This window comes from Mesorhizobium sp. KR2-14, from assembly GCF_040049255.1.
Classification (GTDB): Bacteria; Pseudomonadota; Alphaproteobacteria; order Rhizobiales; family Rhizobiaceae; genus Pseudaminobacter.
In genome coordinates this window covers 845,457-954,617 of sequence record NZ_JBDZDR010000001.1, presented here as the reverse complement: position 1 = coordinate 954,617, position 109,161 = coordinate 845,457, and the positions used below count along the sequence as shown (strand labels likewise).

117 protein-coding genes (1 of these 117 cut by a window edge) are annotated in these 109,161 nt (G+C 64.3%); 41 read left to right on the top strand and 76 right to left on the bottom strand.

Annotated features, from left to right (window positions below):
• Together ABLE86_RS04520 and ABLE86_RS04515 are read right to left on the bottom strand one after the other, a co-directional pair.
• A partial coding sequence (locus ABLE86_RS04520; protein ID WP_348777699.1) for a formate--tetrahydrofolate ligase occupies positions 1–269 on the bottom strand: 269 nt, incomplete at its 3' end.
• 185 nt (positions 270–454) lie between these two features.
• A complete protein-coding gene (locus ABLE86_RS04515; protein WP_348777698.1) occupies positions 455–1,555 on the bottom strand; it encodes a DUF2333 family protein in 1,101 nt (366 codons plus the stop codon).
• Positions 1,556–1,876: 321 nt separating this feature from the next.
• On the opposite strand from ABLE86_RS04515, the gene ABLE86_RS04510 reads away from it, so the two are divergent.
• The 4 genes from ABLE86_RS04510 (at position 1,877) to ABLE86_RS04495 (ending at position 7,442) form a co-directional block, all read left to right on the top strand.
• The gene (locus ABLE86_RS04510) at positions 1,877–2,824 is read left to right on the top strand and encodes a choline ABC transporter substrate-binding protein (protein WP_348777697.1); all 948 of its coding nucleotides are present in this window, start codon (positions 1,877–1,879) and stop codon (positions 2,822–2,824) included.
• Positions 2,825–2,939: 115 nt separating this feature from the next.
• Complete coding sequence (choW, locus tag ABLE86_RS04505) at positions 2,940–3,794, top strand: choline ABC transporter permease subunit (protein ID WP_348777696.1); 855 nt, start codon at positions 2,940–2,942, stop codon at positions 3,792–3,794.
• The gene (gene choV / locus ABLE86_RS04500; protein ID WP_348777695.1) at positions 3,791–4,975 is read left to right on the top strand and encodes a choline ABC transporter ATP-binding protein; all 1,185 of its coding nucleotides are present in this window, start codon (positions 3,791–3,793) and stop codon (positions 4,973–4,975) included. Before choW ends, choV begins: the two co-directional genes overlap by 4 nt.
• A 178-nt stretch (positions 4,976–5,153) precedes the next feature.
• Positions 5,154–7,442, top strand: coding sequence for an autotransporter domain-containing protein (locus tag ABLE86_RS04495; RefSeq protein ID WP_348777694.1), 2,289 nt, complete (start codon positions 5,154–5,156; stop codon positions 7,440–7,442).
• Positions 7,443–7,527: 85 nt separating this feature from the next.
• On the opposite strand, the gene ABLE86_RS04490 is transcribed toward ABLE86_RS04495, so the two are convergent.
• Genes ABLE86_RS04490 through ABLE86_RS04475 form a run of 4 tightly spaced genes read right to left on the bottom strand, consistent with a single transcriptional unit; the run spans position 7,528 to position 14,345 of the window.
• Entirely contained in the window at positions 7,528–9,597 is a 2,070-nt protein-coding gene (locus tag ABLE86_RS04490; RefSeq protein WP_348777693.1) for a hypothetical protein, read from the bottom strand.
• A gap of 1 nt (position 9,598) precedes the next feature.
• Positions 9,599–12,427 (bottom strand): DUF4159 domain-containing protein, encoded by a 2,829-nt coding sequence (locus ABLE86_RS04485; protein ID WP_348777692.1) that lies wholly within the window; start codon positions 12,425–12,427, stop codon positions 9,599–9,601.
• A complete protein-coding gene (locus ABLE86_RS04480) occupies positions 12,424–13,341 on the bottom strand; it encodes a DUF58 domain-containing protein (RefSeq protein WP_348777691.1) in 918 nt (305 codons plus the stop codon). The genes ABLE86_RS04485 and ABLE86_RS04480 overlap by 4 nt, the downstream gene beginning before the upstream one ends.
• Positions 13,341–14,345 (bottom strand): MoxR family ATPase, encoded by a 1,005-nt coding sequence (locus ABLE86_RS04475; protein WP_348777690.1) that lies wholly within the window; start codon positions 14,343–14,345, stop codon positions 13,341–13,343. The genes ABLE86_RS04480 and ABLE86_RS04475 overlap by 1 nt, the downstream gene beginning before the upstream one ends.
• Before the next feature lie 137 nt (positions 14,346–14,482).
• Between ABLE86_RS04475 and ABLE86_RS04470 the strand changes: the two genes are divergently transcribed.
• Genes ABLE86_RS04470 through ABLE86_RS04460 form a run of 3 tightly spaced genes read left to right on the top strand, consistent with a single transcriptional unit; the run spans position 14,483 to position 17,019 of the window.
• Positions 14,483–15,112, top strand: a complete 630-nt coding sequence (locus ABLE86_RS04470; RefSeq protein ID WP_348777752.1) for a DUF1285 domain-containing protein — start codon at positions 14,483–14,485, stop codon at positions 15,110–15,112.
• 3 nt (positions 15,113–15,115) lie between these two features.
• Positions 15,116–15,748 carry a CoA pyrophosphatase gene (locus tag ABLE86_RS04465; protein ID WP_348777689.1) on the top strand — a complete coding sequence of 211 codons (633 nt, stop codon included), beginning with the start codon at positions 15,116–15,118 and terminating at the stop codon, positions 15,746–15,748.
• Positions 15,745–17,019 (top strand): CCA tRNA nucleotidyltransferase, encoded by a 1,275-nt coding sequence (locus ABLE86_RS04460; RefSeq protein WP_348777688.1) that lies wholly within the window; start codon positions 15,745–15,747, stop codon positions 17,017–17,019. Before ABLE86_RS04465 ends, ABLE86_RS04460 begins: the two co-directional genes overlap by 4 nt.
• Positions 17,020–17,031: 12 nt before the next feature.
• On the opposite strand, the gene ABLE86_RS04455 is transcribed toward ABLE86_RS04460, so the two are convergent.
• From ABLE86_RS04455 to hemF, 5 genes are all read right to left on the bottom strand, one after another.
• Positions 17,032–17,217 carry a DUF1059 domain-containing protein gene (locus tag ABLE86_RS04455; RefSeq protein WP_348777687.1) on the bottom strand — a complete coding sequence of 62 codons (186 nt, stop codon included), beginning with the start codon at positions 17,215–17,217 and terminating at the stop codon, positions 17,032–17,034.
• A 158-nt stretch (positions 17,218–17,375) separates the two neighbouring features.
• Complete coding sequence (locus tag ABLE86_RS04450; protein ID WP_348777686.1) at positions 17,376–18,278, bottom strand: alpha/beta hydrolase; 903 nt, start codon at positions 18,276–18,278, stop codon at positions 17,376–17,378.
• Between the two features lie 69 nt (positions 18,279–18,347).
• Positions 18,348–18,620: a helix-turn-helix domain-containing protein gene (locus ABLE86_RS04445; protein WP_348777685.1), complete on the bottom strand. Its 273-nt coding sequence runs from the start codon at positions 18,618–18,620 to the stop codon at positions 18,348–18,350.
• The gene (locus ABLE86_RS04440) at positions 18,604–18,873 is read right to left on the bottom strand and encodes a BrnT family toxin (RefSeq protein WP_348777684.1); all 270 of its coding nucleotides are present in this window, start codon (positions 18,871–18,873) and stop codon (positions 18,604–18,606) included. Before ABLE86_RS04440 ends, ABLE86_RS04445 begins: the two co-directional genes overlap by 17 nt.
• A gap of 83 nt (positions 18,874–18,956) precedes the next feature.
• Positions 18,957–19,874 carry an oxygen-dependent coproporphyrinogen oxidase gene (gene hemF, locus ABLE86_RS04435; protein WP_348777683.1) on the bottom strand — a complete coding sequence of 306 codons (918 nt, stop codon included), beginning with the start codon at positions 19,872–19,874 and terminating at the stop codon, positions 18,957–18,959.
• A 114-nt stretch (positions 19,875–19,988) separates the two neighbouring features.
• Between hemF and ABLE86_RS04430 the strand changes: the two genes are divergently transcribed.
• The gene (locus tag ABLE86_RS04430; protein WP_348777682.1) at positions 19,989–20,246 is read left to right on the top strand and encodes a hypothetical protein; all 258 of its coding nucleotides are present in this window, start codon (positions 19,989–19,991) and stop codon (positions 20,244–20,246) included.
• On the opposite strand, the gene soxR is transcribed toward ABLE86_RS04430, so the two are convergent.
• Both soxR and ABLE86_RS04420 read right to left on the bottom strand, forming a co-directional pair.
• Positions 20,215–20,697, bottom strand: coding sequence for a redox-sensitive transcriptional activator SoxR (gene soxR, locus ABLE86_RS04425; protein WP_348777681.1), 483 nt, complete (start codon positions 20,695–20,697; stop codon positions 20,215–20,217). The genes ABLE86_RS04430 and soxR overlap by 32 nt on opposite strands.
• A 170-nt stretch (positions 20,698–20,867) precedes the next feature.
• Positions 20,868–21,326: a tRNA (cytidine(34)-2'-O)-methyltransferase gene (locus ABLE86_RS04420; RefSeq protein WP_348777680.1), complete on the bottom strand. Its 459-nt coding sequence runs from the start codon at positions 21,324–21,326 to the stop codon at positions 20,868–20,870.
• 282 nt (positions 21,327–21,608) lie between these two features.
• Here ABLE86_RS04420 and ABLE86_RS04415 point away from each other — a divergent pair, with 282 nt between their 5' ends.
• The 8 genes from ABLE86_RS04415 (at position 21,609) to ABLE86_RS04380 (ending at position 29,983) form a co-directional block, all read left to right on the top strand.
• Positions 21,609–22,061, top strand: a complete 453-nt coding sequence (locus tag ABLE86_RS04415) for a hypothetical protein (RefSeq protein WP_348777679.1) — start codon at positions 21,609–21,611, stop codon at positions 22,059–22,061.
• Between the two features lie 22 nt (positions 22,062–22,083).
• Positions 22,084–23,952: an ABC transporter ATP-binding protein gene (locus ABLE86_RS04410; RefSeq protein WP_348777678.1), complete on the top strand. Its 1,869-nt coding sequence runs from the start codon at positions 22,084–22,086 to the stop codon at positions 23,950–23,952.
• A 136-nt stretch (positions 23,953–24,088) separates the two neighbouring features.
• Entirely contained in the window at positions 24,089–25,957 is a 1,869-nt protein-coding gene (locus tag ABLE86_RS04405; RefSeq protein WP_348777677.1) for an ABC transporter ATP-binding protein, read from the top strand.
• A 10-nt stretch (positions 25,958–25,967) separates the two neighbouring features.
• Positions 25,968–26,276 (top strand): DUF6665 family protein, encoded by a 309-nt coding sequence (locus tag ABLE86_RS04400; protein ID WP_348777676.1) that lies wholly within the window; start codon positions 25,968–25,970, stop codon positions 26,274–26,276.
• Positions 26,277–26,553: 277 nt separating this feature from the next.
• A complete protein-coding gene (petA, locus tag ABLE86_RS04395; protein ID WP_348777675.1) occupies positions 26,554–27,117 on the top strand; it encodes a ubiquinol-cytochrome c reductase iron-sulfur subunit in 564 nt (187 codons plus the stop codon).
• 21 nt (positions 27,118–27,138) lie between these two features.
• Positions 27,139–28,443 carry a cytochrome b N-terminal domain-containing protein gene (locus ABLE86_RS04390; protein WP_348777674.1) on the top strand — a complete coding sequence of 435 codons (1,305 nt, stop codon included), beginning with the start codon at positions 27,139–27,141 and terminating at the stop codon, positions 28,441–28,443.
• A gap of 26 nt (positions 28,444–28,469) precedes the next feature.
• Positions 28,470–29,333 (top strand): cytochrome c1, encoded by an 864-nt coding sequence (locus ABLE86_RS04385; protein ID WP_348777673.1) that lies wholly within the window; start codon positions 28,470–28,472, stop codon positions 29,331–29,333.
• A 104-nt stretch (positions 29,334–29,437) separates the two neighbouring features.
• The gene (locus tag ABLE86_RS04380; RefSeq protein ID WP_348777672.1) at positions 29,438–29,983 is read left to right on the top strand and encodes an adenine phosphoribosyltransferase; all 546 of its coding nucleotides are present in this window, start codon (positions 29,438–29,440) and stop codon (positions 29,981–29,983) included.
• A gap of 216 nt (positions 29,984–30,199) precedes the next feature.
• On the opposite strand, the gene ABLE86_RS04375 is transcribed toward ABLE86_RS04380, so the two are convergent.
• The 17 genes from ABLE86_RS04375 to ABLE86_RS04295 all read right to left on the bottom strand — a co-directional run bounded on the left by ABLE86_RS04375 (position 30,200) and on the right by ABLE86_RS04295 (position 44,053).
• Entirely contained in the window at positions 30,200–30,667 is a 468-nt protein-coding gene (locus tag ABLE86_RS04375; protein ID WP_348777671.1) for a MaoC family dehydratase, read from the bottom strand.
• Positions 30,664–31,125, bottom strand: a complete 462-nt coding sequence (locus ABLE86_RS04370; protein ID WP_348777670.1) for a MaoC family dehydratase — start codon at positions 31,123–31,125, stop codon at positions 30,664–30,666. The genes ABLE86_RS04375 and ABLE86_RS04370 overlap by 4 nt, the downstream gene beginning before the upstream one ends.
• A gap of 93 nt (positions 31,126–31,218) precedes the next feature.
• The gene (corA, locus tag ABLE86_RS04365; protein ID WP_348777669.1) at positions 31,219–32,190 is read right to left on the bottom strand and encodes a magnesium/cobalt transporter CorA; all 972 of its coding nucleotides are present in this window, start codon (positions 32,188–32,190) and stop codon (positions 31,219–31,221) included.
• Positions 32,191–32,313: 123 nt separating this feature from the next.
• On the bottom strand, positions 32,314–33,417 hold the full coding sequence (gene ychF / locus ABLE86_RS04360; RefSeq protein WP_348777668.1) for a redox-regulated ATPase YchF: 1,104 nt from the start codon (positions 33,415–33,417) through the stop codon (positions 32,314–32,316).
• A 12-nt stretch (positions 33,418–33,429) separates the two neighbouring features.
• Entirely contained in the window at positions 33,430–33,879 is a 450-nt protein-coding gene (locus ABLE86_RS04355; protein WP_348777667.1) for a PIN domain-containing protein, read from the bottom strand.
• Positions 33,866–34,117, bottom strand: a complete 252-nt coding sequence (locus tag ABLE86_RS04350; protein ID WP_348777666.1) for a CopG family transcriptional regulator — start codon at positions 34,115–34,117, stop codon at positions 33,866–33,868. The genes ABLE86_RS04355 and ABLE86_RS04350 overlap by 14 nt, the downstream gene beginning before the upstream one ends.
• 101 nt (positions 34,118–34,218) lie before the next feature.
• Complete coding sequence (pth, locus tag ABLE86_RS04345; protein WP_348777665.1) at positions 34,219–34,947, bottom strand: aminoacyl-tRNA hydrolase; 729 nt, start codon at positions 34,945–34,947, stop codon at positions 34,219–34,221.
• A 26-nt stretch (positions 34,948–34,973) separates the two neighbouring features.
• Positions 34,974–35,603, bottom strand: coding sequence for a 50S ribosomal protein L25/general stress protein Ctc (locus tag ABLE86_RS04340; protein ID WP_348777664.1), 630 nt, complete (start codon positions 35,601–35,603; stop codon positions 34,974–34,976).
• A gap of 186 nt (positions 35,604–35,789) precedes the next feature.
• On the bottom strand, positions 35,790–37,574 hold the full coding sequence (locus tag ABLE86_RS04335; protein WP_348777663.1) for a DEAD/DEAH box helicase: 1,785 nt from the start codon (positions 37,572–37,574) through the stop codon (positions 35,790–35,792).
• 216 nt (positions 37,575–37,790) lie between these two features.
• On the bottom strand, positions 37,791–38,726 hold the full coding sequence (locus ABLE86_RS04330) for a ribose-phosphate pyrophosphokinase (RefSeq protein ID WP_348777662.1): 936 nt from the start codon (positions 38,724–38,726) through the stop codon (positions 37,791–37,793).
• Positions 38,727–38,839: 113 nt separating this feature from the next.
• On the bottom strand, positions 38,840–39,346 hold the full coding sequence (locus ABLE86_RS04325) for a hypothetical protein (protein WP_348777661.1): 507 nt from the start codon (positions 39,344–39,346) through the stop codon (positions 38,840–38,842).
• A 46-nt stretch (positions 39,347–39,392) separates the two neighbouring features.
• Positions 39,393–40,544, bottom strand: a complete 1,152-nt coding sequence (locus tag ABLE86_RS04320; RefSeq protein WP_348777660.1) for a Xaa-Pro peptidase family protein — start codon at positions 40,542–40,544, stop codon at positions 39,393–39,395.
• Positions 40,544–41,338, bottom strand: coding sequence for a peptidoglycan editing factor PgeF (gene pgeF, locus ABLE86_RS04315; protein ID WP_348777659.1), 795 nt, complete (start codon positions 41,336–41,338; stop codon positions 40,544–40,546). The genes ABLE86_RS04320 and pgeF overlap by 1 nt, the downstream gene beginning before the upstream one ends.
• A gap of 107 nt (positions 41,339–41,445) precedes the next feature.
• On the bottom strand, positions 41,446–42,534 hold the full coding sequence (locus ABLE86_RS04310) for a class I SAM-dependent methyltransferase (RefSeq protein ID WP_348777658.1): 1,089 nt from the start codon (positions 42,532–42,534) through the stop codon (positions 41,446–41,448).
• Complete coding sequence (gene lgt, locus ABLE86_RS04305) at positions 42,531–43,385, bottom strand: prolipoprotein diacylglyceryl transferase (protein WP_348777657.1); 855 nt, start codon at positions 43,383–43,385, stop codon at positions 42,531–42,533. The genes ABLE86_RS04310 and lgt overlap by 4 nt, the downstream gene beginning before the upstream one ends.
• Positions 43,386–43,496: 111 nt before the next feature.
• Positions 43,497–43,757, bottom strand: coding sequence for a type II toxin-antitoxin system RelE/ParE family toxin (locus ABLE86_RS04300; protein ID WP_348777656.1), 261 nt, complete (start codon positions 43,755–43,757; stop codon positions 43,497–43,499).
• 32 nt (positions 43,758–43,789) lie between these two features.
• On the bottom strand, positions 43,790–44,053 hold the full coding sequence (locus ABLE86_RS04295) for a type II toxin-antitoxin system ParD family antitoxin (protein ID WP_348777655.1): 264 nt from the start codon (positions 44,051–44,053) through the stop codon (positions 43,790–43,792).
• 151 nt (positions 44,054–44,204) lie between these two features.
• Between ABLE86_RS04295 and ABLE86_RS04290 the strand changes: the two genes are divergently transcribed.
• The 4 genes from ABLE86_RS04290 (at position 44,205) to ABLE86_RS04275 (ending at position 47,059) form a co-directional block, all read left to right on the top strand.
• On the top strand, positions 44,205–44,528 hold the full coding sequence (locus tag ABLE86_RS04290) for an accessory factor UbiK family protein (protein ID WP_348777751.1): 324 nt from the start codon (positions 44,205–44,207) through the stop codon (positions 44,526–44,528).
• Between the two features lie 326 nt (positions 44,529–44,854).
• A complete protein-coding gene (locus ABLE86_RS04285; protein WP_348777654.1) occupies positions 44,855–45,355 on the top strand; it encodes a YbjN domain-containing protein in 501 nt (166 codons plus the stop codon).
• Positions 45,356–45,365: 10 nt separating this feature from the next.
• On the top strand, positions 45,366–45,725 hold the full coding sequence (locus tag ABLE86_RS04280; protein ID WP_348777653.1) for a tRNA-binding protein: 360 nt from the start codon (positions 45,366–45,368) through the stop codon (positions 45,723–45,725).
• Between the two features lie 155 nt (positions 45,726–45,880).
• A complete protein-coding gene (locus ABLE86_RS04275; RefSeq protein ID WP_348777652.1) occupies positions 45,881–47,059 on the top strand; it encodes a TMEM43 family protein in 1,179 nt (392 codons plus the stop codon).
• A gap of 30 nt (positions 47,060–47,089) precedes the next feature.
• Here ABLE86_RS04275 and ABLE86_RS04270 read toward each other — a convergent pair whose 3' ends face one another.
• The 3 genes from ABLE86_RS04270 to ABLE86_RS04260 form a co-directional block, all read right to left on the bottom strand.
• Positions 47,090–48,502: an ATP-binding protein gene (locus ABLE86_RS04270; protein ID WP_348777651.1), complete on the bottom strand. Its 1,413-nt coding sequence runs from the start codon at positions 48,500–48,502 to the stop codon at positions 47,090–47,092.
• A 273-nt stretch (positions 48,503–48,775) separates the two neighbouring features.
• Complete coding sequence (locus ABLE86_RS04265; protein WP_348777650.1) at positions 48,776–49,495, bottom strand: response regulator transcription factor; 720 nt, start codon at positions 49,493–49,495, stop codon at positions 48,776–48,778.
• Positions 49,482–50,015, bottom strand: a complete 534-nt coding sequence (locus ABLE86_RS04260) for a MarR family transcriptional regulator (RefSeq protein ID WP_348777649.1) — start codon at positions 50,013–50,015, stop codon at positions 49,482–49,484. The genes ABLE86_RS04265 and ABLE86_RS04260 overlap by 14 nt, the downstream gene beginning before the upstream one ends.
• Before the next feature lie 263 nt (positions 50,016–50,278).
• Between ABLE86_RS04260 and ABLE86_RS04255 the strand changes: the two genes are divergently transcribed.
• The 3 genes from ABLE86_RS04255 (at position 50,279) to ABLE86_RS04245 (ending at position 52,429) form a co-directional block, all read left to right on the top strand.
• Entirely contained in the window at positions 50,279–51,172 is an 894-nt protein-coding gene (locus tag ABLE86_RS04255) for a branched-chain amino acid aminotransferase (RefSeq protein ID WP_348777648.1), read from the top strand.
• A gap of 153 nt (positions 51,173–51,325) precedes the next feature.
• Positions 51,326–51,613: a hypothetical protein gene (locus ABLE86_RS04250; RefSeq protein WP_348777647.1), complete on the top strand. Its 288-nt coding sequence runs from the start codon at positions 51,326–51,328 to the stop codon at positions 51,611–51,613.
• A 174-nt stretch (positions 51,614–51,787) separates the two neighbouring features.
• Positions 51,788–52,429, top strand: a complete 642-nt coding sequence (locus ABLE86_RS04245) for an MBL fold metallo-hydrolase (protein WP_348777646.1) — start codon at positions 51,788–51,790, stop codon at positions 52,427–52,429.
• 24 nt (positions 52,430–52,453) lie between these two features.
• Here ABLE86_RS04245 and pqqE read toward each other — a convergent pair whose 3' ends face one another.
• The 8 genes from pqqE to ABLE86_RS04205 all read right to left on the bottom strand — a co-directional run bounded on the left by pqqE (position 52,454) and on the right by ABLE86_RS04205 (position 59,647).
• Positions 52,454–53,575, bottom strand: coding sequence for a pyrroloquinoline quinone biosynthesis protein PqqE (gene pqqE / locus ABLE86_RS04240; protein WP_348777645.1), 1,122 nt, complete (start codon positions 53,573–53,575; stop codon positions 52,454–52,456).
• A complete protein-coding gene (gene pqqD, locus ABLE86_RS04235) occupies positions 53,572–53,868 on the bottom strand; it encodes a pyrroloquinoline quinone biosynthesis peptide chaperone PqqD (RefSeq protein ID WP_348777644.1) in 297 nt (98 codons plus the stop codon). Before pqqD ends, pqqE begins: the two co-directional genes overlap by 4 nt.
• A complete protein-coding gene (pqqC, locus tag ABLE86_RS04230) occupies positions 53,868–54,623 on the bottom strand; it encodes a pyrroloquinoline-quinone synthase PqqC (RefSeq protein ID WP_348777643.1) in 756 nt (251 codons plus the stop codon). Before pqqC ends, pqqD begins: the two co-directional genes overlap by 1 nt.
• Positions 54,620–55,558 carry a pyrroloquinoline quinone biosynthesis protein PqqB gene (gene pqqB, locus ABLE86_RS04225; protein ID WP_348777642.1) on the bottom strand — a complete coding sequence of 313 codons (939 nt, stop codon included), beginning with the start codon at positions 55,556–55,558 and terminating at the stop codon, positions 54,620–54,622. Before pqqB ends, pqqC begins: the two co-directional genes overlap by 4 nt.
• Before the next feature lie 120 nt (positions 55,559–55,678).
• A complete protein-coding gene (locus ABLE86_RS04220) occupies positions 55,679–55,774 on the bottom strand; it encodes a pyrroloquinoline quinone precursor peptide PqqA (protein WP_348777641.1) in 96 nt (31 codons plus the stop codon).
• A gap of 475 nt (positions 55,775–56,249) precedes the next feature.
• Complete coding sequence (locus ABLE86_RS04215; RefSeq protein WP_348777640.1) at positions 56,250–57,107, bottom strand: substrate-binding domain-containing protein; 858 nt, start codon at positions 57,105–57,107, stop codon at positions 56,250–56,252.
• A gap of 8 nt (positions 57,108–57,115) precedes the next feature.
• Entirely contained in the window at positions 57,116–57,640 is a 525-nt protein-coding gene (locus tag ABLE86_RS04210) for a c-type cytochrome, methanol metabolism-related (RefSeq protein WP_348777639.1), read from the bottom strand.
• A gap of 153 nt (positions 57,641–57,793) precedes the next feature.
• Entirely contained in the window at positions 57,794–59,647 is a 1,854-nt protein-coding gene (locus ABLE86_RS04205; protein ID WP_348777750.1) for a methanol/ethanol family PQQ-dependent dehydrogenase, read from the bottom strand.
• A 779-nt stretch (positions 59,648–60,426) separates the two neighbouring features.
• Here ABLE86_RS04205 and ABLE86_RS04200 point away from each other — a divergent pair.
• Positions 60,427–60,771 carry a hypothetical protein gene (locus ABLE86_RS04200; protein ID WP_348777638.1) on the top strand — a complete coding sequence of 115 codons (345 nt, stop codon included), beginning with the start codon at positions 60,427–60,429 and terminating at the stop codon, positions 60,769–60,771.
• 38 nt (positions 60,772–60,809) lie between these two features.
• Here ABLE86_RS04200 and ABLE86_RS04195 read toward each other — a convergent pair whose 3' ends face one another.
• From ABLE86_RS04195 to ABLE86_RS04180, 4 genes are read right to left on the bottom strand one after another with little or no spacing between them, the layout of a single operon-like run.
• The gene (locus ABLE86_RS04195) at positions 60,810–61,571 is read right to left on the bottom strand and encodes an ATP-binding cassette domain-containing protein (protein WP_348777749.1); all 762 of its coding nucleotides are present in this window, start codon (positions 61,569–61,571) and stop codon (positions 60,810–60,812) included.
• Entirely contained in the window at positions 61,540–62,367 is an 828-nt protein-coding gene (locus ABLE86_RS04190; RefSeq protein ID WP_348777637.1) for an ABC transporter permease, read from the bottom strand. Before ABLE86_RS04190 ends, ABLE86_RS04195 begins: the two co-directional genes overlap by 32 nt.
• On the bottom strand, positions 62,364–63,356 hold the full coding sequence (locus ABLE86_RS04185) for an ABC transporter substrate-binding protein (RefSeq protein WP_348777636.1): 993 nt from the start codon (positions 63,354–63,356) through the stop codon (positions 62,364–62,366). Before ABLE86_RS04185 ends, ABLE86_RS04190 begins: the two co-directional genes overlap by 4 nt.
• 41 nt (positions 63,357–63,397) lie before the next feature.
• On the bottom strand, positions 63,398–63,607 hold the full coding sequence (locus ABLE86_RS04180) for a hypothetical protein (protein ID WP_348777635.1): 210 nt from the start codon (positions 63,605–63,607) through the stop codon (positions 63,398–63,400).
• Positions 63,608–63,958: 351 nt separating this feature from the next.
• Between ABLE86_RS04180 and ABLE86_RS04175 the strand changes: the two genes are divergently transcribed.
• A complete protein-coding gene (locus tag ABLE86_RS04175) occupies positions 63,959–64,342 on the top strand; it encodes a cytochrome c family protein (protein WP_348777634.1) in 384 nt (127 codons plus the stop codon).
• Positions 64,343–64,413: 71 nt separating this feature from the next.
• On the opposite strand, the gene gph is transcribed toward ABLE86_RS04175, so the two are convergent.
• From gph to ABLE86_RS04120, 11 genes are all read right to left on the bottom strand, one after another.
• Positions 64,414–65,112 (bottom strand): phosphoglycolate phosphatase, encoded by a 699-nt coding sequence (gene gph, locus ABLE86_RS04170; protein WP_348777633.1) that lies wholly within the window; start codon positions 65,110–65,112, stop codon positions 64,414–64,416.
• The gene (locus ABLE86_RS04165) at positions 65,109–65,666 is read right to left on the bottom strand and encodes a thioredoxin family protein (RefSeq protein ID WP_348777632.1); all 558 of its coding nucleotides are present in this window, start codon (positions 65,664–65,666) and stop codon (positions 65,109–65,111) included. Before ABLE86_RS04165 ends, gph begins: the two co-directional genes overlap by 4 nt.
• Positions 65,667–65,686: 20 nt before the next feature.
• Positions 65,687–66,373 (bottom strand): ribulose-phosphate 3-epimerase, encoded by a 687-nt coding sequence (gene rpe, locus ABLE86_RS04160; RefSeq protein ID WP_348777631.1) that lies wholly within the window; start codon positions 66,371–66,373, stop codon positions 65,687–65,689.
• Complete coding sequence (gene cbbX, locus ABLE86_RS04155) at positions 66,370–67,311, bottom strand: CbbX protein (RefSeq protein ID WP_348777630.1); 942 nt, start codon at positions 67,309–67,311, stop codon at positions 66,370–66,372. The genes rpe and cbbX overlap by 4 nt, the downstream gene beginning before the upstream one ends.
• Positions 67,312–67,507: 196 nt before the next feature.
• Complete coding sequence (locus tag ABLE86_RS04150) at positions 67,508–67,927, bottom strand: ribulose bisphosphate carboxylase small subunit (protein WP_348777629.1); 420 nt, start codon at positions 67,925–67,927, stop codon at positions 67,508–67,510.
• Positions 67,928–68,032: 105 nt separating this feature from the next.
• The gene (locus tag ABLE86_RS04145) at positions 68,033–69,493 is read right to left on the bottom strand and encodes a form I ribulose bisphosphate carboxylase large subunit (protein ID WP_348777628.1); all 1,461 of its coding nucleotides are present in this window, start codon (positions 69,491–69,493) and stop codon (positions 68,033–68,035) included.
• A gap of 34 nt (positions 69,494–69,527) precedes the next feature.
• The gene (gene fba, locus ABLE86_RS04140) at positions 69,528–70,607 is read right to left on the bottom strand and encodes a class II fructose-bisphosphate aldolase (protein ID WP_348777627.1); all 1,080 of its coding nucleotides are present in this window, start codon (positions 70,605–70,607) and stop codon (positions 69,528–69,530) included.
• Positions 70,608–70,609: 2 nt separating this feature from the next.
• Complete coding sequence (gap, locus tag ABLE86_RS04135; protein WP_348777626.1) at positions 70,610–71,659, bottom strand: type I glyceraldehyde-3-phosphate dehydrogenase; 1,050 nt, start codon at positions 71,657–71,659, stop codon at positions 70,610–70,612.
• 13 nt (positions 71,660–71,672) lie between these two features.
• Entirely contained in the window at positions 71,673–73,685 is a 2,013-nt protein-coding gene (gene tkt / locus ABLE86_RS04130) for a transketolase (protein WP_348777625.1), read from the bottom strand.
• 10 nt (positions 73,686–73,695) lie between these two features.
• Positions 73,696–74,568: a phosphoribulokinase gene (locus ABLE86_RS04125; RefSeq protein ID WP_348777624.1), complete on the bottom strand. Its 873-nt coding sequence runs from the start codon at positions 74,566–74,568 to the stop codon at positions 73,696–73,698.
• A gap of 21 nt (positions 74,569–74,589) precedes the next feature.
• Positions 74,590–75,639 carry a class 1 fructose-bisphosphatase gene (locus ABLE86_RS04120; protein WP_348777623.1) on the bottom strand — a complete coding sequence of 350 codons (1,050 nt, stop codon included), beginning with the start codon at positions 75,637–75,639 and terminating at the stop codon, positions 74,590–74,592.
• Between the two features lie 120 nt (positions 75,640–75,759).
• Here ABLE86_RS04120 and ABLE86_RS04115 point away from each other — a divergent pair, with 120 nt between their 5' ends.
• On the top strand, positions 75,760–76,713 hold the full coding sequence (locus tag ABLE86_RS04115) for a LysR family transcriptional regulator (RefSeq protein ID WP_348777622.1): 954 nt from the start codon (positions 75,760–75,762) through the stop codon (positions 76,711–76,713).
• A gap of 4 nt (positions 76,714–76,717) precedes the next feature.
• On the opposite strand, the gene ABLE86_RS04110 is transcribed toward ABLE86_RS04115, so the two are convergent.
• Genes ABLE86_RS04110 through ABLE86_RS04085 form a run of 6 tightly spaced genes read right to left on the bottom strand, consistent with a single transcriptional unit; the run spans position 76,718 to position 81,805 of the window.
• A complete protein-coding gene (locus ABLE86_RS04110; protein ID WP_348777621.1) occupies positions 76,718–77,350 on the bottom strand; it encodes a hypothetical protein in 633 nt (210 codons plus the stop codon).
• The gene (locus tag ABLE86_RS04105) at positions 77,350–78,180 is read right to left on the bottom strand and encodes an ABC transporter permease (RefSeq protein ID WP_348777748.1); all 831 of its coding nucleotides are present in this window, start codon (positions 78,178–78,180) and stop codon (positions 77,350–77,352) included. Before ABLE86_RS04105 ends, ABLE86_RS04110 begins: the two co-directional genes overlap by 1 nt.
• A gap of 41 nt (positions 78,181–78,221) precedes the next feature.
• Positions 78,222–79,007, bottom strand: coding sequence for an ABC transporter ATP-binding protein (locus ABLE86_RS04100; RefSeq protein WP_348777620.1), 786 nt, complete (start codon positions 79,005–79,007; stop codon positions 78,222–78,224).
• A gap of 58 nt (positions 79,008–79,065) precedes the next feature.
• Entirely contained in the window at positions 79,066–79,527 is a 462-nt protein-coding gene (locus tag ABLE86_RS04095) for a hypothetical protein (RefSeq protein WP_348777619.1), read from the bottom strand.
• 28 nt (positions 79,528–79,555) lie between these two features.
• Positions 79,556–80,530 (bottom strand): YVTN family beta-propeller repeat protein, encoded by a 975-nt coding sequence (locus tag ABLE86_RS04090; protein WP_348777618.1) that lies wholly within the window; start codon positions 80,528–80,530, stop codon positions 79,556–79,558.
• Between the two features lie 36 nt (positions 80,531–80,566).
• Positions 80,567–81,805, bottom strand: coding sequence for an ABC transporter substrate-binding protein (locus ABLE86_RS04085; protein WP_348777617.1), 1,239 nt, complete (start codon positions 81,803–81,805; stop codon positions 80,567–80,569).
• Positions 81,806–81,870: 65 nt separating this feature from the next.
• Between ABLE86_RS04085 and ABLE86_RS04080 the strand changes: the two genes are divergently transcribed.
• The 6 genes from ABLE86_RS04080 to ABLE86_RS04055 all read left to right on the top strand — a co-directional run bounded on the left by ABLE86_RS04080 (position 81,871) and on the right by ABLE86_RS04055 (position 86,612).
• Positions 81,871–82,095, top strand: a complete 225-nt coding sequence (locus tag ABLE86_RS04080) for a hypothetical protein (protein ID WP_348777616.1) — start codon at positions 81,871–81,873, stop codon at positions 82,093–82,095.
• A gap of 127 nt (positions 82,096–82,222) precedes the next feature.
• Positions 82,223–83,416: a (5-formylfuran-3-yl)methyl phosphate synthase gene (locus ABLE86_RS04075; protein WP_348777615.1), complete on the top strand. Its 1,194-nt coding sequence runs from the start codon at positions 82,223–82,225 to the stop codon at positions 83,414–83,416.
• Entirely contained in the window at positions 83,413–84,048 is a 636-nt protein-coding gene (locus tag ABLE86_RS04070) for a dihydroneopterin aldolase (protein WP_348777614.1), read from the top strand. The genes ABLE86_RS04075 and ABLE86_RS04070 overlap by 4 nt, the downstream gene beginning before the upstream one ends.
• A gap of 2 nt (positions 84,049–84,050) precedes the next feature.
• Positions 84,051–84,602, top strand: a complete 552-nt coding sequence (locus tag ABLE86_RS04065) for a flavoprotein (protein ID WP_348777613.1) — start codon at positions 84,051–84,053, stop codon at positions 84,600–84,602.
• A complete protein-coding gene (locus tag ABLE86_RS04060) occupies positions 84,595–85,992 on the top strand; it encodes a DUF6513 domain-containing protein (protein ID WP_348777612.1) in 1,398 nt (465 codons plus the stop codon). Before ABLE86_RS04065 ends, ABLE86_RS04060 begins: the two co-directional genes overlap by 8 nt.
• Positions 85,992–86,612, top strand: a complete 621-nt coding sequence (locus ABLE86_RS04055) for a DUF447 domain-containing protein (RefSeq protein ID WP_348777611.1) — start codon at positions 85,992–85,994, stop codon at positions 86,610–86,612. The genes ABLE86_RS04060 and ABLE86_RS04055 overlap by 1 nt, the downstream gene beginning before the upstream one ends.
• A gap of 71 nt (positions 86,613–86,683) precedes the next feature.
• Here ABLE86_RS04055 and ABLE86_RS04050 read toward each other — a convergent pair whose 3' ends face one another.
• Positions 86,684–87,724, bottom strand: a complete 1,041-nt coding sequence (locus tag ABLE86_RS04050) for a hydantoinase/oxoprolinase family protein (protein ID WP_348777610.1) — start codon at positions 87,722–87,724, stop codon at positions 86,684–86,686.
• A 45-nt stretch (positions 87,725–87,769) separates the two neighbouring features.
• Here ABLE86_RS04050 and ABLE86_RS04045 point away from each other — a divergent pair, with 45 nt between their 5' ends.
• Positions 87,770–88,480 carry a HisA/HisF-related TIM barrel protein gene (locus ABLE86_RS04045; RefSeq protein ID WP_348777609.1) on the top strand — a complete coding sequence of 237 codons (711 nt, stop codon included), beginning with the start codon at positions 87,770–87,772 and terminating at the stop codon, positions 88,478–88,480.
• 214 nt (positions 88,481–88,694) lie between these two features.
• Here the strand turns inward: ABLE86_RS04045 and fae are convergent, their stop codons facing one another.
• The 7 genes from fae to ABLE86_RS04010 form a co-directional block, all read right to left on the bottom strand.
• Positions 88,695–89,204 (bottom strand): formaldehyde-activating enzyme, encoded by a 510-nt coding sequence (fae, locus tag ABLE86_RS04040; protein WP_348777608.1) that lies wholly within the window; start codon positions 89,202–89,204, stop codon positions 88,695–88,697.
• A gap of 186 nt (positions 89,205–89,390) precedes the next feature.
• Positions 89,391–90,236, bottom strand: a complete 846-nt coding sequence (locus tag ABLE86_RS04035) for a triphosphoribosyl-dephospho-CoA synthase (protein ID WP_348777607.1) — start codon at positions 90,234–90,236, stop codon at positions 89,391–89,393.
• Positions 90,233–91,183: a RimK family alpha-L-glutamate ligase gene (locus ABLE86_RS04030; protein WP_348777606.1), complete on the bottom strand. Its 951-nt coding sequence runs from the start codon at positions 91,181–91,183 to the stop codon at positions 90,233–90,235. The genes ABLE86_RS04035 and ABLE86_RS04030 overlap by 4 nt, the downstream gene beginning before the upstream one ends.
• Positions 91,184–91,187: 4 nt before the next feature.
• Positions 91,188–92,144, bottom strand: coding sequence for a methenyltetrahydromethanopterin cyclohydrolase (mch, locus tag ABLE86_RS04025; RefSeq protein ID WP_348777605.1), 957 nt, complete (start codon positions 92,142–92,144; stop codon positions 91,188–91,190).
• The gene (locus ABLE86_RS04020) at positions 92,141–93,169 is read right to left on the bottom strand and encodes an ATP-grasp domain-containing protein (protein WP_348777604.1); all 1,029 of its coding nucleotides are present in this window, start codon (positions 93,167–93,169) and stop codon (positions 92,141–92,143) included. Before ABLE86_RS04020 ends, mch begins: the two co-directional genes overlap by 4 nt.
• Positions 93,170–93,251: 82 nt before the next feature.
• Positions 93,252–94,148: an NAD(P)-dependent methylenetetrahydromethanopterin dehydrogenase gene (locus tag ABLE86_RS04015; RefSeq protein ID WP_348777603.1), complete on the bottom strand. Its 897-nt coding sequence runs from the start codon at positions 94,146–94,148 to the stop codon at positions 93,252–93,254.
• A 55-nt stretch (positions 94,149–94,203) separates the two neighbouring features.
• On the bottom strand, positions 94,204–95,166 hold the full coding sequence (locus tag ABLE86_RS04010; protein ID WP_348777602.1) for a beta-ribofuranosylaminobenzene 5'-phosphate synthase family protein: 963 nt from the start codon (positions 95,164–95,166) through the stop codon (positions 94,204–94,206).
• 143 nt (positions 95,167–95,309) lie between these two features.
• On the opposite strand from ABLE86_RS04010, the gene ABLE86_RS04005 reads away from it, so the two are divergent.
• The 5 genes from ABLE86_RS04005 to ABLE86_RS03985 all read left to right on the top strand — a co-directional run bounded on the left by ABLE86_RS04005 (position 95,310) and on the right by ABLE86_RS03985 (position 100,198).
• Positions 95,310–95,699 carry a 4a-hydroxytetrahydrobiopterin dehydratase gene (locus ABLE86_RS04005; RefSeq protein ID WP_348777601.1) on the top strand — a complete coding sequence of 130 codons (390 nt, stop codon included), beginning with the start codon at positions 95,310–95,312 and terminating at the stop codon, positions 95,697–95,699.
• 95 nt (positions 95,700–95,794) lie between these two features.
• On the top strand, positions 95,795–96,871 hold the full coding sequence (locus ABLE86_RS04000) for a tungsten formylmethanofuran dehydrogenase (protein WP_348777600.1): 1,077 nt from the start codon (positions 95,795–95,797) through the stop codon (positions 96,869–96,871).
• A complete protein-coding gene (locus ABLE86_RS03995; protein WP_348777599.1) occupies positions 96,865–98,496 on the top strand; it encodes a formylmethanofuran dehydrogenase subunit A in 1,632 nt (543 codons plus the stop codon). Before ABLE86_RS04000 ends, ABLE86_RS03995 begins: the two co-directional genes overlap by 7 nt.
• Positions 98,484–99,392: a formylmethanofuran--tetrahydromethanopterin N-formyltransferase gene (gene fhcD, locus ABLE86_RS03990; RefSeq protein ID WP_348777598.1), complete on the top strand. Its 909-nt coding sequence runs from the start codon at positions 98,484–98,486 to the stop codon at positions 99,390–99,392. Before ABLE86_RS03995 ends, fhcD begins: the two co-directional genes overlap by 13 nt.
• Complete coding sequence (locus tag ABLE86_RS03985) at positions 99,389–100,198, top strand: formylmethanofuran dehydrogenase subunit C (protein WP_348777597.1); 810 nt, start codon at positions 99,389–99,391, stop codon at positions 100,196–100,198. The genes fhcD and ABLE86_RS03985 overlap by 4 nt, the downstream gene beginning before the upstream one ends.
• Positions 100,199–100,599: 401 nt before the next feature.
• Here the strand turns inward: ABLE86_RS03985 and ABLE86_RS03980 are convergent, their stop codons facing one another.
• Positions 100,600–101,013 (bottom strand): helix-turn-helix domain-containing protein, encoded by a 414-nt coding sequence (locus ABLE86_RS03980; RefSeq protein ID WP_348777596.1) that lies wholly within the window; start codon positions 101,011–101,013, stop codon positions 100,600–100,602.
• Positions 101,014–101,191: 178 nt separating this feature from the next.
• Here ABLE86_RS03980 and ABLE86_RS03975 point away from each other — a divergent pair, with 178 nt between their 5' ends.
• From ABLE86_RS03975 to ABLE86_RS03965, 3 genes are all read left to right on the top strand, one after another.
• Positions 101,192–103,573: a heavy metal translocating P-type ATPase gene (locus ABLE86_RS03975; protein ID WP_348777595.1), complete on the top strand. Its 2,382-nt coding sequence runs from the start codon at positions 101,192–101,194 to the stop codon at positions 103,571–103,573.
• 148 nt (positions 103,574–103,721) lie between these two features.
• Complete coding sequence (locus ABLE86_RS03970) at positions 103,722–104,729, top strand: murein L,D-transpeptidase family protein (RefSeq protein ID WP_348777747.1); 1,008 nt, start codon at positions 103,722–103,724, stop codon at positions 104,727–104,729.
• Positions 104,730–104,843: 114 nt separating this feature from the next.
• Positions 104,844–105,407, top strand: coding sequence for a L,D-transpeptidase (locus tag ABLE86_RS03965; protein ID WP_348777594.1), 564 nt, complete (start codon positions 104,844–104,846; stop codon positions 105,405–105,407).
• 133 nt (positions 105,408–105,540) lie between these two features.
• Here the strand turns inward: ABLE86_RS03965 and ABLE86_RS03960 are convergent, their stop codons facing one another.
• The 5 genes from ABLE86_RS03960 to ABLE86_RS03940 all read right to left on the bottom strand — a co-directional run.
• Positions 105,541–105,966, bottom strand: a complete 426-nt coding sequence (locus tag ABLE86_RS03960) for a BA14K family protein (RefSeq protein ID WP_348777593.1) — start codon at positions 105,964–105,966, stop codon at positions 105,541–105,543.
• Between the two features lie 892 nt (positions 105,967–106,858).
• Positions 106,859–107,329, bottom strand: coding sequence for a BA14K family protein (locus tag ABLE86_RS03955; protein ID WP_348777592.1), 471 nt, complete (start codon positions 107,327–107,329; stop codon positions 106,859–106,861).
• A gap of 252 nt (positions 107,330–107,581) precedes the next feature.
• A complete protein-coding gene (locus ABLE86_RS03950) occupies positions 107,582–107,794 on the bottom strand; it encodes a cold-shock protein (RefSeq protein ID WP_056105658.1) in 213 nt (70 codons plus the stop codon).
• A gap of 397 nt (positions 107,795–108,191) precedes the next feature.
• On the bottom strand, positions 108,192–108,404 hold the full coding sequence (locus tag ABLE86_RS03945) for a cold-shock protein (RefSeq protein ID WP_348777591.1): 213 nt from the start codon (positions 108,402–108,404) through the stop codon (positions 108,192–108,194).
• Positions 108,405–108,823: 419 nt separating this feature from the next.
• Positions 108,824–109,161: the 3' portion of a glyoxalase/bleomycin resistance/extradiol dioxygenase family protein gene (locus ABLE86_RS03940; RefSeq protein WP_348777590.1), read on the bottom strand. It continues 97 nt past the right edge of the window; 338 of the gene's 435 nt are visible here — the last part of the coding sequence; its start codon lies off the right edge, out of view; its stop codon occupies positions 108,824–108,826.

Genomic DNA, 109,161 nt, shown 5'->3' with positions numbered 1-109,161 from the left:
TTGCCGATGCGGTTGAGGCCGTCGCCGAGCCCCACCGTGGTGGTGGTCTTGCCCTCGCCGGCCGGGGTCGGGTTGATGGCGGTGACCAGGATCAGCTTGCCGTCCTTGTTGCCCTTGACCGACTGGATGAAGTCGGCCGACACCTTGGCCTTGTCGTGGCCGTAGGGCAAAAGGTGCTCCGGCGCGATGCCGATCTTGGCGCCGATCTCCTGGATCGGACGCTTCGTGGCCGCGCGCGCTATTTCGATGTCTGTCTTGAATTCGGACATAGGCAGAAGATCCCTTCCGTTGCATTTCCAGTTTTGGCGACGCGCGATCCGGCGTCTTTCGCCGGGCATAGAATCCCGACGGGGCTCGTTTTCGCCGTCTCAAAACAGCCGTGCAATACGCGGATTGCGACAGACAGGGGAAGCAGTCGCCCCCAAGCGCCCCGATAACGCGGTTTGGCGTCGGGTCAGCGCGACAGGACGTTGCTGATTTCCACCAGGTTGGAGCGCACGCGCAGGATGTAGAAGCCCATCGTGATCAAATGCGACGGCATGATCCAGCCGGCTTCAGCGCCATTGGAGATGATGAAGGGCTGGATGTTGAGCGCCGAGCGCGTCTGTTGCTCCATCGTGTTCCAGAGGCTGTCGAGATTGCGCGTGCGCAGCACGTCCTCGAAGTCGGCATGCGCGGCCTTGAGCAGGCCGTAATAGCCGTAGAGCTGGCCATAGGCGAACCAGAAGCGGTCGTCGGCGCGCGGGTCGAGCCAGCCATTGCTGTGGTTCTCGGCGCGGTCCTTCAGGATGGCCGAGGTGCTGCCGATGTCGTTGGCGATGCGGTCGATGAACTGGATCAGGTTATCGGCGCGCGCGTCGAAGACGGCGCCGCATTTTTCCAGCCGCGTGTTGAAGGCGCGCAGGCTCTTGATGGCCGAGCGGTAATAGCTGGGCGTCGGCGTCTTGGGGCCGAAGGGCCGCAGGCCGAAATACCAGGTGTATTCATCGAACTGCATGTTGCCGCGCGCCGACTGAAGGTCGGTGTCGACCTGGCTGGTTCCGCGAACGCGGCCGAGATTGTCGGCGAGTTCGGTGGTGGTGCGCCGCACCGCCTGATTGATGCCGCGCTGGAACGAGGCCTTGTTGTCGAGGAAGGGGGTGTCGTCCCAGGACAGGCCGAAGAAGCCGAGCTTGTAGAGAAGCATCGACGAGATCCAGGCGTTCTGGTTGACGTTGAAGTCGGTGAGGTCGGCGGTGACGTCGGCTATGGCCGAGCGGGCGCAAGTCTTGGTTGCGCTGCCGTCGATTTCAGCCAGCTGTTCGCCCGCAGTGGTGCTGCGCTTTTCGAACTGGTAGGCGTCTGCGTAGTCGGGATTGAAGTTGGTCCAGGCCTGCGTTTGCCAGATGAAATAGCCATAGAGGCCCGCAACGCCGGCCACGCAGAGCGCGGCCACGGCCTGAAGAATCCAGTTCTGCCGGTAGTACCAGCCCCAAACCCGCCTGAACGGCCAGGCGACAACGCGGCCGATTGATCTGAGCGCCCGGATGAAGATGTTGGAACTGTCGTCAAGCATCTGATTTCCGATGTTCCTCTCGATGGACCGGCGCGAAAACCGCGGCCTATCGGCGCAGCGACCGGCACGATCATATCGCCGTCTTCCAGATATTTTGTTTTGACGCTCATCACAACCTGTAGCGGGCAATATGTGCGGGTGCAGGGGGGACGGCGTGTCGCTTGTGAAGGAAGAATTTGTCGTCTCCAGCAAACTCCGCGCCGCGCCTTGCCCACCCGCGGCGCTTGAAACCATTCAAAAATGATGTTTGGCTAAAACACGAACGGCTTGACGCCGCACACAATTCGCTCCGCCAGCAAATTTTCAATGGGAGACACGCATATGTCGCGTATGAAATCATTCGCCATGTCATTCGGTATGGCGGCGGTTCTTTTTTCGGGCAGCGCGCTCGCAGCCGAATCCGAAAGCTGCAAGAAAGTGCGTTTCTCCGATGTCGGCTGGACCGACATCACCTCCACGACTGCTACCGCGTCGGTGATCCTCGAGGCGCTGGGCTATGCGCCCGACGTGCAGGTGCTGTCGGTGCCGGTGACCTATGCTTCGCTCAAGGCCAAGAACATCGACGTGTTCCTGGGCAACTGGATGCCGACCATGGAAGCCGACATCAAGCCCTATCAGGAAGACAAGTCGGTCGAGACGCTGGTGGTGAACCTGCAGGGCGCGAAGTACACGCTTGCGGTGCCGTCCTACACCTATGAGGCCGGCCTGAAGGACTTCGCCGACATCGCCAAGTTCAAGGACAAGCTGGACAACAAGATCTACGGCATCGAGGCCGGCAACGACGGCAACCGCCTCATCCTGGACATGATCGAAGCCGACACCTTCGGCCTCAAGGGCTTCGAGCTGGTGGAGAGCTCGGAGGCCGGCATGCTCTCGGCGGTGACCAAGGCGGCGGGCGCCAAGAAGGATGTGGTTTTCCTGGGCTGGGAACCGCACCCGATGAACTCCATGGTCGACATGAAGTACCTGACCGGCGGCGATGACGTGTTCGGGCCGGATTTCGGCGGCGCGACGGTCGCCACCAACGTTCGCGCCGGCTATGCCACCGAGTGCCCGAACATCGGCAAGTTCCTGACCAATCTCGTTTTCTCGCTGAAGATGGAAAACGAGATCATGGGCGCGATCCTCAATGACAGCGCCGAGCCGAAGGCAGCCGCGACTGCCTGGCTGAAGGCCAATCCCGAGGCGATGACGCCCTGGCTCGAGGGCGTGACGACCTTCGACGGTGGCGACGCGCCGGCTGCGGTCAAGTCGGCCCTCGGTCTCTGAGCGCCAACGCGGAATCTTGACGGCGGGGCGGCAATGGCTGCCCCGCCGTTTGCTCCATGGGTGGGAGCGGCGCCACCCCCGCAAACGGGGGAGGCAATGAAAGAGAGGAGATAGGGTGGATCCGGTTTCGGCATTTATCTCGGGCGTCAAAGTTCCGATCGGGCGCTGGGGCAAGCAATTCTTTGATTTCCTGACCACGAATTTCGAGTGGTTTTTCAACTCGATCGCTTCCGGTCTTGCGCTTGCGCTGGAAGGGCTGGTCGATGCGCTGCTCTGGCTTCCGCCGATCGCGCTGATCGCGCTGATAGCGCTGATCGCTTGGTATCTGCAGCGCTCCTGGAAGCTGGTGCTGGGCGTCGCCATCGGCCTGCTGTTCATCGTCAACCAAGGGCTGTGGAAGGAAACCATCGAGACGCTGGTTCTGGTGGTGGCCGCCGCAGCAGCCTCCATGGCCATCGGCGTGCCGATCGGCATCTGGGCCGCCCATAGCGAGCGGGGCTACCGCGTGCTGCAGCCGGTGCTCGACCTGATGCAGACCATGCCCACCTTCGTCTATCTCATTCCGGTACTGATCCTTTTCGGCCTTGGCATCGCGCCGGGCCTGATCGTCACCGTCATTTTCGCCGCGCCAGCGCCCATCCGGCTCACCTATCTCGGCATCACTTCGGTTCCGAAGCCCATGATCGAGGCCGGCGAGGCATTCGGCGCCACCAGGCGGCAATTGCTGTGGAAGGTGGAGCTGCCGGCCGCGCTGCCCACGATCATGGCTGGGCTGACCCAGTGCATCATGCTTTCGCTGTCGATGGTGGTGATTGCCGCGCTGATCGGCGCCAACGGCCTGGGCAAGCCGGTGGTGCGCGCGCTGAACTCGGTCAACATCCCGCTCGGGCTCGAGGCGGGCCTGGCAATCGTCATCCTCGCCATCATCCTCGACCGCATGAGCCGCATTGGCACGGGAGGCGCAAAATGAGTGCGGCCGTCGATTTCAAGAATGTCGACATCGTCTTCGGCTCCGCGCAGAAGGAGGCGCTGGAGCTGATCGACAAGGGCGCGAGCCGCGCGGATATCCTGGCGAAGACCGGCGCGGTGCTGGGCTGCGCCGGCTGCAACCTGACCGTCAACGAAGGCGAGATCTCGGTGCTGATGGGGCTTTCGGGCTCCGGCAAGTCCACGCTGCTGCGTGCGGTCAACCTGCTGAACGTGCCCGCACGCGGCAGCGTGATGGTCAAGGACGGCGGCCGAATGGTGGATGTGGCGAGCTGCGATGCGGCCACGCTGCGCCACATAAGGCAGACGCGCGTGGCCATGGTGTTCCAGCAGTTCGGCCTCTTGCCGTGGCGCACGGTGGAGGAGAATGTCGGCTTCGGCCTGGAGCTATCCGGTGTGCCGGATGCCGAGCGCAAGGAGCGCGTGAGGAAGCAGCTGGCGCTGGTCGGCCTCGACCAGTGGTCGAAGAAATACGCGCATGAGCTTTCAGGCGGCATGCAGCAGCGCGTGGGCCTGGCACGGGCCTTCGCCACGGAAGCGCCGATCCTGCTGATGGACGAGCCGTTCTCGGCACTGGACCCGCTGATCCGCACCAAGCTGCAGGACGAGCTGCTGCAACTCCAGGACAAGCTGAAGAAGACGATCATCTTCGTCAGCCACGATCTGGAAGAGGCGCTGAAGATCGGCACCCACATCTCCATCATGGAGGGCGGGCGCATCGTGCAGACGGGCGCGCCGGAGGACATCGTGCTGCGGCCCGCCAGCGACTATGTGCGCGACTTCATCTCCAACGTGAACCCGCTGTCGGTGCTGACGGCTTGGAACGTGATGCGCGACCGTCGCGACCTGGAGCACGCCGGCGGGGACGGCTGGCTGTGGCTGGACCGCCGCCAGACCACGCGCTTCAAGATCGACAAGGACGGGCTGGTGACCGCGGCCGAGCGCAACGGCCAGCCGGCAATCTGGGTTTCCTGCGATGAGGTGGAAACGCTGCCGCCCGACGCGCCGCGCGTGTTCTGGGCGCGGCCGGGCACCACGCTGAAGACGGTGATGCTGGCCATGCACCGCTCGCAGACCTCGCCCGTGGCGCTGTTCGACGAACAGTCGCGCTTTGTCGGCGCGATCGGCATCCGCGACGTGCTTTCGGCCGTGTTGCGGCGATAGTAAAGCCAACAACGAACGTTGCATAAATGAAACGCGCCGAAAGATTTACATCTCTTCCGGCGCGTTTCTATCTTGTGGTTTCCACATGAGGCGAAAGCAACGCTTGAAAAAGAGACGTCGATAGGGTCAAAGTCGATTTCCCGACAGCAATGCGGCGCGCATATATTCGCGAGGTGACATGGCATTGATTCCTGTAGGCATGCAGCGCTCGCTTGCAATTTCCCTCTTCGCAGCGACCGCATTGGCCTCCTGGCCGACATTTTCCCAGAGCTTCACGATCCAGCCCGGACAGACGGAAGGGCACCAGGTGATGGGCAACGCCGGCGACACCGGAACGGTGAAGGCCGGAGGCAAGATCAGCACGGGCGATGACGGCGAAGATGGCGCCGTGATGGCGAACGACCGCCAGAAGTTGACCAATGCCGGTACGATCGAGACTTCCGGTAAGGACGCGATGGGAGTCTATTTTGTCGGCGACGGCGCCAGCATCGTCAACAACGGCCTCATCCGTTCGACGGGGATGGAATCCCATGGAATACTCGGCGAGGTCGGCGCGGATGCATTGATTGTCAACAATGGATTCGTTGAGACCGAGGGCTACGGTTCGCATGGCATAGTTGTGGACGGCCCGCGTGCGCAGGTGCGCAATTCCGGGTCGGGCAATGTCGTGATCTCCGGCGAGAATGCGGTCGGCATATTTTTGCTCGGGGAGGACTCCAGCGTCGCCAACGATGGACTTATCCGGATCCTGAACAAGGGTTCAACCGGCATCGCGGTGGGCGGGGATCGCAGCACGGTCGGAAACGGGGGGCAAATCGAGACAACGGGCTACGGGACCACGGGCATCGCTGTCGGGGATGCGGTTTTGTCGATATCCACCTCGGATGTTACCGTTTTGAACGACGGTTCCATCCGCACCAGCGGCGAGGCCAGCCATGGCGTTGCGGCAAATGGCGACCGTTTCACCATTTTCAATCGGGGGGCGATTGACAGCAGCGGGGAGGCTTCCGGGGGGATTGTTGTCGGTGGCGACGATGCAAGTATATCGAACACCGGCACGATCAGGGCTTCGGGATCGGTAACAGTAGGAATCGGCATCGGTATGGGCGCCGGCCCGGGTGTCGGCCTTGGCGACAACGCGGTCATCCACAACAGCGGTTCGATCATCGTCAGCGGCCTCGGCTCCATTGGGGTCGGCACTGACGGGAACAACGCCATTGTCACGAATTCCGGCAAGATCATCAACGACGGCGATGGAGCCATCTTGTTCGGCGGCCACAACGCCAGGCTCAACCTGCTGGCCGGCACGGCTATCCAGGGGGACATCATCTTCGGCGGCATCGACAACACCGTTGCATTCGGCTCCGGGTTGAATGCGATGATGACCTTTTCCGGCAATCTCCCCAACGTGGTGATGGCCGGCAACCGGCCCTTCGTCGTCAGCGGCGACAAGGTGGCGGTGCTGGATACGGCAGGCTTCAGCAGCGCTCACGCGGTGGTGGCCGACCTGACGGGCGATATTGCCGGCGCGGTGGAAGACAGGCTCGCCGTGGCGCGGGGGGAAGGGTTCCGCGGCGTCTTCGGCGTGACCGGCGACCTGCCGTTCGACGCCGATGCCTTACCGGAGAAGATGGGGCCCGTATTCTGGGCGACAGCCCTGGGCGGCTATCGCTCGCAGGACGGCTCGGACGACGAGGCGGGCTTCCGCAACTCGCTCGGCGGCGTGATATTCGGCCTTGAGGGAGAAGTTTCCGACCATTGGCGCGGCGGCGGTTTTATCGGCGCGGCCGGCGGCTCGGCCCGCGTCGACGGCTCGATCCACGACATCGACCACAGCAGCTTCTTCGGCGGCGGCTATCTGGGCTACGCGTCAGTGCTGAACTTCGCCGATCTTTCGCTCTCCGTCGGCTCCATGCGCCAGAACAGCGACCGCCGCATCGCCAACAACACGGTGCAGGGCGGCATCGAGACCGCGCACGCCAAGTTCGACGGCGTCTATGTCAGCCCTTCGGTTGCGGTCGGAACGCGCATGGAGGTTGGCGGAACAGTCGTGGTTCCCAGCCTGCGGCTGCGCTATGCTGGCCTGTTTCTGGATGGCTATGAGGAGAGAGGCGCCGAGGATGCCCTGACGGTGGATTCGCGCAACGTGCATGTCTTCGAGGCGCGCGGCCAGGTCGCCCTGCCGCTGACGCCATGGGCCACCGAGAGCGGCGTCTTGGCCACGAGGCTGAGGGCCGGCATAGACGGCATCGCGCAGAGCCGCGGCAACGTATCCGCCACGCTTCTGGGGCAGGATATCGTCTTTACCCCGGGCGGAGACAGGGGCGCGATCCGCGGCTTTGCCGGCGCCGACTTCACCTTCGTCAACGCCTCCAGCATGCAGATCAACGGCACCGTCGAGGCAGGCTATGGCAGCGACCAGGCCTTCATCGCCGTGGCGCGCGCGGGGCTGAGCATTGCGTTTTGAGGCTGGCTGAAGCTGCGGGCTTCGATGCCGGCCGAAGCAATAGCGGTCAGCCCCGACCCGAAAAAGCGTTTATTGGGGGAAACCGCTATCGCCCCTCGCGGTACCACATGGCGCCCAGGGCGGCGAGCAGAAGGCCGAGGCCGAAGAAGCCGGCGAAGAGCGGCACGCGGCTCACCGATTTGAGCACGCTGTCGTCGGTGGTCTTCAGGCCGATCCAGTCGCGGCCGGCGGCTTCGGCATTGCCGCGCACCGGCACGATGCTGGGCACTGCGATGCCCGCGCCCTCGGCAAGCCGGCGCGCGCTGCCGCCGGTCTTTTCCGCATAGGGCTTCAGTACCGCCTCGGTGGAAACCATGTCGCCGAATTCGGGCGCGTTGATCGGGCCGATATGGGCGAGCGCCGTCAGGTCGCCATTGCCGACCTGGTAGAGGCCGATTTCCTTGGTCACCACGCTGCCGGAGAAGATGCCGGGCTCGGATTGCGTCAGCGGCACGGTCATGGCCTTGCCGGAGGGGGTGATGACCTGTGCGCTGCCGGGGTTGTCCTTCATGGTCTGGCGGCGCACGTCCAGCGTCATGCCGCGGCCGCTGGCGGTAAGGCGTTCCTCCTCGAGCTCGGGCTCCTTCATCAGCCAGTGGGCGATGCGGCGATAGAGCGAGACATGCGGGCCGCCGCCTTCATAGCCGCGCGCCCACAGCCAGCCCTGATCGGACAGGAACATGCCGACGCGGCCTTCGCCCTTGCGGTCGAGCACAAGCAGCGGCCGGTCGTCGGGGCCCTTCATGACGACCTCGCCCTCGGGCTGGTTGATGCCGATGATGCGGAACCAGCGGCTCCAATGCGGCGGCTCGGCTGTCGAGCCTTCCAGGCCCCGCGTGACCGGATGGCGTTTGCCGAGATCGGTGAGGCGCGGATAAAACCCCTTTTCCACCACCTCGCCGGTGGGCGTGGCCGGAAGCGCAGGCAGTAGCGGCGTGCGCGCGATGGACTGCTGGCCGGCATATTCGGGGCCGGCGGCGATCAGCAGCGCGCCGCCCTTTTCGACATATTCGGCGATGTAGTCGTAATAGAGGATCGGCAGCACGTCGCGGTGCTGGTAGCGATCGAAGATGATGAGGTCGAACTCGTTGATCTTGTCGACGAACAGCTCGCGCGTCGGGAAGGCGATGAGCGAGAGTTCGTTGATCGGCGTGCCATCCTGCTTTTCGGGCGGACGCAGGATGGTGAAGTGCACGAGGTCGACCGAGGCGTCGGACTTGAGCAGGTTGCGCCAGGTGCGCTCGCCGGCATGCGGCTCGCCGGAGACCAGCAGCACGCGCAGGTTCTCGCGGATGCCGTCGACCAGCGCCACGGCGCGGTTGTTGATGTCGGTGATCTCGCCTTCCTCGCGGTCGACGGCGACCTCGACAATGTTGCGGCCTGCAGCCGGCACGGTGATGCGTAGCGGCATTTCCCGGCCGATGGTCGCGCGCTCGACGGAGACCTGCTGGCCGTTGATGGAGACGCGCACGTTCACATCGCCGGTCTCCCCGCCCGAGGTGATGACACGGTAGCTCATGTCGAGCGGCTTGCCGACAATGCCGAAGCGCGGCGACTTCTCGAAGCGGATGCGGCGGTCCTTCTCGCCTTCCTCGCCGGTGATCAGCGCGTGAAGCGGCGCATGGATGCCCGGCACGCCGGGCGGCACGTCATGCACCTGGCCGTCGGTGATCATGATGGCGCCGCCGATGCGCGAGGGCGGCACATCGCGGAACGCTCCGTCGAGGGCGGAGAACAGGCGGGTTTCGGTGCGCTCGTCGGCGGCGTCGGCCTTGCCGGCCTCGACCACGCGGACCTCGAACTGCTTGAAGCGGGCGAGCCGTTCCTTGAGCGCCGCCAGGGCCTGGTCTGTCTGGGCGGCGCGGTTGCCGATGTCCTGGCTGGGGCTGCGGTCGACCACCAGGGCCACGACGCTTTGCAACGGCTCGCGGTCCTCGTCCAGAAGCACCGGATTGAACAGGACGGCGGCAAGTGCCGCCAGTGCCGCCAGCCGCAGGAGCGAGCCGCGCCGGCGGAAAAACAGGCCGGCTAGGGTGAGGATTGCGAGTGGCACGAGTATGAGGGCCAGCAACTGCCAGCCTAGCAGGGGTTCGAAGGAGAGGGTCCAGTTGTTCATGCTACTGCCCCAGCCTCTCGAGCAGGGCGGGCACGTGGACCTGGTCGGACTTGTAGTTGCCCGTCAGCATGTACATGACGATGTTGACCCCGACGCGATAGGCGTAGAGCCGCTGCATCGGATCGGACGGCACGGTGGGGAACATCGGGTCGCCGTTTTCGTCGACGGCCCAGGCGCCGGCGAAATCATTGGCGGTGATCATGATGGGGGTAACGCCATCGCCGGTGCGCACCGGGCGGTGCTCGGGATTGGCGGCTTCAAGCGATGCCTCGACCCAGAGCGGGCTGCCGTTGAAGCGGCCGGGAAACTCCGGAAGTATGTAGAAGGATTTCGTCAGCACGTGATCGGACGGCACAGGCTCCAGCGGGGGCACGTTGAGCCCGGCCAGGATGTCGCGCAGCCTTTCCGTGGAGGGACTGGTGGAACTGGCGTCGATGCCGCTGGCATATTGGTCGCGCGTGTCGAAAAGCACCGTGCCGCCCTGCTGCATATAGGCATCGACGCGCGCGATGGCCTCCTGCGAGGGCAGCGGCGCCTTGGGGTCGATCGGCCAGTAGATCAGCGGATAGAAGGCCAGTTCATCGCGCGCTATGTCGACGCCGGCCGGCTTGCCGGGATCGAGCGCGGTCTTTTCCACCAGGAAGCGGGAAAGGCCGTCGAGGCCGGCGCGGCTGATGGAATCGATGGCGGCGTCGCCGGTGATGACATAGGCAAGCCGCGTCTTCGACACGGCCTCTATGGCCTGCTCGTCGCCGGGCTTCGAATCGTCGGCGCGCGCATGCGGCGCAGATGCGAAGAACAGCGCGCCCGCCGCGAGAAGCATCACTGCGGCGCCCGCGCCGCGCGCGGCGTCGCGGCTGCGGCGGCCGGCGAACATGCCGCCCAGCCAGAACACGGCCAGCGTGTCCAAAAGCATGAGAGCGAGCGCTGCCGCCACGAGCGGTCCCTTTAGGTCGTGGGATTCGTTCACAGCATAGCGCATTTCGGTGACCGGGGCCGCGATGTGGGGGCGCACGAGCGGCGCAAGCGTAGCGTCGGCGGCCAGCAAGTTGTGCGCGACCACGCCGTCCTCGCTTCCATAGAGGCCCGGCGGGTTCTCGATGCTGACGGGCACGGCCCCGCGTCCGACCGTGAGCGGCCGGGCCTCGGCAGGCGGCGGCACCAGCGAACCATCGGCCGCGATCATGCGATATGGCGCCAGCGACGCTACCTGGCCCTCGGCATTGGCGGCAAGGCTACCCTGGTTGCGCGACATCTGCACTAGGCGGCGCAGCATTTCCACGAAGGTGCCGGAGATGGGCAGGTTGGACCATGTCGCATCCGGCGCGGTGTGGAAAAGGACGATCGTGCCCTTTTCGCGCCGCGCGCCTGTGACCAGCGGCGTGCCGTCGGCAAGGTTGGCCCAGGTGCGCTCGACCAGATCGGCGGCGGGTTCGGCCAGCACCTGCCGGCTGACGGCGACTTCGGACGGCGGGGCGAGATCGGAGAACGGTCCGGTCTTGGGGAACTCGGTGACCGGCTGCGGCTCGGTCCATGACAGCGCGCCGCCCAGCGAGCGCTCGCCGGTGCGCAGGCGTACCGGCAGCAGGTCGTCGTCATTGCCGGCGGCGGCGAGGCGGGAGCCCGCAAAGCGCACCAGCATGCCGCCATTGTTCACCCATTCCACCAGCTTCTGCCGGGCGGGCTCGGGGATGGTGCCGATGTCGGCCATGACGATCATCGCCGGCTTCTGTTCCAGAAGCTGGGGGATGGCGTCGGCGAGGTCGCGGCTTTGCGGTTCGACCAGATCGGCATAGGGCGAGAGCGCGCGGCGGATGTAATAGAGCGGGGCCAGGAGCGGCTGCGCCTGGTCGGCCTCGGCCTGCGAGATGAGCCCGACGCGGCGGCGCTTGGAGCTTTCGTCCAGCACGCGCACTGCACCCGCATGGTTCTCGCCGTCGATGCGGATGGCGGCGAAATCGTTGCGCAGCTCGAACGGAACCTTCATCAGTCCGGTGCCGACGGTTTTGCCCGTGCCGAAGGCGATGGCCGCATCGGCGATGCGTCGGCCCTTGTCGTCGAAGGCGCCCGCCGCGACCTGCCGGGGGGCAGGGTCGGACGAAGGGCGCACGGCGGTGAAGGCAAAGCCGTCGAGCTGGTTTTCGGCCTTGGTCAGACCAACTGTGGCGATGCGGTCGGGCACCGCCCAGACGACGCTGGCCGGACCCTTGCCCAGAAGCGTGGCAAAAGCGGCCTCGTCGCCCTTTGCGGCCAGGCCGTCGGCCAGAACGGCAATGCTGGCGCCGGGCATGGCGTCGAGTGCCGCGGCGACGCGGGCATAGACGCCGGGACGGTCGGTGGGGATCGGGCGGGGCTTGGCGGCGCGCAGCTTGTCGCGCGCGGCCCGCGCGTCGAACGGGCCGATGTCGGCGTTGGGCTTTTCGGCGGTGAAGGCGAGCAGGATCCGCTGGGCGCCGGCCGCCGCATCGTCGATCAGGCGCTCGGCGGTGGCGACGCGGCGGTTCCAATCCGGCGAAGCGGCCCAGCCATTGTCGATGACCAGCGCAAGCCCGCTGCCGACCGCGGGAAGCTTCTCGCGCGGGTTGAAGACGGGTTCAGCCAGCGCCATGATCACCAGCGCGGCCATCAGCAGGCGCAGCAAGGTGAGCCACCACGGGCTGCGACGAGGCGTTTCCTCGCGGCGCAGCACCCGCGCCAGAATCTTCAGAGGCGGGAAGACCTCGGTCTCCGGCTTGGGCGGGGTGAGCCTGAGCAGCCACCAGATGACCGGCAGCGCAAGCAGGCCCCACAGGATGGCCGGAAAGCCGAAGGAGAGCGGCAGCCAGCTCATGCGCGCACCCCGGAGGCGTAGCCGCTTTCGGCGCTCATGGCCATGTGCACCTGCACCAGCGCCTCGGAGGCGAGACGGTCGGTGTGGTTGACGGTGTAGCTCCAGCCCAGGCGCTTGCACCAGGCGGCAAGCTCTTCGCGGCGGGCGGTGTAGAGCAGGCGGTAGTCGGCGCCGAGCTGTTCGGCGCGGCCGGCGGTGAGCTTTTCACCGGTTTCGGGGTCGGTAAATTCGGTGCGGCCGGAATATGGGAAGCTTTCCTCGACCGGGTCGGCGATCTCGATCAGATGCGCGCGGGCGCCGCGCCGGGCGAGCGTGTCGAGCCATTCCTTGGTTTCCTCGACCGGATCGAGGAAATCGCTGGCGATGACGACGTCGGAAAAGCGGCGGACGGCGCTGAGGTCGGGCCGGTGCGGAAGCGCGCCGGCATGGGTGAGGTGGGCCGCCAGCCGCTCGGCGCCGTTGCGGGCAGTGAAGGGATCGGTGAGGCCCGGCCAGGCTATGCGTTCGCCGCCGCGCGACAGAAGCTCGGCCAGCGCGAGTATAAGCACCAGCGCGCGCGAATCCTTGGAAACATGCGCAGCCCTCGATTGGTAGAGCATGGAGGCAGACGGGTCGGCCCACAGCCACACGGTATGGGCTGCCTCCCATTCGCGATCGCGCACATAGATGTGGTCGTCGCGGGCCGAGCGGCGCCAGTCGATGCGCGACAGGCTCTCGCCCTCGACATAGGGGCGGAACTGCCAGAAATTCTCGCCGATGCCGCGCTTGCGGCGGCCGTGCCAGCCGGAAATAACGGTGTTGACGACGCGGCGCGCCTCGATCAGCAGGTCGGGAACGAGAAAAGCGCGCTGCCTTGCGCGGGCAAGGGCGTCTTTCGTACCGACAGGAGGCGAGGCCGCGCCGATGCGTGCCATCAGATTCCCTTCACCAGCCGCGCCACCACGTCGCGCACGCTCATGCCTTCGGCGCGGGCGGCGAAGGTAAGCGCCATGCGGTGCTGCAGAACCGGCTCGGCCAGCGCCTTCACGTCGTCGATCGACGGCGCCAGCCGCCCGTCATAAAGCGCGCGGGCGCGGGTGCAGAGCGTCAGCGCCTGGCTGGCGCGCGGGCCCGGACCCCAGGCCACATGCTTGTCGGTCTCGGCGTCACCCTGGCCCGGCCGCGCCGAGCGCACCAGATCGAGGATCGCCTCGACCACGCTTTCGGGCACCGGCATGCGACGGATGAGCCGCTGGATCTCCTGCAGGCGCGCGGGCGAAAGCACGTTGGCGGCCCTGGCCTCCTCGACGCCGGTGGTTTCCAGAAGGATGCGCCGCTCGGCTTCGATGTCAGGATAGTGGATGTCGATCTGCATCAGGAAGCGGTCGAGCTGGGCTTCCGGGAGCGGATACGTGCCTTCCTGCTCCAGCGGGTTCTGGGTGGCGAGCACGTGGAAGGGGGCAGGCAGGTCGTGGCGCGCGCCAGCGACGGTGACGTGATATTCCTGCATGGACTGCAGCAACGCCGACTGCGTGCGGGGGCTCGCGCGATTGATCTCGTCGGCCATCAGAAGCTGGGCGAAGATCGGGCCCGGAATGAAGCGGAAGGAGCGCTTGCCGCTTTCGTCCTGCTCCATCACCTCGGAGCCGAGAATGTCGGAGGGCATCAGGTCGGGCGTGAACTGGACGCGGCGCGAATCGAGGCCGAGCACGATGCCCAGCGTTTCCACCAGCTTGGTCTTGGCCAGGCCCGGCACGCCGACCAGCAGGGCGTGTCCGCCGGCCAGCAGCGCAACCAGCGTGCGTTCGATCACGCTTTCCTGGCCGAAGATGACCTTGCCGACGCCGTCGCGAATCTTGGAAATGTCGCGCAATGCCTTTTCGGCGTCCGCGATCATTTCCTTTTTGGCGATCGAGGGGTCCTTGATCACTACGCTCATGCCGCTTGGAACCTCACTTGTCCGGGAAGGTGGCTGCCGTTTCGTTGGCCACGATTAGCACTTTTGCCGCGCAGATGAATGAACTTAAATCACGCACCAAGGCTGACAAGCTTAACAACAGTGACTATTTCGTGACCATGACCAAAGACGAAGCACATATTGAAGGCGGGCTCACGAAGGTCGGCGACGCTGCCGGTCTTCAGGCACTTATCTCGCGCGCGACCCGGGCCGGACAAGGGCTTCCGCCCGTGGAACGCTGGAATCCGGACTTCTGTGGCGACCTCGACATGGAGATCCGCCAGGACGGCACCTGGTTCTATCTTGGCACGCCCATCGGGCGCATGCCGCTGGTGCAGCTTTTTTCCACGGTGCTGCGCAAGGACGCCGACGGCAAGACCTATCTGGTGACGCCTGTGGAGAAGGTGGGCATCCGGGTGGTGGATGCTCCTTTCGTTGCCGTGGAGATGACGGTGACGGGCGAGGGCGACGGGCAGGTCATCACCTTCCGCACCAATGTGGGCGATGTGGTGGAGGCCGGCCCCGACCGCCCGATGCGCTTCGTGGACGAGGACGAGACCGGGGGCCTGAAGCCCTACGTGCTGGTGCGCGGGCGACTGGAGGCGCTGGTGGCGCGGCCGGTGATGTATGAGCTGGTCGAATACGGCGAGGAGATCGAGATCGACGGCGAACCGATGTTCGCCGTGCGCTCGAAGGGTGAGGTTTTCCCGATCATGACCGCCGAGAAGCTGCGGCGGCTGAGCGCCTGAGCCATGGACAGGTTTGCGGCACCGCTGTTTTCCGCCCGCGATTTTCGCGAGCGCGTGGTGCGCCTGCATCCGGAAGATGTCAGTCACGACTATGGCGACCACTATTTCAATCCCGGCTTCGGCGACCTGATCCGGCGCGACAACCTGCGCGCGGCGGCGGTGCTGATTCCCGTGGTGGACCATGGCGACGAAGCAAGCGTGATCCTGACCAAGCGGGCGGAGAAGCTGCGTAGCCATTCGGGCCAGGTGGCGTTTCCGGGCGGGCGCATCGACGCCACTGACCCGACGCCGGAATTTGCGGCACTGCGCGAGACGACTGAGGAAATCGGCCTTGGCGCCGACCGTGTCGAGATCATCGGGCGCATGCCGGACTATGTCTCCGGCAGCGGCTACCTCATCGCGCCGGTGCTGGGCATCGTTCGGCCCGACTTTCACCTGACGCTGAACGCGCATGAGGTGGACACCGCCTTCGAGGTGCCGCTGCGCTTCCTGATGGACCCGGCCAACCACCACCAGGGCAGCCGCATGTGGGACAACCGCAAATGGGTCTATTACGACATGCCTTATGGCGGGCAGCGCATCTGGGGCGTGACTGCGGGCATCATCCGCACTCTTTATGAAAGGTTTTATGCATGAGCGGCAGCGTGTCGATTGCCGGCAAGGCGCCCTGGCTGGGCGATGCAGACCTGCAGAAGCTGCTGCAGGCGCTGAACGCCGATGACCAGCAGGCGCGGATCGCCGGCGGGGCGGTGCGCAACGCCCTGCTGGGCCAGCCGGTGGCCGATGTGGACATCGCCACCACGACCGAGCCGGACGAAACGGCGCGCCGCGCCAAGGCCGCTGGCTTCAAGACGGTGCCGACGGGGGCCGACCACGGCACGATCACCGTGATCGCCGGCGGCAGGCCGTTCGAGGTGACGACGCTGCGCGCCGACGTGGAAACGGATGGCCGCCGCGCCAAGGTGCGCTTCGGCCGCGACTGGAAAGCGGATGCCGAGCGGCGCGACTTCACCATCAACGCGCTCTATGCGGAAGCCGACGGGCAGGTGGTGGACCTGGTCGGGGGGCTCGCCGATCTCGAAAGCCGCACGCTGCGTTTCATCGGCGATCCGGAAGCGCGCATCCGCGAGGATTTTCTGCGCATCCTGCGCTTTTTCCGCTTCTTTGCCTGGTATGGCGCCGGGCGGCCGGACGCGGAGGGGCTGAAAGCCTGCGCACGACTGAAGGAAGGGCTCGACCAGTTGTCGGCCGAGCGCGTGTGGAGCGAATTGAAGAAGCTGCTTGCCGCGCCCGACCCTTCGCGCGCCTTGCTGTGGATGCGACAGGCCGGCGTACTGACGCGCATTTTGCCGGAAAGCGAGAAATGGGGCATCGACGCGATCCACGCGCTGGCCCGGACCGAGGCCGATCTGGGCTGGCCGGCCGACCCGATGCTGCGGCTGGAGGCGATCGTGCCGCCGGACGCGGCGCGCATGGAGGCGATGGCGGAACGACTGCGGCTTTCCAACGCTGAAGCCGAGCGGCTGGCGCAGTGGGCCGCCGCTTCGGCACCGGCGTCCACGATGAGCGAGGGCGCTTTTGCGAAAATGCTCTATCGCGGCGAGCGGGGCGGCATCGTCGACCGGCTGAAGCTGGCGCTCGCTTCGGCGCGCGGCCGCGCGGTCGAGGACGACAAGGCGATGATGGAGGCCGGCGGCTATTCCCGCCTGCTGGGCTTTGCCGTGAAATGGGAACGGCCGGTGTTTCCGGTCAATGGCGGAGACCTGGCAGCTCTTGGCGTGGCCAAGGGGCCGAAGATGGGCGACATGCTGCGGGCGCTCGAAAGCGCCTGGGTCGATTCTGGTTTTGCGCTGGAACGCGGCGCACTCCTCGAACGCGCCGCAGAGAGCCTGAAGGCGACGACCTGAGCCGGTTCGGGATCAGGCCGCGTCGCGAACCTTCTCGATGCGGGAGCGGATCGCCTCGATCATCGTCTCGCGGATGATGGTTTCGCCATGGGTTTCGCGCATGTGCTCGACCGCGCGGCGCATGACTTCAGCTTCTTCTTCGTGACGGGTATGCCATTGGCAGCCGGGGACGAGCGAGCCGCACTGAAATTCCTTCATCGGTTTCTCCTTTCCTCGCATCGTTGTTCGGAGCGCGATGATAGCACGCAAAGCGCCGCCGGGCTGCCCTTATCGGCCTACGATCAAATCATTCTGATGGGCCAGCCTTGCGCGAGGGCCCGGCTCGAACATTCCGCCCCAAGCCTTTGATGGGGAAGCTAGTTCAGCGAAACCGCGTTGGAGCGGCCCAGCCACTCGCTGACGATCCTGACGTCCTCGTCGCCGAGGCCGTGGCCGGCCTTGATGGTGCGGGCGTCGAGATGGGCGCCATGGCCCTTCAAGGTTGCCTCCAGCGCCGGCGCGAAGGGAGCGTAGGTGGTGTCGGAAGCCCCGGCCACCACGAGGAAACGCGTGCCGGAGAGGCTGACGTCGGGCACCGCATCGAGCACCGGCATCGGCCGCAGCAGCACCGCACGTTCGATCAAGCCCGGATGCAGCAACGACAACGCCGCCAGCAGATTCGCGCCGTTGGAATAGCCGAGGAAGACGGTGTGATCGAGGTTCAGCACCTTCTTCTTCACCGCATCGGTGAGAAAGCCGGCGAAGGCTGCGGCTTCCGAGCGGATATCGCGCTGGTCGAAGCTGGTCGGGGTGAGTCGCCGATACCAGCGCTTCTTGCCGTCCTGCACGATGCGGCCGCGCACGCCTACCAACACCGCACGCGGCGCGATGCGCGAGGCGAGCGACATCAGCGTGGTCTCGTCGCCGCCGGACCCGTGCAGCAGCACCAGCGTCTCGGCGGAGGCGTTTTCCGGCCGCTTGACCAGAACGGTGAAATTGTCGGCGTGGATGATGGAAGATGCGTTGGCGTCGGCGGGCAGGGCTGTCGTAGCCGAGCCGGGACTTGCAGGCTGCGTGAGGCTTTTTGCATCGGCCAGCAGCTCGGGGCAGCCCCGGGGCGAGGGGGCCGACGAGAGCAGGCGTTCCTGAGTGCTCGAAGCCGCCATTCTGGCCTGCGATCCGTTGCGCTCGCATTCAGATAGGTCGCGTGCCCCGGCGGCGCCAGCCGCGCCGAGGGCGAGGAGCAGGGTGAGGGTGCCGGTAAAGGATTTCTTAGCCATGCGCCGAGACTGTCAGCCAAAAGTTAACCAACATTCTAGGCGCCAACCGAGACACGGCCAGTGCGACAGTCAGGCCGCGCTTCTTTTCTCCAGGCGCTTGCGCATTTCGCGGGGGTCGTCCGCGATCAGGTCGATGAGGGTTCTGGCGACCGGGTCGGGATGCGTCCTGCGCTGCTCCCAGTTCTGCAGCGTCGCAACCGGGATGCCAAGAAGCTTCGCAAAGTCGCCTTGGCTCATGAGGAGGGCAGCCCGCGCCGCTTTCAACTTGGCTGCGGCATCTGGCAGACGCGTGTTGCCTTCGTCCCATTCGGGGCTGTCGGCGAAGTCAGGATCGTCGACCATATCTTTTGATCTCCCTGTCGTTCGCCTTGCGGACGGATATTATGTGCAAGGTATCGCCGCGAACCGTGTAGACGCAAACGAAGAGCCGCTCTTCCACATAGCCAAAGGAGATCAGGCGATCTTCGCCGTAGTCGCGACGATCATCCAATCTCAAGGCTACCTGGTTGCGAATGACATCCACGCCAAGCGCGAGTGAAAATCCACGCTCGACCCGGGTCTTCTCATCCTTTGCCGGATCGAACGAAATCTTCATCCACAACCCGAGATTTTCCCGGATTATGCGCTCTTAGCGTATGTCGTTCAAGCGTCAAGTGCGCGGCTAGCGCATGCAACGCCTCACGGCCACTTCACCGCCGGCGGCATGCTCGACAGGATGGAGTTGACGTTGCCGCCGGTCTTCAGGCCGAAGATGGTGCCGCGGTCGTAGAGCAGGTTGAACTCGACATAGCGCCCGCGCCGGATGAGCTGTTCCTCGCGGTCGGCCTCGGACCATTCGGTGCTGAAATTCTTGCGCACCAGATGCGGATAGACCACCAGGAAGGAGCGGCCGACATCCTGCGTGAAGCGGAAGTCGGCGTCCCAGCCGCCCTTCTCCTCCGGCGAGTGCAGCCAGTCGTAGAAGATGCCGCCAATGCCTCGCGCCTCGTTGCGGTGCGGGAGGAAAAAATACTCGTCGCACCAGGTCTTGAACTTGGCGTAGTCGGCGACTTCAGGGTGCTTGCCGCAGGTGAAGGCGAAGGTCTTGTGGAAAGCCTGCGTATCCGGGTCTTCCTGCGTCCGGCGCCGGTCGAGCACGGGGGTGAGGTCGGCGCCGCCGCCGAACCACTGGCGCGAGGTGACCACCATGCGCGTGTTCATGTGAACGGCGGGCACGTTGGGGTTCCAGGGATGGGCGATGAGCGAGATGCCGCTGGCCCAGAAGCGCGGGTCTTCCTCGGCGCCGGGCATCTGCTTGCGGAACTCGGGCGAGAATTCGCCATGGACGGTGGAGGTGTGGACGCCGACCTTCTCGAAGACGCGGCCATGCATCATCGACATGACGCCGCCGCCGCCCTTGCCTTCCTCGCGCAGCCAGGGCGTGCGCTCGAAGCGGCCGGGGGCCCATGAGGTGGCCTGGGTGGCGGACAGATCATCTTCCAGTTTCTCGAAGGCGGCGCAGATGCGGTCGCGCAGTTCCTCGAACCAGATGCGGGCCGTTTCCTTCTTGGTTTCGATGTCGGCGGGCAGGCCGGCCGGGATCTCTGGGCGCTCCATGCGGTCTCCACTGGTTCTGGCGATGCCGGCCAACGGGCGGCATGCTGCACAAATGACTCGTTTTTTCTCGACGTGATCCCTAATCTGTAAATGATCTGGGTCAAGGAGTTCCTCGTGCGTACCCCGACGAGACCGCCGCTGGATGGCCTGAAGAAGAGGCTGGAACAGAGCCGTGCCGAGCGCGCGCGCACGCCGCGCGACGGTTTCCTGCGCGAGACATTCGTGCTTCCACGTGGCGCGGCGCGCGCGAAGGCCAAGGAATGGTTCGAGCGCTGGCCGAAACAGGCCTACTGGACGACAATCGAAAGCTGGTACGAGCGTCCCGGCGACGTGATCGAATTCACGATACGGCGGCTCCCTTCGTCCGATTAGCCGCCTTTCGCGCCGCGCCCACCAAAAGCCGCCGCGGGCCAGGCCCCTCGGCGCCAAGGCGGTCGCCGGCATTGTGCAGCGGGCAGCGGTCGAGCGACATGCAACCGCAACCGATGCAGCCGGTGAGCCCGTCGCGCAGTTTCTGCAATTGTTCGATGCGGCGGTCGAGGTCTGCTGCCCAACCTTCGGAAAGCACACGCCAATCGTCGCGCGTGGGGGTGCGGCCGTCCGGCAACGTGGCCAGCGCCTCCGCGATGTCGGCAAGCGAGATGCCGACCTCCTGCGCCACGCGGATGATGGCGACGCGGCGCAGCACATCGCCGCCGTAGCGGCGCTGGTTGCCCGCCGTGCGATGGCTGCGGATGAGCCCCTTGGTTTCGTAGAAATGCAGCGCCGAAACCGCGACGCCGCTGCGATGCGCCACCTCGCCGACGGAAAGCTCCTTGACCATCTTCGATTTCCTGCTTGACCTCAACTTTGGTTGAGGTTGTAGCAAGGCATCCTTCGCCACGCAAACCGAAGGATGCCGGCATGTTCGCAAGGGTGGAAATTGCAGGATGGGTGACGCTGCGGAGGCGGCGCATCGCGCGCCTGGCGGTGATTGCGGGCGTGGAAGACGTTTCAGCCGAGCTGCCGCATCGCCTCGCCGGCGGCCATGGCCGCGCTGAGCGCCAGGTTCAGGCTGCGGCCGCCGCCGCGCATGGGGATGAGCAGCCGCGCGTCGGCGCGTTCGTGCACATGATCGGGTACGCCCGCCGACTCGCGGCCAAACAATATTATGTCGCCATCGGCATAGCGGAATTCGGTGTAGGGCAGGGCGCCCCTGGTGGTGAACAGCAGGAGTCTGCGCCCTTCCGCCATGCGCCAGGCGTCGAAGGCCGCGAAATCGACATGGCGCCTCAGGGCGGCCATTTCGAGATAGTCCATCCCGGCCCGGCGCAGGTTTCGGTCGGAGAGATCGAAGCCGGCCGGCTCGATGATGTCGACGGCGAGACCGAAACAGGCGGCCATGCGCAGTATGGTGCCTGTATTGCCCGCGATGTCGGGCTGGTAGAGCGCTATGCGAATGCCTTCGTTCAATATCTTGCCCTGCTAATCTGTTGCCGTTGCGCAACTGTTTCCTTGCCGTCACGGAAAGTTACTTGGCCGGCATGGTGTTTGCCGCCGAAAGGAGCTATAGAGCGCGCATTGTCAACTCGAACCGAGGGAGGAAAGCATGGCTGTACGTATGTTTTGGCTCCACCGCGGCCATAAGGCCTGACGGCGGGTTCGGTTCGACGCTTTAGCACCATCTGACATTCCAAAGCAGCATCGTCTCGATTTCCGCCGGAACTTCTTCTCCGTTCCCGAAGGAATCCTGCGATGTTTTATCCGTTTGCCAAGGGGCCCGAGGCCCCGTCTGAACCGCCCTCCCGAGTTGCGCGCCGGCTGAGCAGCGGCACCAGCCTGCATGAGCGCAAGCTTGCCGCCTGGGCGCTGGCCATCGGCGCGCGCGTGCCGCTTGAACAGCCATCCGAAGGCCGAAGGCGTCGCGGCAGCCTGCCCGACATCGATTTGTCGGGCGCCGGTCCCGATCCGGGCTATCGCTCGCCGATCCGGCGGCTGACGGACTGGCTGGGTGCCCTTGCCCGGCCGGCCGTGCCGACAGCGACGCCTGACATGACAGTGTCAGGAACGGCGTGCGATGGGGTCGGCGCGAAGGCGCAACCATATTACACTGGTCAGGCCGGAATCGCTGCCGCTGGCGATTCCGCTTCGACCGGCGAAGAGATGCAAGAAGACGCATGCGAGCGCCCGCTGCAGCACGCCGCATGACCCGAACGTGAAGAGAATCAAGATGTTTCGCTGGTTTGAACAGAGACTGGATCCGTTTCCTGCCGACAAGCCGGTCGAGCCGCCGCGCACGCTGGCTGCGTTCTGCTGGCATTTCACCAAGCCGGCTTGGCCCTTCGTGCTTGTCGCGGCGATTACCATGGCGCTGATCGCCATCATGGAAGTCTGGATGTTCGGCTTCCTCGGCAACATCGTTGACTGGCTGTCGGCGCACGACCGCGAGACGTTCCTTGAGACGGAGTGGTGGAAGCTCGCGGGCATGGCATTGGTGGTCGCCGTCGTCTTGCCGGCGACGGTGGCGCTGTCCTCGCTCAACACCTACCAGACGATGTTCGGCAACTATCCGATGCGCATCCGCTGGCAGGTGCATCGCTACCTGCTCAACCAGTCCATGACCTTCTACCAGGACGAGTTCGCCGGCCGCATCGCCACCAAGCTGATGCAGACGGCGCTGGCGGTGCGCGAGACGGTTATCAAGTTCGTCGAGGTGCTGAACTATGTGATCGTCTATTTCCTGGGCGTGCTGGTCATCGTCGGTTCGGCCGACTGGCGGCTGGTGGCGCCGCTGCTGGTGTGGCTGGGCTGCTATCTGGTCGCGCTGCGCTTCTTCGTGCCGCGGCTCGGCAAGGTTGGGGCAGCGCAGGCCGATGCCCGCTCGCTGATGACCGGGCGCATCGTCGACAGCTATACAAACATCCAGACGGTGAAGCTGTTTTCCCACGCAAGGCGGGAGGCCGATTATGCACGCGAGGGCATGAGCGATTTCATGCAGACCGCCTATGCGCAGGGGCGGCTGATCACGCTCTTCTACATAGTCGTCTATGCGCTCAACTCGCTGCTGCTTCTGACCGTGGGTGCGCTCTCGATCTACCTGTGGCTCGGCGAGGTGGTGACCATCGGAGCTGTGGCGGTGGCGATCGGCCTGGTGCTGAGGCTGTGGGGCATGTCGCAGTGGATCATGTGGGAGGTCTCCGGCCTGTTCGAGAACATCGGCACGGTGCAGGACGGCATCACCTCGATCTCGCTGCCGCGGCTGGTGGAGGACAAGCCCAATGCGCCCGAGCTCACGGTGCCTAGGGGCGAGATCGAGTTCGACAAGATCGGGTTCCACTACGGCAAGGGCAAGGGCATCATCGAGAACCTGTCGCTGACGATCCGGCCCGGCGAAAAGGTGGGGCTGGTCGGGCGTTCGGGCGCGGGCAAGTCGACGCTGGTCAACCTGCTTCTGCGCTTCTACGACGTCGAGAGCGGCCGCATTACCATCGACGGGCAGGATATTTCCGCGGTGGCGCAGGATTCGCTGCGCGCGCAAATCGGCATGGTCACGCAGGACACCTCGCTGCTGCATCGCTCGGTGCGCGAGAATATCCTCTACGGCCGGCCCGATGCCGGCGACGAGGCCATGCTTGAGGCCGCCCGGCGCGCCTCCGCGCAGGACTTCATCGCGACGCTGGCCGACGCCAAGGGCCGCAAGGGCTACGATGCCCATGTCGGCGAGCGCGGCGTGAAGCTGTCGGGCGGCCAGCGCCAGCGCATCGCGATCGCTCGCGTCATGCTGAAGGATGCACCCATCCTGATCCTCGACGAGGCGACCTCGGCGCTGGATTCCGAGGTCGAGGCCGCGATCCAGGAAAACCTCTACCGGCTGATGGAGGGCAAGACGGTGATCGCGATCGCCCACCGGCTTTCCACCATCGCGGCCATGGATCGCCTCGTGGTGATGGACAAGGGCCGCATCATCGAGGAAGGCACGCACGAGGAACTTGTCGCACGCGGCGGACTTTACGCCCAGTTGTGGATGCGCCAGTCCGGCGGCTTCCTGCCGGAGGAAGTCGATGCGTCGGCAGTCGGAAAGGAACTCGCCGCCGAATGAGGATGCGTTTGCGGCAGAAAGCATCGTCATTCCGCCCATGTTGGCCGGCATGTTTTCCCGCTGCGAGCACCTATATTGGTGGAGCGGCGCGCGGCATGCACCCGGCGCCGCTTGCGGGGCGGCAAGGCCGGCTTGAATGAAGGAGAACGGGTTGCGCGAGAAGCTGTGGCAACGGGTCGAGGGTTGGATCGACCCGTTTCAGGATACGGACCGCGAGGTCCTGCCCAGCAGCGCCTGGCGCTTCATCCTCTATTTCGCCATGCAGGCGAAGGGGCCGCTGCTATTGCTTCTGATCGTCGGCGGCCTGGCCGGCGCCGTGGACGCGGCGCTCTACTGGTCGATCGGCTGGCTGATCGACATTCTCGATTCCTCTTCCCCGCAGCAGCTTCTGGCCGACCATTGGCCGCAGCTTGCCGGCCTGTTGCTGCTGCTCGTGGTGGTGCGGACCGCGGTGATGGTAGCCTCGGGCGTGGCCGAGCAGCAGGTGATCGTGCCCGGCTTTTTCTCCATGGTGCGCTGGCAATCCTTCCGCCGCGTCATCGAGCAGCCCTACGGCTTCTACCAGAACGATTTCGCCGGCCGCATCGCCACCAAGATCATGCAAGGCGGCGAGGCGGTGGGCGACTTCATCGTCAACGTGCTGCAGACGATGTGGTCCTTCCTGACCTTCGTGGTGCTGACCACCACGATCCTGATGACGCTGGACCCGTGGATGGGTGTGGTGATCATCGTATGGTTCGCGGCCTATGTGGCGATCGTGCGCTTCCTGCTGCCGGAGATGCGACAGGCCGGGCGGGCGGCGGCGGACCAGCGCTCCATCTTCAACGGCCGCATGGTCGACGCCTTCACCAACATCGTCGCTGTAAAACTCTATGACAGCGGCCGGCGCGAGCATGCCTTCGTGCGCGAGGGCATGGAGACGCTTTATCGAGCCGTCATCCGGCTCACGCGGGCGATCACCACGGTGCGCGCGGCGGTGGCTATGACCAATGGCGTCATGATGGCCTCCATCGCCGCGCTCTGCATCTATAAATGGACCGGTGGCGGCATCACCTCGGGCGCAATCGCATCCGCACTCGGCCTGGTCTTCCGGCTCAACCAGATGTCGGGCTGGATGATGTTCAACATCAACGGGCTGATCCGCTCCTATGCCACGATCCAGGATGCGACAGGCACCATCTCGGTGAGGCCGGCGATCCGCGACGCGGCCGATGCAATCGCAATGCCGCGCGCCAAGGGCGACATCCGCTTCGAGAACGTTTCGTTCCACTACGGGGCGGACGAGGGGATCATCGACGATCTGAACCTGCATATCCGGCCCGGCGAGCGCGTAGCGCTGGTGGGGCCTTCGGGTGCCGGCAAGACCACAATGGTCAACCTGCTGTTGCGCCTGTTCGATGTCGAGAAGGGGCGCATATTGGTGGATGGCCACGACGTGCGCGAGGTGACGCAGGCTTCGCTGCGCGCACAGTTCGGCGTGGTAAGCCAGGAGGCGATGCTGATGCACCGCTCCATCCGCGACAATATCGGCTACGGCAGGGAAGGGGCCACCCAGGCCGAGATCGAGGACGCGGCCGAACGGGCGGCCGCGCATGATTTCATTACCGGCGTTTCGGACCTGAAGGACCGGCGCGGCTATGACGCCCATGTGGGCGAGCGCGGCGTGAAGCTTTCCGGCGGCCAGCGCCAGCGCGTGGCGATCGCGCGGATGATGCTGAAGGACGCGCCGATCCTGGTTCTGGACGAGGCCACTTCGGCGCTCGATTCGGAAGTGGAGGCTGCGATCCAGGACAATCTCTACCGCATGATGGAGGGCAAGACGGTGATCGCCATCGCGCACCGGCTTTCCACCATCGCAGCGCTCGACCGGCTGATCGTCATCGATGGCGGCAAGATCGTGGAGGAGGGGACGCACGAGCAACTGCTGGCACGCGGAGGGCTGTATGCGCAGCTCTGGAAGCGCCAGTCGGGCGGCTTTTTGGGCGACCGGCTGGCCGCAGAGTAGGACACCATCCATGGCACTGCGCCCGCCCAAGCGACTTTCTACGGCGCTGGATTCCGGGCCGAGTGTGCTGGACGCCGAGCTTTTGGCCGAGATGGCCGTTTCGCTCGGCCGCGCCGGCCGGCGCGCCGAACAGGCGCTGACGCGGCTGCGCGAACACAAGGGTGATGCAGGGGCACGCGCCCGACTGCTCAAGGCCGCGGCCGAATCGGTGCAGGCATATTTCATCCAGCGCGAGCTTTGCGGCCTGCGCCGGCACGACGATGCGATCCGCGACTATGCGATTCCGCGGGAGGTTCTGGTGCGGCTCGGCGCCTCCTGAGGTCGGGTGCACAAGCCGGCGAAAACCCGGCTCGCGGGCCCGCTGGTAAGGTGGGAAGTGCGGGTTTTCGGGCTCCCCACAGGCTTTTCACAGCCACCCGCGACAATCTGCCCTCTCCCCGTTGTCCTGTCTGGACAAGAGCGGGGTTCACGCATAAACCGATTTCGAATGCCGGAGGACTTCGTCAGCCTGTTCCGCTGTGCGGGCCGGGCTGTCGACAATGAGCGGGGGACAGGCTCTGCCGCCGGTGAGGGTAAGGCGAAAGGATCATATTCCCGTGAGCGCAAACGATACGATCGACCCAACCCGTCGTGACTTTCTCTATGTGGCGACCGGCATGGCCGGTGTCGTGGGCGCGGCGGCTGTCGCCTGGCCCTTTATCGACCAGATGCGTCCCGATGCATCGACGCTTGCCGCGTCGTCCATCGAGGTTGACGTGTCTTCGCTGACGCCGGGCATGTCTCTGACGGTCAAGTGGCGCGGCAAGCCGGTGTTCATCCGCAACCGCACGCCGGAAGAAATCAAGGCCGCGCAGGATGTGCCGCTTGGCGAGCTGAAGGACCCGGTTGCGCGCAACGCCAACCTTCCTTCCGACGCGAAGGCGACCGACGTGGACCGTTCGGCCGGCAAGGAAAAGGAAAACTGGCTGGTCATGGTCGGCGTGTGCACCCATCTGGGCTGCGTGCCGCTCGGCCAGCAGGGCGATTTCGGCGGCTGGTTCTGCCCGTGCCACGGATCGCACTACGACACGGCCGGCCGCATCCGCAAGGGTCCGGCGCCGGAGAACATGGCTGTGCCGGTGTTCTCGTTTATTTCCGACACCACCATCCGCATCGGCTGATGGCATAAGGGGCTTATTTCCATGAGCGGTGGACACTCGACATATTCGCCTAAGACAGGCATCGGACGCTGGGTTGATGCGCGCATGCCCTTGCCGCGCCTCGTTCACGATTCCTTCGTTTCCTATCCGGTTCCGCGCAACCTGAATTACGCCTACACCTTCGGCGGCATTCTTTCGCTGATGCTGGCGGCGCAGATCCTCACCGGCATCGTGCTGGCCATGCACTACGTCTCCGACACGACGCTTGCGTTCCAGTCGGTCGAAAAGATCATGCGCGACGTGAACTCGGGCTGGCTGCTGCGCTATCTGCACGCCAATGGCGCCTCGATGTTCTTCATCGCCGTCTATGTGCACATCATGCGCGGCCTCTACTACGGTTCCTACAAGGCTCCGCGCGAGCTGCTGTGGATCCTGGGCTGCATCATCTACCTGCTGATGATGGCAACGGGCTTCATGGGCTACGTGCTGCCGTGGGGCCAGATGAGCTTCTGGGGCGCGACCGTGATCACCGGTTTCTTCACCGCCATTCCGCTGGTGGGTGACTGGATCCAGCAGCTGCTGCTCGGCGGCTTCGCCGTGGACAACCCGACGCTGAACCGCTTCTTCGCGCTGCACTACCTGCTGCCGTTCATGATCGCCGGCGTCGTGGTTCTGCATGTCTGGGCGCTGCACGTGGTTGGCCAGACCAACCCGACCGGCATCGAGGTGAAGTCGAAGACCGACGTTGTTCCGTTCACGCCCTATGCGACCATCAAGGACGCTTTCGGCATGATCGTGTTCCTGCTCGTGTTCGCCTACTTCGTCTTCTATATCCCGAACTATCTGGGTCACCCGGACAACTACATCCAGGCGAACTCGCTGAAGACCCCGGCCCACATCGTGCCTGAATGGTATTACCTGCCCTTCTACGCGATCCTGCGCGCCATCACCTTCAACATCGGCCCGATCGACTCCAAGCTCGGTGGCGTGCTGGCCATGTTTGGCTCGATTGCGGTGCTGTTCTTCGTGCCGTGGCTCGACACCTCGAAGGTTCGTTCGGCGGCCTATCGCCCCTGGTACAAGCTCTTCTTCTGGATCTTCGTTGCCAACGCCATCTTCCTTGGCTGGCTCGGCTCGCGTCCGGCGGAAGGCGTCTATGTGGCACTGGCGCAGGCGTCGACCCTGTACTACTTCGCGTTCTTCCTGGTCATCATGCCTGTGCTCGGCCTGATCGAGACCCCTCGGCGCCTGCCGAACTCGATCACCGAAGCCGTGCTCGAGAAGAACAAGGGCGGTGCTTCGGTTCACCCCGCAGGTGCGACCGCATCGCCGGAAACCAAAGGCTAAGCGAGAATCTTGAGAGGGATATCCGCATGAAGAAGATTCTCAACGGATTGGCTGCTTTCGGTCTGGTCATGGCCGGCACTTTCGGTGCCGCCCTCGCCGCCGAGGAAGCTCACAACGCGGCAGAGCCGACCCACTTCCCGATCATGAAGCCGACGCAGGAGAAGTGGACCTTCTCCGGTCCGTTCGGCCAGTACGACAAGGCCCAGCTGCAGCGCGGCCTGAAGGTCTACAAGGAAGTCTGCTCGGCCTGTCACTCGATGAACCTGGTGGCGTTCCGCACGCTGCAGGATCTGGGATACACCGAGGCACAGGTGAAAGCCTTCGCCGCCGAATACGAGGTCCAGGACGGCCCGAACGCGGATGGCGAGATGTTCACCCGCAAGGCCACGCCGAACGACCACTTCCCGTCGCCGTTCGCGAACGAGGCCGCTGCCGCCGCCGCCAACAACGGTGCGGCACCGCCTGACTTCTCGCTCATCGCCAAGGCGCGCGGCGTGGAGCGGGGCTTCCCGACCTTCCTCTTCGACATCTTCACCCAGTATGCCGAAGGTGGTCCGGACTACATCCACGCGCTGCTCACGGGCTATGACCACGAGCCGCCGGCGGGCATGGAAATTGCCGAAGGCACGCACTACAACCCGTTCTTCATCGGCGGCAAGTCGCTGGCCATGGCCAAGCCGATCTCCGACGACCAGGTGACCTATGACGACGGCTCGCCGCAGACCGTGGACCAGTATTCGCGTGACGTCTCGGCCTTCCTGATGTGGGCTGCCGAGCCGCACCTGGAGGCGCGCAAGCGGACCGGTTTCCAGGTCATGGTGTTCCTGCTGCTATTCGGCGCTCTGGTCTATGTGACCAAGCGCAAGGTCTGGGCCAACGTCGCGCACTGACCATGAATGGCCGCTGCGGCGGATTGTTTGAGAAGGGCGCCGCGGCGCCCTTTTCTTTTGACGCGGGCCGCTGCAAAACTAGCTGGTAACGGAAAAAACGCCCCATGAAGCCTTCCCTCGAAGACACGCTGCTTTCAGCGATCCGCAACATTCCGGACTATCCGAGGTCCGGTGTGATGTTCCGCGATATCACCACGTTGCTGGGCAATGCGCGCGCCTTCCGGCGGGCCATCGACGAGCTGGTGCATCCCTTCGCCGGTTCCAAGATAGACAAGATCGCCGGTATCGAGGCGCGCGGTTTCATCCTCGGCGGGGCAATCGCCCACCAGCTTTCGGCCGGCTTCGTGCCGATCCGCAAGAAGGGCAAGCTGCCGCACGAGACCGTGAGCATCGCCTACAGCCTCGAATACGGGCTGGACGAGATGGAGATGCACAAGGATGCCGTACAGCCGGGAGAGAAGGTGATCCTTGTGGACGACCTGATCGCCACCGGCGGCACCGCGGAAGGCGCTGCAAAGCTGCTGCGCCAGATGGGGGCGGAGATCGTCGCGGCCTGCTTTATCATCGACCTGCCGGAACTCGGCGGCCGAGCCAAGCTGGAAGCGCTGGACGTGCCAGTGCACACGCTGATCGCCTTCGAGGGGCATTGAAGCGAACGGGAAGCCGGATGTGCCGCTTCCCTGGCCGGCGGCGTCCCATTCGGAGGCCGCACGGGCGCAACCCTGGCCAAACTGGTCGGTTACGAATTCCAAGCCGTTTGCAGCTGAGTTTGCCCCGCCGGCCTCTTCACAGCCACCAGCGGGGGCCGGGAGCGGGTGAGCGGCATATGGCTGGCCTGCCGCGATCGAGAGCGGCTAGAGGCGCGGTTAGTCGGCCTTGACCAGCACCGCGCTTTCGAATTCCATAACCTTATCGCCGGTGGAATCGAATGCTTCCGCCTGCAGCGTCAGCAGCCGCCAGCCGGGGCGGCTGGCGATGGGCCGGTGGCTCAGCCCCGTGCGCGTGAAGGTGATGGTTTCGCCGGCATAGACCGGCTTTAGCCATTTCAGGTTCTTGAAGCCGGGCGAGGGGCCGAATTCAGGCGCGGGGCCGGGGCCCGGCCAGTGCTTTCCGCCTTCCTCCTGCTGAGCAAGGTTGTAGCGCATCCACGTTGCCGTGGTGTGCCAGCCCGAAGCGCAGAGGCGGCCGAAGACGCTGCCGCGCGCCTTCTCCTCATCGAGGTGGAAGGGCTGCGGGTCGTATTTCGCCGCGAATGTCTTGATGGCCTCGGCCGTGAAGGTGTGCGAGCCGAGCGTGACTGTGGCGCCGATGTCGAAGAACTCGTCGAGCGTCATGCCGCGCCCTCGCGTGTCAGGAACATTCCGGTGTTTTCCAGTTCAAACACTGCCTCGCCCTTCTGGTTGAAGAGTTCGTGGCGGCAGGTGACGAAGCCGAGCTGAGGCCGCGACTTCGACAGGCGCTTGGCGAGCACGGTGCTGCGGCCGGTCAGCGTGTCGCCGGCGAGCACGGGCTTTTTCCAGCGTACATATTCGATCCCGGGAGCGCCCTGGGAGGTGGAGTCGAGCAGGAAGGCATCGCACATCATCCGCATGAACATCGCGCATGTGTGCCAACCTGAGGCCGAAAGACCGCCAAGAATGCTGGCCTTGCCAGCTTCCTCGTCAAGATGCATGGGCTGGGCGTCGAACTCGCTGGCGAACTCGATGATCTCGGCGGCCGTGACCTGCTTGGAGCCGAGTTCGATCGAGGCGCCCTCCGCAAAATCCTCGTAGGCCCATTTCTTGCCGTTCATGCCAGAATCCTGTTCACGCTTGAACTTCCATTGTGGCCGCTGCATCCGCCCCAGGCAAGGCGCTGGCGGGGAGCCACAGGGCGCTACCGATTGCTACAGCCAGCCACGCCGCTTGAAGTAGAGGTACGGCAGCACGGCCGACAGCACCATCAGGAACAGCGCGAAGGGATAGCCGAAGCTCCATTTCAGTTCGGGCATGATGTCGAAGTTCATGCCGTAGATGGAGGCGACGACCGTGGGCGGCAGGAAGATTACCGCCGCCACCGAGAAGATCTTGATGATGGCGCTCTGCTCGATGTTGACCATGCCGAGCGTGGCATCGAGCAGGAACACGATCTTGTTGGACAGGAAAGAGGCGTGGTCGGTCAGCGAGGCCACGTCGCGCGACAGGGTCTTGGTCCGGGCGCGCAGGTCCTTGTTCTTGCTCTGCATCATGACATTGCCCAGGAAGCCCGACAGGCGCTGCAGGGTCATCAGGCTTTCGCGGATGCTGGAGGTCAGTTCCTCCTTGCGGCCGATGGTCTGGAACACCTTGCGGAAGTCGCGGTCGCGCTTGGACGGTTTGTCGGAACTCGGCTGGAAGATGCTGCGCGAGATGCCGTCAATGTCGTGGCCGATGCGCTCCAGCACGTCTGCCAGACGGTCCACGATCGCCTCCAGCAGGTTGATCAGTATGGCTTCGCCGGTGGTGCATCCCATGGCGCTCTTCTCGGCGCGCATGGGAAAGGTGAGGAACGCGCGCGGCTCGTGGTAGCGCACCGTGACGAGCCTGTTGCCGGCGAGCACGAAGGTGACAGGCGACATCAGTGGATGCTCGCCGTCGGTCTGGGCGGGCAGCGTCGCAGTCATGAAGATGGCGCCGTCCTCGGTATAGAGGCGCGACGAGATCTCGATCTCTTCCATCTCCTCGCGGGTGGGAACGCTGACGCCGAGCATCTGCTCGATGGCGATCTCCTCCTCCCTGGTGGGGGAGAGGAGGTCGGCCCACACCACGGCAGCCTTGTGATGCTCCAGATCGTCCACCATGCGCAGCCGGTCGCCGTCGACCACATATGCCTTGATCATCGTCGCTTCTCCGTGATCGAGGAGGGGGATGCGCCGGAGGCGCGAAGAGTTTTATCGCGCTTAACGGCAGCGAATCGGTGCGTCAAGAATGCCGGCCGGAGATGAAGAAGCCGTGTCGCCCGGTCAGGTATTGAACTTGAACATCATCACGTCGCCGTCCTGCACGACGTATTCCTTGCCTTCGTCGCGCGCCTTGCCGGCCTCCTTGGCCGCGACTTCGCCGCCCAGGGTGACGTAGTCGTTGTAGGCGATGGTCTGGGCGCGGATGAATCCGCGTTCGAAGTCGGTGTGGATGACGCCGGCCGCCTGAGGGGCCTTGGTGCCCTTCTGGATGGTCCAGGCGCGGGTCTCCTTGGGGCCTGCGGTGAAATAGGTGATGAGCTGCAGGAGCTCGTAGCCGGCACGGATGAGCTTGTCGAGGCCGGGCTCGTCCAAGCCGAGTGCGTCGAGGAATTCCTTGGCTTCCTCGTCGGGGAGCTGGGCGACCTCGGATTCGATTGCGGCCGAGATGATGACGGTGCGCGCACCCTGTGCGGCGGCCATCTTTTCTACGGCGGCCGTGTGCTCGTTACCGGTCGCGGCCTCGCTTTCGGCGACGTTGCAGACATAGAGGACCGGATGCGAGGTGAGCAGGTTCAGGCCGCGAAGGATGGCGAGGTCTTCTGCGGCGATACCGTTGAGCAGCATGCGCACCGGCTTGCCGTCCTGCAGCAGCGCCAGCGCCTGCTCCATCATCGGCAGGACGGTCATTGCTTCCTTGTCCTTGCCGGTCGCGCGCTTGCGGATCTGGACGATGCGGCGCTCGAGGCTTTCGAGGTCGGCGAGCATCAGCTCGGTTTCGACGGTCTCGGCATCGGCGACGGGGTCGATGCGGCCCTCGACATGGGTGATGTCGTCATTCTCGAAGCAGCGCAGCACGTGCACGATGGCGTCGACCTCGCGGATGTTGGCGAGGAACTGGTTGCCCAGGCCTTCGCCCTTGGAGGCGCCGCGCACCAGGCCAGCAATGTCGACGAAGGAAATGCGGGTGGGGATGATCTCCTTGGACTTGGTGGCCTCGGCAATCTTCTTCAGGCGCGGATCCGGCACAGCCACCTCGCCGGTGTTCGGCTCGATGGTGCAGAACGGATAGTTGGCGGCCTGCGCGGCCGCGGTGCGCGTCAGGGCGTTGAAGAGCGTGGACTTGCCGACGTTGGGCAGCCCAACGATGCCGCATTTGAAACCCATGGTGATCTAGCCTTATCGAGAAGCGAAAACTTGCTGAGGGCTATGGGCGAAAGGGTCGACTATCGTCAAGCCTTCGATGGCCTGCCCGTCCTGCAAATCCTCGGAGAGGAAGAATTGGCACCCGAGTTCGAGCGCGGAGGCCAGCAGAAGGCAGTCCCACCAGGAGTAGCCGTAGCGTAGGTGGATGGTGCGGGCTGTTGCGATCTCCTTGTAGGTGACCGGCGTGGTTCCGAGGACCGCGAACTGATCCACGACAGCGTAGACAGTGGCCACGTCCTCGAACCACTTCTTTCGCAGCAGAACGCTCGTAAGCTCGTTCAGTGTCTGCAGGTTGACCCGCGCAAGCCCCCTCGAGGCCAGCAAGTTCAGCCATTCTTTGCTCTGGATTGCTTTCTCTTGATTGAGACGGTCGTGCGCATAGAGAAGGACATTGGTGTCGATGAACGTGCTACCGCCGGGCATTTCTTTCCTCGGCAGTCGGCATTCGCCCATTTTCCGTCACGTCCCACATGGGGCCAGCGAAGATCCTTTCCAGAGCTTCAAGTTGGCGGTTCTTCTCGCCAGTCCCGGTCGTCCTTGCCGTGAGCGCCGATTCAACGATGTCCGCGATGAATTCCGACGTGCTTACGCCGGCCTTGGCAGCTTCCGCTTCGGTGAGTGCCAAGAGCTTTTCGTCCAGGGAGATCGTCACGTTCTTCATGGTTGCCTCGTGCCACGAAACGCGAATGTCCTCTAAAAAGGATAGGCTTGACCACGGGGACTTGCAAGGAAGGGGCACGTGTCCCGCGTGCGCCCAAAGGCTCATTCCTTGTGGAACAGCTTCTTCAGCATGGCGGCCATCGGGCCGGCTTCGGGTGCCTTCACCGCCGGCGCCTGCTGGCGCGCCTGGCGGATGTGGCTCTGGGCCTTGGCGGGCTTCTGCTTCGGGGGAGGGGTGTCGTCCTCGCCTGTCGGCTGCAGCTTGTCGCGCAGCGCCAGCGTTACGCGGTTCATGAAGCCGCTGTCGTCGCCCTTGGCGACCAGGTCGGAACTATCCGCGATGGCCTCCAGCAGCGCTTCCAGCCACTCTTTGTCGGCCTTGGCGAAATCGCCCAGCACGTGGCCGTGCACCATTTCCTTGACGCCGGGGTGGCCGATGCCGATGCGCACGCGGCGATATTCCTTGCCGCAATGCTGGTCGATGGAGCGGATGCCGTTGTGGCCGCCAGCGCCGCCGCCGGTCTTCACCCGCACCTTCCCGGCGGCAAGATCGAGCTCGTCGTAGAAGACGGTGAGGTCGGCAGGGGACAGCTTGTAGAAGCGCATGGCCTCGCCGACCGACTGGCCGGAAAGGTTCATGAAGGTCTGTGGCTTCAGAAGGATGACTTTTTCGCCGCCGATCTTGCCTTCGGCGACCTGGCCCTGGAATTTTTTCGTCCAGGGCGAAAAATCATGGCGGCGGGCAATGGCCTCCGCCGCCATGAAGCCGACATTGTGCCGGTTGTTGGCATACTGCGCGCCCGGATTGCCGAGACCTGCAAAAAGCAGCATCGCTGCGACCCTCCAGGCGCCGAGGATTATTCCTCGGTCGCGGCTTCGGCTTCGCCTTCGGCCGCAGCAGCACCTTCCTCGCTCTTGAGGCCGGCAGGAGCTGCAACGGTGGCGATGGTGAAGTCGCGGTCGGCGATGACCGGCTTGGTGTTCTTCGGCAGCTTCACGGCCGAGATGTGGATGGAGTCGTTGATCTCAAGACCGGTGAGGTCGATCTCGATGAACTCCGGAATCGCATCGGCCGCGCAGTGGAGCTCCACCTCGTGACGCACGATGTTGAGCACGCCGCCGCGCTTGATGCCGGGCGCCTTCTCTTCGTTGATGAAGCGCACGGGCACGTTGACGTTGACCTCGGTGTGCTTGCTGACGCGCAGGAAGTCCACGTGCATCGGGAAGTCACGCACCGGATCGAGCTGGTAGTCCTTGGGCAGGACCTTGATCTTCTGGCCGTCGACGTCGATCGTGGTCACGGTGGTCATGAAGCCGCCGCCGTGAATCTTGTAGAAGATTTCCTTGTAGGGCACGGTGATGGCCAGCGGGGGCTGCTTATCACCGTAGATAACTGCAGGTATCTTGCCGTTGCGGCGAAGTTCTCGGGCGGACCCCTTACCGACCCGTTCGCGTGCCTCGGCCTTGAGCTCGTAAGTATCGCTCATGGCATTTCCTTTCTTGTTGATTGGAGCGCCTGAGAGGGCGAAACCCAACCTCAAGCGTTGAAAGCGACCGTTGGCCGCCCCCATCCGCGTTGCCTCCAAGGGTGTCTACGCGGGTGGCGGCTCTATAGCGGAAGGTGCCCGCAAGCGCAAGGTTTTGACGCCGGAATGCGGGCCCGCATCGCGCCTTCAGTCCGATGTTTTCTTGGAAAACTTCTTCTTGGGCTTCTTGTGCGCCGGCCCGCCGTCAGGCTTGCCGGGCTTGGCCTTCGGCTTGGGCTTGAACTTGCCCTTCTTTTCGCTGTTCCAGGCAGGCGCCGCAGCCTCGCGGGCCGGCTTTTCGCGGGGCGGCGCCTTGCCTTCCATGCGCTGGATGGTGACGCCCTTTTCGCCAGTGCCGGTTTCCTTCACCGCCGCCCAGAAGGCGTCGGCCCTGTCGCCGGCGATTTCGAAATTGCTGTCGGTGTCGTTGATCTTGATCGAGCCGACCGCGCGCTTGGTGATGTGACCGGCTTTGCAGATCAGCGGAAGAAGCCAGCGCGGCTCGGCGCGGTGCTTGCGGCCGACCGTGACGCGGAACCAGACGCCGTTGTCGAAGTCGCTGCGGTCGCGGGGAGCTTCGTCACGGGCCTCGCGGCGCGGTGCGCGTTCGGCAAATACCGGCGCTTCCATCAGATCTTCAGGCGCTGGGCGGGCGGCAAGCTGCAGCCTGAGATAGGCGGCGGCGATGTTTTCGGCGCTGTGCGCCTCCATCAACTCGCGCACGAAGGCGATCTCGTCCTCGCTCGGTGCAAGGCTCAGCGCCTGATCGTCGAGGATGCGCTGGCGGTTATGATGCTCGATGTCGCTCGCGGTCGGGGCAGGCACGATGGTGGCGGTGAGCTTTGCCAGCTTCAGCACGCGATTGGCGGCGCCGCGCCGGTGCAGCGGCACGATCAGCGCGCAGATGCCCTTGCGGCCGGCGCGGCCGGTGCGGCCGCTGCGGTGCAGCAGCGTGTCGGGATTGGTCGGCAGGTCGGCATGGATGACGAGGCCGAGATTTGGCAGGTCGATGCCGCGCGCGGCGACGTCGGTCGCCACGCACACGCGGGCGCGGCCGTCGCGCATGGCCTGCAGTGCGTTGGTGCGCTCGGCCTGGCTGAGCTCGCCCGATAGAGACACGACCTGGAAGCCGCGGTTGGAAAGGCGGCTCGTCAGATGCTTCACTGCCTCGCGCGTGTGGCAGAAGATGATCGTATTCTGCTGGTCGTGGAACAGCAGCGTGTTGATGATGGCGTTTTCGCGGTCGGCCGGCGCGACGAAGATCTGCTGGTAGTCGATGTCGCTGTGCTGGTCGCTCTCGCCCTGGGCGGTGATGCGGTGGGCGTCGCGCTGGAAGCGTTTTGCGAGTTGCGCGATCTGGTTGGGAACAGTAGCCGAAAACAGAAGCGTGCGGCGCTCGGCCGGTGCGGCGGCGAGGATGAATTCCAGATCGTCGCGGAAGCCGAGGTCAAGCATCTCGTCGGCCTCGTCGAGCACGACGGCGCGCAGCTCCGAAATGTCGAGCGAACCGCGGGTGATGTGATCGCGCAGGCGGCCGGGCGTGCCGACTACTATGTGGGCGCCATCGGCCAAGGCACGACGCTCGCTGCGCATGTCCATGCCGCCGACGCAAGAGCCGATGCGGGCGCCGGTTTCACGGTAGAGCCACTCGAGCTCGCGGCGCACCTGCATGGCGAGCTCGCGCGTGGGCGCCACGATCAGCGCCAGCGGCAGGCCGGGGGCGCCGAGGCGTTCGCGGCCTTCAAGCAGGGTGGGGGCGATGGCAATGCCGAAGGCGACCGTCTTGCCCGAGCCGGTCTGCGCCGAGACCAGAAGGTCGGCGTCGCGCGCCTCCGGTTCCAGCATGGCGCGCTGCACGGGCGTCAGCGTCTCGTAGCCACGCGATGTGAGCGCGGCCGCCAGCGCAGGCGCCATCATGTCGAAATCGGTCATCAAACAGGCTTTCTCGGTCGGCGCGGCGGCGGCTGTTTCTCGTCAGCGGCAGGCAGCGCGGTTCATTTTGTTTAGGGGCTTTCCTAAAGCTTTGCCGTGAAAGCGGCAAGCTGTGGGCGGCTCGTTGCGGCAAAAACCGGCATGGCCCGACCCTGCGGAAAGCAAAAAGCGCCGCGTAGCCGAAGGGCTCGCGGCGCTGCAGTCCATTGTGGCGGGTCAGTCGAACAGGCTGGAGACGGACTCTTCCGAAGCCGTGCGCGAGATCGCCTCGCCGATGAGGTCACCGATGGAGATGGTGCGGATGTTGTGCGCGGCCTCCACCGCTGAAGTAGGCTGGATGGAATCGGTGATGACCAGTTCCTGCAGCTTCGAGCCGGTGATGCGCGCAGCAGCGCCGCCCGAAAGCACGCCATGGGTGATGTAGGCGGTGACGCTGGTGGCGCCGTTGGCCAATAGCGCGTCGGCGGCGTTGCACAGCGTGCCGCCGGAATCGACGATGTCGTCGATCAGCAGGCAGTCCTTGCCGCGCACGTCGCCGATGACGTTCATGACCTCGGATTCACCGGGGCGCTCGCGTCGCTTGTCGACGATGGCAAGCTGGGCATCGAGGCGCTTGGCCAGCGCGCGGGCGCGCACCACGCCGCCCACGTCCGGCGAGACGACCATGACGTTGTTGAGCTGCTTGTACTTGGCCTTCACGTCGCGGGCCATGACCGGCACGGCGAACAGGTTGTCGGTGGGAATGTCGAAGAAGCCCTGGATCTGCCCGGCATGCAGGTCGAGCGTCAGCACGCGATTGGCGCCGGCATGGGCGATCATGTTGGCAACCAGCTTGGCCGAGATCGGGGTGCGGCCCGATGCGCGACGATCCTGGCGTGCGTAGCCGAAATAGGGGATGACCGCCGTGATGCGCCGCGCAGACGAACGCATGAAGGCATCGATCATGATGAGAAGTTCCATCAGGTGATCGTTGGTCGGGAAGGAGGTGGACTGGAGGATGAAGACGTCCTCGCCGCGCACATTTTCCTGGATCTCGACGAAGATCTCCTGGTCCGCGAAGCGGCGGACGCTGGCTTTGCCGAGCGGGATATTGAGATAGCGGGCGACAGCTTCTGCCAGCACCCGGTTGGAATTGCCTGCGAAGAGTTTCATGCACCGTTCCTGGTGAAGGATTTCGGGAGGAGGAATTTAGCGGGCTTTTAGCGGGCTGTGCCGCTATTGCAAGCCGAGTCGCGGATTTTTGGCTAATATATCGCGGGCGGAGCCTAACCGGTGTGGCCCGCCAGCCACGAGGAAAGCTGGTCGATGGTCGAATCCGCTATGGTCTGCATGGCAGCCGGCGGAACCGTACTCCACCCGTCGCCGCCGGAAATCTGGACCTTCTGCTGACCATTGATGCGGTGCAGGCGCGTGCCTTCGGGATCGTAGACATCCCAGACATAGACCACCACGGTTTCCTTGCCTTCGGTCAGCGCCGAGAAATAGCCCTTCAGCACATGGGTGGCCGTGGCGTCGGCGGAGCCGGCCAGGCGAATGCCGCGCTCTCGGGCTCGAACGGCGAGCCTTTCGGTAAGCGGTGTGGCTGCTTCCACGCTGGCGCCTACGATGGGCGCGATCTGGATTCGTGCATTGGTGGAAATCGCACCCGTGGTCGCGCCCGACTGCTGGGCGGCGATGGCCGACGGCTCGAGAACGTCCTGCGTGCTGGTGCAGGCCGAAAGGGCGGCGGCGACGAAAAGCAGTGCCGTGATCCGGCCCGGCAATTGCTTCATCGTTTCAATTCTCCGCATCTGAAGGCTTCGCCGCATTGTGGCGGTTTCACTTCACGATCAAGTCGAGATCATGGCGAGAAAGCGGCCGCGGCTGCGTCTCGGTGGTGAGATAGGTGCGGCCAAGCGTCATTGCGGTCTCGGTTTCTGAGTCCATGATGATCATGTGGGCAAACAGCGTCATGTCTGGGGCGATGGGCTCGGGGTTGCCCTGGTAGAACATCGGCATGTCCATCCAGGACGGGGCAAAGCGCGCGCCGAGCGAATAGCCGCACGCGTTGAGACGATGCTTGGTCAGGCCATGCGCTTCCATGGTGCGTGCATGGGCCTCGAAGACATCGCCGAAGGTGTTGCCGGGCGTCATCGCCTTTTCCACGGCCAGCAGCGCGTCGCGGGCGGCGTCGAACAGTTCCTGATGCCGGCGCGAGACCTTGCCGGTTAGCACGGTGCGCATCATCGCGGCATGGTAATGATTATAGACGCCGGCCCATTCAAGCGTGAGCTGGTCGTTCTTGTTGAGCTTGCGGCGGCCGGCCTTGTAGCGGCACAGCAGCGCATCGGCGCCCGAGCCGATGATGAATTCGTTGGCCGGGTAGTCGCCGCCGCCCTCGAAGATGGCGCCCTGCATGGCGGCAAGGATGGCGCCTTCGTCGCCGCCTTGCTTGACGAGCGGCAGTGCCGCGTCGAGCGCGTCGTCGGCCAGTGCTGCGGCTTTCTCGACCTTCTGGATCTCCGCCGGGCTCTTGAACAGGCGCAGGCGCGAGACGATGCCCGAGGCATCGGCGATCTGGCCGAAGGTCTGCAGCAGATCGTCCAGGCGGCGGCCATTATAGGCGGTGAGGCCATGGGTGTCGTATTCCACGCCGATGCGCGCGCCCAACAGGTCGAGATCGTTGAGCAGGTTGCGCAGGTCCAGCGCCGGGTTGGCGCCCTCGCGGTCGGTCCACAAAACGATGTTCTCGATGATCGAGGTGGCGCGGGCCTGGCGCAGGTCGGCCGAGCGGGTGAGCAGCACCATGGAGCCGTCGGCCTTCACGACCAGGCACTGGAAGAAGCAGAAGCCGAAGGTGTCGTAGCCGGTCAGCCAGTACATGCTCTCCTGCGCGAACAGCAGGATCGCATCCAGCTTCTTTTCCGCCATCTCGATAATCAGTCGGTCACGACGTGCGTCATATTCGGTGCGTTCGAAATGCAGCGCCATCAAATGTCCTCCAGAGCAATTGCTGAGATCTGCCGGCCGTAGTCCGCTTCCTTGCGGTGCGTCGAACGGCGGTAGGAATAGAAAACGTCTTCCTCCTCATAGGTGCAGCGGTTGAGGCATTCGGCGGCAACGCCGCATCTGCGCAACCGATCCACCGTGTAACTGTTGAGATCGAACATGGCGTGCCCGGCATTTTGCGAGGGCGCGAAATAGCGCTGGTTGTCCGCATCGGCGGCGAGGAAGCGTTCGACGAATTCCGGGCCGACCTCGTAGTTGGCGGGGCCGATGGAGGGGCCGAGCACGGCCACGATGCGTTCGCGCTGGGCGCCAAGCGCCTCCATGGCGGTGACGGTGTTTTCGAGCACGCCGCCGAAGGCGCCTTTCCAGCCGGCATGGGCAGCGCCGATGACGCGGGCTTCTGCATCGGCGAACAGAACCGGGCCGCAATCGGCGGTCGAGGCGGCGATGGCGATGCCGGGACGGTCGGTGACGAGGGCGTCGCCCTTGGGTCGCGGCCCGTTGAAGGGCTCGCGCGCCACGATCACGTCGGCAGAGTGGATCTGGTGGGCGGTGAGCAGCGAATCGACATCGACGCCCATCCACTGGGCAACTCGCCGGCGATTTTCGCGCACCCGCACCGGGTCGTCATCGGAGCCCGCGCCGATGTTGAGCCCGCGATAGATGCCTTCGGATACTCCACCAAGGCGCGTGAAGTAGCCGTGCCGGATGCCGCGGGCTTCAGCTTCGGCCAGGCGGGCAGAGCGGATTGGATTCGGCGTCGATCGATCTGACATGGCCCGCCTTGTTCTTCGCGAAGGCGGTTGCGTCAAGGCTGAAAATTTAGCTTCAGCCGCCGCCCTCGGTCGCGAGGATGGGACAGTGGGGCAGCCGAATGGCCAAGTCAATGCGCCTGTTCGAAGGGCGGGACGGCAACTCCCGGCGGCGTGACGGCCAGAACCTTGAACAGATTTCCCATGGCATCCGGGCCGGCCAGGCGCTCAACTTCGCTGTGGATTCTTTCGCGGCCGGCGGTGTCCGCATTGGCGCCCAGCAGACCGGCGCGCTCCAGCAGCCCCATGCCGAGCAGGAAATCGCCCTGGGTGGCGAGATGCGCGTCGAGGCCGTGGCCGCGCGCAGCCTGCGCGAGCGCCTGGAAATCGACATGAGTGGTGAGGTCGGCCAGGCCGGGATTTTCCAGCACGTCCTCGTAGCGGTGCTTTCTCAAGGCCTGCAGCGTGTCGCCGACGCCGGGGACCAGGTAGCCGTAGTCGATGAACAGGCCGGCGCCGCCATGGGAGGCAATGCGCCCGGCGATGGTTTCCATGAGTGCGCTGCGTGCCGGCGCGAGTTCGACGATTGCGCCTTCCGCGGCGCCGGCGGCGTCGGGCGGCAGGAAGGCCGGATCGAGCGAGCCGACCCCGGCGACGAACTGGAGGTTGCCGGCATCGTCGAGAGCAACGGCGCGCTCGCGCCAGGCATTGCCCGCGCGCACGAACTGGCGCACCGGGATGGCGTCAAACAGTTCGTTGCCGACGATGAGCAGGGGAAGCGGTGCCAGCGCCTCGATGTTTCGGACCCACTCAACCCGCGCAGGCGCGCCGGCCAGCGTGTTCCGCTGCACCTCGGTGAGCCGGGGGCTGGTCTCGACCATGACAACGCTAGCCTGCGCCAGAAATCCGGGGTCGAGCTTCGCCAGTGTGCGCAGCATGTCCTTCATCAGCGTGCCGCGGCCGGGGCCGATCTCGGCCAGGATGAAGGGGGACGGGCGGCCGACCGCTTCCCACGCCGCGCGCAGCCAGACGGCGACAAGTTCGCCGAACATCTGGCTGATCTCGGGAGCGGTGGTGAAATCCCCGGCGATGCCGAAAGGCTCGCGGGTGGTGTAGTAGCCTTGCTGCGGGTCGAACAGGCAAAGCGCCATGTACTCGGCGACCGAGATCGGCCCGCCGGTGGCGATCTGAGCTGCTATGCGTTGCTTGAGCGTGCTCATGCCGTGCTGGGTGCCGTGTTGACAGGCTTGGCCCTGAGCATCGCCCAGATGCCGATGAGAACCATGGGTACTGACAGCACCATGCCCATGGTGAGCCAGCCGCCGAACAGATAGCCAATCTGCTGGTCAGGCTCGCGGAAGAACTCCACGAAGATGCGCGAGGCGCCGTAGCCGGCCACGAAGGCGCCAGAGACGAAGCCGGGCGATTTCAGCTTGAGGAAGCTGTGCGTGAGGATGCGCAGCACGAGGAAAAGCACCAGCCCCTCGAGCGCCGCCTCGTAGAGCTGGCTGGGATGGCGGGTGAATGGGCCGCCGGTGGGAAACTCGATGGCCCATGGCACGTCTGTCGGTCGGCCCCAGAGTTCGGAGTTGATGAAATTGGTGAGGCGCACGAGGCCGAGCGCAACCGGCACGCCGGCGGCGATGACGTCGAACATCGTCCAGACGGAGATGCCGCGCGACCGCGCGAACAGGATGATCGCCAGCACCGTGCCGAGAAAGCCGCCGTGGAACGACATGCCGCCCTGCCAGACGGCAAAGATGTCGAGCGGGTGCTCCATGTAGCGAGCCAGATCGTAGAACAGAACATAACCGATGCGACCGCCGAGCACCACGCCGGCCGCCGCCCAGACGATGAAGTCGTCGAGATCCTCCGGCTTCATCGGCAGCCTGCCGTCGGGCCAAAGCCGCGGGTTGGTGACCAGCCGCTTGCCATACCACCAGGCAAAGAGGATGCCGACGATGTAGGCAACGCCATACCAGTGGATGGCCAGCGGCCCGATCTGGACGATGACCGGATCGATGTTCGGAAACGGCAGGGCGGCCAGCGGCAAGGCGAGATAGGTGCTCAAGTGAAACTCCCGTTCGGGAAGGGCGGTTCAGGCGCGGACCATGCGGCAGGCTTTTGGCAGGGTCAAGGCAAGCGTGAGGTGAGCCAGACCGACTCAAGCGCAAATGGTTCACTATTCGGGGAAGAGAAGCCGTTCGTAGTCCATTGCGCCGTGAAGGATGTGAATGATCTGCACCGCGTCGTCCTCGACACGGTAGAAGATCAGATAGTTGCCGTGAACCCGTCGGCGGATGCCTGTTGCTTCGTGATCGGGCAAGAGAGGGTAGGCAAACGGCATGTCGCCGAGTTGCTTGCAGCGATCATAGAGTTCGTCAACGAATGACTCTGCGCGCGATGCATTGTGCTCCTTGATGGCAAGGCCGATGTTGAGCATGTCAGCTTATGCGGTTTCCGTAAGGACGACCCTCATTCGGAAGCGTCGCCTTTCGGAAGATTGAGCCGGGCACGCAAGCGCTCAAAAGCTTCGTCTATGGGGATGACCCGCCCCGCTTCGGCATCGGCAATGCCTCGCGCGATGGCCGCGTCGAGGGCGGCGAGCTTCATCTCGCGCTCCTGGATGAGGCGCACGCCTTCGCGCAGCACCTCGCTCTCGGAGTTGTAGCGGCCGCTTTTCACCAGCTGGTTGACGAATTCCTCAAGCGGCTCGCCAAGATCGGCACTGATGGCCATGGCTGGCTCCCTTTGTTGGTAAAGGCAATTTAATAACTGTTATCGTCTGCGGCAAGCGATGGAAGCCGGTGCCATCTGTGCTTCCTGGCCAATAGTCTTGCATTCCCTACGCTGCGGCACTACGTCGAAATTGCAACAACGAGGTGCTGCCATGTCAAACGGTCCAAACCGCATTCTGGATGAATTTGCAAAGCTTGTGACCGACGCCGCGGGCGCGGCGCAAGGGGTGCGCCGAGAGATGGAGACCGCCTTCAAGAGCCAGGCCGAACGCGTGCTGAACAGCATGGACGTGGTGCAGCGCGAGGAGTTCGAAGCCCTGCGCGAGATGACCCTGAAGGTGCGCGCCGAGAACGAAAGGCTTGCCGCCCGCGTTGCGGAACTTGAGGCGAGATTCCCGGCCCTTGCCGAGCAGGCGTCGGAAACTTCTTCGGAAAGCGTTGCAAAACGCGCCGGAAAGACTTCATCCAAGAAATAATTCGTTAACCTTATCCACAACGCGCTGCTTGGAAAAAGCGCTTTCGGCTGAATCATTTATCCGGCTTCCATAAGTTTTTGATTCAGCCGCTTTCCACACCCTTGTGGCGTGTCCGGCAAAAAGGGGCTGGTAACGCGACTCTGCATCAATACACTGAATTTGTTGCATGATTCGAAGCCGTCTCATGCGCCGGGCGGTGGGGGTCCGGTTCAAGTGTTCCTGTGTTGATCTATCCTGCCGACTGATTTCTAGAAAATAGCATGTGTTCGCGTGTGCCCGTCCCGCGGAGCCATCAGTTGTGCTCCGAGAACGTCAGGAAGCATTTTATGGAACTTGTCGAACTGGAATTCGCACGCGATATCCACCCGGTGGATGTGATCGAGCAGGTCGCGAACAACAACGAATGGTCGTTCGAGCGCACCGGTGACGACGAGATCGCCATCTCGGTGACCGGCACGTGGACCGACTACCACGTCTCCTTCTCGTGGATGGAGGATTTCGAGGCGCTGCATCTGGCCTGCGCCTTCGACATCAAGGTGCCCGAAACCCGGGCCGTCGAGATCATGCGGCTCTTGTCGCTTATCAACGAGCAGTTGCTGTTCGGCCATTTCGACCTGTGGGAGCAGGAAGGCGCGATCATGTTCCGCCAGTCGCTGCTGCTTGCGGGCGGCGTCGAGCCCACCAGCCAGCAGGTCGAGGTGCTGCTTTCCTCGGCGCTCGAGGCCTGCGAATGCTATTTCCAGGCGTTCCAGTTCGTGGTCTGGTCGGGCACTTCCGCCAGGGACGCGCTGGCGGGCGTTCTGTTCGAGACCCGCGGAAACGCCTGAGCGGATTGCGATGATTGCGCACGGCGAAAAAAAGCCCGAGATCACCTTTGCGGATTTCGACCGGGTGGACATCCGCGCCGGCACCATCGTCGAGGCCGAGCCGTTTCCGGAGGCCCGCAAGCCGGCGTTCAAGCTGAAAATCGATTTCGGCCCGGAAATTGGCGTTAAGAAGTCCTCTGCCCAGATCACCGAGCACTATTCGCTCGAGACGCTGGTGGGGCGCCAGGTATTCGCGGTTGTGAATTTCCCGCCGCGCCAGATCGGCAAGTTCATGTCCGAGGTTCTGACGCTCGGTTTTCCGGATGAGCAGGGCGACGTCGTCCTTGGCGCCATCGAGCGGCCCGTGGCGAACGGCAGCCGCCTTTTCTGAGCAGAATGAGGCGGCTTCGATACGCCGCCATTGCTGCATTCACACTTCCTAAAAAGCCTTGAGTCTACCGAATTGCCGCCGGGTCGAAGTACAGGCGGCAGTGGCAGGTAATCGAGGCGGGCATTTGCCTGCCTCTTGCTGTTTGGGGGAAGCAGGTGAGCGACAGCATTGTAAAGACGACCTCGGTTTCATGGTTCGAGCGCATCAAGCAGTCGGTGCTGGGTGCGCTGATAGGTTTCATTCTGGTTCTGGGCGCGGTGGTGCTGCTGTTCTGGAACGAGGGGCGCACGGTCACCACCGCACGCTCGCTGGCCGAAGGCGCCAGCGCCGTGGTGGCGGTTCCGAGCCAGGAGATAAATCCCGCCAATGAGGGCAGGCTTGTCCATATCTCCGGCACGGTGACGACCGACGAAATTTTGGCCGACGAGGAGTTCGGCATCGAGGTCGAGGGCATCCGGCTGGTGCGGACGGTGGAGATGTACCAGTGGCACGAGAGCACCAGCGAGGAGACCAAGAAAACGCTGGGGGGCGGCGAGGAAACTGTCACCACCTACAGCTATTCGAAGGCATGGTCGGACGAGCCGATCGATTCCTCGCGATTCGAACAGCCGGCGGGGCACGACAACCCTTCGATGGAACTCGAGTCAGACGTGTTCCAGGTCTCCGAGGCCCGGATCAACGCCTTTGCCCTGGATGACACGGTTCTGGACGAGATCGGCGACGGCCGGGCGCTGAAGCTGTCTTCGGACCAGCAGCGCGCGATCGAGGCGGCCTGGTCGGGTTATGAAAAGGTGACGTTTGCCGACGGGGCCGTCTATCTGGGCGACAACCCGAAGAAACCGGCCGTGGGCGACTACCGCGTCCGCTACGAACTGGTTCCGCTCGGTCCTGTCAGCGTCGTCGGCAAGCAAACCGGCAATTCTTTCCAAGCTTACCAGACCAGGGCAGGGGACAGGCTTTTGCTGGTGGAGAGTGGGTCCGTGCCGGCGGACACCATGTTCGCCAATGCCGCCAGCGAGAACACGTTGCTGAGCTGGATCATCCGTGCGGCCGGGCTGGTCGTGCTGATGATCGGCTTCGCGATGATGATGCAGCCGCTCGGTGTGATTGCCGATGTCATTCCGCTGCTTGGCGACGTGGTGCGGCTGGGAACGGGGCTTGCGGCCTTCCTGTTCACCATAATCGTCGGCACCGCGACGATCGCCATTGCGTGGTTCTACTATCGTCCGTTGCTCGCGCTGGGCGTCCTGGTGGTGGGCGGCGCGATAACGGTTGCTCTTGTGCGCTTCTTCAAGGCGCGCAAGAAACCGGCGGCCGCGTCCGTCGTCGCGTAGGAAGACCTTGCGGGGCGCAGGGTGCCGGACTTACGCCGGCACCCTGATGATGACGCGCAGGCCGCCCAGCGGGCTGCCGTCCAGCAGGATGTCGCCGCCATGGCTGCGGGCGATGTCGCGGGCGATCGAAAGGCCGAGCCCGGTGCCGGTGGCGTCGAGGTTGCGGGCTTCGTCCAGTCGAACGAACGGTTTGAAAACCTCTTCGCGCTGCTCGGGCGGGATGCCGGGGCCGTTGTCGTCGACCACTATGGTCAGCGAGCCACGCGTGTGAGTAGCGTTGACGCGCACCTGGCTGGCATAGCGGAAGGCGTTGCCGACCACATTGGAAAGCAGGCGCGTGAAGGCGTTGGCTCGCACGAGCACGACGCTCTCGCCGGTCAGCGAAGTCGAAAGCTCTCGCTCGCGCAGCTTGGCTTCCTCGCTGAGCTTGGCGAAATAGACTTCGAGGTCGAAACGGCCCGGGGCCTCGGAAGCCTCGCCGCGGGCGAATTCCAGATAGCCCTCCAGCATCGACTGCATGTCGTCGATGTCCTGGTTCAGCGCCTTCAGGTCGGGCTTCTTGCCGGAAAGCGCCAGCTGCAGCTTGAAGCGAGTGAGGATGGTGCGCAGATCGTGGCTGACGCCCGTCAGCATCGCCGTGCGCTGCTCGATCTGGCGTTCGATGCGCTCGCGCATCTGGATGAAGGCGAAACCGGCGCGCCGCACCTCGTCGGCGCCACGCGGGCGGAAGTCGCGCGGCATCGGCCGGCCCTTGCCGAAGCTTTCGGCCGCCTCGGCAAGCTGCAGGATCGGCTTGATCTGGTTCCTGAGGAAGGGAATCGCGATCATCAGCAGCACCAGCGACGTGCCCACCATCCAGATCAGGAAAATATGGGTGTTGGACGCATAGGCCTGGCTACGGCGCACGAACACCCTCAGCACCTTGTCCTTGAGCTGTACGCGCACCTCCACGATGTTGGAATTGCCCACCGTGTCGATCCAGAAGGGACGGTTGATCTGCTTGGTGATCTCCGACGACAGGATCTGGTCGAGGATGGAGAAGAACGGCTTCGGACCCGGCGGCGGCAGCGGGTCGGGCGGCAGCAGGTCGATCTTCAGCGCCAGCCGGTCCTGGGCGATGCGAATGACGTTGGCATAGTCGTCGTCATGCGGAAAAGTCTCGATCATGTCGATGATGGCCGCGATGTCGCGGGTGACCGCCTGCGACAGGCGCAGCGTCACCGTCTGCCAGTGGCGCTCCATGAAGACGAAGGCCACCACCGACTGCAGCAGGATCATCGGCGTGATGATGATGATGAGGGAGCGAGGGTACAGGCGCTTGGGCAGATAGAGCGACACCAGGCGCCAGAACCTGTGCCAGTGCCTGCGCATGGAAACCGCCGCGCGGTGGGTGCGGGCGCGGTAGCTGTCGTTTTCCGGATCGTTCAATTCCGATGTCGCCATCTGCTCTTCCGTCGCCTGCCCTGGCGCGGGCGCGTTTCGGTGGAATGCTCCATGCGGTATACGCTGAACGGACGACCTACAAGCAAAACAGCCGCCTTGGGGAGCCGGGGAGGGTTCGTTGCCCTTCTTTTCGATCGCGCCGCCGCGCGACACGCTTCATGCTGCGCCCGCGAAGGGTTCTATATAGTCCGCAAGCCTGTTGCTCCAAGCGGCAAATGGAGCATTTTGTCCGCGGTGGCCGGGGCGAGGCCCCGCCGCGCCAAGCCGCCTGCGCTATTCGACGCTCAGGCGATAGCCGATGCCGCGCACTGTCTGGAGCCAGACCGGGTTGGAGGGGTCGCGCTCGATCTTGCGCCGCAGGCGGTTGATCTGCACGTCGATGGTGCGCTCGCCCACTTCGGACTCCTCGCCCACCAGTTCGTGGCGCGGAATGGTCTCGCCGGCGCGCTCGGCGAAAATCGCCAAAATCTCCTGCTCGCGGTCGGTGAGCTTCAGAAGCTCGCCGCCCTTCTTCAGTTCGCGCCGCGCGATCTGGAAGGTGTAGGGCCCGAAGACGATCTGCTCGAGCTTCGGCGTGGTCTGCGGCCCGCCCCGGCGCAAGATGTTGTTGATGCGCAGGATAAGTTCGCGCGGGTCGAACGGCTTGGGCAGATAGTCGTCGGCGCCGGCTTCCAGCCCGGTTATGCGGCTGTCGGTTTCGGAAAGCGCCGTCAGCATGAGGATAGGAACTTCCTTTTCCTCGCGCAGCGCCTTGGTGAGCTCGACACCGGTTTCGCCCGGCATCATGACATCGAGGACAATCAGGTCGAAATCGAGCCCGGCGAGCTTGCGCCGCGCTTCCGCCGCATTTCCGGCAACGGTGATGCGGAAACCGTTTTCGGTGAGATACTGCTTCAGCAGGTTGCGAATGCGAGTATCGTCATCGACAACCAGAAGGTGCGGGGCGTCATCGTCCGGCACCGTCGGCGTTTCGGAAATCTCATTCGTCTCCATGGCCTTTTCCTGACGTATTTCCAGGCAGATTGTCAATCTGCGCTCTCAATTCGGGGTTGACCATCGCTTTAAGAAACCGCTCGATCCCCTCGCGCTCGGTCGCTGATGACTCGCCCAATGCCGCAAGGATGCGGCGTGACTGTGGCCGCGCCAGATCCAGCATCAGGGCGCGGCCCTTCTCAGTAGGATACAGTTCGCGCTGACGCCGGTCGCGCGGGCCCGGAACCTGCACGATATGCCCGGTGTCGATCAGCTGCTTCAGCACGCGGGCAAGGCTTTGCTTGGTGATCTTCAGCACGTCCAGCAGCTCGGCCACGGTCAGGCCGGGCATGCGGTTGACGAAGTGCAGAACGCGGTGATGGGCGCGGCCGAAGCCGTATTCCGCCAGCATCTGGTCGGGATCGGACGTGAAATCGCGATAGGCGAAGAAAAGCAGCTCGATGATGGCCAAATCTACGCCGTCCTCGTTGGTGAGGGCGGTTCTGATGGGGATGGCATTCGAGCCTTTACGATCCGTCATGGCAATTCCTGCAAGACACTCTCAAATTTATGTCAGCCTTGTTGACATATTTTAGGGCCGATGGTAATTTTTGCCAAGCTTTACGGCCGATTGCGAACGAAAAGGCAAGCCGCAGCCGCTTCAGGCGGAATTTCGTGCATTTGCCTATCCGGTCTTATCGGCCTACGCTTCAAACTACTAGCGGCCCATGGGGCAGGACCCCTGGCGGCTGACGAATTTCGAACAGTGAAACGGGTGCGGGCGAGGCCCGCCGGAGGTTTATTATGGCATCAGTTCCCTTTGATCAGCTTGACGGCTTCATCTGGATGGATGGTGAGTTCGTCAAATGGGCCGACGCCAAGATTCACGTACTTACGCACGGTCTGCACTATGCCAGCGCCGTGTTCGAAGGCGAGCGCGCTTATGGCGGCGAGATCTTCAAGCTGACCGAGCACACCGAGCGCCTGCATGAATCGGCCCGTGTACTGGGCTTCACCATACCTTATTCCGTGGCCGAGATCGACGAAGCCTGCCGCCAGCTGTTGAAGAAGCAGGGCTTCAAGGACGCCTATGTGCGCCCGATCGCCTGGCGCGGCAGCGACTCGCTCGGCGTCTCGGCCCAGCACAACCGCATCCATTGCGCGATCGCCATCTGGCAGTGGCCGAGCTATTTCGACCCGGCGCAGAAGCTGAAGGGCATCCGCCTCGACATGGCCGAATATCGCCGCCCCGACCCGCGCACCGCGCCCTCGCATGCCAAGGCCTCGGGCCTCTACATGATCTGCACGCTTTCCAAGCATGCCGCCGAGGCCAAGGGCTATGCCGACGCAATGATGCTCGACTGGCGCGGCCGCGTGGCCGAAGCCACCGGCGCCAACATCTTCTTCGTCAAGGACGGCAAGATCCACACGCCGGAAGCCGACTGCTTCCTCAATGGCATTACCCGCCGGACGGTGATCGGCCTGGCCCGCGCCCGCGGCTTCGAGGTGATCGAACGCGCCATCATGCCGGAAGAGCTGGAGGGCTTCGAGCAGTGCTTCCTGACCGGCACCGCCGCAGAAGTTACGCCCGTTTCGGAAATCGGGCCTTACAATTTCCAGGTCGGCGAAATCTGCAAGACCTTGATGGAAGACTACTCGGCAGCAGTCCAGCCGAAGCAGGCCATGGCGGCGGAATAAGAGTATATTCGCGCCAAATCGCGAGAAGTGAAGACGGGCGGCCTCAAGGTCGCCCGTTTTATTTTGGCGCAGCCTATTTGAATTTCCCCCGATTGAGCGTCTGATGAGCAGGTCGGGTCGAACGAGTCGGCCTTACTGTGGGAGGGAATGTCTATGGAAGCACTTCTTCCGATCATCATACAGTTGGTAACCGGCGCCATCGGCGGGCTTGGCGTTGGTGCTGGGCTGAAACAGGTAGCGATGAGTGCGGCAGTAAAGGTCATCTCCGGTGCCGTGGGCGGCGTGGTCGGCGGCCAGCTCGTCACCAAGGTGCTTTCCGATCCGAATATTGCAGGCGCGATGTCGGGCGCGCTTGGCGATGCGGTCGGCGGGCTTGTCGGCGGCGGCGTGCTGACGGCGATCGTAGGCATGGTGATGTCCACGATGAACAAGCGGGCCTGAGCAGCCGGAACAACACTCGTTTCAAGCAGGCGAAACGCGCTCCCGCTTTGGAGCTCTTCGATGGACGGCCCTGGTGCCGTCCATTTTTCGTTGGCGGCGGCTGATTGAAGCCCCGGCGGTGGACGCTGCGGCTGTTCGTGCCTAAATGAGCACCGCACAGACGAAAGGAATGCCATGGGCCAGCTCAACGCCGGGATCGTGCCTGTCACGCCCTTCCAGCAGAACTGCACGATACTGTTCGACGCCGACGACAAGTCCGGCGTGGTGGTGGACCCGGGCGGCGACGTCGACAGGATTCTCGCCGCGATCAAGGACAACGGCATCAATGTCACCGCGATCTGGCTGACGCATGGCCATATCGACCATGCCGGCGGGGCAATGGACCTGAAGGACGCTCTGGGCGTCGAAATTGTCGGGTCGCACGAGGCAGACCGCATGCTGCTGGACAATCTGGAGACGCAGGCGGTGCGTTTCGGGCTGACGGGTGCCGTGCGCAACTGCGTTCCGGACCGGTTCCTGACCGAAGGCGAGACGGTTTCCTTCGGGGAACATCAGTTCGAGGTGCTGCATTGCCCCGGCCATGCGCCCGGCCACGTCGTCTACTACAATCGCGCGGCGAAGTTCGCGCATGTCGGCGACGTCCTGTTCCACGGCTCCATCGGCCGCACCGACCTTCCGGGCGGCGACCATGACGCGCTGATCCGCTCGATCAAGGAAAAGCTGCTGCCGCTGGGCGACGACATCGGCTTCATCTGCGGGCATGGGCCCGGCGGCCGCTTTGGTGAGGAGCGCCGCGGCAATCCGTTCCTGGTCTGAACTGCGAAGCTCTTCTGGACCGTCTCACACCGGTTCGCGGACAGGGGCGATGCGCCGGTACACGAAGGTAGTATTGGCGCTGTCCGACCCCGCGGTCGCCAGCGCTTCCTCGACCAGCTGCGCCATTCTGGCATGAAGCGGCGACTTCACGCAGGCCGGGTCGGTTGCAGCGGCGTCGCCGGCGATCGCCATGGCCTGGCAGCGGCAACCGCCCCAGTCTATCTCGCGCCGCTCGCAGCTGCGGCAGGGCTGCTGCATCCAGTCGGTGCCGCGAAACGCGTTGAAAGCCGGTGAATCATTCCAGATCTCGCGCAAGGTACGGTCGCCGAAGCGTTCGAAGCTCAGCCAGGGAATGGTCTGCGCAGCGTGGCAGGGCAGCACCGTGCCGTCCGGCGCCACCATGAAGGCGTCGCGCGCCCAGCCGCCCATGCAGGGCTTCGGATAAATGGCGAAGTAGTCGGGCGTGACATAATCGATATTCATGATCCCGCGCAGTCGCTCGCGCGCCGCCTCGACGATCTCGGTCTGCCGGTCCACGGCCTCGCGGCTGGGCATCAGTGCGTTTCGGTTGAGAAGCGCCCAGCCGGAATATTGCACATTGGCGATCTCGAGCCGCTCCGCATCGAGCGAGAGGGCAAGCTCGATGAACTCGCCGACCTGATCAATGTTGTGCCGGTGGATGGGCGCATTGATGGTCAACGGCAGGCCGGCGGCGCGCACGAGCCTGGCCGTCTCCAGCTTCTTCTCATGCGCGCCGCGATAGTTGCTGATGCGCTGGGTGGTTTCGGGCCGGGCCCCCTGGATGCTGAGCTGCACGTGGTCCAGCCCCGCCTCAGCCAGCGCGCGGATGCGGCCTTCGGCAATGAGAACTCCGGCGGTGATGAGATTGGTGTAGACGCCGCGCGAGGCAAGCCGCGCGACCATCTCTTCAAGGTCAGGGCGCAAAGTCGGCTCGCCGCCGGAGAGGTGAACCTGCAGCACGCCCAGATCGGCGGCTTCGTCGAACAGGCGCAGCCAGGTCTGCGTGTCGAGTTCCCGGTTGGCCTTGAGGAGCTCGAGCGGGTTGGAGCAATAAGGACATTGCAACGGGCAGCGATGCGTCAATTCGGCGAGCATGCTGACGGGTGGAAAATACGTGGCATTCATGGCGTCACCAGAAGGTTGTCGGTCCACTCCTGCAGGAAGGCGATGACATCGGCCGCCAGTTCTTCCTCTTCAGCGTCATATTCGAGGGCCAGTGCCTCGATGATGGCGCCGACAGTGGTCTTCCCGTCGCATCGCCGCAAAATGTCGAGGCTGGCATCGTTGGGCCAGTATATCCGCTCCGGCGAGAGAAGGGCCCAAGCTTGCCGCACAGGATCAAACCTCAGATGCACGTGGTGCGGCAGTGATGGCATCGACTGGACCGATATAGTGTTTCGTTGGTGCATGGCCAGCATCAGACTGTCTCCGGCCTGAAGGCGCCAGGCGGGATATGGCCCGGCTCGACATAGGCGTGCATGAGCGCGTCGAGCATCGCCCACAGGACGTCGCATTTGAATACAAGGGCATCTATCGCCGCCTGCTGCCGCTCGGGCGTGTCGGCATGCTTCAGCACATAGGCCAGCGCGAAGTCGGAATCGCGCGACGCCTGCTCCGGCCTCTTGTCGAAGTAGGACAGGATGTCCTTCGTTACGTAGTCATAGCGCGCCAGCATCGCCGGCACGCGCTCGCCGATGATGACGGGCGAAAACAGCTCGGTGAGCGAAGAGGCCACCGCTTCCAGCAAGGTGCGGTTGGCGCAGAAGGTCAGATAGGCGCCAACGGCAAAGCGCGTGGCGGGCAGCGCCAGCCTTTCGCTCTTGACCGCCTCGGCGGGGAGGCCGAGCCCGGTGGCCAGCTTGAGCCAGCGCGCGATGCCGCCGCTCCAGCCATCTTCGCCGTCGTGATCCTCTATGCGCTTGCGCCATTCCGCGCGGAAGGCCGGGTCCTCGGCCCGCGCAAGGATGGCGGCGTCCTTGCGCGGGATTACGGCCTGGTAGCAGTAGCGGTTGAGCGCCCAGGCCTGCATCTGGGCCTTCGTCAGCAGGCCGGCGGTCATGAGGTGATGGAAAGGATGCAGGTTGTGATAGCGCTCCGCGCCGACTTGGCGCAGCACTGTCTCAAGCTCGCGGGCGCTTAGGCCGCCCCTGGCCACATTGCTGAAATCGTTCACAGGCGGATCTCCATGCCGTCGCAGCCGATTTCCCACCCGGCGGCGCGGACCAGCTCATGCTCGACCGAGCTTTCGTCCAGCACCGGGTTGGTGTTGTTGATATGGACAAATATGCGTCGCCCGATCGGGACGCCGGCGAGCTGGCTGATCGAGCCGTCCTCGCCGGACATGGCGAGATGCCCCATGCGGCTGCCGGTCTTCGGGCCGACGCCGGCGACCAGCATCTCGTCATCGGTGTAGAGCGTGCCGTCGAAAAGCAGGCATGTTGCCCCGGCAAGCCTCGTGCGCAGCTCGGGGTCGATCCGCGCGCAGCCTGGAATGTAGAACAGAGAGCCGGAATTGTTGCTTGCGGCGAGGCGCACGGCGACGGTGTCGCCTGCTTCAGAACCGTAGTTATCTTCGGGGCGGCTCGGATCCTCCAGGTAAAGCGCGACCTTGCCCGGCACTGAAAAGGCCTGGACATGCAGGCCGGTCTCCCGCCCTTCAGCGTCCCTGATCTCGAATTCCTCGCCTTCCTGAAGTTCGCGGCGGGGGACGAGGGCCGGATCGAGCACGTTGAAGACGGGATTGTCGCGAAGAGCGGCCAATACCCGCTCGGTGGCATATATGGCGAAGGGCTGGCGCTCGCGCATGCTGAGAAGCCCGGCTATGTGATCGACATCGCCATTCGTGAGCACGACGGCGCTGATCGGGGTCGAGCGCGGGCCGTTCCCCACCTGGGGCTGGAGTTCAGGCGTGTCGGCGATCTGCTGTCGGATGTCGGGCGATGCGTTGAACAGAACCCAACGCTTGCCATCGGCCGAGGCTGCCAGGCTGGACTGGGTGCGGGGCCTGACGCCCACGACCCCCGCCCGCGCGGCGCGGCTGAGGTAATGGTTGCAGTTCCACTGCGGAAATCCTCCGCCCGCTGCCGATCCGACGATCTTCACGCGCATCGCAAAAATCCCGTTTTTGAGGGGCTGTGGCCAGACGATACCGGAGGTGTTGCAGCTGAGGGCCGGGCCGGACTGAACTTGGCGCGTGCCCACCGGCTGGCGGGCACGCGCCCTCGCTGCTTACTTCTTCGGAGTGATCTCAGCCGGCAGATAGCGAGAGATTTCCATCCCTGCCGCTACCTGGCACATGCTCGGCTTTGTCCAACTCTTCTTCATGATCTTCTCCTTTTCATCGACCCTTTCAAGGAGGGCCGTCTCCTTCCCTTGGCCAATGCCGTGGCACCGTAGTGCATTGGCCGTGTCCATCGTGGAAATGGACAAATGAACGAGGTGGTCATGAAATGATAATCAAAACAACGATTTACGCGTCTATCGGCCAATCGCGCCGGTGCAATGGCGCCGTGCGCCTGTTACAGGCCGTCCGACGCCGAGGCACAAAAGCAAACCGTCATATCCGCTTAAATATAGTGCACTCGCCGCGTTTTTCAGCATTCGCAACCTTATAATTGCGGAAATAATTCGCTGCGCGGGGATCCTGGGGCGTTCTCCAGAGCGCTTGCCATCTCCGTGGCCTTCTGCGCGCGACGGAAACACGGTTGATGCGTGAATGCCGACGCGGCCCGAAACAATCATTTTCTCTCGTCGCCTCCCTGTTGTTGCCAGCCGAGAGGGGCCTGGCCTTTCCTGAAAATCATTGCGTGATCAAATTGTCGCGTTCATCGAGCAGGGGAACCTGGTACTCGAGCAAGAGCTTGTTGATCTCGCCCTGGTTCTCCTGGATGAAGCGGTTGAGCGAGCGTTTCCACTCCTGGTCGGACGGGCGCACGCCCATGGTGATGCGATAGGTCATGCGCGATCCGTTCTTTTCCTTGACCAGGGGGACCACGACGAGATCGGCGTTGGCCTTGTGGGCGAAGTAGCCGGCCATGGGGCCCCAGAGGATCGCGACGTCGATCGTTCCGGCCACGAGGTCCTGGATCATGGTTTCGCCGACGGGCGGCGTCGAGCGCGAGTCCACCACCAGCGGGTAGGCCTTGGCAGCATCCATCAGCTTGGCGGTGGCCATGTTGGTGGAAGGCGGCGTGCCGCCGACGACGCCGATCTTCTTGCCGGCGAGCCTCGGGTCCTCGATCGTTTCGACGCCCTCAAGCCCGCTGCCCTTCTTGAACACGAGCGAGTAGGTAGAGCGATAATAGGGGTTGGTGTTCTGCACCAGCACGTCGCCCTGGGCATAGCCGATGATGACGTCGCAGCGATTGGCCCGCAACGTGTTGCGCACGAAGCCCGTGGCCATGGGATACCAGGTGTAGCGGACCGACTTGCGTCCCAGCTTCGGCGCCATCATTTCGGCGAGCTTGTTTTCGAAGCCTTCGCCGGACTGGTTCGAGAAGGGCATGTTGGAAGGATCGGCGCAGACGCGCAGTACCTCCGGATCGACCAGTTCGCCGGCCGCGCCGAGGCCTGCGCCCTGCGCAAGCGCCGCCGCGGGCAAGCTGCATGCGAGCATCAGAGCCGCGGTGATCTTTGGGAGCCCCAGATTACTGCCCATGACCATGCTCACCCACCCATGCACGAGTCTTCGTGTTCGGTTGCGCTCTTGGGCTTGGGAGCCTTCTTTTCGGGGCGGCCACGCGGCAGGTCGCCCACTGCGCGCGCGCGAAGATAGATGTAGAGGTCGTCTATGTAGCAATAGACGTTCTTGTTGTCGCCAAAGGCCGGCATGACGCTTTCCTGGCCGCCGCTGACGTTCCTGCGCCCCTCGGCGACCGTCGCGATGAAGGTGCCGTAGTCCATCGTCTTCAGTGAATCGGCCAGCGCCGGCGCGTAGGACGAACCGACGCCATCAGGCCCATGACAGACGTGGCAATCGGAATGATAGCGGCGATAGCCGCTGAAAGTGTACCAGTCGACGGTGCCGTCGGGCTGAATCTTGAAGGTCGGGTTTCCATCCGCGTCGAAATATTTTCCGTCTTCCTCGGACACCGCTGCTGCCTTTTTTGCATCGTCTGCCAGCGCCGGGCGGAGGCAGGCCAAAGGCAGAACGGACAATGTCAGGATCGAAAGGGCGATGCGAGCAAACATTCAGAACCTCGTGTCGTGGCGCGCTGCGACGCAGGATGCTTCGATTTCAATGCATGATGGAGAAGAGACATGGAGAGCCCGGAGCCAAACGTTCCGGGCTCTCATTTCCGCATCCTGCTTGGGCAAGATGCTCACTGGCACTTTCCGGGCCTATCAGTCCGGAAGACCGAAGACGGTCAGCTGGCCGCCGAGTGCGGTGTAGTCGGCCAGTCCAGCATAGCCGCCGACGGCGCCGAGGCCGGCCGTGTTGACGGCCTCTTTCTCGGTGCCTTGTGCGCGGCCCTGGTCGACTGCGCCGTGCCAGGCCTTGGCGTTCTCGGGCGACAGGAGACCGCCCGCCAGACCTATGCCGGCCCAGCCGCCGACACCCGAGTACACGGCAATGTACTGCTTGCCCTTGTGCTCGTAGGTGGTGACGTTGCCGATGATGCCGGACGGCGTCTTGAACTTGTAAAGTTCCTTGCCGTTCTTATCGACCGCCTTCAGGTAGCCTTCAAGCGTGCCGTAGAAGATGACATCGCCGGCAGTGGAGAGCGCACCCGACCAGACCGAGAACTGCTCAGGCTTCGACCAGACGATCTCGCCCTTGGCAGCGTCCCAGGCAATGAAGTTGCCCATGCCGCCATGCTCGCCGGGACCCGGATACATCGACACGGTTGCGCCGACATAGGGCTGACCGGCAGTGTAGCTCACCCGATAGGGCTCGTAGTCCATGCAGACATGGTTGGTCGGCACGAAGAAGAGCTTGTCTTTCGGCGAGTAGGTGGCCGGCTGCTGGTCCTTGGTGCCAAGCGCGGCCGGGCAGATACCCGTGGTGTTGACGTCCTCGCCATTATGCTGTGGCGAGTATTTGTCGACCACTTCCGGGCGGCCGTACTTGTCGCTCTTGGGATCCATGTTGATCTGGGTTGCCCAGTTCACGGCCGGATCGAACTTCTTGGCCACCAGCAAGGCGCCGTTGTCACGGTCCAGCGTGTAGCCGAAGCCGTTACGGTCGAAGTGCACCAGCACGTCGTGCTTCTTGCCGTTCACCTCCATGCCGTCGACGAGGATCATCTCGTTGACGCCGTCATAGTCCCACTCGTCGTGGGGCGTCATCTGGTAGAGCCACTTGGCCATGCCGGTGTCGGCGTCGCGCGCGAAGATGGTCATCGCGTACTTGTTGTCGCCGGGCCGTTGCGTCGGGTTCCAGGTGGAGGGGTTGCCGGTGCCGTAATACACCAGGTTCAGCTTCGGATCATAGGACAACCAGCCCCAGGTAGTGCCGCCGCCCGTCTTCCACTGCTCGCCTTCCCAGCTCTTGAGGCTGGAATCGGCGCCGATCGGCTTGCCGAGATCGGTCGTCTTCTGCGGGTCGACCAGCATGTCGGCATCCGGCCCGGTCGAATAGGCGCGCCAGGCACGCGAGCCGTCCTTGATGTTGTAGGCCGTCAGATGGCCACGCACGCCGAATTCGGCGCCCGAGATGCCGACGATCACCTTGTCCTTCACGACCATAGGTGCGGAGGTTCCGGATTCGCCCTTGCCGCCGACGATGTCGTCGCCGTTCTTGACCGACCAGACCATCTTGCCGGTCTTGGCGTCGATCGCGGTCAGCATCGTGTCGGCCTGGTTGAGGAAGAGCATTCCGTCGCCATAGGCCACACCGCGGTTGACCGTGTCGCAGCACATGATCGGAATGACGTTCGGATCCTGTTTGGGTTCATACTTCCACAGAATCCTGCCGTCGTTGTTCAGATCGAGGGCGTATACCGTGTTGGGGAAGGGCGCGTGCACATACATCACGTCGCCGATGACCAAAGGCCCGCCTTCATGCCCGCGTAGCACGCCGGTGGAGAACATCCATTTGACCTGGAGGTCCTTCACATTGTCCTTGGTGATCTGATTCAGTTTTGAATAGCGGGTGTTGGCATAGTCGCCGGTGGGCATCGCCCAGTTCTTTGAATCCGCAGCAAGTTTCTGCAGGTCATCGTTTGCCGATACGCCATAAGCCGACGCGCATGTCATCAGAGCGGCGGCAATTGGCAGGCAAACAGCTTTGTTGAATGCACGCATTGAAATCCTCCCGGGTTGCAGTCAGGAATCAATCATCTCGCCCAATCAATCCTCGCCCATAGGGGGCTTGCCCAAGCGGCCTGGCGGGGAATGTTTCCGGCAGCGTGTCACGACCTAAGTCAAGCATGGACGGAGGGCACCGATACCGCCCACCTCACTTGGACTACGATGGAGCGTCGCATTTCCCTGATGATAGCGACGTCCTTGAAGCCGGAAACACTGGGAGGCTAAGTCAGAACATTTGGCAAGGCAAGCGCAAACGTCCCTCCGGCTGCTGCAGTGCAATAGTCGTTATGTTGCACTGCAAAAAAATGGAATGTTGCCATTTAATCGCGGAAGTATATGAACAATTATGCCGGATATAAACTTGCGCGCGTAGATAATTGACTTGTTTTCGACGGTCAAAGTTGTCTTTCGAATATTGTGGCGTGTGATTTCAGTGGATAATTTTGTAATACTGTTCCCCTGCATCAGGTATTCTTTTGATTTGCTGTTGGTGAAAAGATTAATCACCCGCATCGTCAGTTGGGCCGCCGCCAGCTTGCATTCGCGGCGAGTTCGGAAGGAGCTTTCTTGTGCGCATCGGAGGGCATTCGGAGCCGTTCGGCAGCATCCTCCTTTGGTCCAATATACTGGATACGACCTATGTCGCGCGTGGTGGCCGCTGGACAGGCGCCGCACACCGCGCCACCCTTGGCGTCAGGAAATCGCGTAGAACGGGATGAACGACCATGTTTCCGAGATTGCCGATTGCCTTGGCCCTGGCATTGACCTTGGCGGCCGCATGCCCGTCGCGCGCGGCGAGCGACTATCCGACCTCGACCCTGGCCGACTATGTGTTCGGCTGCATGAAAGCCAATGGCGAAACGCATGAGATGCTGGACCGTTGCTCATGCTCGATCGACGTGATCGCCACGATCCTTCCCTATGACCGCTACGAGACCGCGGAGACCTTCCGGCGCATGGCGCAGACCACCGGCGAGGGCGGCGAGCTTTTCCGTGAGAGCGCCCCGGCCAAGGCAGCCGGCGCCGAACTGCGGCGCGCGCAGGCCGAAGCCGACGTGGTCTGCTTCTGAGCTGTCGGCTGGAACGCCAGCGCCAGTGCCCGAAGCTTTCACTGCAGGCCCATGGCCTCCTGCATGACGCCCGGAAATTTCTGCCGGAAGGACCGCGCCAGATCGGCCATCACCTGCGGGTTGCGGCTCTGGCGGGGGATGCGAATGTCGAAGTAGCCGAGCACATGCGCCGGGCGTGCCGATAGCAGGATGATCCGATCCGACAGCATCAGCGCTTCGCGAATGTTGTGCGTCACCATCAGCGCCGTGGTCGGCCGCGCCGACCACACCGAGAGCACCAGATAGCGCAGGCGCTCCGCCGTCTGATCGTCGAGCGATACGAAAGGCTCGTCCAGGAACATGATGGAGGGTTCGATGGCGAAGGCGCGCGCCAGCGCCACCCGCCGGGCAAGGCCCAGCGACAGCTCCGACGGATAGAACGAGCGCATCTGCGAAAGGCCGAGGCTGCCGAAGAGCTGGTCCAGGCCGGCCTCGCGCATCTCCTTTGGCATGGCGAGGCGCACATTCTGCTCCACCGTGCGCCACGGCAGCAGCGTCGGCTCCTGGAACACGGCCGCGACGCGGTCGCTCTCGGCGGTAGGGAGCTGGAAGGAGCCTGAGAAATCGCGATCGAGGCCAAGCAGGATGCGCAGCGTCGTCGTCTTGCCGCAGCCGGAGGGGCCGAGCAGGCAGGCAAACTCGCCCTGGCGCACCTCGAAGGACAGATCCTTGAGCGCCGTCACTGATACGCCTTCGGCCGAGCGGAAGGTTTTCTCGAAAATGTCCACTCTAAGCGGCGCGCTGCCGCCAACGGGTTGCATGTCGTTCAAAGGGCTGCACCAGAAAGAGTTCGATGAGAAGCATGATCGCCACGAAAGCCAGCGTGTAGGCGAGGATGGCGGCGACGTCGAAAAGCTGGAAATAGAGATGGATCTGGAAGCCGACGCCATTGGAGCGGCCGAGCAGTTCCACCACCAGCACGATCTTCCAGATCAGGGCGATGCCGGAGCGGGCGGCGGCGGCGAAATAGGGCTGCAGCTGCGGCAGCAGGATATGGCGCAGCCGATCGAGCGGGCTGAAGCGATAGACGGTCGCCATTTCGCTGTAGCGCGGATCAAGCGCGCGGGCGCCTTCGCGCATCGTCACCGCCACGTTGGGGATCTTGTTGACGGCGACCGCGCCGATGGCCGCCGCCTCGGTCAGTCCGAACCAGATATAGGCAAGCACGATGATGACCAGCGCCGGGATGTTGAGGAACAACACCAGCCAGACGTTGAAAAACTGATCGGCGCGGCGGGAAATGCCGAGCATGATGCCGATGGCCGAGCCTATCACCATCGCCACCGCAAAGGCCGCGACCACGCGGGCCAAGGTGATGGCAAGGTTGTAGGGCAACTCGCCGCTGAGTGTGTCCTTGACCAGAACCGCCCAGACCTGGGAGGGCGGTGGGAAGGCGCGGCTGGGCCACAGCGCGGCAACAAGGCTCCAAAGAAGAAAGAGGCCGACGAGCGACGCAACCACCGTGAGCGTCGGCCCAGCCTTGGCCCAGCGACCCTGAGTGGTTGGGGCGCGCGTGGTGCTGGCGGCGGGCTGGGCGCGAAGTTCATCCAGGTTCATGTTTCCGGCCCCAGCCAAAAGGTTCCCGGGGCCATCTGACGCGCATCTCCGACCAGCTTTTCGCCGCCGATCTGGGCGAGCACATCATACAGCCGGGCGGCGTCTGCCTCTTCCTCCGCGGCCGAACGGGAAGGAATGCCTTCCCGATAGCGGTCGCGCAGCGTCTCCAGTTCCTTGCCTTCCGCCCGCACCAGCGGCGCAAGGCGCAGCCATTCCGCGTCGGAGCTTGCAAGCATCCGCTTTGCAGCCGCCGAGGCCTTGATGAAGCCGGCAATTGCCGCGGGATCGGCGCGGGCCCAGCTTTCATGAAAGGTATAGCCGAGGGCCGCGACGGGACCGGTGGCGCCCAACGCCCTTGCGGCATCGTCGGCGCCGATGAGGCGGCGGAAGCCATGCGCCTCGAGCCGCGCGCAGAAGTGCCAGAAGTTGAGCACCGCATCGAGTTCGCCCTCGATGGTCTTTTCCGAGAGGAGAGGCGGCGCGCCGAAGACGATCTCGTTTCGCTCGGCAAGGTCCATGTCGTGGTCGCGCCGGAACAGGGCCTGCAGCAGAAGCCAGCTCTTGTCGAGCGGGCCGCCGGCCACGCCGATCTTCTTGCCGGTCAGATCGCCGGGGTTGCGGATCGGCGAGTCCTGCCTGACCATGATGGCACCCACGGCCGTCGAATAGGGCACGAGCGTCACATCACCGCCCATCGAGCGCTGCCGCGACACCCACAGCCAGTCGGTGACGATGATGTCGATGTTGCCGGAGAGCATGGCGACGTTGGTCGCGTCCTCGCCGGCAAAAAACGAGACGTCGAGATCGATGCCGTTGGCCGCATCTAGGCCATGGTGCTTGATCGTATCAAGCTCCCAGCTGACGGTGCCGAACTTGAGAACGCCGATCCTGACACGGTTGTCCGCCCGGGCGGGGCCGGCTGGCAGGGTGGGAACGCCGGCCAGGGCAAGCCCCATCAAGCACACGAAGTTGCGTCGCGATACCACCACGGCGTCTCCCAATGTGCGACCGCGCCAGGCTGCGGTCTGCCTCAGATCGATTTCTCCTTAACGGGGAATGCGCATTTCCAGCGCACCACCGTGAGGGCAGGGTGCTGCTGCGTCCATTTCGCGATCTCGGGCGGTGCAGTGTACATGCACTGCACCAGCGAACCGCTGCTCTGGAAATAAAGATGCTCGTCGCGGCAATGGGTTGGATTGGCGGTCAGACAAACCGTCAGGATCAGGTCGACCATATTCATGTAAACACCTTTCGCCGCCACGTTCAGCCAGGCGTGCGCCGGCGCTTCCGCGTGTCAGCGAGCCTGCCGCCCCAAGGTGCCGTTGGGGAGGGTCCTGTCCAAGAAGGCTACGCGCTTGCCCGGACGGCGTCAACAAGATGCCCATTCCGGCCGAGTGTACGGCGCGGATGGGGTACGATGGTCGCGATTGACATCCCGCCAACGCGATCTAGCTTGAAGGGCGCGGGTGCAGCGGTCCCGAGGGTCGGACGCGTGCTTGCATACCCGCCCAAACAAAAGGCGCATGCCGGGGGAAGCCAACACGGCATGTGCAGTCGTCCAGGGCACCCTGACGTCCAGAGAGGAAACGCCATGCGCTCCATCGTACTTCTGCTCGCCATATCCGCTGCCGGCATGCTGGCCTCCAATGCCCAGGCGCAGGACGCCGCCGCCGGTGAAAAGGTCTTCGCCAAATGCAAGGCCTGCCACGTTGCCGACAAGGACGAGAACCGCGTCGGCCCATCGCTGATGGGCGTGATCGGCCGCACCGCAGGAACTCATCCGAACTACAAATATTCGCCGGCCATGATCGAGGAAGGCAAAAAGGGAGTTGTCTGGAACGAGCAGACGCTGACGGAATATCTGAGAGACCCCAAGGCGATGGTGAAGGGCACAAAGATGGCTTTCGCCGGCCTCAAGGAAGACAAGGATATTGCCGACGTCATCGCCTATCTGGAGCAGTATTCCAAAAAATAGGCAAAAACAACGGCTTGAGACGAGGGGCTCCCGGATTGATTCCGGGAGTTCGCGGACTGCTGCAAGAGCCGTCAGGCCGCGTCGCGCAGGGCGCGCAGGGCGAGCGGCAGGTCGCCAAGGCTGTCGCAGATGAGGTCGGCGCCCAATTCCTCCACCGGCACCTGCGTATAGCCGCCGCGCACCAGAACCACCGGCATGCCGGCCGCCCGCGCGGCGCCCACATCGGCGGCACTGTCGCCCACCATTAGGGCATTTTCCACGTCGATCCGCAGCCGTTCCAGCGCCAGCAGCAGCGCGTCGGGCGCCGGCTTCTTCTGGCTGACAGCGTCGCCGCCGACAATCGCGCCGAGCGCATCGGTGAGTCCGAAGTGCAGCAGGATCTCGCGCGAGGCCACCTGCGGCTTGTTGCTGACCACGCCCATCGCCATGCCAGACATGTGGAAATGCGCAAGCGTCTCGCGCGTACCCGGCATCAGGCGGGTGAGATAGGTGAGGTGGCGGTTGTAGATCGGCGCCATGTCGCGCGTGGCTTCTTCCAGCGCGCGGCCGATCAGTGGCATGCCCGCGGCCGCAAAGGCGCGTTCCACCAGCTTCGGCACGCCATTGCCGATCATCGTCGTGACACGCGGGACCGTGAGTGGCGCCAGCTGGCGGGTGGCCAGAAGCTCGTTCACGGCGGCGGTGATGTCGGGGGCTGAATCGATCAGCGTGCCGTCGAGATCGAACAGGATCGCTCGGGGAAAGGGTGCCTTTATGCCGTTGACGGTCATGCCGCTTCCTTCCATTTGATGGAGCAACCGATGGAGGCGACCTGCTCGCGCGGGCCATTGCCGGTGCGGGCCACCTGTTTCATCGCCTCGTAGAGATCGCGGCGCAGGTCGGCCGCGCCAGTCTCCTTGCGCGAGGCATCGAGCCGGCCGCGATATTGCAGCGTCAGCTCGTTGTTGAAGCCGAAGAAGTCGGGCGTGCAGGCCGCACCGTAAGCACGGGCCACCGACTGGTCTTCATCGTAGAGGTAGGGGAAGCCGAAGCGGTGCTCCTCGGCGAACTGCTTCATGTTGGCGAAGGAGTCTTCCGGGTAGGCCTCGGCGTCGTTGGAACTGATGGCGACGAAGCCGATGCCTTCCGCCTTTAGGTCCTCTGCGTCGCGGACGATGCGCGAGATCACCGCCTTCACGTAGGGGCAGTGATTGCAGATGAAAACGACGACGAGGCCGTTGGGGCCGGCCTGGTCGAAAATGCTGTGCTGCTTGCCGTCGACGCCGGGAAGGGTGGCATCGACGGCCGGCCAGCCGAAGTCGCAGACGGGTGGAATGGCTGCCATGGTGCCTCTCCCTGCTTGTCCTAGGCCGCCTTGCGCAACGCGCGATCGCCGGCGGCGCGGATGGCGGCGATGTTCTGGGCGTAGGCCTCGGCCGTGCCGCCCTTGAACACGGCCGAGCCTGCCACCAGCACATTGGCGCCGGCGGCCGTGACCAGCGGCGCGGTTTCGGGCGTCACGCCGCCGTCGATCTCGATGTCGATCGGCCGGTTGCCGATCATGGCTTTCACGCGCTTCACCTTCTCCACCACCGCCGGGATGAAGGCCTGGCCGCCGAAGCCGGGGTTCACCGTCATCAAGAGGATGAGGTCGAGCCGGTCGAGCACATATTCGATGGCGCTTTCCGGCGTCGACGGGTTGAGCGAGACGCCGGCCTTCTTGCCGAGGTTCCTGATCGCCTGCAGCGAGCGGTCGAGATGCGGGCCGGCTTCGGCATGCACGGTGATGATGTCGCAGCCGGCATCGGCGAAGGCCTCCAGATAGGGATCGGCAGGGGCGATCATCAGGTGGCAGTCGAAGACCTTGTCGGTGCGACCCCGGATCGCCTTGATGACCTGCGGGCCGAAGGTGATGTTGGGGACGAAATGCCCGTCCATGACGTCGAGGTGGATCCAGTCGGCGCCGGCGGCTGCCACCGCCTCGACCTCGTCGCCGAGGCGGGAGAAGTCGGCCGACAGAACCGAGGGCGCGATCAGGGTTTTTGCGGTCATTGGCTAGCCTCCTCACCCTTCGTCTTCATTGCGAAGACCCGACTTGCGGTGATGTCATCCGAGGAAATGGTCGACAGGGCCTTGGCGTCGAGCGGGCCCTGGGAGGTCTCGAACAGCCGGTTGGCTTGCCGCAAACGCGCCCGGTCCAGTGCGTTGCGGATCGAGCGCGCATTGGCGAAATGCGGCTGCTCGCGCCGACGCGCGATGTAGTCTTTGAGCGCCGCGACAGCGGATTGATCGAGCCTGTAGTTCTGGTGGTCGAGCATCTTCTTGGCGATCCCGAGAAGTTCGTCGTTGGTATAGTCGGGAAAATCGATGTGGTGCGCAATGCGCGAGCGGAAGCCGGGATTGCTCTCGAAGAAGCGGTCCATGCGCGGCGCGTAGCCGGCGAGGATCACGACCAGGTCGTCGCGCTGGTTTTCCATCACCTGAAGCAGGATCTCGATTGCCTCTTGGCCGTAGTCGCGCTCGTTTTCCGGGCGATAGAGATAATAGGCCTCGTCGATGAACAGCACCCCGCCCATCGCCTTTTTCAGGATCTCCTTGGTCTTCGGGGCAGTGTGGCCGATATATTGGCCGACCAGGTCGTCGCGGGTGACCGACACGAGATGGCCCTTGCGGATGTAGCCGAGGCGGTGGAGCAGGTCGGCCATCCTCAATGCAACTGTGGTCTTGCCGGTGCCGGGATTGCCGGTGAAGCTCATGTGGAGCGTCGGCGTTTCGTGGGCCAGGCCCATGCGCCGGCGCGCGCGCTCGACCAGCAGCAGGGCCGCCGTCTCGCGGATGCGCTTCTTGACGGGGGCGAGGCCGATCAGGTCGCGGTCCAGCTCGGCCAGAACGTCCTTGACGCCCGAGCTCTCGAACTCCTCGCGCAGGTCGATTGCCGTCGGGATTTCCTCGACGGGGGTTTCGGTTTCGGCTGTTGCTGTTGCGGACATGGGGACTACCTGTTCAGTGCATTTGTAATTGAAACTCCATCACCGGTTTGCTGCGCAAACCACCTCCCCCTGCCCGGGGGAGAGGAACGCTTGTCCTGGCCGACCGCGGCATTCGTGGTTGGCGCTTCCCCTGGGCAGGGGGAGAGGCGGCGGGCAAAGCGAGCCGGCGAGGGGTGCTTCGATGTTCCTTCGAATGTTACCCGTATCTGTTGCCCGCCGGACGATCGGCCGCATAGGGCTTGGTCGTGTAACGCACCACGCGGCCGGGCGCTTCCTGCCGCTCGAGGCGGTAGCCGGGCTCCTCGGCCGGGCGGTTGACGATGAAGGACAGCTTCACCGATTCCCAGCCATGGCTGGAATCGAATGCGACCACGCGGATGTAGCGGTCGCCATAGACCTTGCGGCAGTCCTTCAGCTCCATCATCAAAGCCGCGGCGTCCGGATTATCGAACATCGGGTGGCCCCACATGTCCCAATAGGTGTTGCGAGGGTGCGGGTCGTCGGTGAATTCGAGGCTGACGGCCCAGCCATTGTCGATGCAGTACTGCACCTGCGCCCGGATCTGGTCGTCTGTCAGGTCGGGCAGGAATGAGAAGGTTCCCTGGGTGATGCGCATTGGAATTGGCTCCTGTCGGTTGCGCCGCTTTACACTCCCCCATGCGGGGAAAGGCGGCGAATGATGCGGTCGACCCTCCCCACGAGGGGAAGGGAGAGTTCGGTCTTACTCCGCCGCCGTCGCCACCGGCACGAAGTCCGGCGAGTCGGTCGAGGCGTAGTTGAAGGTCACGTCCTTCCAGGTTTCGAGCGCCTGCTTCAGCGGCAGGCAGGTCTTGGCGGCGTCCTGCAGTATCTGCGGTCCCTCGCGCATGATGTCGCGGCCTTCGTTGCGGGCGAGGATCATGCATTCGAGCGCGACGCGGTTGGCGGTGGCGCCCGCCGCGATGCCCATCGGGTGACCGATCGTGCCGCCGCCGAACTGCAGCACCACGTCCTCGCCGAGCAGGTGAAGGAGCTGGTGCATCTGGCCGGCATGGATGCCGCCCGAGGCCACCGGCATCAGCTTGTTGAGCGAGGCCCAGTTCTGGTCGAAGAAGATGCCGTTCTCCAGCCGCTTCGGATTAAAATCCTCGCGGCAGACGTCGTAGTAGCCGTGGGTCGTGGCCGGGTCGCCTTCCAGCTTGCCCACCACCGTGCCGGCATGGATGTGATCCACGCCCGCCAGCCGCATCCACTTGGCGATGACGCGGAAGGAGACGCCGTGGCTCTTCTGGCGCGTATAGGTCGAGTGGCCGGCGCGGTGCAGGTGCAGGATCATGTCGTTCTTGCGCGCCCAATTCGACATGGACTGGATGGCCGTGTAGCCAATGACCAGGTCGATCATGACGATGGTGGAGCCGAGTTCCTTGGCGAAGTTGGCGCGCTCGTACATGTCCTCCATGGTGGCGGCGGTCACGTTCAGATAGGTGCCCTTGATCTCGCCGGTCTCGGACTGCGCCTTGTTGACGGCCTCCATGCACCACAGGAACCGGTCGCGCCAATGCATGAAGGGCTGCGAGTTGATGTTCTCGTCGTCCTTGGTGAAGTCGAGACCGCCCTTCAGCGCCTCGTAGACCACGCGGCCGTAGTTGCGGCCGGACAGGCCAAGCTTCGGCTTCACGGTTGCGCCCAGCAGGGGGCGGCCGAACTTGTCGAGGCGTTCGCGCTCGACCACGATGCCGGTGGCCGGGCCGTTGAAGGTCTTCACATAGGCGACCGGCAGCCGCATGTCTTCGAGCCTGAGCGCCTTGAGCGGCTTGAAGCCGAAGACGTTGCCGATGATCGAGGCCGTGAGGTTGGCAATGGATCCCGGCTCGAACAGGTCGAGATCGTAGGCGATGTAGGCGAAATACTGGCCCGGCGCGTTGGGAACCTGGTCGACCTGGTACGCCTTGGCGCGGTACTTCTCAGAGGCGGTGAGGCGGTCGGTCCAGACCACGGTCCAGGTCGCAGTCGAGCTCTCGCCGGCCACCGCCGCCGCAGCCTCGATCGGATCGACGCCGTCCTGCGGGGTGATGCGGAATACCGCGATGATGTCGGTGTCCTTGGGCTCGTAGTCGGGCTCCCAATAGCCCATCTTCTTGTATTCCATGACACCGGATCTGTAGCGTGCGGCTCCGGTGACGGTTTCTGTCTTGTTGGCCATAGGTCTGGTCCTTTCTTAGCTTGGGTTGGACCGCTCAGGCGGCCTTGGCGGGTGCGATGTGCGGGTCGAGCTTGCCGGCGGCGTAGCGCTTGGCCATCTCGTCCATGGCGATGACCTTGATCTTCGAGGCATTGCCGGCGGTGCCGAAGCGCTCGAAGCGGTCGCGGCACAGGTCGCGCATGGCGTCCATCGCCGGCTTCAGGAACTTGCGCGGGTCAAATTCGCTGGGGTGCTCCATGGCGATGCGGCGGAACTGGCCGGTCATAGCCATGCGGCAGTCGGTGTCGATGTTGACCTTGCGCACGCCGTGGCGAATACCGCGCTCGATCTCCTCCACCGGCACGCCATAGGTCTGGGGCATCTGGCCGCCATGCTTGTTGATGACGTCCTGCAGCTCCTGCGGCACCGAGGAGGAGCCGTGCATGACAAGATGCGTGTTGGGCAGCTTGCTGTGGATCTCCTCGATCACGCGCATGGCCAGGATGTCGCCGTCGGGCTTGCGGGTAAACTTGTAGGCGCCATGCGAGGTGCCGCAGGCGATTGCCAGCGCGTCGACCTTGGTACGGGTGACGAAGTCGACCGCCTGGTCAGGGTCGGTCAAAAGCTGGTCGTGCGACAGCGCCCCTTCGGCGCCGTGGCCGTCCTCGGCCTCGCCCTGGCCGGTCTCCAGCGAGCCGAGCACGCCGAGCTCGCCCTCGACGGAAGCGCCGACCCAATGGGCCATGCGTGACACGCGCTCGGTGATGGTGACGTTGTATTCGTAGCTGGCGGGCGTCTTTGCGTCCGCCTCCAGCGAGCCGTCCATCATCACCGAGGTAAAGCCGTGGCGGATGGCGGTAAGGCAGGTGGCTTCGTTGTTGCCGTGGTCCTGATGCATGCAGACCGGGATGTCGGGATAGATTTCGGCCAGCGCGTCGATCATCTTGGCCAGCATGATGTCGTTGGCGTAGGAGCGGGCGCCGCGCGATGCCTGTATGATGACCGGCGCGTCGCAGGCCTTGGCCGCCTCCATGATGGCGAGGCCCTGTTCCATGTTGTTGATGTTGAATGCCGGCACGCCGTAACCGCGTTCGGCGGCGTGGTCGAGCAATTGCCTCAGCGTGATGCGCGCCATGGTCAGGCTTCCTCCTTCGTCCTGCTGTACTGCTTGCGGGGTTCGAGCGTCCGGCCGATCGCCGCGGCGGTGTCGGCCATGCGGTTGGAAAAGCCCCACTCGTTGTCGTACCAGGACATGACCCGGACGAGGTTGCCCTCGATGACCTTGGTCTGGTCGAGCGCGAAGGACGACGAGGCCGGATTGTGGTTCAGGTCGATCGAGACCAGCGGCTCGTCGACGATGGCGAGGATGTTCTTCAGCCTGCCCCCGGCGGCTGCCTTCATCGCCTCGTTGACCTCTTCCACGGTGGTCGGGCGCGAGGGCACGAATTTGAAGTCGACCACCGAGACGTTGGGCGTCGGCACGCGGATGGCGACGCCGTCGAGCTTGCCCTTCAGTTCCGGCAGCACCAGGCCGACGGCCTTGGCCGCACCCGTCGAGGTGGGGATCTGGGATAGGGCGGCGGCGCGGGCGCGGTAGAGGTCCTTGTGCATGGTGTCCAGCGTGGGCTGGTCGCCGGTGTAGGAGTGGATCGTTGTCATGAAGCCGCGCTCGATGCCGATGGCCTCATGCAGCACCTTGGCGACCGGCCCCAGGCAGTTGGTGGTGCAGGACGCGTTGGAGACAACGACGTGCTCCTTGCTGATCTTGTCGTCGTTGACGCCGTAGACCACTGTCAGGTCGGCGCCGTCGGCGGGGGCGGAGACGAGCACGCGGCGGGCGCCGGCCGCGAGATGCGCCGAGGCCTTCTCCTTCGAGGTGAAGATGCCGGTGCATTCGAGCACGATGTCGACCTCCAGCTCCGCATGCGGCAGTTCGGCCGGATTGCGGATCGCCGTCACCCTGATCGGCGGCAGGTCGTCGACGACCATGGTGTCGCCCTTGACGGTCACCGTGCCGGGGAAGCGGCCGTGGACGCTGTCGTAGCGCAGCAGATGTGCATTGGTCTCGACCGGGCCGAGATCATTGATCGCCACCACCTCGATGTCGGTGCGGCCCGACTCGATGATGGCGCGCAGGATGTTGCGGCCGATGCGGCCAAAGCCGTTGATTGCGACGCGAACTGCCAATTGCTCCTCCCGTTCAGTCGATGAGCTCGAGGGCCGCGCCGGCGACCGCTTCGGGCGTGATGTTGAAGTGGCGGTAGAGTTCGGCGGCGGGGGCGCTGGCGCCGAAGCCCGACATGCCGATGAAAGCGCCGTTCTCGCCGATCCAGCGGTCCCAGCCGAGGCGGGCGGCAGCTTCCACCGCCACGCGCGGGGCGGTGCCGAGAACGGACTTGCGATAGGCCGCGTCCTGCGCCTCGAACAGCTCCCAGCACGGCATGGAGACGACCGCAGCCTCGATGCCGCGCTCGGCCTTCAGCTTCTCGGCGGCGGCCACCGCGATCTCGACCTCGGAGCCGGTGGCGATCAGCGTCACCGCGCGCGGGCCTCCCGTCTCGCGCAGCACATAGGCACCGCGTGCGGAGCGGTTCTCGCTCGAATGGGCAGGCCGCAGCATCGGCAGGTTCTGGCGCGACAGCACCAGCACGCTCGGCCGGTCCATCGTCTTCAGGGCCAGTTCCCAACACTCCGCCGTCTCGATGATGTCGGCCGGGCGGAACACGTTGAGATGCGGCGTGGCGCGCAGCATGGCGAGATGCTCGACCGGCTGGTGCGTCGGGCCGTCCTCCCCGAGGCCGATGGAATCGTGGGTCATGACATAGATGACCCGCTGGCCCATCAGGGCGGACAGGCGTATGGCGCCGCGCGCATAGTCGGTGAAGCACAGGAACGTGCCGCCGTAGGGCACGAAGCCTCCATGCAGCGCGATGCCGTTCATGGCCGCCGCCATGCCGTGCTCGCGGATGCCGTAGTGGACATAGCTGCCGGAATAGTCGCCGGCGACGAGGCGGTTCATGCCCTTGGTGATGGTCAGGTTGGAGTGGGTGAGGTCCGCCGACCCGCCGACGGTGAGGTCGGTGGCGCCGTTGATGACGCCGAGCGCCATTTCGGAAGCCTTCCGGGTGGCGACCTTGGTGGCCTTCTCGATATGCTCCTTGCGGAAGGAGTCGAGCGCCTCGAACACGGCAGGCGGGACATCGCCGGCAATTGCCGCCTCGAAAGCATCGCGGTGTGCGGAGGCTGCAAGCCGCACTTCCCACTCGCGGCGTGCAGCTTCGCCGCGGCCGGCAACTTCGCGCCATGCAGCCACAATTTGATCCGGCACCTCGAACGGAGGCCAGGGCCAGCCGATGTTTTCGCGCGCGGCGGCGACTTCGGCTTCGCCGAGCGGCGCGCCGTGGGTCTTTTCGGAGCCCTGGAGATGGGGCGCGCCCTTGCCGATAATGGTGCGGCAGGCGATCAGCGATGGGCGGTCCGAACTGCGCGCGTGGTTGATTGCCGCGGCGATCGCGTCCACATCGTGGCCATCGATCTCCTGCACGTCCCAGCCTGCCGCCCGGAAGCGGGCCGGCTGGTCCATCGAGGTCGACAGCGAAGTCGGGCCGTCGATGGAAATCGAATTGTTGTCCCAGAAGACGATCAGGCGGTCGAGCTTCAGATGGCCGGCAAGGTCGATCGCCTCGTGGCTGACGCCTTCCTGCAGACAGCCGTCACCGGCGATCACATAGGTGTAATGGTCGACCAGATCGGCGCCGTGGCGCGCGGCCAGCATGCGTTCGGCCAGTGCCATGCCGACGGCGGTGGAGATGCCCTGGCCGAGCGGGCCGGTGGTTGTCTCGATGCCCTGCGCGTGGCCGTATTCGGGGTGGCCGGCGGTGCGGCTGCCGAGCTGGCGGAAATTCTGCAACTGCTCGATCGGCATGTCGGGATAGCCGATCAGATAGTGCAGGGCATATTGCAGCATCGAGCCATGGCCGGCCGACAGCACGAAACGGTCGCGGTCGGGCCAGTCGGGCTTGGCCGGGTCGAGCTTGATGAAACGGTGGAACAGCACCGTCGCCACGTCGGCCATGCCCATGGGCATGCCGGGATGGCCCGAATTGGCCTTCTGCACGGCATCCATCGCCAGTGCGCGGATGGCGTTGGCCATGTCGCGCTCGGACACGGTTTCGGCGGCCGGATTCGGCTTGAGAGACGATTGCAGGTTCATGGCTTCCTCCTCACGACGCGCGCTTCTTGCGCTCGATGAGTTGCAGGATGAGCGGGGTAAGGATGAGCTGCATGGCGAGGTCGAGCTTGTTGCCCGGCACCACGATGGAATTCGCCCGCGACATGAAGCTGTCGTGGATCATCGACAGCAGGTAGGGGAAGTCGATGCCGCGTGGCCGCGCGAAGCGGATGACCAGCATCGACTCGTCCGGCGTGGGTATCCATCGGGCGATGAAGGGGTTCGACGTGTCGACGATGGGCACGCGCTGGAAGTTGATGTCGGTCTGGGTGAACTGCGGAGTGATGTAGCGCACATAGTCAGGCATGCGCCGCAGGATCACGTCCATCACGGCTTCGGTGGAATAGCCGCGCGTGGACCGGTCGCGGTGGATCTTCTGGATCCATTCGAGATTAATGACCGGCACGACGCCGATCTTGAGGTCGGCGTGGCGGGCAAGGTTGACCTGTTCGGTCGCCACGCAGCCATGCAGCCCTTCGTAGAACAGAAGGTCGCTGGGCGGGAATTCGCGCCATTCGGTGAAGGTGCCCGGCTGCTGGCCGTAGAGCTTGGCCTCTTCCTCGTCGTGGACATAGGTGCGCGTGCGTCCCGTTCCGCGGCGGCCATATTCCTCGAACACGGATTCGAGAATCTCCAGCTCGTTGGCCTCGACATTGAAGTGGGTGAAGTTGGGGTTTCCCTTCTCCTCCTCCTCGGCGACCTTCAGCTTCATCGCGGCGCGGTCGTAGCGGTGGAAGGCATCGCCCTCGATGAAGGCGGCCTCGATGTGCTCGCGCCGGAAGATCTGCTCGAAGACGCGCTTGACCGAAGTGGTGCCGGCGCCGGAGGAGCCTGTGATGGAAATGATCGGGTGCTTGGCCGACATGAAACGCTTTCTCCCCCCAGGTCAGGCGCGGAACAGGCCGCGATGGCCGAACAGCGGCGACCGCTCGCCGATGCTGCTCGGATCCAAGTGATAACGAGTGATGCGGGCCACCTCGCGAGCGGAGCCGAAGACCAGCGGGGTGCGCTGGTGCAGGCTCTGCGGATGGATATCCAGTATGCGCTCGATCGTGTCGGTCGCCGCGCCGCCGGCCTGCTCGATCAGATAGGCGATCGGGATGGCCTCGTAGACGAGCCGCAGGCGGCCGCTTGCGTATCCGCGGCGCTGGTCGCCCGGGTAGAGGAAGACGCCGCCGCGCATGAGGATGCGGTAGCAGTCGGCAACCAGCGAAGCGATCCAGCGCATGTTGAAGTCGCGCTCGCGCGGACCCTCGGTGCCTTTCAGGCAATCGTCGACATAGAGCCGCACGGCCTCGTCCCAGTGACGGTAGTTGGCGGCATTGATCGCAAATTCATGAGCGCGCGGCGGCACGATGCGGCTTTCATAGGCCTGCACGAAGGTGCCCAGTCGCGCCGACTGGACGAAGACATGGGTGCCGCTGCCAAGCGACAGCACCAGCGCCAGCTGCGGGCCATAGATGAAGAAGCCCGCGCCGAGCAGGTTCGTTCCCGGCTGCAAAAAGGAGGCGGCCGGATTTTCATCCGGCGCGCCAGTTGCAGGGAGGAGCGAGAAAATCGTTCCGATCGACACGTTGGTGTCGATGTTGGAGGAGCCGTCGAGAGGATCGATGGCGATGGCAAGGTCGGCATCCGTGTTGAGCAGGACCGGCTGGTCAAGTTCCTCCGAGGCGTAGAGACGCACCGGCGCATGGCGCATGGCGTCCAGAAAGATGTCGTCGGCGAAGACGTCGAGGTCCTTCTGCACGTCGCCGTCGTGATTGGTGCCGCGCGTGCCTGCGAAGGCTCTACCAAGCGCGCCCTGATTGATGGTGTTGCGCACCTTGACCGCCGCCTGGGCGAGCTGGCGGATCGTCGTGGCAATGGCCTCGCGACGCAGGTCGCTGCCGCTGCCAACGTAAGAATTCAGAACCGCATCGAGTGTTGCCGTCGTCATCTTGTCCTCCCGAGCGGTCGCAAAGCATCGACCAAGCCTGAGACGGATGAGAACAAAGGCGCTTACCTAAGTAAATTTTAATAACTTTACTTTTCTAGTAAAAAAGATTTAGCATCGGCCATGCGGAACCTCACTTTCAGGCAGCTCAGGGCAGTTCAGGCGATCATCGCCACGGGCAAAATCGTCAACGCTGCCAAGGCCTTGGGGCTGACCGCGCCGGCGGTAACGATCCAGCTGAGGCAGGCCGAGGACGAACTCGGCATCGCCCTTTTCGACCGCACCGCAGACGGGATGCGTCCGACTGCCGCAGGATTGGCCCTGGTCGATGCGGCCCAGGCGATCGAGGAGCGGCTGCGGCTGCTGGAAGATCAGATCGACGCGATAAAGGGCGTGCGCACCGGCAGCCTGACGCTGGGTGTCGTCTCCACCGCCAAATATTTCGCGCCACGGCTGATGGCCGCCTTCATGAAGGAATATCCGGACATCGAGATGAACCTTCTGGTCGGCAACCGCGCCGAGACGATCGCCAACCTGAAGAGCCATGATGTCGACATCGCGCTGATGGGGCGTCCGGCGCGCGACGTGCCTGTGCGGGCGTCGGCCTTCGGCGACCACCCGCTGGTCATCATCGCAGCACCCGACCATCCGCTGGCGAAGGCCCGCGACATTTCCAAGGAACGCATCGCCCGCGAAAACTTCCTGATCCGCGAGCCGGGTTCTGGCACGCGCATTTCGCTGGAGATTTTCCTGAGCGAAATTCCCGGCCGGCTGGACGACCTTGGCACGGAGATGGACTCCAACGAGACCATCAAGCAGGCGGTTATGGCGGGGCTGGGGATTGCCTTCATTTCCGCGCACACCGTTGCCTTCGAAGTGGAAACGAGGCGTCTCGTCATACTGGACGTACAGGGCATGCCGATCCGCCGGCAATGGTTCGCGGTGATGCGGGCCGACCGGGCGATCTCGCCGGCCATGTCCACCTTCCACGATTTCCTGATGCGCAAGGGCGCGATGTACCTGCCGCTGTTCGGCAAGCTCTATCCCGCCCAGGCGCCCCGGCCGGAGCTGGTATGAGGCGCTACTTCTTCGGTGCGAGGGTATCGGCGATGGTCTTTGAAAGCTGATAGAGCCGCTGCTCGATCAGCGTCGGCACCTCGCAAACATAGGTGAGCGACTTCACCCGCTCGTCGAAGACCCGCGTCTCCCAATTCAGCCGGTCAGTCAGTTGCGTCACCTGATTGGGGTCGGCATCGGGCTTGGCGGTCAGGTCGTCGAGTTCCGAGGCCTCCTTGCGCAGATCTGCGGCAACCTCGATCTGCTTGCGCGCATAGCGGGTTATGCCGCTCATGACGCGCGATCGTTCGGCGTTCATGTGGTCGAACAGGCCCTGTTCCAGCATGGTCATCGCGGGCACCAGCTTGTCCGGCGGCAGGCTGGCGGCGAAGTCCTTGATCTGCTGCTCTGCATCCGGCAATGGCAGCCGGCGGGCGGCGAGCTCGCGCACGCGTTTGGCAATGTCGGGATCGTTTTCCCAGCCCTTGGCCGTGTCCGGCAGTTCCGGCCCGTTCCAGATCTGGGCCAGCGACAGTTCGGGCACCTTGCGCTGCATGCATGGCCAGTCGGGTTCGGTGGTGGCGGCATTGGCAGGGTGGACGAGGGCGCATGCCAGCAGAATGCCGGCAAGGCTGCAGATCGGCAGCAAAGGTCTCATCAGGCGTTTCCTCCCGTATCCTGTTTACGGTTCATCAGGCCGCGCGACGGGTCGTAGGCGATGATGGCGCCGGCCAGGAACATCAAGGTGCACCCGACCACGACGGCGAGAGAGAACCAGTCGATCTGGCAATAGAGCGCAAAGCGGATCAGCTCGACCGTATAGGTGAAGGGGTTGAACAGGCAGATCTTGTAGAGGATGGGGCTCGACTGCTGCACGCGCCAGAGCGGATAGAGCGCCGGCGAGGCGAAATACATCGGGAAGATCACGAAGTTCATCACGCCGGAAAAGTTCTCGAGCTGCTTGATGAGCGACGACAGGAACATGCCGAGCGCGCACAGCATCAACCCCGCCAGGAACAGCGCCGGCAGCACGAAGAGATAGCCCAGCGGCGGCGCCTTGATGTCCCAGAACCAGGCCACGAACAGGAACACATAGACCTGGGCGATGGCGACGGCGACGCCGGCGAACAGCTTCGATACCAGCAGGTACCAGCGCGGGAAGGGGCTGACCAGCAGCGTGCGCATGTTGCCCATCTCGCGGTCGTAGACCATCGACAGCGACGACTGCATGCCGGAAAACAGCAGGATCATGCCGCAGAGGCCGGGCGTGATGTAGACCTCGTAGAGCACGTAGGTCTTGTAGGGCGGGATGATCGAGACGCCGAGCACCTGGCGGAAGCCGGCGGCGAAGATCAGCAGCCACACCAGCGGCCGGACCAGCGATGAAATGAAGCGCTCGCGCTGGTTCACGAAGCGCAGGCCCTCGCGCACCAATATGCCCTTCAGGCAGATCAGATATTGCCGCAGGCCCAGGCGTGGCGACCGCATCGGCACGGTGCCATGGTCGCTGGTGCGGGCAGGCAGGTCGCTCATGGCTGCATGTCCGTCATCTGCTGGTCGTCAAGGCCGCTGAGCCGCGCAAAGGCCTGGCGGATCGTCTTCATGCCCGCGGCGCGCACCACCTCCACGACGCCGCCGGCCGCGACGAGGCGGCCCTCGCGCAGCACCACGACATGATCGCTGTCCTCGACCTCGTCGATGAGATGCGTGGCCCACAGCACGCCGACGCCTTCGGTCGCCACAAGCTTGCGGATGGTGGCGAGGATGCCGGCGCGCGACTGGATGTCGAGCCCTACCGTCGCCTCGTCCAGCAACAGCAGGGGCGGGCGGTGAAGCATGGCACGCGCGATCTCGATGCGCCGCATCTGGCCGCCCGACAGGCTGCGCGCCTTGTCGTGCAGCCTGTCGCTCATGTCCACCTGCTGCAGCAGGGCCTCGATGCGCGCCCGTGCCTCGCGCCCGCCGATGCCGTGCAGCGAGGCATGATAGGCAAGGTTCTGGTAGACGCTGAGGTCGAGATCGAGCGTGCGTGCCTGGAAGACGATGCCGAGGCGTTTCAGTGCTTCGCCCGAGGCGCGGGCAACATCGTGCCCGAAGATGCGGATCGAGCCATCGCGCGTGTTGTAGAGGCGGCTGATCAACGAGAACAGCGTCGTCTTGCCGGCGCCGTTGAGGCCGAGCAGAACGGTAAAGGTGGCCGGCGCGATGGTGAAGGAGACGTCCGAGAGCGCCCGCTTGGAGCCGTAGGAATAGCTGACCGCGGCGACCTCGAGGGCCGCCACATTGCCATGTCCTTCGGTCTTCACATGCTGCAAGGCGGATCGCTCCTTTGCCTCCTGACCATACCGCCGCTTAGCTGGGGCCTCCATTGGCCTATTTGACGGTAATCGTGCCCTTCATGCCCTTGTCGGCCAGGTCAGGCACCGACCATGTGTAGGTGCCTGGCCGCACGGTGTTGAACTGGACCAGTATGGTGCCGGGGGAATCGAATTCCAGCCAGGCCGGCGCGCCGTTCATGTGGATTTCCAGTCCGTTGATGACGATCTGGTTCATCCAGACGTTACGGAACAGGTCGGTCACGAACTTGTATTCCAGTCCGGTGCCCGAGCTGATCTTCCAGCGATAGCCCTGTCCGGCAATGAGATCGAAGTCGTTCTGGTTGACGGCGAGGTTGTCTTCGGCCGTGCCCAGGATCAGTTCGGGCAGGTTCTGGCTGGCGCGTGTGGCCTTGGGCTGCTCGTCATCGTCGTCGGCCTCCTGCGCAACGGCATGGAGCGGCAGCAGGGCAGCACTGATTAATGCGGCAAAGGCAACACTGCGGTATTTCCTCATCATCGTCCTCTCCTCGCTCTTTCCAAAAATCTCACTGCGGCGACACCACCACGCCCCAGGGCAGGGCCCCGACGGTGACCGACTCGATCGGCTCGTCGCTAGCCACGTCGATGAAGGTGATGTCGTTTGAAATGCCGTTGGTGCTGATGATCATCTTCTGGTCGGGGGTGAAGGCGAGCTGCCAGACCCGCTGACCGACCAGCACATATTTCTCTACCTCGTAGGTTTGCGTGTTGATCACCGCCACGCGGTTGGCGGGCCCGAGCGCCACATAGGCCTTCTTGCCGTCGGCGGTGATGCGCACGCCCACCGGCTGGATCGCCTCCGAGCGCAAGCCCGGAATGGCGAAGGTGATCTTGTGCGTGACCTGGCGGGTGGCGTTGTCGATGACCGAGACGGTGCCGCCGATCTCGGCGCTGACCCAGACCTCGGATCCGTCCGGCTTGTACTGGGCGAAGCGGGGCCTTGTGTCCACCAGGACATTGTCGGTGATCTCGTGGGTCTGCGTGTCGATGAAATGGGCCATGCTCGTCGTTTCCGACGTGTTGACCAGCGTCTTGCCATCCGGGCTGATGCCCATGCCCTCCGGCTCGACCCCGACGGGGATCTCGGCCACCACCCTTTTCGTCTCAAGGTCGATGACGGTGACTAGATTGTCGTTCTCGTTGGCGACATAGAGGATCTTGCCGTCGGGCGAGAGCGTGAAAAGTTCCGGGTCGGGGCCTGAGGGAAGGGTGCCGACGATCTGGTACGTGGCCGTGTCGATTATCTGGATCGTGTCGTCGTCGCTTGCGCACAGATAGATGAACTTGCCATCGGGCGAGATGGTGATGCCGCGCGGGCGCTGCCCCACAGGCACTGACTTGACCACCTTCATCGTCGTCGAATCGACGACGGTCATGGTGTTGTCCTTCTCGTTGGAGACGTAGACCATGTAGGCCGATGCCGGCGTGGCCAGGAACGTGGCGGCGAGCGCCGCGGCCGCGAGTGACAATTTTCCACGCATCCAGTGCACCCTCCCGGTTTGTTTTCGTTCACGTTCCTATTTCTTGAACACGCATTTCGTTTCAGGCTGGTCGACGCCGAGCGTGTCGAGTTCCGAGACCTGGTGCAGGAACCCCTCCTGCGGCGAGGTGGAGACGACGGCCTTGGCATCGCCCAGGAAGATCGGCTGGCGCAATTGCAGGTTCCAAGGGCGGAAGGTGAGCTTCTGGCCCTTGAAGGCGGCGATCGAGAACTTGTCGCTGTGGAGATAGTCGCTGATCTTGCCTGGATCGCCGCTGTTGGTGCGCGTGGCCGCCTCGCCGACCGAGCGCACCGCGGTCCAGGCGTTCATGTCCTTGGACAGCATGTGGCGGCCGGCGTTCTTGTCGAAGCGGGTCTGAAGCTGCGAGCCGCCCCACTGCTCGCTAGCCGGGTGCCAGGAGGACGGCATGAGCCCGGCGGTGCCGGCCACCACGCGCGGCAGCCAGGTGCGATAGGGCACATAGGTGCCGAATACCTCGCTCTCGTCGGCCACCAGCACGGCGTCGTGGTCGGGAAAGTCCTGGGTGAACACCGGCATCTGCTGCTGTATCTGGATGACGCCCGTGTCGGTGCGGCGCGCAGTGCCGGTGTCCTTGAACTCCTTCTCAGCCAGAAGCTTGGCGCCGAAGCGCGTTGCCGAGCGGCGCAGGGCGTCGGCGAACAGTTGATCGTTCTCGTGCGAGCCGTAGATGAGCACCCAGCGCGGCCACTGCTTCCAGATCAGGTACTGGGCCAGCGCGTCGGCCAGCATGCTGCGCGTCGGCGCGATGTGGAAGACATTGGCCCGGCATTCCTCCTCGCGCAGGATGTCGTCGGGGGCGCCGATGTTGAAGATCAGCACGCCCTTGTCGCGCGCAATATCCGCGATCGACAGCAACTGCTTTGCCGAAAGGTCTGCAAGCACGTAGCGATCGCCCTTGGCGACCAGTTCGTTGAAGGCGCCGACGGCATCCGCACCGGGCTTGATCTCGGCGATGTCGAGCTCGAACTTCTGCTTGAGGAAGGAGCCGGTGGTGTTGTTGTCGCCGATGCCGAGCCTGGCCCCGGCAATGCCCTCATCCGGTGGCGGAATGTCGAGAACCGACAGTGCCAGCTGCGGCTGGTAGGCGCGCAGGTAGCCGATGCGTATTTCTGTCGTCTGCTGCGGCGCCTTGGCTGAATTTGTCTGGGCTTGCGCGAGAGCGGGCAAGACGTTGACGGCCGCCCAAAAAAGAACGATGAAGACCCGCAGAGAGTTCGGCACCATACTCTTCATAGTGACTCGCCCGTTGTCATCCGGCCAAAGACCGGAAGAAAGTGCTGCCATAGTTCGGTGCCGAAATGAACTTAGCCCATGGTCCAATATTGTCAAAGGCCGGCAGCCGCGATTTCATCGCGGCCGACATAGTTCATGTCGCAATTTCTCATGTTTCAGGACGGATCGAGGGGGCCGCGCGCAAAACGGACCTCGTAAACCGCTTTGTCAGCTTTGCCGCCTTGCCGGGACGGACTATGCTGGCATTGAAACGTGGAAAAGCTCGCAAAGCCGACGCCAAACCCGAATGACCGCGCGGAGGAAAGCGCTATATCGAGGCCGGTGATGCACGGCCAGACGAACGGTCCGGCGCCTCGCCGGCGACCCAGCCCGCCCTTACTGCAAACATACCGGCCTTGCGCCTAAGGAACTGATGAAATGACGAAAATGCTGGCGAGCGTGAACGGCGTCGAGGAGGCGGAGATCGCCCTTGCGGGCGGCGCCGACATAATCGACCTGAAGGACCCGAACGCCGGGGCGCTGGGCGCTGCGCCCATCGAGGTCATTCGACAGACCGTCGCTGCCGTCGGCGGCAGGCAGCCGGTCAGCGCCGTCGCCGGTGACCTGCCGATGCAGCCGGACCTCATTCGCGCCAAGGCAGAAGAGATCGCCGCCACCGGCGTCGACTATGTCAAGGTCGGCTTCTTCCCGTCGGCCGATGCCGCCGCCTGCGCCGAGGCTCTGGCTCCGCTTGCCGGACGGACCAAGCTGATCGGCGTTCTGTTCGCCGACCTCGAGCCCGACCTTGGCCTTCTGCCGGTGATGGCCCGCAATGGGCTGCACGGAGCCATGCTCGACACGGCCAGGAAGGACGGACGCCGCCTGCTGGATCACATGCCGCCAGCCATGCTGCACGGCTTTGTGGATGACTGCCGCGCGCTCGGCCTGGCGGTCGGCCTTGCCGGCTCGCTGGAGGCACCGGACATTCCGCGCCTGCTGCCGATGGCACCGGATTTTCTCGGCTTTCGCGGCGCGCTTTGCGACCAATCGGAACGCACCGGCGCCATCCACCCCGAGGCTGTGCGTCAGGTCCGCGCCCTCATTCCCGACGCGCGCCCGGCCGGCACGGCCGCCAGCGTCGACTACAGGCTGCTCGCCGCGCGCGGCTATTCGCCCGGCGCAGCCGATGCCGCACTCGGCACCGACAAGATCTTCGTGCGCGAATTCGTGCTGCCGGTGCAGATCGGCGCCTACAGTTTCGAGCATGGCCACACCCAGAAGGTGCGCTTCGACGTCGTGGCCGACGTGCTGCGCGTGACGCACGCACCGGAAGACATGCGCCACGTCTTTTCCTACGACATCATCATGGATGGCATCCGCACCATCGTCGCGCGCGGCCATGTGCAGCTCAGCGAAGCTCTGGCCGAGCAGGTGGCGGCCCTGGTGCTTGAGGACCCGCGCGTCATGAAGGTGACAGTGCGGGTGGAGAAGCTCGAACTCGGGCCTGGCGGCGTCGGCGTCGAGATCGAGCGCAGGCGGGCGAGCGAGCGGGCGCTGCATTTGCGCCACGGCGCGGCTGCGGGCGAAGGCGGTTTCGCGGCCGGCGGCGGCCAGAAGGGCTCGTCTTCATGAGGCGCATTGTCGTCAAGCTTGGCGGCAGCACGGCCTATCATGCCGAAATGCGGGAATGGGTCGAAATACTGGCCAAGGCGGCCGCACCGCTGGTCGTAGTGCCGGGCGGCGGTCCCTTCGCCGACCGCGTGCGCGAAGCGCAGGCGCAGATGGGCTTCTCCGACGCCTCCGCCCACTTCATGGCGATCCTGGCCATGGAGCAGATGGGGCTGGCCCTGCTCGACATGAGCGAACGGTTTTCGCCGGCACGCACGGTCGGGGAGATCGATGCGGCGCTGGAGCATGGGAAGGTGCCTGTCTGGCTGCCCTCGCAGATGTGCCAGACAGCGGCCGACATCGCGCAGTCGTGGGACGTTACATCGGATTCGCTGGCGGCCTGGCTTGCAGGCCGCATCCATGCCGAAGCGCTGCTGCTGATCAAGCAGACCGACGCCTTCGATGCGGAAGAGGATGTAGAGGGGCTCGCGACTGCGGGCCTGGTCGATCCGATGTTGTCTTCCATGCTGCGCCCGGAGACAGGCCTTTACCTGGCCGGGCCGGGGGCGCTTGCAACGGCGCCCCAGCGTCTTACCGCAGGCGATGTGCCGGGAAGGGAGTTTGCCGCGCGCGCGGCGCAGAGGGGGGCGGCATAGGCATGGCCAAGCTGCAGACACCACGCTGGGCCTGGGTGCTGACCGGTTCCGGCCATTTCTTCACGGAAAGCTTTGAACTGATCCACCAGCTCGAGCATTGCGACATCTTCGTCACCAAGGCGGCGGACGAAGTGCTGCGCATGTACAAGCTCAAGCTCGACTTTCCTAAGTCGATGCGGGTGATCCACGACAAGACGGCCAGTGCCATACCCGTCGGCGGCTTTTACCACGGCGTCTACCACACGGTGGTGATTGCGCCCGCTTCCTCGAATACGGTTGCGAAGTGCGTGCTCGGCATCTCCGACACTATCGCCACCAATGTCTATGCGCAGGCCGGCAAGTGTCGCGTGCCGTCGATCGTATTTGCCTGCGACACCGCGCCGGAGCTGGAGACCATGGCGCCGCATGGCATGGTCAAGGTCTATCCACGTCCTATCGATCTCGAACACACCGAGCGGCTGAAGAACTTCCACTACACCACGGTGGTGGAATCGCTTGCCGGGCTGAAGGCAGCGGTGGCCGCCCGCCGAACAGAGCTGGAAGGCCATGGCTGAGCGGCTCGTCTTCCTCACCGGCCATCTTGCCAAGGCGCGGCTGGAGCGGCTTCTGGCCGGGCTGGGGGAGACCGAGTTTTCCTGGGAGATCATCGACATCGGCGTGAAGGTTGCGGCGCTGATGACGGAGGAGATCATCAAGCGCCGGCTGAACATGCCGGAAGGGGCCGATCGCGTCATCGTGCCCGGCCGCTATCGGGGCGACCTCGACCGGCTGTCGGCACATTTCAATGTGCCCTTCGTGCGCGGCCCGGACGAAATTGCGGACCTGCCTGCTTTTCTCGGCCGCGCAGGCGAGCCGCCGGACCTTTCGCGCCACGACATGCGCATCTTCGCCGAGATCGTGGATGCGCCGATGCTTTCGGTGGCCGGCCTGCTGGCGCGGGCGCGCGTGCTGGTCGAGGCCGGTGCCGACGTGGTCGATCTCGGCTGCCTGCCCGAGACGCCGTTCCCGCTGCTGGGCGAGGCAGTGCGCGCGCTGAAGGCTGAGGGCATTTCGGTCAGCGTCGATTCAGCCAATTTCGAGGAGCTGAAGACAGGGGCGGAAGCCGGTGCCGACTATCTGCTCAGCCTCAATGAGGAGACGCTGCCGCTCGCTTTCGACCATCCGGCGGTTCCGGTGCTGATCCCTTCAGTTCCCGGTGATCTGGATTCGCTCGGCCGCGCCATAGAGGCGGCGCATAAAGCCGGCATCGCATTCATCGCCGACCCGGTTCTCGATCCGATTCATTTCGGCTTCGCGGCCTCGCTCGGCCGCTTCATCGAGGCGCGGCGGCGCTGGCCCGACGTCGAGCTTCTGATGGGCACCGGCAACCTGACCGAACTGACCGATGCGGATACTTCCGGCATCACGGCCATTCTGGCAGGCCTGTGCTCGGAGCTCGGCGTGCGCAATGTGCTGGTCGTGCATGTCAGCCCCCACACGGTTCGCACCGTGGAGGAGCACGACCTCGCTCGCCGCATCCTCTTTGCCGCCCGCGCGGATGGGGCGCTGCCGCGCGACTACCACCCCGGACTGCTGCAGGTCCACGACCGCAAGCCCTATGTAGCGACCCTGGAAGACATAGAGGCTCTTGCCGCCAGCGTGCGCGACGCCAATTTCCGCATCATGACCGCGGAGGACGGCATCCACATCTTCAACAGCAAGGGCCATGCCGTGGCGACGGATGCCTTCGAGCTGTTTGCCGGGCTCGGCGTGGAAAACGACGGCGCGCACGCCTTCTATCTGGGCGCCGAGCTGATGAAGGCCGAGATCGCCTGGCGCCTGGGCAAGCGCTACGCGCAGGACGAGCCGCTGGCCTGGGGCGTGGCCGCACCCGCGCCGGAGGCCGATCGCACGCGCCTGGCCGAAGCCGGCCATACGCTGCGCGCGAAAAAGGGGGATAAGTGATGCCTTACATTCGCGAGACCATCATCACCACGGTGAACAAGAGCGGAAAGGTGCATATCGCGCCGCTCGGCATCATCGAGGAGAAGGATGGCTGGATCGTCGCGCCGTTCCGGCCGTCGATCACGCTCGACAACCTGGCGCAGGTGCCGTTTGCGGTCGCCAACTACACCGACGACGCGCGCATCTTCGCCGGCTGCCTGACCGGGCGCAAGGACTGGGCGACGGTGCCGCTGGGAGAATATCCGGTTCCGCGTCTAGAAGCGGCGCTGGCGCATTCCGTGCTCGAAGTGGTGGATGTCGAGGACGACGGCGTGCGCCCGCGCCATTTCTGCCGCGTGGTGGCGGAGGAAATGCATGCGCCCTTCACTGGCCTCAACCGCGCCAAGGCGGCCGTGCTGGAACTGGCCATCCTGGTGAGCCGGCTGGGCATGCTGCCGCGCGAGAAGATCGAAACCGAGATCGCCTATCTCGCAATCGGCATCGAAAAGACCGCCGGCCCGGCCGAGAAGGAGGCCTGGGGCTGGCTGATGGAAAAGGTGACCGATCATTTCTCCGCGCTAGACGCCAAAGGGCGAGATGTGCAGGAACGGCCTGAGGGGCCCCTTCCTCCCGAGAATTGATATTTTGAATCGGAAGTCAGTCCGAACTGTCTGGCGGCGCTGACTTTTTCAGATCCGCCGGTTGGCGGGATTCAGTCCATATCCTGCGCCAGCAGCGCCAAGGCCGCGGCCGGGGCGGCACTGCTCGCCTCGCTACGGGCGTCGTCGCTGGCTGCGATCAGGTCGGCGAAGTCGACGAAGGGCCGTTCCATCCGCGCGGCCAGCCGCCTAATCTGCCAGCGGCCGATGCCGGCGCCGACGACCGGAGCGGCGCTGTCACCCGCCAGCCTGCCTGCCACGCGGAACGCGGCGTCGTGCACGGTGCGCAACTGCTGCTCGCTGAACCAGCGTGCAAGCTCCCGCCACTCCGGCGGCGTGAGATCGGAGGCGTCTCGCCCCACCATGCGGGCAAGGCGCGCAATGGAGCCCGCCACGGTCTTGGCCTGGCCGTCGGCGGCGGGTTGCTTGTCGTCATTCTCGTCGAGCACACTGAGGATGCGGTGCACGTCGGCGATTGAGGCGAAGTACTCGTTCATCAAGGGCGACATCGCTCCCTTGACCGGCGCGGCGGAGGCGATGCCGATGAGGGCGCTGCGGGTGAAGCCGGTATAGACGAGCTCGCCTGTGGCGAGCCGCTCGGCGTCGGTGTAGCCGTCATGCACGACCCGGCCTCCTTGCGTGACGAGGAGATCGGTGGTGGTCGAGCCCATGTCGACAAACAGCGTGTCACCGGCATGCTTGGCGACGAAGGCCGCACTCGCGTGCCAGTTGGCAGAGGCGACATCGGCGGCGAGCGCGGTCGCCTTGTCGGGCGCCACGAAGCCCGAGCGGCCGGCATAGATCAGCGACTTGCCCGGAAAATGCTCGGTGACGATGCTCAGGAGCGAGGCGATGCCGGCTTCGCGCGAGGGAAAAATGTCGGAAAGCTCGCCAGTCATGGTGAAGACGTTGAGGCGACTGCCGGCAAAAAGGCGCCGTGCCGCGCGCGCGGCATCGATGAGCCGGTCGAGCCCGAGCCAGATCGGCGTCGCCAGCGTCAGCGCCTCGACGATGCGGCCATCCTCCGCGCGGGCGATCTTCAGATGCGCGCCGCCGATGTCGCAGCCGACCACGATGTTCTTTTCTTTGCTCACGCTTCAAGCTTTCATAGGTAGGAATTGCGGAACCAGGGGTTGCAGATGCGTATCATTCCCGTGCTCGATCTGAAAGGCGGCCAGGTCGTGCGGGCCGAGCAGGGTCGGCGCGACCGCTACCGGCCGATCGTCACGCCGCTCAGCGCCAGCGCGGATGCGGTGGCCGTGGCCGAAGGGCTACGGCGGCTCCATCCATTCCCGACCCTCTATGTCGCCGACCTCGACGCCATCGAGGGGCGGGGACCGAACAGCGAGACGCTGGCGCGGCTGGCCGGTATGCGCGATGCGCCCGAACTATGGGCGGATGCCGGATATGCCGATGCGGCCAGTCTCGAAGCCGCGCTCGAAACCCCGGCGCTGTGCCCGGTGCTGGGTTCGGAGTCGCAGGCCGATACGGAACTGCTGCGCCGTTTCGGCAGACATCCAGACCTCATCCTGTCGCTGGATTTCTTCGCCGACGGTTTTCGCGGGCCGGCCAACCTGCTGGAGGACCCGGACCCGTGGCCGCAGCGGGTGATCGTGATGACGCTGGCCAAGGTGGGCTCGGGGGCAGGGCCCGACTTCGAGCGGTTGCGCGAAATCAAAGCCCGGGCCGGTGCCCGCGCGGTCATCGCCGCCGGCGGCGTGCGCAACGAGGCGGACCTGCGCGAACTCGCGCGCCTCGGCATCGCCGCCGCTCTGGTAGCGACCTCGCTGCATGACGGCACGCTGACGCCGGCACAGATCGCGACGCTTGCAGAGACGCCGAACGCATAAGCCACCCCGCTGCCGGGCGGGGCCACCGCCGGCAGCAAGACACACCCTCTCTGCCGCTCGCCTTTCGCGGGCGAGCGGACCGATATGGCCAACCTCCCGAAGAATCAGCGCGATGCTTCGGAAAGGAGCGTCAGAAACCCAGCATCTTCATCAACCGGCGCAACAGACCATCCGGCTCTGCAGAGGGTTTTATCTGTGCGGGGCTGTCTCTTGTCTATGAGGCTCCGAAGGGGTGCTTGACCGAGTCGCGCTTGGCGGTTGCCTCGGCTGCCGTCGGCGTGCCTTCGACCGCGCGCTGGATGGCTTCCTTCACAGCCTGGTAGTTGAATTGCTGAATCTTGGCGTCGTCGCTGGCTTCCCAGTGGATGAAGACGCCGACGCAGATGAAGACGTCGTCGGCTTCCTCGGCCGGGATGATGCCTTCGGCGACGCTGTCCTGGACTGCCTTCGCCACGGCGAACTGGGCGGGACCGAACATCTGCACCGCCTGCTTGGCGCCCTTGATCGTGACCTTGTTGAAGAGGACGGTGTTGGGCTTGCAGGGAAGGTTGGGCGTAAGCACTGCCAGAAGCGTGGTGAAGCCGTCCTTGTTGTTGGTGAGCGCGTGACAGAACGCGGATTCGACCGGGCTCCCACGCGGGCCGATAAGCAAATCGACGTGCGCCACCTCGTTGCCGTCGCCGACCAGCGACTCACCGACCATGACCTTATTGATCTTTGCCATGCCAATTCTCCTCCAAGACACAATTTGGGTGCCAAGACACAATCATGGTGCCCATGGATGCCGCTCACGAGCGGGCGCCCGATGGACAGCTATCCTTGTTGGCAGCGTCCGGAAAACCGGACCGGTTGGCTAGATAGCCGCGAAAGCCCTGCTTCCGCTGCGGAAATTCAAACATCAACCCGGCGATTACGCAAGGTGAGCCCCCAGATTGTGGACTAAAAGACAAGCAACGGTGAGGTCGGCCGAGGTGCCGGGATTGATGTCTGCGGCCTTGAGCCGGGCATCGAAAGCCAAAAGTACTTCGATGCGCGCATTTTCGTCGCTTGCGGCCTCAAAGCTACGCCGAACGGATGAGGCCTCGGCGCGCACAGCCTCGGCGATCCCGGCCCCGTGCTTGCGCAAAATATGGCTGTCGGGGAAGGCGGTCAGGAATTCCAGATAGGCATGCACGGCCGGCCACATGCCGCTCTCGCCACGCGCGACCGCCGCCTTGAGCGCCGGCAGGCCCGCTTCGAATATGTCGGCGAAGCCGGTCACATATTGGTGGGCGATGCGGTCGCGGTTCGAGGCCTCTTGCATGGCCTCGAGCAGCCCCGCCGTGGGGCGCTCATGCACATCGTGCCTGGGTGCCTCGCCCAGCCCGCCGGGCGAGGCGAGCACGATTGCCTCGAATACGGCTGCGGTGTCGTCGAGGTCGATGGCATCGAGCACCCGCCGCAGATTGGTGCGCAGGTCGGCGCCTTCCATTGCCGCCGCCTCGGCAAGGGGCGCGCAAAGCAGGACGATGCCGAGATTGGTGTTGGTGCCGACGGCATCGCGCGTGGCGCTCACCGCTTCGCGGATGCGCAGGCCGAGCGAAAGCTCGGGATCGGTGAGCGGCGCCGACGAGACCCGCGCGCTCGTCAGGAACTGCTCCGTCGTCATGCGGTGTCCGTCGGCGAAGCGGTGCACGTTGCCGGGCTTCAGCGCCTCGATCTCCTGGCGACAGGCGTCCTCATATGCGGCACGGATGATTTCGCGCGAAACCGTCATATGGGCACTGCCGCGCCTTCGGCCGCCGGCGCGTTTTCGACCAGCGTCAGCGTCGGGCGGCCATGCACGGCCTCCACCAGAGCTGCGGCAATGGCGTCGGCTATGCTGACCTGCGCCACCGATTGCAGGCCCGACCATGCCGGCATGCTGTTGACCTCAAGCACGAAGTGTCGCCCGTCTGCGTCGGCCACGATATCCACCCCGGCAAAGGCAGTGCCCACGGCCGCGGCCGAGGCCAGCGCCAGCGCTTCAAGCTCGGTGTCGGCTCCCGCGATGTGCTCGGGCGTGGCGCCGCGGTTGACGTTGGTGATCCAGTCCTCGCCGCGCCGCGCCATCATGGCCACCACCCGGCCGGCGCAGACGAAGACGCGATAGTCGCGAAAGGGCGGACCGGCGCGTGCGACATAGCGCTGGAGGTAGTAGACCCCGTTGATCTCCTCTTCGCCGGGCAGGTCGGCCATGTCGCGGATCAGCCGGATGCCGCGGCCCTGCGCGCCGAACAGCGGCTTCAGCACCAGGGGCCCCGATGCTGCCTCGCGGGTCACGACGGCCTGCGCCGCTGCCAGCCCTTCCACCGCGAAGGTAACCGGCGTTGGCAGGCCGGCCTGGTGAAGCAGGAAGGTGGTGGTCGACTTGTCGACGCAGTTTTCTATCGCCTTGGCCGGGTTCCACACCGGCACGCCGAGGCTGCCCAGGGCGTGCAGCACGCCGAGCCGGCGCGTGATCGCCTCGAACGAGCCGGCCGAGATCGAGCGTACCAGCACCGCGTCGGGCAGCGATCCGTCCTCGAAACCGGGAATGGCGAGGCCGGAGGGGCTTTCCGTGTCGAAGCCAACGGCCGAGAGCGAGGCGGTGACGGTTTCGCAGCCGCGCCGCTGGATGGCCGCAACGACGCTGCGGGACTGGGCGCCGGAATTGTCGTTGAGGACGAGTATCCTTGTCGCCACGCTTCTAGCCCAGACTCGTTTCCAGCATCGCAAGATCACGGCTGCCGGTGCGGAAAGTATCCCCGGTCTCGATTGCCGTCACGATCACCTCGGCCGGGCTGAACAGCAGCGGGTCGATGGCGTAGAAGTCGCCCTTGAAGTGCTTGAAGACCTCGGCAAAGGGGCGGCCATGGTCACGCGAGGCGCTGCTCGGCATGTTTTCGGCCAGGGCACGAGCATCGCTTGCCGAGCCGCGCACGAAAAGCTGCACCAGCCCGCCATAGATGATGGCATCGTTGGTGCGGCCCATCGCCGTCAGGAAATCCGGATGCGGCGCGGGAATGGGGGCGGCGCCGACGCCATCGACGATATTGTCGAGCGGGAACTTGAGATCGTTGGCCTTGTGCAAGGCGACCTCCAGCACTCGGCTGACGATCTGCACGCAGCCGGCGATGCTCTGCGTCGGCGCATAGATGAATGTAAGGTTTTCCGGGGCGAGCCCCGTGGCCGCAGCCACCTTTTCGACAACGGCCGCGGGCGGCGGCGTGGCGGTTTCCAGAACGATCACGCTCTGCGCTGCCTTTTCGCGGTAGGTAAGGGTGGAAAACAGCGGCTCGACATGCGCCAGAACGCGCACGGGGCCGGAACCCATGGCGAAATATTTGCCGCTGGAGAGGTTCCAGCCGGCATACTGGCTGGCAAGGCAGGCGAGCACCGGCTGCGAGGAGCGGACCTCGACATTGAGCGGCCATTTGCCGGCCGCGAAGTTCATGGCTGTCGAAAGCGTGCCCAATCCGCCCATCGTCGCCTCGGCCATGCGCAGGCCGGCCTCGATGCTGCCCAGCACATTGGCGCCGGCGTCGATCAGGCATTCGCCCAGCGGGCCGGTGGAGACCGAGACGCGCAGGCGCTCGGCATCGTCGACCATGCTTTGGGCGATGCGGGCGGCGTTGTCGTTGAGAAACGCGGAACCGTCTTTCATGGTCGGCCTCCATTCCAGTGGTGCTGCAGTGCTTGTTGGCGTTCGGCGAGGGTCCGTCGAGCGGCCTCGGCGCTGGGGCCGCGCGCGAAGATGGTGCAGACAGGGTCTCCCGCCTCCAGCACGGTGCCCGCCGACTGGCGGTCGGCGACCCATTCCGGCCAGGCGATGGCCGGGAAGCTGTCCACCGGCTGGTCGGCATAGGCGATGGTCGCGGCCATGCAATCCAAAAAGCGCGGCAGACGATAAGGCTCGCCGCGGCCTGCGCGAATGTGCGCCTCCATGAGCGGGGCGTCGTCGGCGTCGAATATGTCGAGCGTGGCGCCGGGGCGTGGGTTGATCTCCAGCAGATGGTAACCGTCGGCGTTGCGGATCAGGTCCGCGCTGCACAGGCCGACGAGGCCGGCACGGCGGGTGAGCGCGGTGAGCCAGCCGCCAATGATCGTCGCGTCCACGCGGTCGAAGCGGCACAGCCGCACCGCGCCGCCATAGCGGTAGGGCGCATCCGGGGCAGGCGACAGGAACTGCCGGCTGAAGCCGACAATGCGTGCGCTCTCGCCATCGCCCACGAACAGGGCCGAAACGCTCGCGCCGGCAATGCGCCGCTGGAAGTACCGGCCTGCCTGCGCCGCGTCGCCATTGGCGCGGCGGATGTGGGTTCCGCCGGCGCCGCCGTCGCGCTTGACCAGCCAGTGTTCAGGATCGGCAGGCGGTTCGCGCTGCAACGCCGGATGCGGGATGCCGAGTTCTTCGCAGTCGGCCGCAAAGGTTTCGGGGTCCTTCACGCGGCGGATCGCCTCGCCGCCACAGCCGGCAAGCGGAAAGCGCCGGGCGATGGCATCGATGAGATCGGGCTGGCGCTCGAAGCCGGAGCCGCAGACGACCGCGACCGGATGCTCCGTCCCTGCAAGCTCTGCCAGCGTCTCGACCGCTCGGCTCGCATTTATGCCATTGTGCAGGTCGCCCGGCAGCATGATGGCACGCTCCGCCAGCGCGCGCGTGTCATCGTCGCAGAACAGGTCGGCCACGAATGCGCGGTACCCGGCCCGCCGTGCCGCAGCGGCCAGTGCGCGGCCGGATATCGCCGCAATGAGAACGGCGGCCCCGGAACTATTTTGCGATCTCGCGGGCAAGGGAAAATGCGTCCTGAAAATCGAATGCGACCGCCTTATCGGCTTCTATCATCTTTTGGAACAGACCGAATTCGGTCTTGTACTTGACGCCGCCGATGGCCAACGGCCCGATGCCGACAGCCTTCGTCGCTTCGATCGGGTCGCCATTGGCGTTTACCGCCACGCCTTCGATGCCGGCCGGCGGAACCGCATTGACGTCGGCGGCGATGAGCAGGTCGCCGCCCGCGGCGAGCACGTCGCGCGAAAGCACCTGCACGCCGGCCTTGGCGGCCGACAGTACCACCTCGTTTGCGCTTACGGCTGCGGCCTTCTTGTCCTCGCTGGAGCCGTCCATTGGCGTGATCTCCACGCCGAAGCGGGCCTGCATGTCGCCCGCAATCTTGCGCACGCGCTCGATGCCGTCATGGCCGACGATTGTGACCTTGGCGCCTTCCCGCGCCGCGATAACCGCGGTGCAGAAGCCGACCACGCCGGTGGCGCCGAATACGGCGATACGCGTGTCCTTCAGGCTGCGCTCGAATTTGGTTGCGAGCAGCTTCTCGACCTTGGCCACCATGGCGGCGGCGGTGGTGAAGGAGCCGGCCGGATCGGCAAAGACCGAGATCTTGAAGGGCGGCACCATCGCCTTTTTGGCTACGTCGAACATGTCCAGCGCCAGCGGTGCATCCTTGCCGGCGATGAAAATGCCGGTGTCGACCCCGGCGTCCGGCGGGCGGGAGAAGATCGCGTCCTGGACAAGACCGGTGACCTCACCGAGGCTGACGTCGACATAGGGAACGACCGCATCGAAGCCGGCGTCGAGCGCCATGTTGACGTCGAAGGGGCTCATGTGCTTGAGCGGCGTGAGCATGTGCAGGATGTGTTTGCGAGCCATGACTGCCTTCCTGAGCTGGGAGTGAGGAGCCCGACCTGTCCGGGCGTCCATTGGTCTAGCTGCCGACGAGGTCCAGCGCCGACGTGCTTGTTCCGGCCCCCGCATTGCGGCCCCGCACGATCCTCGTTTCAATGCCTTCCGGCAGTGGGCCGGCTCTCTCGACGATCGAATGCACTTGCGCCGCGGGTGCAAAGGCGAAGCCCGTCGGTCCCCAGGAGCTCTGGCCTATGCCGACTGCACCGGCCTCTGCCAGCCTGTGCGCGACCGCTTCCACGCGCTTGCTGGTGAAGACACCGCCCTGAGCTGGCGCGAAATAGGCGCCGATGAGTGCCTGGATGGCGGTTATGGCCGCCCCGAACGCCGGCAGGTCGCGCTCGACCAGGGCAGGCATAACGCCCATCAGCACATGGCGGCAGATCTCGCCGGCGCTGGCGGCGGGGAAGGGCGGCAGCGCGCGGAAAGCCTCGATCTCGTCCGTTCCGTAGATGCCGTTCTTGCCGGCTTCCAGAACAAGTATAACGCGCCAGTCCTCGGGAAAGGGCAGGCGCGCGATCACTGGCGGCTGCTTGCCGCTGTCATCCTTGCCGGCATCGACGATGAGCCCGCCGCTCTCGAAGCTGGCGATGCCGATGCCGGAGCGCTCGCCTCGGCCAAGAAGAATCGCATCCGCAGCAGTATCCAGCGGCAACCGGTGCAGGGTGCGCAGCGCCGCCGCCACGGCAATGGCGATCTGCGTGCCCGAGCCCAGGCCGGCATGGGGCGGAATGGCACGCTCGATGACCAGCCGGTGCGGCGTGCGGATGCCGAGATGCTGCGAAAGCCGTTTCAGGTGTTCGGCGGCGCGTTCGGCATCAGGGCCTTCGGCGCTGGTCTCGCGGGCGTGCGACAGGGTGACGACCGTTTCCGGCTCGCTCAGCGGCAGGCCGAGGCTGCCGAAACGCCGCGCGGCGTCGCCGCTCAGGTCGAGGAACCCGAGATGCAGCCTTGCCGGCACTTTTATGGTTACGGAATTAGACATCTACCCTCATGTGGGTGCATCATGCATGCATCACAGCAGTTAGGTGCCCGCTTTCATGATAGCTGCTTTCATAGACGGGGCAAGCGGGAGGAAAGGAATCACATGCGCGCCTGCAAAACTCTGTGTCAAAAGTGGAGGCGATCATGAGCGACCAGAAGCAAGCTGCCAAGGAATACGTCTATTCCGAGGCCGAAATTGTCGAAAAGCTCCAGAAGGAACTGCCCAAGTGGCGCTATGAGAATGGCTGGATCAGGCGCAAATACAAGACCCACAGCTGGAAATCCACCCTGATGGTGATCAACACCGTCGGCCATCTGGCCGAAGCTGCCTGGCACCATCCCGACCTTGCGGCTTCCTATGCCTGGGTCGAGGTCAAGCTGATGAACCATGCGGCCAAGGGCGTCACCGACAAGGATTTCGAGCTGGCCAGGAAGATCGAACAGGTCGTGGGCTGGCAGCCGGGCCAGGAAGGCGGCGCCCTGGAAGGCACGCCACAGACGGACCAGCGCTTCGCCTACATCAAATACGATTGACCAAATGCGCTTTGTCCGCCTTAATCTCTCCGGGCGGAACATTCGCCCGGAAAATTTTTGTTTAGAGTCAGATCGGCACCAGAAAGTTGCATAGCATGACGGTTGCATGGATCGGCGACCGGGGCGTGCCTGTAGCGGAGGCGGCAAAACATGCCGCCGGGCTTCTGGTGTCCAGTCTCTGTCCCGTTTTCAGCCTCGATACGGATGTGCATGGCACGCGCGCGGCGATTGCGCTGGCACAGCGCACCGGCGCGGCCTATGACCAGCTCGGCGGCGCGGCGGTGGCGCGCGAGACCGCCCAATACACCGACAAGGGCGGCATGTTCATCGCGCCCGGCGAAGTGCGGCGACGCGCTGATGTGGTCGTGATTGCCGGCGAACTGCCGGCGGCCCACTACGATCTGATCGCCGAGCTTGCCAACACTGCACCCGATCTTGATGGCGGGACGGGGAGGCGGGAATTCTTCCTGATCGGGGCGGACACGCCTGCGCCAGGCAACATCAAAGCCACGCGGCTTGCCTGCGACGGCGGGCTGGAGGCCACGCTGGCCGCGCTGCGGGCGCAATGCGCCGGACGCAAGACCGCGCGCGACGTGGACAATTTCGGCAGCTTTGCCGAGGCGCTGGCAGGGGCAAAATTTCCGGTCTTCACCTTCTGCGGCCAGTCGCTCGGGGCGCTCGGGCTTGAAATGGTGCAAGGGCTGATCGCCGACATAAACCGCAAGCACCGCGCCTCTGCGCTGCATCTGCCGGCAAGCGAGAATGGTTGGGGCAGCGTGCAGGCTTCGACCTGGACAAGCGGTTTTCCACTGCGGACGGGGCTGGCGCGCGGCTATGCCGAGTTCGACCCATGGCGCTTCGACGTGGCGCGAATGATCGCCGAGGGCGAGGCCGACCTGCATCTGGTCGTCTCGGCCGATGCGGGGCAGGTGTTTGCCCATGAGGGGCTCGCGCTTGTTGCGCTTGCCAGGACCGACAAGCCGGTCGCGGGGGCAGCCGTGACCATCGCCATCGGCGAACCGGGCATCGACCACGACGCGGTCGTCTATTCCAGTCGCATCGGCACGCTGGCGGCCGTGGAGGCGAAGTCACCAAGCGAACTGCCTTCGGGGGCGGCCGTGCTGCGCCAGATCGCCGAACACTTGCCGCATGAAGAGGCGCTGCCATGCTGACCAGGATCACCGGCGGCGAAATCGTCGATCCCGTAAACGGCCGCGTCGGCAAGGGCGATCTCTGGATCGAGGATGAGACCATCGTCTCGGAGCCTTCCGGCAGGCAGCCGGACGTGACCCTTGACGCCGCCGGCTGCGTGGTGATGGCGGGCGCCATCGACATCCACTCCCATATCGGCGGCGGCAATGTGAACACGGCGCGGCTGCTGCTGCCCGAGCAGCACAGGGCGCATGCGCCGCGCCCGTCCGCGACGCCGCTTTCGCAGGTCGGCTGGACGACGTTCGAGACCGGCCGCCTCTATGCTCAGATGGGCTTCACCACCGTGGTCGAGCCGGCCATGTCGCCGGGTGCTGCGCTGCACACCCATCTCGAGCTCGCCGACATCCCGATCATCGACAAGGCGACGCTGGCAATCCTCGGCAACGACGATTTTCTGCTCTCGATGATCCGCGACAATGCTTCGACGCAGATGATCGAGGACTATGTTGCCTGGACGGTGGCCTCCAGCCGCGCGCTCGGCGTCAAGGTCATCAATGCGGGCGCGGCGGCCGCCTTCAAGGAGAACGTGCGCACCTTCTCCTTTGACGATGTCGTGCCGTTTTACGGCACCAGCTCGCGCAGCATCGTCAAGACGCTGCAGGCGGCGGTGACCTCGCTCGGCATTCCGCATCCGCTGCATGTCCACTGCAACAATCTCGGCGTGCCCGGCGCGCCGGAAACGGCTGCGGAGACCATGGCGGCGGCGGAAGGGCTGCCGTTGCACCTGGCGCATCTGCAGTTCTACGGCTACGGCACCGAGGGCAAGCGCGGCTTCTCGTCCGGAGCCGCGCGGTTGGCCGAACTGGTCAATTCGACGCCCGAAATCACCATCGATGTCGGGCAGGTGATGTTCGGCCAGACGGTGACGATCTCCTCCGACGTGCTGCGGCAGTTCTCGGCGCGCGGCACCGCCAATCCGAGGAAGTCGGTGATCTTCGACGGCGATGCCAATGGCGGCGGCATCGTGCCCCATCGCTATCGTGAGGATTTTTATGGCTCGCTGCAGTGGGCGATCGGGCTGGAACTGTTCCTGCTGATCGACGATCCGTGGCGGGTGTTCTTCACCACAGATCATCCCAATGGCGCGCCCTTCACTGCCTATCCGGAGATCTTCGAGCTGCTGATGAGCCGCGAGGCGCGCGCGAAGGCGATGGAAGGGCTGTCGCAGCGGGCGCTGCGCTTCTCGACGCTGCCCTCGCTGACGCGCGAATACACGTTTGAGGAAATCGCGATCATGACGCGGGCCGCCCCCGCCAAGCTGCTGGGCCTGAAAGATCGCGGCCATCTGGGGGCAGGGGCGCTGGCCGATGTCGCGGTCTATCGAAAGGGCAGCGACATCGCGCATATGTTCCGCTCTGCCACCTTCGTGCTGAAGAATGGCGAACTGGTGGTCGAGGACGGCATAGTCACGAACTATCGCTGGGGCAAGACGCTGCGGCTGAAGCCAGAGCCGGACAAGGCCATGGTGAAGCGGCTGGAGACCTACCACCAGGATCGCTACGGCCTGTCACTGAACTGGTTCGACTTTCCCGACGCCGCGATCCAGCGCGAGCAACCCTTCAGCGAGGTGTCATGCAACGCTTGACGGTCAACGGCGTCGCCATCGACGACACTTTTGCCGAAGCCTTCGGCATGCGCGCCACCGCCATCATCATCACCGGGCCCAACCGCAAATGGGCGCGGCGGGCGGCAATCACCATGACCGGCTTCGCCACATCGGTGATCGGCTGCGGCTGCGAGGCGGCGATCGACGTGGAGCTGCCTGCCTCGGAGACGCCCGACGGCCGGCCAGGCTGCCGGGTGATGATCTTCGCCGTCAGCACCGACGAATTGCAGAAACAGTTGCAGAACCGGCTTGGCCAGTGCGTGCTGACCTCGCCGGGCAGCGCCTGCTTTGCCGGGCTTGAAGGCACCGCCGATCTCAAGCTTGGTGCCGCACTTCGCTATTTCGGCGACGGATGGCAGGTGTCCAAGAAATTCGGTGGGCGGCATTTCTGGCGGGTGCCGGTGATGGACGGCGAGTTCCTGTGCGAGGCCACCACGGGGCTCACCAAGGAAGCCGTCGGCGGCGGCAACCTGCTGCTGGTCGCCTCGTCCAACGCCAAGGCCCTGGTTGCGGCGGAAGCGGCGGTCGAGGCGATCGAGAAGGTGCCAGGCGCGATCATGCCGTTTCCGGGTGGCATCGTGCGCTCGGGCTCCAAGGTCGGCGGCAAGTACAAGGGCATGATGGCCTCGACCAACGACGCCTTCGCGCCCACGCTGCGCGGCGTGGTAAAGAGCGAGCTCGGCCCTGACGACAATGCCGTGTTGGAGATCGTCATCGACGGCGAGACGAGCGATGCCGTGGCGGCTGCCATGAAGGCCGGCATCGGCGCGGTCACCGCGCTGGGGCCGGAAAAGGGCGCCTCGCGCATCAGCGCCGGCAACTATGGCGGCAAGCTGGGCAAGTTCCACTACCATCTGAAGGAATTGCTGCCGTGAAGCCGCTCACCTTCACCTTGCGCGAGATCCCGCCGGAACGGCTCGACCTTTCGCCGCTGACGCCCGAGGGGCTGGCCGGCCTGTCGGCCAGCGAGATCGGCGAGATTCGGCTTGGCATGTCCAAGCGCGGGCTGAAAGTGGGCGACATCTTCCGTGTGTCCGGCAGCGACGTACAGAATATCGTTTTCGAAGGCGGGAGTTCACGTTTCGACGGCGTGGGCACCGGCATGACCGAAGGCAGCATTCGCGTTGTCGGCGATGTCGGTGCGCAGGCGGGCCGAAAAATGCGCGGCGGCCAGCTTCTGGTCGAGGGAAGCGCCGGCCCCCATGCCGGTTCCTGCATGCGCAAGGGTCGGCTGGAGATTCTCGGCGATGCCGGCGACCATCTCGCCGGGCCGCTGGCGGGCGAGCTCGCCGGGATGAACGGCGGCGTGCTGATCGTGCGCGGTCGTGCCGGCGCTTATGCGGGCGACCGGATGCGGCGCGGCGTGGCGGCCGTGCTGAGGGGCTGCGGCGACTATGCCGGCGCGCGCATGATTGCCGGCACGCTGGTCGTTACCGGCGGGGTTGGGCGCATGCCGGGCTATCTGATGCGCCGCGGCTCGATCCTGCTCGACCGTATGCCGGAAGAGCTGTCGCCCAGCTTCGTCGAATGCGGCGCGCCCGACAGCGTGTTTGCCGCCGTATTCGACCACTATCTGATGGCGGAGGGCATTTTGGAGGGCCCGCTGCTGGGTTCCGCGCCGGGCAAATTCGGCGGTGATAATGCAGTCGCCGGAACCGGGGAGATCTTGTTCCGGCGGTGATTAGCGGCGTTCTAGCGCCGCTCTGGCCGTTGGACTGTCGAGGCGTGGGTCCCCGGAACCTCCGCATCTCGCTTCGCTCATGCTCCGGCCCGAGGACGACGGATTGAGAGGTTCGTTTCTCATAGCTCGAAAGACGACGGGCTGAGAGCTTCGCTTCTCATAGCTCGAAAGGCGATCGGCTGAGAGTTTCGCTTCTTACGGCGCGAAGTATGACAGGCTGAGAGATTCAGTCCCACGGGTCGATGGAAGCTAAGCCGTCATTCCCGATCCGGTGAGCGAGCGAAACCCCTTCACCCGTCGTCCTCGGGCCCGAAGCCCCGCAGGGGCGTAGGGTTCCGGGGACCCATGCCTCGACCCATCTGCAGTCCAACCCGTTGCAAGACCCCGCAACAGCGGCCGGCTCAATGCTCGTGTTCGCAAAGCTCGTGATGGGCCAGCGCGCGGATGACGTAGCAATCCTTCACCTGGTCGCCATGGCAATGGTTGGCGATGCGCTCCAGCTCACTTTCCAGCCGCTTCAACTTCTCGATCTTGGCACGCACGGCCCGCAACTGCTCGCTGGCGATGCGGTCGGCATCGGCGCAGGGGCGCTCGGGATGCCGGCTGAGGTCGATAAGCTTGCGGATCGCTTCGATGGTCAGGCCAAGATCGCGGGCATGGCGGATGAAGGACAGGCGGTCCAGTTCCTCGCGCGTGTAGCGGCGCTGGTTGCCTTCGGAGCGCTCTGCGGCATCCATCAACCCCATCTGCTCGTAGTAGCGGATGGTGGGAATTTTCACGCCGGTTTGCCGCGACAGCTCGCCGATGGTCAGCATTCTTGGCTCCCTTGAAAAGCTCCAGCCTCTAGAGATGTGAGGCTGGCGCGCTGCTGCGTCAAGAGGGGGGCACCCCTGCACACGCCTCCGAGCCATTCCGGCGAAAAAGTTCAAAAGGCCTCTTGTAGCTCTAGTTGCTAGAGGTGTTACGCATTTCCTGTACGAACAGGAGCAAGCCATGTCAGGCCGGAAAGACGCCGACCTCATCAAGCTGGAACACGCCTGCTGCGGCAGCGATCAAAGCAACAATCCCGCAACGGAAGGCCACCGGCATTCGCACGACCTTGCGCAGGAACACGGCCACGCGCACCGACATGACCATGGCGGCTGCTGCGAACACGACCACGACCACGGCGAGTTCAATGCCGAGATCGCATCCGCGCCGGTCGTTTCCGGCCGCAGCTTTCGCGTGTTCGGCATGGACTGCGCCGAGGAAGTGGCGACGCTGAAGTCGGCCGTCGGCCCGGTGGTGGGCGGCGACAGCCATCTGGCGTTCGACGTGCTCAACGGCCGCATGACAGTCCTCGCCAGCGCGGGATCGATCCAGAGCGGCACGATCATGTCGGCAATCGCCGCCACCGGCCTGCGGGCCGAACCGTGGCAAGAAGGCGCACCGCCGGCCAAGGATGCGCGCCTGGCCGAGCAGAAGCTGTTCACCGCGCTCAGCGGGCTGTTCCTGCTTGCCGGCTTCGCCGTCCATGTCATGACCTCGCCGGGGCAGTCCTTCCTCGAGATCATGGGCTTTCACCATCCAGAGGGCGCGCCTCTGGCGGAACAGGCGGCGCTGCTTTTGTCCGTCATCACCGGCGCGCGCTTCGTTGCAATCAAGGCCTGGTATGCGCTCAAGCGCCTCTCGCCGGACATGAACCTTCTGATGATGGTGGCCGTGGCCGGCGCGCTGATCATCGGCGACTGGTTCGAGGCGGCCACCGTTGCCCTCCTGTTTGCCCTTTCGCTGATGCTCGAAAGCTGGAGCGTCGGCCGCGCGCGCAATGCTGTCTCGGCCCTGTTGGATCTGGCACCACCCGTCGTTCGGGTGAAGGAGGCAAGCGGCGAGCGCGAAATGGAGGCGGCCGATGTGCCGGTGGGCAGCCGCTTCATCGTACGCGGCGGCGACCGCATCGCGCTTGACGGCCGCATCGTCTCGGGCGCCAGCGCCGTCAACCAGGCGCCGGTCACCGGCGAGAGCCTCCCGGTCGCCAAGGAGGTGGGCGACGAGGTCTTTGCCGGCACCATCAACGGCGAGGGATTGCTGGAGGTCGAGTCTACCAGGGCGGCGACGGACACGACGCTGGCTCGCATCATCCGCATGGTCTCCGAGGCACATAGCCGCCGTGCAGCGGTCGAGCAGTGGGTGGAGCGCTTCGCGCGCGTCTACACGCCGGCGGTGATGGTGCTGGCGCTGCTGGTATTTCTGTTGCCGCCGCTGCTGCTGGGCGGCGAATGGGGCGCCTGGTTCTACAATGCGCTGGTGCTGCTGGTGATCGCCTGTCCTTGCGCGCTGGTCATTTCCACGCCGGTTTCCATCGTGGCTGCGCTGGCCTCAGCCGCGCGCAACGGCGTGCTGATCAAGGGCGGCACCTTCATAGAGCTGCCGGCGAAGCTGACTGCGCTGGCCATGGACAAGACCGGCACGCTGACCAAGGGCGAGCCGCAGGTCTTGCGCGTCATCCCGCTCTCGGGCCACGACGAGAAGGAACTGCTGCAGCGCGCCGGCGCCCTTGAGGTGCGCAGTTCACATCCGCTGGCGGACGCCATCATGCGCCACATGGCGGAGGAGGGCGTCGAACCCTTGGCCGGCGAGGGCATAAAACTGCTGCCCGGCAAGGGCGTGCAAGGCGTCTTCAATGGCAAGACCTACTGGCTGGGCTCGTGGCGCTACGCAGTGGAACGCGGCCAGGCCGACGATGCCGTGGCGGCACAGGTCGCCGAGATGGAAAGCAACGGCGCCACCGTGGTGGTCGTCGGTTCGGAAGGGCATCTGTGCGGGGTCATCGCCTTCGCCGACACCATCCGCCCCGAAGCAAAGGCCATCCTTTCCGCGTTGCATTCGCAGGGCGTGAAGGAGGTCGTGATGCTGACCGGCGACAACCGCGCCGCTGCGACGAGCGTGGCGCGGCAGGTCGGCATCGACACGGTGCGGGCGGAACTGCTGCCGGACCAGAAGGTCGAGGCCATCGATGAACTGACGAAGCGCCACGCGATGGTCGCCATGATCGGCGACGGCGTCAACGACGCCCCGGCCATGGCGCGCGCGCATTTCGGCATCGCCATGGGCGCCATCGGTTCGGACGCGGCCATCGAGACTGCGGATATCGCGCTGATGACCGACGATCTTTCCAAGGTGCCGTGGCTGATCCGCCATTCCAGGCGCGCCATCGGCGTCATCCGGCAGAACATCGTCTTCGCGCTGGGCGTCAAGGCGCTGTTCGTGGCGCTGACGGCGGTGGGCATCGCCACCATGTGGGGCGCCATCGCGGCCGATGTTGGTGCCTCTCTGCTGGTGGTGGCCAATGCGCTTCGCCTGCTGAACGGCAAGAGCGAAACTGCGGGCGGCTGAGGCTCGCACGTGATGTCGGAAAGGTTCCGTTAACCACGACTGCGGACAATGTTGCCAAACATGATTTGACGCCCGCAGTTCCGCCACAGATGGTGGGCAAGCGGAGAGCGGGCGACGGGCTTTCGGGGACGAACCGGATTTGAAACTGCTGCGCAGACTTGCTGTTCCTTTGGCCGTTCTGGCGCTTTCGACGGCGCTGGCAGGCTGCGTGTCGAGCGTGCTCGACGTCGACAGCCGCGGTATCCAGCCCATTCCGGCGCGCCTCGTCAGCCAGATGAAGGCTAGGCAGATGAAGCCGTCGGACCCGATCCTGATCCGCATCTTCAAGGAAGAAAGCGAGCTGGAAATCTGGAAGCGTGATCGCAGCGGCCGCTACGCGCTTCTGAAGACCTATCCGATGTGCAGATGGTCGGGAAAGCTTGGCCCGAAGAAATACAGCGGCGACCGCCAGGCACCGGAAGGCTTCTACCAGGTCTCGGCCAGCATGCTGAACCCGGCCTCGCAGTATTATCTTTCCTTCAATCTCGGCTTCCCGAACAGGCTTGAGAGCGCGCTGGGCTATACGGGCGACGCGCTGATGGTACATGGCGCCTGCTCCTCTGCAGGTTGCTATGCGATGACCGACGACGGCGTGGCCGAAATCTATGCGGTCGCGCGCGAGGCGCTGCGCGGCGGCCAGACCTCGTTCCAGGTGCAGGCATTCCCGTTCCGGATGACGGCGGAGAACATGGTGCGGCACCGCAATAATCCGAACATGCCGTTCTGGAAGAACCTGAAGGAAGGCTACGACATCTTCGACGTCAGTCGCCGCCAGCCCATGGTTTCGGCGTGCGCACGGCGCTATGTGTTCGACGCCCAGTTCGAGGGTGGCGAGCCGAACGATCCGCTTGCGGCCTGCCCGCCCATGACGATCGCTGCCGATCCGGCACTGATCGCCAAGCGCGAGGCCGACGCCCGCGTCATCGAGGCCGCGGCCGCCGAGGGCAACGAGATTTCCACTCATGCCTACGCCGACGGCGGCATGCATCCGAGCTTCCGCGCGATGCTGCAAAAGAGCGGCGCGCAGGAACTTGCAAAAAAAACCTCCCGCACCCGGGTGCCGATAAGCCGGCCCGACGCGATATTGCTGGCTGAACAGAGCGCCCCGGATACCTGACGCAACGACCCACGGCGAACCACATTTCCGCCAATGGACAAGGTCGCGTGGCGTCCTATCTTCGAAGCGAATAGCTATCGCATTTCAAGCATATTCGCGTTCGAGAGGCAGGTCATGTTCAGTCGCCGAGCGTTCATCCTGGGGCTGGCCAGCGCGGTTTTCGCTCCCGGCGCCGCATTTTCGGCCAGGCACAAGAAGCACTTCGTTCTCAATCCCAGATATGAGCCGCGAACGGTGCCGTTTTCGCGGCGATACGAGCCGGGCACCATCGTGGTCGACCCGCACCGGAGGTTTCTCTACCTTGTCGAGCAGCCCGGCGTCGCCCGGCGCTATGGCGTCGGCGTGGGAAAGGCCGGCCTTGCGTGGTCGGGGCGCGCGGTGGTCGGGCGCAAGGAAGAATGGCCGCGTTGGCAGCCGACGAAGGACATGATCCGCCGCAGTCCGCGCAAATACGCCAAATATGCCGAAGGCGTCGAGGGCGGCCCCGACAATCCGCTCGGCGCAAGGGCGCTCTATCTCTTCAGCCACGGGCGCGACACCTACTATCGGATCCACGGAACCAACGAGCCCTGGACGATCGGCCATGCGGTTTCGAACGGCTGCATCCGAATGCTCAATGAACATGTCGAGGAGCTCTACGACGAGGTGGGCATCGGCACGCCGGTTGTCGTGCTCTAGCCAGTCAGCGCATGAGGTCGAAAGCCTTTGGGCCTGAATGGCGGATCAAGCCGGCTGGCAGGGCGTCTGTTCGGGCGGAGGTTTGCGATGAGCAGGTCCCTCGACAGGCTCGAGGGACCATGCGGTTGTGGGGTCAGCGCCCGCAGAAATGCAAGCGGCCATCGGTGCCGACAAAGGTGCCGGTGCGCGGATTGAAGCTGCGGTAGCGGGCTTGGCAATACTGGAACCAACCTGGCGACCACGCACGAACGGTCACGACGCCGGGGCGGTAGAGCGGCGCGGTTCCAATATAATCAGGTGATGGGGCCACGTAGTTGGGCGCGTAAAGCGGCGCAGTGCCCACATAGTTGGGTGCGTAAAGCGGTGCCGTGCCTGCATAGGCGGGGCCATAGCCGCGCCAGGAAGGGTATGCGAGCGCGGCTACCACCAAAGCACCCGCCGCGATGCCGCCGGCTATCCACCAGGCCGCCGCCGGGTTGGCATCTGCCGTCGGTGTATAGGCTATTGTGCTGGCAGCCACGGCTGCGGCGAGAACGGTCGTCTTGAGGGGGTGGATCATCACTGTCTCCTTCTCGCAGGCTCGCCTTGCGAGCGACGAGCCAGGCTCAGAAATGAGAAATAAGGGTGAGGCCTTGGCTTGCAACCTGTGCGGATTTGCAGCGCCTTGAAAAGTGATCGGCCGTGATCGCGCTGCCCGGGCCGCGGAACGACATGCAATGGGCGGCCCGAGCGAACCGCCCAAAGCAGGCTTTTCCAGCCAAGCTCATGATTTGAGGTCCGACTATGGTGGTGTTAGTACCAGCCCCACCATGGCCGTGCCCTGGGCACGATGACCACGCGGCGGGGCGTATAGTACGTCCTGGGGCCGATGTAACGCCGCGAGTAGTAATCGCTTATTCCATAGCTCCGCCCCACATAATTTGGCCCTACCCGATAGGCCGGCGGGGTTATGCCATAGCTCCGCCCCACATAGTTTGGCCCTACCCGATAGGCCGGTGCGGTTATTCCATAGCTCGGCCCAACATAGTTTGGCCCCACTATCCTATAGCCAGGCGCCGTGATCCCATAGGTCGGCCCAACCAATGCGGGGTTCACCGCCAGCGATCCGTTTGGAAGCCTGTAGAGTGTTTCAGGGGGATAATAGCGCTCATCCAGGGCACTTGCCGCCGGCAGGAAAGCCAACGAGGCCACGCACGCGGTTGCAGCTAACACAGTAGTCTTGAGGACATAGTTCATGGCGATCTCCTTCCCACGGGCCCGCCCGGGGAATGACGAGCCCAGCTTCAAAAAACATAGGGCAGGGTCTTTTGATGTAAGCTGGCGAGTCGGAAATGCTCTGAAATTTGATCGCGGCAGCCCTTGGCTGCGCGAAGCGAGATGAAACTGAAATGGGCGGCGCATCGGCCGCCCATTCGCGCGCACTCATGTCCAATCAGTTGAATTCGGCGCGTTCAGCGGCCGCAGAAGTGCTGCCGGCCGTCGTAGCCGGTGAAGGTGCCTGTACTGGCGTTGAACGAGCGATACCGCCCTTCACAATAGCGATACCAGGCCGGTGTCCAGGGCTGCAGCGATACAACCACTGCTCTGGCGGGGGCATAAACGGGGGCGCTGATGTAGTTCTGATAGGTGTAGTTCGGCACCAGGATCGGCCTGGTATATGTGAAGCGAGGCTCTCCAACATCGGGGCCTACATAGGAATAATCCGGCTCGATAACCGGCGCATCGTAGAACTGCGGGCCGAATGTGTAGACAGGGTCGGCGACGCCGAAAATGCCGGTTGCCAGTGCATAGAGTGGGGTGTCCGTGTCCCAGAACAGCACGTTGGCGTGTGCGGCCGGCGCGCCGGCCAGGAAGCTCGCCGCAAGAGCCGCGGCGGCGAAGGTGGTGCTCGGAAAGAAGGTGGTTCTCAGAAAATAATTCATGACAATCTCTCCTTCGCGCAAGTCCGTCTAGGCGGACCAAGCGTCGGAGGGAGAGATAGGGCAGGGTGTCCGGCGGAGCAGACTCGCAGGCGAGCTTTTAACCGGCGGGTGGTCTATCCAGACACCTGCTGCTTTTCGAACACCAATCCCTCCCGGAACTTCGAGGCACCGAGATCCGGCATCGCACTTTGGCGAGAGGGAAGGGCGGCGACGGACGGCCGAGCGGCCGTCGCCGCGTCTTGATGCTGGGCGTCAGCCTACTGTCAAATTGACTGCTTTCGGGCCCTTGCCTCGCTTGTCCGGTTCGGTCTCGAAGGTCACCTTCTGTCCGTCTTCCAGACCCGGGAGACCCGATGCCTGGACGGCCGAAATGTGCACGAACACATCCTTTGCGCCGTCATCCGGTGTAATGAAGCCGAAGCCTTTAGCGTGGTTGAAGAATTTGACAGTGCCGGTCTGCGGCATGGGAAACTCCTTGTAATCCCCTCATAGTCATAGTGTCAGGCGAAATATCCGCCTGTTTCGGTCGCATTCTGGGGGAGAAGAAATAGTCATCGTGCCGGAACCTACTGGTCCTCTTTTCACGACGCCTGCCGGAAGACTTGGATATTCTCCCGGGAAGCCATTCCAATCTCTGGGCCCATTACTACCCGAAGTCTAAGTTTCTCCATATTTTAGCGCGAGGGGCAAGCAAAACTTTTCCTCTGCGCCTGGAAAGATGGAGAAGTTGTTCGATTTGGTTGTTGCACGCATAGGCTGTAGGCCTTTTGGATGACGCTCAGCCCTCAAACGCGCGATCGTATAGTCACCTCATTTCTCAGGACATCAGCCGAAACGGACATGCGTCCGCAAAACCCCCGACTCAGGCGAGGCTGAGGTTTACGGCCTTGGGGCCCTTGCCCTTGCGATCGGGCTCGGTGTCGAAGGTGACTTTCTGGCCGTCCACCAGCGTGCGGATGCCCGACGCCTCGACAGCCGAGATGTGAACGAACACGTCACTGGCGCCACCATCAGGCGTGATGAAGCCAAAGCCCTTGGTTGCGTTGAAAAATTTTACGGTTCCGCTCTGGGACACTGGGAGAACTCCTTCGCCCGTTTGATTTGCCCTTGCCGATCTGGCGCGGGAGACAGGATGGGTGCTAATTGGCGGTCATACATTCGCGCATGGTGAAACCCTCCCGCCAAAACGGGCCTACCAGAGGTTCACGGTATCGGGGAAAGGGGTCGTGCAAAAACGTTCCAATCTCCGGGCCGAAAAAATGCCCGAACGCCCCTTTATCGCACGAAAACGTGATATCCGCAAGATCATGTCGCTGCGAGCGGGCAGCGTTACTTCAAAAGAGTGGTTGAAGCGTTCCGTTTGCAAGCAAATCTGTCACCCGCCATGACTAGATGGGCGCAGCGCCCCTCGATATTGGCGCAAACTGCCGAACGGCAAGGTGGGAATGGCCGGGGCCCGCAGGACTCGCGCGCGCCCCGGCCTGGCTATTGGGACTATGCCGGCTTCACCGGGGCATTCATGCCCCACGCAATGCCGAAGGGGTCACGCAACTGGCCCCAGCGATCGCCCCAGAACATCACATCGAGCGGCACAACCACTTCGCAGCCAGCGTCGACTGCCCGTTTCCACCAGCTATCGATGTCGTCGCCGAGGATGAGCTGCATGGTGTAGCCCTGCGGCACCTGGTGTGGATGGCCATGTTCCGGGTACGCATCCGAGAGCATCAGTGAACTGCCGTTGATGTAGAGGTGCACATGCATCGTCCGCCCCTTTTCATCAGGCGGGTAGGCGAAGGCGATATCGGCGCCAAAAGCGCGTTTGTAGAATTCCG

What these genes read in the sequence shown, in the direction of transcription:
- ABLE86_RS04515 (WP_348777698.1), bottom strand. Translation starts at nt 1,555, where the DNA reads ATGCTTGACGACAGTTCCAACATCTTCATCCGGGCGCTCAGATCAATC.
- ABLE86_RS04510 (WP_348777697.1), top strand. Translation starts at nt 1,877, where the DNA reads ATGTCGCGTATGAAATCATTCGCCATGTCATTCGGTATGGCGGCGGTT.
- choV (WP_348777695.1), top strand. Translation starts at nt 3,791, where the DNA reads ATGAGTGCGGCCGTCGATTTCAAGAATGTCGACATCGTCTTCGGCTCC.
- ABLE86_RS04495 (WP_348777694.1), top strand. Translation starts at nt 5,154, where the DNA reads ATGGCATTGATTCCTGTAGGCATGCAGCGCTCGCTTGCAATTTCCCTC.
- ABLE86_RS04490 (WP_348777693.1), bottom strand. Translation starts at nt 9,597, where the DNA reads ATGAACAACTGGACCCTCTCCTTCGAACCCCTGCTAGGCTGGCAGTTG.
- ABLE86_RS04485 (WP_348777692.1), bottom strand. Translation starts at nt 12,427, where the DNA reads ATGAGCTGGCTGCCGCTCTCCTTCGGCTTTCCGGCCATCCTGTGGGGC.
- ABLE86_RS04480 (WP_348777691.1), bottom strand. Translation starts at nt 13,341, where the DNA reads ATGGCACGCATCGGCGCGGCCTCGCCTCCTGTCGGTACGAAAGACGCC.
- ABLE86_RS04475 (WP_348777690.1), bottom strand. Translation starts at nt 14,345, where the DNA reads ATGAGCGTAGTGATCAAGGACCCCTCGATCGCCAAAAAGGAAATGATC.
- ABLE86_RS04470 (WP_348777752.1), top strand. Translation starts at nt 14,483, where the DNA reads ATGACCAAAGACGAAGCACATATTGAAGGCGGGCTCACGAAGGTCGGC.
- ABLE86_RS04465 (WP_348777689.1), top strand. Translation starts at nt 15,116, where the DNA reads ATGGACAGGTTTGCGGCACCGCTGTTTTCCGCCCGCGATTTTCGCGAG.
- ABLE86_RS04460 (WP_348777688.1), top strand. Translation starts at nt 15,745, where the DNA reads ATGAGCGGCAGCGTGTCGATTGCCGGCAAGGCGCCCTGGCTGGGCGAT.
- ABLE86_RS04455 (WP_348777687.1), bottom strand. Translation starts at nt 17,217, where the DNA reads ATGAAGGAATTTCAGTGCGGCTCGCTCGTCCCCGGCTGCCAATGGCAT.
- ABLE86_RS04450 (WP_348777686.1), bottom strand. Translation starts at nt 18,278, where the DNA reads ATGGCTAAGAAATCCTTTACCGGCACCCTCACCCTGCTCCTCGCCCTC.
- ABLE86_RS04445 (WP_348777685.1), bottom strand. Translation starts at nt 18,620, where the DNA reads ATGGTCGACGATCCTGACTTCGCCGACAGCCCCGAATGGGACGAAGGC.
- ABLE86_RS04440 (WP_348777684.1), bottom strand. Translation starts at nt 18,873, where the DNA reads ATGAAGATTTCGTTCGATCCGGCAAAGGATGAGAAGACCCGGGTCGAG.
- hemF (WP_348777683.1), bottom strand. Translation starts at nt 19,874, where the DNA reads ATGGAGCGCCCAGAGATCCCGGCCGGCCTGCCCGCCGACATCGAAACC.
- soxR (WP_348777681.1), bottom strand. Translation starts at nt 20,697, where the DNA reads ATGGTCAAGGAGCTTTCCGTCGGCGAGGTGGCGCATCGCAGCGGCGTC.
- ABLE86_RS04415 (WP_348777679.1), top strand. Translation starts at nt 21,609, where the DNA reads ATGTTTTATCCGTTTGCCAAGGGGCCCGAGGCCCCGTCTGAACCGCCC.
- ABLE86_RS04410 (WP_348777678.1), top strand. Translation starts at nt 22,084, where the DNA reads ATGTTTCGCTGGTTTGAACAGAGACTGGATCCGTTTCCTGCCGACAAG.
- ABLE86_RS04405 (WP_348777677.1), top strand. Translation starts at nt 24,089, where the DNA reads ATGAAGGAGAACGGGTTGCGCGAGAAGCTGTGGCAACGGGTCGAGGGT.
- ABLE86_RS04400 (WP_348777676.1), top strand. Translation starts at nt 25,968, where the DNA reads ATGGCACTGCGCCCGCCCAAGCGACTTTCTACGGCGCTGGATTCCGGG.
- ABLE86_RS04390 (WP_348777674.1), top strand. Translation starts at nt 27,139, where the DNA reads ATGAGCGGTGGACACTCGACATATTCGCCTAAGACAGGCATCGGACGC.
- ABLE86_RS04385 (WP_348777673.1), top strand. Translation starts at nt 28,470, where the DNA reads ATGAAGAAGATTCTCAACGGATTGGCTGCTTTCGGTCTGGTCATGGCC.
- ABLE86_RS04380 (WP_348777672.1), top strand. Translation starts at nt 29,438, where the DNA reads ATGAAGCCTTCCCTCGAAGACACGCTGCTTTCAGCGATCCGCAACATT.
- ABLE86_RS04375 (WP_348777671.1), bottom strand. Translation starts at nt 30,667, where the DNA reads ATGACGCTCGACGAGTTCTTCGACATCGGCGCCACAGTCACGCTCGGC.
- ABLE86_RS04370 (WP_348777670.1), bottom strand. Translation starts at nt 31,125, where the DNA reads ATGAACGGCAAGAAATGGGCCTACGAGGATTTTGCGGAGGGCGCCTCG.
- corA (WP_348777669.1), bottom strand. Translation starts at nt 32,190, where the DNA reads ATGATCAAGGCATATGTGGTCGACGGCGACCGGCTGCGCATGGTGGAC.
- ychF (WP_348777668.1), bottom strand. Translation starts at nt 33,417, where the DNA reads ATGGGTTTCAAATGCGGCATCGTTGGGCTGCCCAACGTCGGCAAGTCC.
- ABLE86_RS04355 (WP_348777667.1), bottom strand. Translation starts at nt 33,879, where the DNA reads ATGCCCGGCGGTAGCACGTTCATCGACACCAATGTCCTTCTCTATGCG.
- ABLE86_RS04350 (WP_348777666.1), bottom strand. Translation starts at nt 34,117, where the DNA reads ATGAAGAACGTGACGATCTCCCTGGACGAAAAGCTCTTGGCACTCACC.
- pth (WP_348777665.1), bottom strand. Translation starts at nt 34,947, where the DNA reads ATGCTGCTTTTTGCAGGTCTCGGCAATCCGGGCGCGCAGTATGCCAAC.
- ABLE86_RS04340 (WP_348777664.1), bottom strand. Translation starts at nt 35,603, where the DNA reads ATGAGCGATACTTACGAGCTCAAGGCCGAGGCACGCGAACGGGTCGGT.
- ABLE86_RS04335 (WP_348777663.1), bottom strand. Translation starts at nt 37,574, where the DNA reads ATGACCGATTTCGACATGATGGCGCCTGCGCTGGCGGCCGCGCTCACA.
- ABLE86_RS04330 (WP_348777662.1), bottom strand. Translation starts at nt 38,726, where the DNA reads ATGAAACTCTTCGCAGGCAATTCCAACCGGGTGCTGGCAGAAGCTGTC.
- ABLE86_RS04325 (WP_348777661.1), bottom strand. Translation starts at nt 39,346, where the DNA reads ATGAAGCAATTGCCGGGCCGGATCACGGCACTGCTTTTCGTCGCCGCC.
- ABLE86_RS04320 (WP_348777660.1), bottom strand. Translation starts at nt 40,544, where the DNA reads ATGGCGCTGCATTTCGAACGCACCGAATATGACGCACGTCGTGACCGA.
- pgeF (WP_348777659.1), bottom strand. Translation starts at nt 41,338, where the DNA reads ATGTCAGATCGATCGACGCCGAATCCAATCCGCTCTGCCCGCCTGGCC.
- ABLE86_RS04310 (WP_348777658.1), bottom strand. Translation starts at nt 42,534, where the DNA reads ATGAGCACGCTCAAGCAACGCATAGCAGCTCAGATCGCCACCGGCGGG.
- ABLE86_RS04300 (WP_348777656.1), bottom strand. Translation starts at nt 43,757, where the DNA reads ATGCTCAACATCGGCCTTGCCATCAAGGAGCACAATGCATCGCGCGCA.
- ABLE86_RS04295 (WP_348777655.1), bottom strand. Translation starts at nt 44,053, where the DNA reads ATGGCCATCAGTGCCGATCTTGGCGAGCCGCTTGAGGAATTCGTCAAC.
- ABLE86_RS04290 (WP_348777751.1), top strand. Translation starts at nt 44,205, where the DNA reads ATGTCAAACGGTCCAAACCGCATTCTGGATGAATTTGCAAAGCTTGTG.
- ABLE86_RS04285 (WP_348777654.1), top strand. Translation starts at nt 44,855, where the DNA reads ATGGAACTTGTCGAACTGGAATTCGCACGCGATATCCACCCGGTGGAT.
- ABLE86_RS04280 (WP_348777653.1), top strand. Translation starts at nt 45,366, where the DNA reads ATGATTGCGCACGGCGAAAAAAAGCCCGAGATCACCTTTGCGGATTTC.
- ABLE86_RS04270 (WP_348777651.1), bottom strand. Translation starts at nt 48,502, where the DNA reads ATGGCGACATCGGAATTGAACGATCCGGAAAACGACAGCTACCGCGCC.
- ABLE86_RS04265 (WP_348777650.1), bottom strand. Translation starts at nt 49,495, where the DNA reads ATGGAGACGAATGAGATTTCCGAAACGCCGACGGTGCCGGACGATGAC.
- ABLE86_RS04260 (WP_348777649.1), bottom strand. Translation starts at nt 50,015, where the DNA reads ATGACGGATCGTAAAGGCTCGAATGCCATCCCCATCAGAACCGCCCTC.
- ABLE86_RS04255 (WP_348777648.1), top strand. Translation starts at nt 50,279, where the DNA reads ATGGCATCAGTTCCCTTTGATCAGCTTGACGGCTTCATCTGGATGGAT.
- ABLE86_RS04250 (WP_348777647.1), top strand. Translation starts at nt 51,326, where the DNA reads ATGGAAGCACTTCTTCCGATCATCATACAGTTGGTAACCGGCGCCATC.
- ABLE86_RS04245 (WP_348777646.1), top strand. Translation starts at nt 51,788, where the DNA reads ATGGGCCAGCTCAACGCCGGGATCGTGCCTGTCACGCCCTTCCAGCAG.
- pqqE (WP_348777645.1), bottom strand. Translation starts at nt 53,575, where the DNA reads ATGAATGCCACGTATTTTCCACCCGTCAGCATGCTCGCCGAATTGACG.
- pqqD (WP_348777644.1), bottom strand. Translation starts at nt 53,868, where the DNA reads ATGCTGGCCATGCACCAACGAAACACTATATCGGTCCAGTCGATGCCA.
- pqqB (WP_348777642.1), bottom strand. Translation starts at nt 55,558, where the DNA reads ATGCGCGTGAAGATCGTCGGATCGGCAGCGGGCGGAGGATTTCCGCAG.
- ABLE86_RS04220 (WP_348777641.1), bottom strand. Translation starts at nt 55,774, where the DNA reads ATGAAGAAGAGTTGGACAAAGCCGAGCATGTGCCAGGTAGCGGCAGGG.
- ABLE86_RS04215 (WP_348777640.1), bottom strand. Translation starts at nt 57,107, where the DNA reads ATGGGCAGTAATCTGGGGCTCCCAAAGATCACCGCGGCTCTGATGCTC.
- ABLE86_RS04210 (WP_348777639.1), bottom strand. Translation starts at nt 57,640, where the DNA reads ATGTTTGCTCGCATCGCCCTTTCGATCCTGACATTGTCCGTTCTGCCT.
- ABLE86_RS04205 (WP_348777750.1), bottom strand. Translation starts at nt 59,647, where the DNA reads ATGACATGCGCGTCGGCTTATGGCGTATCGGCAAACGATGACCTGCAG.
- ABLE86_RS04200 (WP_348777638.1), top strand. Translation starts at nt 60,427, where the DNA reads ATGTTTCCGAGATTGCCGATTGCCTTGGCCCTGGCATTGACCTTGGCG.
- ABLE86_RS04195 (WP_348777749.1), bottom strand. Translation starts at nt 61,571, where the DNA reads ATGCAACCCGTTGGCGGCAGCGCGCCGCTTAGAGTGGACATTTTCGAG.
- ABLE86_RS04190 (WP_348777637.1), bottom strand. Translation starts at nt 62,367, where the DNA reads ATGAACCTGGATGAACTTCGCGCCCAGCCCGCCGCCAGCACCACGCGC.
- ABLE86_RS04180 (WP_348777635.1), bottom strand. Translation starts at nt 63,607, where the DNA reads ATGAATATGGTCGACCTGATCCTGACGGTTTGTCTGACCGCCAATCCA.
- ABLE86_RS04175 (WP_348777634.1), top strand. Translation starts at nt 63,959, where the DNA reads ATGCGCTCCATCGTACTTCTGCTCGCCATATCCGCTGCCGGCATGCTG.
- gph (WP_348777633.1), bottom strand. Translation starts at nt 65,112, where the DNA reads ATGACCGTCAACGGCATAAAGGCACCCTTTCCCCGAGCGATCCTGTTC.
- ABLE86_RS04165 (WP_348777632.1), bottom strand. Translation starts at nt 65,666, where the DNA reads ATGGCAGCCATTCCACCCGTCTGCGACTTCGGCTGGCCGGCCGTCGAT.
- rpe (WP_348777631.1), bottom strand. Translation starts at nt 66,373, where the DNA reads ATGACCGCAAAAACCCTGATCGCGCCCTCGGTTCTGTCGGCCGACTTC.
- cbbX (WP_348777630.1), bottom strand. Translation starts at nt 67,311, where the DNA reads ATGTCCGCAACAGCAACAGCCGAAACCGAAACCCCCGTCGAGGAAATC.
- ABLE86_RS04150 (WP_348777629.1), bottom strand. Translation starts at nt 67,927, where the DNA reads ATGCGCATCACCCAGGGAACCTTCTCATTCCTGCCCGACCTGACAGAC.
- ABLE86_RS04145 (WP_348777628.1), bottom strand. Translation starts at nt 69,493, where the DNA reads ATGGCCAACAAGACAGAAACCGTCACCGGAGCCGCACGCTACAGATCC.
- fba (WP_348777627.1), bottom strand. Translation starts at nt 70,607, where the DNA reads ATGGCGCGCATCACGCTGAGGCAATTGCTCGACCACGCCGCCGAACGC.
- tkt (WP_348777625.1), bottom strand. Translation starts at nt 73,685, where the DNA reads ATGAACCTGCAATCGTCTCTCAAGCCGAATCCGGCCGCCGAAACCGTG.
- ABLE86_RS04125 (WP_348777624.1), bottom strand. Translation starts at nt 74,568, where the DNA reads ATGTCGGCCAAGCACCCGATCATTTCCATCACAGGCTCCTCCGGCGCC.
- ABLE86_RS04120 (WP_348777623.1), bottom strand. Translation starts at nt 75,639, where the DNA reads ATGACGACGGCAACACTCGATGCGGTTCTGAATTCTTACGTTGGCAGC.
- ABLE86_RS04115 (WP_348777622.1), top strand. Translation starts at nt 75,760, where the DNA reads ATGCGGAACCTCACTTTCAGGCAGCTCAGGGCAGTTCAGGCGATCATC.
- ABLE86_RS04110 (WP_348777621.1), bottom strand. Translation starts at nt 77,350, where the DNA reads ATGAGACCTTTGCTGCCGATCTGCAGCCTTGCCGGCATTCTGCTGGCA.
- ABLE86_RS04105 (WP_348777748.1), bottom strand. Translation starts at nt 78,180, where the DNA reads ATGCGGTCGCCACGCCTGGGCCTGCGGCAATATCTGATCTGCCTGAAG.
- ABLE86_RS04095 (WP_348777619.1), bottom strand. Translation starts at nt 79,527, where the DNA reads ATGATGAGGAAATACCGCAGTGTTGCCTTTGCCGCATTAATCAGTGCT.
- ABLE86_RS04090 (WP_348777618.1), bottom strand. Translation starts at nt 80,530, where the DNA reads ATGCGTGGAAAATTGTCACTCGCGGCCGCGGCGCTCGCCGCCACGTTC.
- ABLE86_RS04085 (WP_348777617.1), bottom strand. Translation starts at nt 81,805, where the DNA reads ATGAAGAGTATGGTGCCGAACTCTCTGCGGGTCTTCATCGTTCTTTTT.
- ABLE86_RS04080 (WP_348777616.1), top strand. Translation starts at nt 81,871, where the DNA reads ATGAACTTAGCCCATGGTCCAATATTGTCAAAGGCCGGCAGCCGCGAT.
- ABLE86_RS04075 (WP_348777615.1), top strand. Translation starts at nt 82,223, where the DNA reads ATGACGAAAATGCTGGCGAGCGTGAACGGCGTCGAGGAGGCGGAGATC.
- ABLE86_RS04070 (WP_348777614.1), top strand. Translation starts at nt 83,413, where the DNA reads ATGAGGCGCATTGTCGTCAAGCTTGGCGGCAGCACGGCCTATCATGCC.
- ABLE86_RS04065 (WP_348777613.1), top strand. Translation starts at nt 84,051, where the DNA reads ATGGCCAAGCTGCAGACACCACGCTGGGCCTGGGTGCTGACCGGTTCC.
- ABLE86_RS04060 (WP_348777612.1), top strand. Translation starts at nt 84,595, where the DNA reads ATGGCTGAGCGGCTCGTCTTCCTCACCGGCCATCTTGCCAAGGCGCGG.
- ABLE86_RS04055 (WP_348777611.1), top strand. Translation starts at nt 85,992, where the DNA reads ATGCCTTACATTCGCGAGACCATCATCACCACGGTGAACAAGAGCGGA.
- ABLE86_RS04045 (WP_348777609.1), top strand. Translation starts at nt 87,770, where the DNA reads ATGCGTATCATTCCCGTGCTCGATCTGAAAGGCGGCCAGGTCGTGCGG.
- fae (WP_348777608.1), bottom strand. Translation starts at nt 89,204, where the DNA reads ATGGCAAAGATCAATAAGGTCATGGTCGGTGAGTCGCTGGTCGGCGAC.
- ABLE86_RS04035 (WP_348777607.1), bottom strand. Translation starts at nt 90,236, where the DNA reads ATGACGGTTTCGCGCGAAATCATCCGTGCCGCATATGAGGACGCCTGT.
- mch (WP_348777605.1), bottom strand. Translation starts at nt 92,144, where the DNA reads ATGAAAGACGGTTCCGCGTTTCTCAACGACAACGCCGCCCGCATCGCC.
- ABLE86_RS04015 (WP_348777603.1), bottom strand. Translation starts at nt 94,148, where the DNA reads ATGGCTCGCAAACACATCCTGCACATGCTCACGCCGCTCAAGCACATG.
- ABLE86_RS04010 (WP_348777602.1), bottom strand. Translation starts at nt 95,166, where the DNA reads ATGTCTAATTCCGTAACCATAAAAGTGCCGGCAAGGCTGCATCTCGGG.
- ABLE86_RS04005 (WP_348777601.1), top strand. Translation starts at nt 95,310, where the DNA reads ATGAGCGACCAGAAGCAAGCTGCCAAGGAATACGTCTATTCCGAGGCC.
- ABLE86_RS04000 (WP_348777600.1), top strand. Translation starts at nt 95,795, where the DNA reads ATGACGGTTGCATGGATCGGCGACCGGGGCGTGCCTGTAGCGGAGGCG.
- ABLE86_RS03995 (WP_348777599.1), top strand. Translation starts at nt 96,865, where the DNA reads ATGCTGACCAGGATCACCGGCGGCGAAATCGTCGATCCCGTAAACGGC.
- fhcD (WP_348777598.1), top strand. Translation starts at nt 98,484, where the DNA reads ATGCAACGCTTGACGGTCAACGGCGTCGCCATCGACGACACTTTTGCC.
- ABLE86_RS03980 (WP_348777596.1), bottom strand. Translation starts at nt 101,013, where the DNA reads ATGCTGACCATCGGCGAGCTGTCGCGGCAAACCGGCGTGAAAATTCCC.
- ABLE86_RS03975 (WP_348777595.1), top strand. Translation starts at nt 101,192, where the DNA reads ATGTCAGGCCGGAAAGACGCCGACCTCATCAAGCTGGAACACGCCTGC.
- ABLE86_RS03965 (WP_348777594.1), top strand. Translation starts at nt 104,844, where the DNA reads ATGTTCAGTCGCCGAGCGTTCATCCTGGGGCTGGCCAGCGCGGTTTTC.
- ABLE86_RS03960 (WP_348777593.1), bottom strand. Translation starts at nt 105,966, where the DNA reads ATGATCCACCCCCTCAAGACGACCGTTCTCGCCGCAGCCGTGGCTGCC.
- ABLE86_RS03955 (WP_348777592.1), bottom strand. Translation starts at nt 107,329, where the DNA reads ATGAATTATTTTCTGAGAACCACCTTCTTTCCGAGCACCACCTTCGCC.
- ABLE86_RS03950 (WP_056105658.1), bottom strand. Translation starts at nt 107,794, where the DNA reads ATGCCGCAGACCGGCACTGTCAAATTCTTCAACCACGCTAAAGGCTTC.